Genomic DNA, 115,343 nt, shown 5'->3' on the forward strand with positions numbered 1-115,343 from the left:
TTACCTCACGAATGACGCCTGATGCGCGGACGGCTTGCAAGCTTCACCGAATGGTTAGCTTTCTGGTAGTTCGCGGGTCTGACAACATGGTTTTTACGCTAGGCCTTCGGCACACCTTCGCTCTTTCGCAAAGCGGGCTGGCATTGGTACAATTTCCGTAGTTGAAACATCGTTCTCTTCGTTCAGGGCGGTGTCGTAAAAACCTTCCGTTAGGCGACCTAGATCAATCGAGAATCCAATGTCGATAGCAAAAGACACGATGGCGGACATCATCGCCCGCCAACCCGATGACAGTAGTTTCGATGAAATCCTCCGCGAACTGGCTTATGCCCGCATGATCCAGCGTGGACTGGACGACTCGGCCAACGGCCGCACCGTTACCAACGATGACATCAAGCGAAAGGTCGAATCGTGGCGCAAATAGCATGGACAATGGAGGCAGCAGATTGCCTCGAACAAATCCATGACTACATCGCGGCTGACTCCGCGACTGCGGCGTCGAACGTTGCCACTGGCATCTATGACAAAATCCAGGTGCTTCGCGAACATCCTCGGATCGGTCAGCGATACGAACCGATCACTGATCGAGAAGTCCGCGAGCTTCTGTACGGCCACTATCGGATTCCATATCTTATCGTTAACGATGATCGAATCGAGATACTTGGCGTGTTTCATGGTGCCATGGACATTGACCGTTACCTGAAATAGCCGGTCGCCTAACATGGGTTTTACGCTGAGACCATCGGCACACCTTCCGCGTTTGGCCACGCGGGCTGGCCTTGGTGCAATTTTCCCAGTTCTGACATCGTTCGCTTCGTTTAGGGCGGTGTCGTACAAATCTACCGTTGTACGACCTAGATGTTCCGCATGTCGTGGCTTCCGTGAATCACGCGCGAGACTTCGATGCCTTCCTCGATCACGCGGAAGAATATCACGTAACTGCCGACGCTAAATGAACGGCATCCGTGCACGCGGAATCCCGGCCGCTCTTCGCCCATGTTCGGTTGCGTTGCGATTGTACCGCACGTCTCACGAATCTTCAGTATCCATTTGCGAGCAGCGCTTGTCCCGCGCGATGAAATCGACGATGCCAAAGAGATCGTCGTCTGCGTCGGGTGCGTAAATGACTTTCGCCATCAAACGTTTCCAGTCTCGATCTCACTGATTCGCGCTTCCGCCCGGCGGTATACGTCTTCGGCTGGAATTCCCTGTCCCGCATCAAGCTGGTCAAACCCTTTCTTGACTTCGGCGCGCAGCGACTCGCGTGACTGCAACATACGCAGACCTTCGGCCAGAACGTCGGACTCATTTAGGAATCTCTTCTCAGAGACCATTCTTTGAACGAATGGCACCAGATCACTTGGTATTTCGGTTGTCATGGCTACCTGAATTTCGAGATGAGTGGCGGATTCGCCGGTCGTACAACATGGTGTTTACGCTGAGGATCTCCGGGCGCACCTTCGATGTAGTACAGGCCTCGCTCTCGTTATACAATCAAATTCAGTTCAGGACATCGTTCGCTTCGTTCAGGACGGTGTCGTGACAACCTTCCGTTGGGTGGTAACTCTGTGACCTCTGACTCCGGCGTTCAAGTTTATGTCCCCCTTCCGAATTATGCCTCCATTGGTGGCGAGACGTTTTGGGCGGATCAGGTTGGCATCTCGCTGTATCGCATCGCCAACGTGCCCTTATGGGCTTACGGACTCAATTATCACGATGTTGTCCGGGCAACACCCGATGCCGAGGGAATACTCACGATCGACGAGGTCGTTGAATCCAGCGGCCACCGCACACTTCGTTTGATGTTTCCCAGCGACATTGGTGCTGAACAGCAAGGCGAATTGCTTCGAAAAATTTATCAGCCTGGCGGTGTCACATTCGAACGGGCTAACGGTAGCCTCGTCGCAATCAACATTGCTCCAGAGAGTGACTACCTCTCCGTTTTCGATCAGTTGGAGGCTTGGGCCGATTCCGGCTTGCTTGATTTCGAGACATTCCATGCGCGGGTCGAGGGGAGTTTCGATGATGCTCCATGATTCAGCCACAGCGCCCGTCGCGGCCTGACATGGTTTACTTGCTGGGACTTCGCCGCGGTTTCTGTTTTAGGACTTCGGCGGGTTTTTGGCGTTGGGCCTCCGGCACGGTTTTTGTGTTCGGCCTTCGACGCACCGTTGTTGTTTGTCCAAGCCTTCCGCTGCTCGTAGAATAATAGGTCGTTCTAACTGGACCGGCATCGCGACGGCGGTGTCATGTAAATCTTCCGTCGGATGTCGCTGTTGTTTCCTCTTCGCAAGCAACTTCTACGCTTTACCCTGTTGGCTCCGCCTCTGGTCGGAGGTGCGATTGGTTTTGCGCTGGTTGCGATCTATCCGCCGCGGAACCCAGTCGACTACTGGCCCGCCACAGGGTCTTTGAGCCTTGGTTTCGCTGTCGTCGGCCTGCTCTTGGGCTTTCTCACGTGGCTTTGGATGCGCGGTCGTGTTTCCGCTTTGATCGCATTTTCGGCGATTGCGATTCCTTTTTGTTCGTTCGGTTGGTTTGTGAATGGCAAAGGCGGTCGTTGGGACGTCGCTTGGTGGTTTGGGCTTTTCGGTATTATCACAACGGTCACGTTCTTCATCCGTTCGTTCGCTCTGGTTGGAAACGATGGTGAAAGGGATCGCGGCGTCTAGCCTGGTTCTGCATTCAGTATCATGCACCTGCGTTGCGCTTCAATGACCTGCTTGGAGGGCGGTCTCGAGCCGTTCGTGACAACCGGCTATTCGAACTTCTGTCCGAGGATGACTGACCGATGGCTTGTACTCGATGGCACGTGCTTGATGCCAAGCAACTGATGGCACGTATCAGGACAGGCTGCTTGGTGAAGCGTGTTCAGTAGCTGAAATTGACGGCTTGCCACCAGCGTGCTTTGTAAAACTTTGAACCAGAGATGATGTGTCGTTGCTTGGGCTCAGTTGGGTTCACGAGGATAACGGAGTCACTTTGCCAGGAGGTGCCGACTTCGGTTCGTTGTGGGTCGCTGATCCAGATGGAGCCATCAACGTGCTGGCTGGCGCTCTTGATCCACTTGAGATTGGACAGGAGTTGGAAGGCTTCGGTTGCGATGTCAAACAAATACAGCCCATCGTTGTTGCTCACCAACAACTTTCCGTCACTTCGCAAGGGGAACAGGTCGTGTCCGGTGGGTGACTCAGGCAGTTCGTAGGTCTTTTCCAGCGTCAGCTTGCCTTCCGCGTAACCGAAGCGGTACAGCAGGTCGCCGAGCACCCATAAACACTGACGTTGTTTGTCCCAGGTGACGCCATGTGCGTACGGCAACGGCAGGTCGTCGTGTTTGTCCGCACTGTGATGCAGTCTCAGGATGCCATGGTTGCTGTTCGCGGTGACGATGGCACCATCGGGAAGCAATTCCGCCGAATGGCAGCTGCTGTAGCTGGGGTAGTCCTTTACCAATGTCGAATCGGAAAATCGGATCAGGCGTACACGGCCGTGATAGGCCGCCAAGATGAACACTTCGCCTTGATGCGTAACACGTTTCGCATCCGTGGGGATGAATTCAATCGGTTCTTCGTCGATCGCCGGATAGCTCCAAAGTAGCGATTCGTCGGCCGAAGAAGCGGTCGGATTGACCAAACGAATTCGATTGTCAGCCTGGTCCGCGCAAAGGAAGGCCGTCGTTTCAGTCGAAAGGTCGACGTTGCTCGGGCCGTGGTCGTCCGACTGGGCAAGTGCCACGCTGGTGAGCGAGGTCAACAACAGTGTGACGAGGGTTTTCACGGTGAGCCCATTCTTTCTTCTAGCAGTTCTTGGGTCTGGCATGGTCGCCTTTCGCTCCACGAGAATTGCGTCCGATGAAAACGCCTTGGCTTAGCAGCGACCAACGGGTTGAATGCCGGTGCTGAAATCCAGTGAACTGCTACGCGGTTTCTCGTTCCGCGATATCACGTAGTTCCCCGATGCAGGACTTCATCACCTCGATGTCAATCTCGTGGACGTTGATTGCTTCGCCGGGGTTTTTCAGCATTGTGACTGTGAGTCGGCCACCGAGATGCTGTCGAAATTCCTCCAAACCCTGCAGCACATTGTCGGGCGAATTCAATTGGTCACACCACAGGGGAGTGCCCAGGTCCGCGAGCGTTTGGCAAACCGCGTGAGCCAGTGGTTGCGGGAACCCAAACTTGCGAGCGGAATAGAGCGTGTCGAGTGCCACGCCGATTCCGACGGCTTCACCGTGTCGGAGCGCGTAGTTCGTCATCGGTTCCATGCGGTGGGCGGACCAGTGGCCGAAGTCCAGTGGACGAGCTTCCAACGCTTCGAATGGATCGCCACCGGCGGTGATGTGATCCAAATGCAACTGGCAGGACCTAGCGATCGCTTCTTTGGAAACATCCGCGGCGCGGCGACGAAGTTTACTCGCCGACTTGCGAAGAAAATCAAAGAACGCCGCGTCCTTGAGCAAGGCAACTTTGACGGCCTCTGTCAGTCCCGAACGAAAGTCGCGATCGGGTAGGGTACGCAGAATCGCCGTGTCATTGAAGACTGCCCAAGGGACGGCGAACGTTCCGATCCAATTTTTCTTGTCGAAGTAATTGATTGCATTCTTCACGCCCACGCCGGAATCCGCTTGTGCCAAAGTGGTGGATGGCAATCGAATCAGCCGAATGCCACGATGGGCAATCGCGGCAGCAAATCCGACCGCGTCCAGCACGGCCCCGCCACCTGCCACAACGATGTAGCTGCGACGATCCAGGTCGTGTGAATTGATTGCTGCCAGCAGGTCGCGGAGCGTGTGTTCGGAGTTTTTGCAGGACTCGCCGCCGGGAATGATCATCGGTTCGCGAACCAGTCGCAGCCGCTCACTCGTTTGCAGGCGATGAAACAATCCGTTGGCGAACGCACCGTTTTCCAAATTGCTATCCAAGCAGAACAGCACCTTGGGTGGCGTCGACTGTTCGCCGAGCAGCACGTCTTCCAGCACCGAAAAGTCGCCTTGCGAGACGTCGTCGGTTTGCCGGAGGCGGTGAACAAATTTGACTTCGAAGGAAATGTCGTGGTCGGTCATGGGGTCAGATCTTTCCATCCACGCCACAACCAACGCAAGGAGTCAGGGAAAATCGATCCGCCATGTTTGCCGTTGTGGCCGCCCTCGCCATAAACGAATTTGTAGTCGTATTCCTTGAACGCGAGGGCGGAAGCCATCTGTTGGTTGGCGAGCGGCCAGTTGCCAAATTGATTGTCCAGGTCGCCGCTGCCGTCTTGCAGAAACACGCGAATGGGTTTGCGGTCGGTCTTGCGAATCATCGGCACAAGGTCGTGGCCACCACGGATGTCGACGAAGCTGCCGATGTGCGAGAGGACTTTGCGAAACGAGTCTGGGCGATACCAAGCAACGGTGAATGCGCAGATCCCGCCAGAACTGTTCCCGCAAATGGCTCGCAGATCGGGATTGTCGGTGATGTTGTATTGTTGGCGAACAACCGGCAGCAACTCATTCAGCAGGAACTTCGAATAGTCTTCGGAAACGGTGTCGTATTCAAAAGAGCGATTGGACGGGCGTGGCGACCATCCACGTTTGGGGAGCAGTTCACCGCGATGTCCGGGATCCACCATCACCGCGATGGTGACCGGCATATCGCCCGAGGCAATCAGGTTGTCGAACACGGTCGGCAAGCGAAAGTCGCCGGAGGTGCCCTCGAACGCGTGCCCGTCTTGAAAAACCATCAAGGCAGCGGGTTGGGCCAGATCGTATTGGGCGGGGACGTAGAGGCTGTATCGACGCCGGGTTCCTTCAAAGACCTGACTGTCAGCAAACTCGTGTTGAGTGACGGTTCCTCGGGGAACGCCTTCCTGAGGATGGGAGTCCGCGGGCCAGGTGTAGGTTTCTTCTGCGGGAGACGAGGCGACGTTCAGATTCATGCCGGCGAACAGCAGAGGCAACAGCCAAAGCCAGACGCGGCTCGGGCGGTGCCCGGATGACAATTTCATGCGTGTCTTGGTGGGAAAGGCGGGATGGAGGCGGGAATCGTGGGGAGGCCGAGGCGGGACGGAATCAGTATTCCGCGTTTGGGGTTGGCGGCGGAAAGCCATCACCAAAAGCCATGTGGTGGGATTCCAATGCGGATTGGGCTACAACCTCCGCCGTCGAAGACCCAACAGTGTAACTCAATTTTCACGGGATCAATCAGTCGTGCAACAGCGTCGTTTAGGCAGCAGCGGAATTGTCGTTTCTGACATTTGCATGGGAACCATGACGTTTGGGAGTTCCTGTGATGAGGCACTGAGTCACGCCATTTGTGACCACGCCTTCGATGCGGGAATCAACTTTTTCGACGCGGCTGAGATTTATCCCGTGCCGCCGAAGGAAGAAACCTACGGTGTGACGGAAGAAATTTTTGGACGTTGGTTGAAAACGAAGCCTCGCGAATGCGTGACCGTGGCTACCAAAGTGACGGGTCCGGGGCACGGATGGTTCAAACCGCCGGTTCGATATGGACGGACGACTCTGGATCGCCACCAAATCATCCGTGCTTGTGAGGACTCGTTGCGTCGACTGGGCGTGGAGACCATTGATCTGTACCAAATTCACTGGCCCGACCACGGGATGCCCTACGAAGAGGTGCTCGAGTCGCTGACGCATCTTCGACGCACGGGGAAAGTCCGTGTGATTGGTTGCAGCAACGAGACCTCTTGGGGATTGATGAAAAGTTTGTGGGCCGCCGACATTCATGGCGTTGATCGCTATCAGACCGTTCAAAACAACTTCAGCCTGATCAACCGACGTTGCGAAAATGAATTGGCACAGGTTTGTCGCCGAGAAAACGTGAGCTTGCTTCCTTACTCGCCATTGGGCGGCGGGGTGCTGACTGGCAAATACGAAAACGGTCCCCCGCCGGGTGGACGATTTTCCGAGTACCTGCAAACCGGGAACGATCGTCAAAAGGCAATGGCGCAGCGGTTCGTCAACGATCGCACGGTGGAGACTGCTGTCCGGATCGAGGAGATTGCCAAGTCAATTGGAACAACCGGTACCGCCTTGTCGGTCGCTTGGAGCAAGCAACATGACTTTGTCGCGTCCACGATCGTCGGCGCCACGACGGTGGAGCAGTTGAAAGAGATTCTCGTCGCCGACGACATGACCTTGGACGACGAAACCTTGGCCCGGATCGACGCGGTCGAGGTGGACATCCCAAACGCGATGACCGAAGACGGTCTGCGTCGACTGTGATGAGTTGCCTTTGCGGCATTGCGGGTGGCATCGGATCGTCTTCGTGTGAGACGACAGAATCGGAGGTTTGTTTAACCGTCAGTCTTGCTCGGTAATGTGAGCCTCAAGCTTCGCGAAGAACGCCGACTTGCGTTCACTGTATTGCTCGGGATCGCCTTCGCTGGCCTTCCACAGGTTCACTTTCTGGCTTTCGAAACGCATCGCTTCTTCCGCGTCGTTCCGTAGGAAGTCGCGAATGAGCAACAATCGGTCGACGGCCGGATGCTCGGCTGTCATCAAGAACACTTGATGGGTGGGGGTTCCATGGCGGGGCTTTTGCAAAACGAGGCAATGATCGAGCCAGTCGGGTGAATCGACGACTCGGAAATTCAGCCCCTCTATGTGTAGCGATGCCGCGTCGAGATTCGAAAGGTTGGGGACCAGAGCGACGACATCAATGATCGGTTGAGCGATCAAGCCGGAAATCGAAGTTCCGCCGACGTGCTCCACTCGCGTCACGTGGCCCTGACAGGATTGCAGCAAATTGCTGCGGGTTTGCTCGAACTCTTGTTTCCAACGCGCATCGTGATGCATCAAGCGAATGGATTGTGGTTCGCCCTCATCGAATCCGTCGCGGTAGGAGTGATCGAAGGGGGGAGACGTCATTGTCGGCCAAGCAGATGAGGGGGAGTTGGAGCAAGGTGTCCGGCGGGAAGACTTTTGGTCCCGGTCAAGTTCGCCGCAAGTTCGCCCGCAGGCAATGCAAAAGGGTCAACGCAAGGGGGCAATTCATCCCGACTCGCTGTTGCGGTATAACCCCTGGCAAATGGAAGCGTCCAGCCCGTGCAATCCGTGGTTCGAATTGGTTCAGCACCAGCGACTTGGGGGATCAGCGGCGACGGCGTCGTTTTCATTGTTTCAGACGTTCACCTGTTCGAGTAGCTCATGACTGACCAGATCCAATCCGGGAATGCCTCCTCCAACTCTCCATTGGTGGGTGTCATCATGGGAAGTCGCAACGACTGGGACACCATGTCAGCGGCGTGCGAGATGTTGGATCGATTGGGCGTGCCTCATGAACGATCGGTGGTGTCAGCACATCGGACTCCCGAACGCATGTTCGAGTACGCCCGTTCAGCGGCGGACCGCGGTTTGAAAGTCATCATTGCCGGGGCAGGCGGTGCGGCGCATTTGCCAGGCATGGTCGCGTCCGAGACCGTTTTGCCGGTGATTGGGGTGCCCATCCAAAGCCGGGCTCTGCAGGGCCTCGATTCCTTGCTGTCAATCGTGCAAATGCCAGGCGGAATACCTGTGGCCACGATGTCCATCGGTGTCGCCGGGGCGAAAAACGCGGGTGTGATGGCAGCGCGAATTTTGGCAACCGGCGACAATGATTTACGCGGCCGCGTGCAGGCGTTCATTGACCAGCAACGTGACGATGTGATTGCATCGGCTGAGCTGCCTTGATGTGAACTGGCCTGATGCGAATTGCCCTGATGTGTGACCGTTGAAGTCCGGCGAGTGACGGTCCGAAATCGCCGATTGAGTTGAAATTGTTTCCCGCGCTATTGAGTTCACAATTCAGATGTCATCTGCTGATTCTTCTGCGATTTTGCCTGGTGCCACGATTGGAATGGTGGGTGGCGGACAACTTGGCCGAATGTTTGCCATCGCGGCGGCGCGGATGGGATACCGGGTGGGAGTGTTTTGCGGCAGCAGTGACGAACCGGCTGCCGAGGTCGCAGCGTTTACGGTGTGCGGGCCGCTGACGGATCATTCAGCGATCGAAGCGTTCGCCAAACGCTGTGACGTGATCACATTGGAATTCGAAAACATTCCGGCGGACACCATCGCGGCTTGCAGCAAACACGCGCCGACTTTTCCGGACGCTTCGGTGCTGGCAATGGCGCAAGATCGATGGATTGAGAAGACCACACTTCGAGAGGCTGGATTGCCCGTTGCGGCTTTCGAGCCCGTGTCGGATCTCGAATCCGCGGTTGCTGCGGGTGAAAAGCTCGGTTGGCCTATCATCGTGAAAACATGTCGAAGCGGGTACGACGGCAAGGGACAGCACCGGCTGAATTGCCCCGCCGATGCGGAGGCCGTTCAGTGGGACGGAGCCGAAGGCGGTGCAAATGACGGCCCACCATGGGTCGCCGAGGCCGTGGTGTCGTTCGAGCGTGAAGCGTCCGTGATCGTCGCCCGCACCGTGGACGAGCGAGTGGCAACGTTTCCGGTTTTCGAAAACGACCACCGCAATCACATTTTGGACGAGACAATCCTTCCAGCCAATGTTTCCGCTGAGATGGAAGGACGAGGCCGCCAGATCGCTCAGCGTGTTGCCGAGCACTTGGGCTTGGTGGGATTGCTGTGTGTTGAGTTGTTCGTCACGGAAGACGAGTTGATCGTGAACGAGGTTGCCCCACGGCCTCACAACTCAGGGCACGTCACGATCGAAGCGTGCGCGACCAGCCAATTTGAGCAGCATGTTCGGGCCATTTGTGGGTTGCCTTTGGGTGACACATCGATGGTGGTCCCCGCCGCCAGCATGTTGAATTTGCTGGGAGATATTTGGGAGGAGGCGGCCAAGCAAAATGGCATCCCGAATTGGGAAGCTTGTTTGGCGACCCCCGGCGTGGCTCTGCATCTGTACGGCAAGCATGCGGCACGAGTCGGCCGAAAGATGGGCCATTTGACCGTGGTCGGCAGGGATCTGGACGAGGTTTCCAAGCGGTTGTATTCCGCACGCGAGGCCTTGCTGCGTGATCGCACCTGAGCGGTGTGGACTTTCGTGCACCGGCTTGGGCTATGGGCGCTGTCGCGAATTCTCGGCTGTGACGCTGGTTTTGGCCCGTGAATCGCGTCCTATTTCACTCAGAAGCCGTCGAGATGGCGTTTGTGACGAAAAGCTGCGGCGTTTCGCAACAAGTGTTGCAAAATGCTACACCCTACAATCGTTAATCTTCGCGGGGTGATGCTCTTCTGAGCCGTTTTTTTCGTGGAATTCGAGGATTCCAGAAATAGACTGAGTTCTCCGCGCCCGGCTTTTCATCGTTTCGTTTCGCGTCCCCGATGCTGAGAAACACCATGAGAACGCCGTCCCCCGCGCCCCAGCACCTCTTCTTTGGTCCCCAATCCTTCTCTGAGATGTCGATGAAGATCTTTTCCACTTTCGGCTGCAAATTGTCGGCCCTGTTGATGCCGGTGGTCATGACGACCGTCGTTTCTGCGGCGTCGCCGTCCGCGACGGAATCCGCCGCTGTTTCGTCGGGAGCCTCCATTCGCGTTGTTTCCCACGACACCGATGCCGGTCAATCCATTGCCGCGTCGATTCAACCGGGAGCCGAGGATGCAATGCTCGCCGCGGTGCGAAAGTCGCCTTCGGACGTTGTCTTGATCGTCGACACTTCGGCTAGCCAAGTCGGCGGGTTTCGTGACGAAGCCATGTCGGCGGTGCAGTCGGCTTTGACCGCGATGGAAGGCAAAGACGTCCGCGTTGCATTGTTTGCTGCGGATGTCCAAGCGACCGAACTGACGGAAGGGTTTGTTGCCGCGGGCGAGTCAAAGTTGGACGCTGCGACAGCCAAACTGAACTCTCGTTTGCCACTGGGAAACACCAACTTGGTTTCGGTGTTGGGAACGGTTCGGGCTTCATTGACCGGCCGACCCGATTCGCGAAATCGTTCGATCGTTTACATCGGCGATGCAAAGTCGGTGGACGCGGCACAGAACATGAGCCGGTTTGCCAACCTGGTGGATGCACTGCGAGCGGATCGTATCGCAGTCCACTCGATCGCAATCGGACCAACTCGCAATGTCGAGCTGATGGGTGTGTTGGCAAATCAAACCGGTGGTGTCTTGGGAGTCGTGGGGACTGAAGCCAAGCCATCCGAAATCGCCAACGCCGTCGCCGACGCGTCTTTGATGTCGCCGATCTGGGTGTCGGAAATTCAAAGCGATTCGAAAATCACATGGGTGCATGGCGACCGTCTTCCGCCGCTGCGTTTGGATCGAGATTCGATCTACTTGGGCCATCTGAGCGAAGCGACGAAGGAAGTTTCTCTAGATGTGGTTGGTGAAACGTTGAGCAGCAATGTTCAAATCACCGCAGCTTCTGAAGTCGAAGGCCAGAACCCCGATTTTGCTTTTTTGACCGGGCTAATTGCTTCTCACAAGAAGGAGTCCGGTTTGTTGTTGGCAACGGCTGGTTCGCCGATGCTGCGACAAACTGCTGAGTCCTTGGTGGCACGTGCGGCGTCGCTCGCTGAAGCTGCGACGATGGCCATGCAGCAAGGCAACCTTCGTGGTGCTCGTGCGGTTGCTCAGGAAGCTTTGCAGGCTGATCCGAACAACGCTGAAGCCAAGTCCGTTTTGAAAATGGCAACGCCGGAAGGCAAACGCCTGATCCTGCAGAATGGCGATGACAACCCGTTCGACGATATCTTCGGTGGCGGTGGTGACGCCGCGAGCGACGCTCCATTCGGCGAAGCACCTGCCGCTGGCGACGACGTGTTCGGCGCCGCCGGCGACGATGCACCTGCGATGGAAGCGGCACCTGCCGACGACGTGTTCGGTGCCGAACCACCCGCCGCTGACGCTCCCGCTGCACCAGCCGATGACGCTCCCGCGGCGCCGGCCGATGACGTTTTCGGTGCACCGGCTGAGCCTGCTGCTCCTGTTCAACCCGCTGCACCCATGCAGCCTGCTCCCGCAGGTCCCGCCCTCGGTGGTGGTGACTTTGGCGGTGGCCAGTTCGATGGTGGGCTCGGACCCGTGGTCGGTGATAGCGAATTGATGGAATCCGGTGGTGATCTGCTGGGCCGTTACGGTCAATTGCGTTCGCGGGAAGAAGGACGTCTTCGTGCCGAGGTGCGTGCTCAACTCCGTGAAGCTCGTCGTCTGATTCGGCAAGATCCCGTCGGTGTCGCCGGCAGTCTCAAAAGCTTGCTGTCGCGAGTGGAAACGACTCCTGATATCGATCCTCAACTGCGTCGTGAACTGCTGGGTCAGATTCGCTCCGCGATCCAAATTGCCAGTGCCCGCGAAGCCGACTTCCTGGAGCAGGAAGCCAATTTGGAGCAGTTGGCAGCCGGAGCCACCGCATCGGCTCGGTTGCTGCAGGAAACTTATCGCCGCGAAGATCGCTTGAAGCGATTGTCGGCACAGATGAACGCGTTGATTGACGAAGGACGTTACACCGAAGCAGACGGTGGGGTCTCGTTGGAAATTGCCGCGTTGTCAGGTGACACAATCACCTATGACAGTGTGCTTGGTCGTCACGTGACGGATGAAACATTGGCGCTTCAGACCTACGCACGTGATCGCCGTTATCGCGAACTTCGAGAACGGAACTTCGTGGACGCTTTCTCGCTGGTTCTGAAGTCTGCGGTCCCATTTGTGGATGATCCACCAATCGTCTATCCCGAAGCTGAAACCTGGCAACGTTTGAGCCGCCATCGCATTGAACGCTATGGTTCGATTGAGTTGGTTGGCGATAGCGAGACCGAACAACGGATCGAAGCAACTTTGTCCGATGAGGTCAGTTATCAGTTCCCCGACACCCCATTGGTCGACGCCATTCGTTTGATCAGTGAGGATCGTCAGATTCCGATTCGCATCGATACCTTCAGCCTCGAAGGGGAAGGTTTGTCGGAAGACATTCCTGTCAACATCTCGTTGGACAACGTTTCCCTGCGTTCGTTCCTGCGACTCATGCTTCGCGATCAGAACCTCACCTACATGATCAAGGATGAAGTTCTGAACATCACCACCGTGACCGCAGCGGAAGACAACTTGGTGACCAAGGTGTATCCCGTCGGTGACCTCGTCGTGCCCATCGTCAGCCTCGGTGGCGGCGGTATGGGAGGCATGGGCGGCGGTATGGGCGGCGGCATGGGAGGCATGGGCGGCGGCATGGGAGGCATGGGCGGCGGCATGGGAGGTATGGGTGGCGGCATGGGCGGTATGGGCGGCGGCATGGGCGGCGGTATGTTCGTCGTTCCAGATGACGCAACCCTCCGTTCGAAGACCGGCGTTTCCACCGCAGCACCTGCAGCTCCAACGACCGACGTCAGCACGACCCAGAAAGGTTCCGTCGAGAACATTGACCGAGCCATTCGTCTGCAGATCGCCGATGGTCAATCGGTTGATCAAGCCTGGAAGGATCACTTTGCAAGCTGGGATGTTCGCTCCGCCGAGGATTTGACAATTTTGGATCGCCGCGTTCGCGCGACTGTCTCCCAACTGAACGTGAAGGCTTCGGCTGCTGAAAAAGCGGGCGACAAGGCAAAGGCCAAGTCACACTTTGAAGAGATTCGATCCGTGATCGCGGGAGCCATTTCGGCGGGACACATTCAACCTTGGATGTATCAAGCTTATGCATTGGCATTGGCGGCCACTGACGCGCCTGATTCGGAAGTCGAGCGGGCTCTGTTGTCAGCAGCTGACTTTGCAGAAACCCCTGAAGACCTTCTGAATGTGGCAGGTCGTTTGGAAGACATGGGACAACTCGAAGCCGCTTTGAAGCTTTGCCGTCAAATTTCGGACGCGGAACCGGACCGTCGTGAGCCCTATGTGATGGGGCTGCGGATCGCGAAGCGTTTGGATGAACCCGCCGCACTTGCGTGGGCATGTGAAGGTGTCTTGGGATTGGCTTGGAGCGAAAAGTTCCAGCCTCTCGTTGAAGAAGCTCGTTTGCTGGCTCGTGCCACGCACCAGGAATTGTTGGCCGAAGGTGATCAAACCATGGCCAGAGAGTTCAGCGAAGCGCTTCGTCGAGCTGCGTCGCATGATGCCATCGTTCGCGTCAGCTGGACCGGTGACGCCGATATCGATTTGGCGGTGGAGGAACCCTCCGGAACCGTTTGCTCGTTGGAAGCACCTAGCAGTGCCGGTGGTGGAACGCTCGTTAGCGATGCGTATCCCGGTGCCCAGGATGATCCGACCGGACAGATCTCGGAGACTTACCTCTGCCCCAAAGGTTTCTCAGGCGAATACCGAGTGTTGTTGCGTCGAATTTGGGGCAACGTTTCGACCGGGAAAGTCACGGTGGAAGTGCTGACCGACGTTGGCCGTCCAGAGCAACGGTTCATTCGTCAAGACATTCCGTTGATGGACCAAAACGCGATGGTCGTGTTCGAAGTCAAAGACGGTCAACGCAAGGAGAAGCTTGCCGAAGCACAGATCGAACATCTGGCTGAGTTCCGTCGCAACAAAGGCCATGAGGCTCTTGGTCAGTTTATCGGCCCGGATCCCAATGGAGCGTTGAACGCACAAGCCGCCAATGTTCAGGGGGCGAATCGCCAGTTGTTGCGTGAGTTCTTCAGTGATTACCCGTCATTGCAGACCGGACTGAACGGCGGAGTGATTGGATCCAATGGCATCGGCAACGGGATCAACGGATTCAATCCTCAAGGTGCGGTCGGTTATCGGCCAGAAATCACCACGCTGCCTGAAGGGGCTTCTTTGTCGACTCTGGCGATCATCTCGGCGGATCGTCGCTATGTTCGGATCAGTCCAGCTCCGTTTTTCTCGCAGATCGGCGATATCTCCACCTTCAACTTCGTCTCGGGTGAATCGGGCGATGGCGGTGCTGGAGTCGGTGGCGGCATTGGCGGTGCCGGTGGAGGCGCCGGTGGTGGACTCGGAGGTATCGGCGGAGGTGGTGGCGGTATCGGAAACTGATACGCGTCACTGCAGAGGCTTATGCGGCGCGGCGAAATGTTCGCCGCTCGCCTCACCCCATTCGACGTTGTTTGGCCTCCGTCGTATGTGTGGGCCTGTCTCAGCGTCGATAAATCAAACGCACGTCGTTGCCAAACGAGTCAAGCTGGCTCAATCGCAGCGACGTCGCATCGGCCAACGCGGTAACGCCCGGATCACCGAGCGGTCCGGGCGCCTCTTTTCCGCCAATGCATTTGCCAGCGATGAACGCATGGACTTCATCAATTTGGTACGCGGCTGCGAAGCTGCCTAATAGTTGGCTTCCGCCTTCGACCATCAGGTGGGTCATCGCTAAACCACGGGGATTGTTGTTGCTGCCCAGCCATCGCAGGGATTGCAGCACCAATTCACTTGGGTCGTCGCTGTCGCATTGCCAAGTTTCCACATCGTGATCAGCGAGTCGAGCTAGGTCAGCGGTCTCGATTCGCGGGCCGGCGATGAGCCACGTGGCAGTTTCTGATGCGGTTTGCACCAGGCGGCTGCCCAGATCAGGAAGCCGTTTTCGCGAATAGACCAATCGGACCAGTTCAGGTTGGCCCGTCGCGTCATGGGAGGCGACCGAAGGCGTGTTTGTGGCGGCCTGGATCTTTGCGAACTCGTTCAATCGGACGGTCAGCAACGGATTGTCGGCGATCACGGTACCCATGCCGACGGCGATCGCATCAACAGATGAACGCAGTTCGTGCACCGCACCTCGTGCCTCGGGACCGGTGATCCATTTGCTTTCACCCGTCTTGGTCGCGATCCGTCCATCCAAACTCATGGCCCATTTCGCGATTACCCAAGGCATCCCCGTTCGGACTCGCTTGAGGTAAGACGCAAGCAGGTCTTCGCCTTCAGCTTTCAAGACGCCGGTGACGACTTCGATGCCGGCATCGCGGAGTCGCTGAATGCCACCGCCATCGACTTGATCAAAAGGGTCAATGACGGAGATCACCACGCGAGTAATTCCGTGGCGGATCAAGGCATCGGCGCAGGGTGGCGTTTTCCCGTGATGGCAACATGGTTCCAGCGAAACATACGCGGTGGCTCCGCGAGCGTCCTCGCAGTTGGCGAGTGCCTCGGCCTCCGCGTGGGGGCCGCCATATCGGCCGTGAAAGCCCGTCGCGATACATTGGGAATCGCGGACGAGAACGCATCCCACCATTGGATTGGGCTCGACTTTGCCACGACCACGAGCCGCGATTTCTATGGCCAAGGCCATCCAACGGGAGTCTTCCGCTGAATGGCCTTGGTTAGCAGGATCAGTCGTCAACGGGTTGCCGCTGGCGGGATCGTTTGATTCAGAAGCAGGGGTGTCCGGCATCAATCCATTCCGGGGACCCACAATTTGCTGCCGCCAGACGCATCGCCGCCCGCCGCGGGAGGTGCTGCCGGGGCCGCCGCGGATTCTCCGTCAGGCGTCCAAATGCCGCCGGCCGACGGAGCTGCTGCGGGAGCGGGACCAGGCTGGTTTCGGGGGGATCCATCGGGATTGATCAGTCCGAGTTGTGCCAGGATTTGTTGCAGGCGTCCCATCACTTCAGGATTGTCGCTGTGCTTGCTGACGATCGTCTGCACGGTGTTTTGGAATTGCTCAATCTCTTGTCGACGCAAGCGAAGTCCAAGTTCAGCCAGCAACAGCGACGCGTCCGAAAGCTTGTTTTCCGCAGCGTACGCTTTGGCTTGGTCGAGATAGGCGACCGCATCGTCGGAAGACGTCGCACGTTGCATCAAGAACGAATAAGCAATCAGCTTCGAACCGATGAAGCGGCCTTCGCCAACCGACTCGGTGTCTTGCTGAAGCAACGCATTGGCGGCTTTACGGCCAATCGTGGTGGCCGAAATTTGTTGGGCACGCTGGATGAGGTAAATGAGGTTTTCGGCGTCCAGATTGCTCGGATCAATTCGATCCAGGTCGTATCCGGGGATCTCTTCCAGCTCTTCGTTGCTGACTGCGATCGTTTCCCGCTTTGGCAAATTGGCGATTTCCAACAGACGATCGATCAGAGTTTCGTCACGTGCGATGAGGTTGTCCTCGCCCTCAATGAAGCGGACCATCGCGGCGCGTTCTAGCTTCTTCGAATCGTCGCCCGCAGCGTCCTTCAGCGATACGCCACCGAGCAGGCCAACGGGAGTGTTTGCCAACGTTTCCGGGACTCGTTGTTGGACGAGTTGGTGCACCACTGAATCCAGATTTTCGTAGTGTTCCGCTCGCAAGCCACCGATCTGCGGCGTGGCGGTCACGGCCAACGGAATTTGTCCTTCCTCGCCAGTGCTCCAGTTCAGATTCGGTGCGACTTCGCCGAGCAGTTCCTCGACCTTGGATTGATTGTGGATGGGGAGGCCAACCACTTGCAGTCGAGCGGAGCGATCCGTTTCTTTGCCGAACAGGAAGACGGCTGCCATTCCAACGGGAATGTTGTCCGTGGTGACTTCGTCGTCCGCGTTCAGGCTGTTCTTGTCGAGAATCTGGAAGGCGGCTCGAGGGGCCACGTCGCCTTCGCGTTTGAATTGTTCGAGGGCTTCGGCGGGAAGCTCTTCAAATCGCGAATTCGCGATCATCGACATTTGGTATTCGTCGATGGCTTCGACATCAGCGGTCAGTTCCAAGTGCTGGACCATCAGCCCGTCGGCGTCGGGGCTGGCGATTTGTGCGAGTGCTAGGTAGCGAGCCCGCGTGTCGTCGGACAGGTCTTCGCACTGCGAAAGTTTAACGAGCAAATCAGCTTGAGCCGCGTGGTCGCCTCGCCAGATGGCACAGTTCAGAAGCCCTGACAGCACGGCAGGTTGCAAAGGTGCTGATCGTTGCAGGGATTCGAATTTGGTCTGAGCAAGCACCACTTTGTTGTTGGACAACAACAAGGCCGCTTCGTCGTAACGTTCCACCCAGTCCGCATTTTCCGGCGGGGAAATCAGTTCCGGGACCGCTTTGGCCAACTGGTTCACACCGGGGTCGCCATTGATTTGCTGCAGCACGCTGGCCGCCATTCGGCTGTCTTCATAGCCGGTGGAGACCATCGCCAAAGTCGCGTAAACGCGCGAGGTCAGCAAAATTCCGTTGCCTGCCAAGGCGTACGCCAACAAAGACGCCACGTCCAAAACGAACGAATCAACGGTTTGCCCACTCTCGGTCAACGCTTCCAAGATCAATTCAGTCGCCGCCGAAAGGTCTTGGCGGAACAACGCCGCGGCGGCACTTTGAGTCAGGGCCAACGGGTTGGAAGGTTGCAGGCGGCGGAATCGTTCGGCGTTCTCTTCCAGCGACGAGTATTCCCGCAGATCCATGAACAAACGTCCGCGAATCGCAAGAGCCCAGGCCGCATCGGGGTGTTGGTCCAGGATGGTGCCCAGTTGGTCCAGCGCGGGGACGAGTTGGCCCCCGTCGATCATTTGCAGCACGCGGTCCAATTCGTGTACCGAATCCTTGCATTTGCAAAACTTGATTTTTTTGCCGGAGCCGCAGGGGCAGATCGAATAGGTATCGATGGACATAAAACGTCGCGGTGAATGGGGGCTGTGGCGACCGCTGATGAGACGACCGCATGATCGAGTGAAGCGGGCAACTTACCACGCCAGACGTGGTGTCCCAAGATGCGATCTGCAAGTTGTCGGAGGCGAACGCGATGAGCGAATCGCGTCAGAGGTTTGGCATTCGCCGGACAATTTGATGGCCAGCCAATGCCCACGCTGATTCACTCGTCCTCGGGTGAGTCGCTGGCTGGTCTGTCGGATTCCGTCTTGAGTGACAGCGAGGACTGGTCGAGCCAAGTCCGCAATGGACCCGTTTGGGGCACCGCGAATGCTCCGTGAGCGGTCTGTCGATCCAGCTCGCGATAGCGAATTACGATCAAGTCAAAGGTCTGTTGAAAGTGTGCTTTCACGCGAGAGTTGATCAACTGGCGGACTTGATCGTCGGTCAAGTGCCTTCGAGATGGATTGTCGAGTTTTAGTTCAAGCAATTCCTCCACTTCGGCACGAGCGAACTGCAATCGGTCCTCCGCTTCGACCGCCGCACGGAACCGGCCCAGCACACGCGGGTCGGTCGACAGTCGAATGTGGTCCAGTTCATGCTTGATCAAGTCACTGTTCCAGAATTCACTGATCTCGGTGGGGAAGGTCCGGAGCCAAACGTCATGGGTGACGGTCAACCCAAGTTTTGGATATCGAACCCGCACCCATAGAACGTCTCCTGACCACCACCATCGGCATCGACTGACGAAGTCATAGTTCAGACGAAACTGAGTTTCCGCGTCGAACTGTCTGTCGATCACTCCCGTCGATCGGTAGCCGTTGGCCTGCGATGGTCTTGGCCCGCCGGACTTGAATTTGACTTGGCCTCGCTCGAGTAATCGTGCGACGTCTTCCGATGGTTTGGGCAGCGTAGTCAGAGGAAGGGGTGTGGTGATCAACGAGTCTTCGTCGATCATTCCTTGGTTCGTTACCACATTGTTTTGACCTGAAGATGGCTCTGCCAACACACACGCGATGACAGCGGCCACCATCGAAAGACGAATTGTACGGAGCCCAGTTCGCGTGGCGAGACGATATGCAGGACGGAATGACCCACGCCGCATTCCATGGCAATGGCTGCGAAGCGACGAACTGGCAAGAGGATCCAATATGGGCATCCCGCAATTTTAGTCTTGGGGGCGGGTTAGTCTCGCGAGCCGGGAGTGATTGTGAGCTTCACCTCCGCACCATCACGATTGACCACAATCTCGACCGCCTCACCAATCTTCAAGGCCTCAATCGCGTACGTGTAATCGTAGATGTCCTCGATTTTTCGTCCGGCCAATCCAACGATCACATCACCTCCTCGAACACCCGCGGTTTCCGCTGGGCCATCCGCGGCGACGCCGCTGAGTTTCAATCCTTTGACGTCGCCGGCCGCGTAGTCGGGAATCGTTCCCAGGTAAGCCGTGAGGCGTGCCCGCGGGACTTCTTCGGTGGATTGACCTTCATCAAGTTTGAATTCCGGCACTTGGTTTGACTGCAAGAATCCACGAGTCAGCAAACCAAACAGACGTGCGATCTTTGCATTGCCGTCGTAGTTCAGCTTGTCCGGCGTATCGCGTGGCGTGTGATAGTCCTCGTGTGCGCCCGTGAATGCGGACAGGATGGGGACGTTGCGAGCGACAAACGCGGATGCATCGGTGGGCAATCGAGTGCTGGTGCGGTCGAGCTGCAAAGGAACGCCGACAGGTACATTGCGGCGCTGCACCTCGCCTTCGAATCCAGGTGAAGAACCGATGCCCTGGACAATCAACTTGTCTCGCAGACGACCCACCATGTCCAGGTTGAGATAGACCGCGATGGCTTCCCCGAGGGACGCTGCATCCGGTGTCATGCCATGAGCATGGGCGATGGCGATATCGTCCTCACTGGGTTCGTCGATTGGAGCCTGTGGATAGAGCTTGCCAAAGTCATCGACAAAGGCTTGCGAGCCAAAGAGCCCAAGTTCTTCGCCGCTCCATGCTGCCACGACGAGATCGCGTTGCAGAGACAGGTTGCCCGTCGCACGCTGATCGGCAACGTACTGAGCGATCTCCAGCATCGCGGCGACTCCGCTGGCGTTGTCATCCGCACCAACATGGACTTGGTTTTCTTCGTCCGCGCGAGCCAGCGAGTTGCTACCGCCGCCGCGTCCAAGGTGATCGATGTGGGCACCGACCATCACCACGGGAAATTGAATGGCTGAGTTTGATTCGGCCGAGTCAGATGCCGGCAATCGCGCCACGATGTTGCGTCCGCTGCCGGTACGACGATTGATCTCGATCGATGCACTGATTTCGATGCCAGTCAATTGTTGTCCCATTGCCATTTGGCCGTCGTCCAGTTGCGACTGCAATTGTTGCAGATCTTTGCCGCCCGCTCGCACCAAGCGAGTGGCGGTGTCGTTGTCGATCGAAATGGCCGCCAGGCTGACTTGCGCTTGCGACGTGTTATTGTCAAAGCGGATCAGGTCCCGCTGCACTTGGCTGTTGGGACCGGCGACGAACAGTATCCCTCGGGCACCCATGTCACGTGCGATGGTGGCCTTGCGTCTTGGGTCACCATACCGAGCCATCCGTTGGCGTTGTTCAGACGAAATGTTTTGGGGCAGATCGCGGAAGACCAGGACCCATTTGTCCGTGACATCCAAGTGCACGTAGCTGTCGTATTCGTCATTGTCTTCATCCCCCGGGATCTGCAAACCATAGCCTGCGAAGACAACCTCTGACTTTGTGATGTCGCCGGTTTGCGAAAACGACAAGGGCACCCAGTTTTCGCTGAGTTTGGTTTCGATGATGCCTTCATTCCCACCAGGCGAACTCGTTCGGATCGTCAGTTCGTTTGCATCGCCGAGCGAAGAGCCCGCGGGAAATTCAAATTCATGAAAGAATGTGCCGTCGTTGCCAGCGGGAACAAAACCAAGGCTTTCAAGGTAGGCCGCAACGTAGGCGGTGGCTCTCTTTTCACCAGAAGTTCCCGTCAACCGGCCGCCTAGTTCGGGACGAGTCAGGTAGTCGACGTGCCGCATCACATCCGCGGGGCGAAATTCTGGTGCCGTTGCGGAAACGTTCGAACGTGCCAACGAAACGTCTTCATCGTTGGAGTCCGACTCGTCTAGCCCCAATGCTCGCCGGGCCAAGTCGACGTCGAAATCCGCGATGTAGATCTGCGACGTACCCTTCTTCGGCGAACCATCTTCGAGCACGACTTCGCCGTTGCTATCGATGACGCGGGTCGTGGTCCAGGACAATCGTTTGCCATCGGGAAGGAAGACAGGCAAACCATCAAAGCCGTCTGTGGTGGTGACACGAACTGGTTCACCCTTCCCATCGGCTCGGACCAGATACAACTCGAAATTCGCGAAACCGTGTCGGTTGGTTGTGAAGATCAGGAACTCACCGCTTGGATGAAAATACGGGGCCCAGCTCATTGCGTTGATGTTGGTCAACCGTCGAACGTCAGTTCCGTCCGTCTTCATTGTGAAGATTTCAGCGGTGGCCCCATTGGGAGCGAAACGACGCCAGCAAATGCGTTCCCCATCCGGTGAAAAGAACGGTCCGCCATCGTATCCGGGTTCATTGGTCAAACGACGCACGTCCGAACCGTCGGCGTTCATGATGTATAGGTCAATCATGAAGGCTGGATCCAATTCGAACTGTTCCCGCTCACGAGGTGTCAGTTCTCGTGTGTAAGCAGCACGATTGGACGCGAAAACAATTTGTTTTCCATCGGGACTGAAGCTCGCTTCCGCGTCGTAGCCTTCCGCATCGGTCAGTGCGGTCAAGCCTTGGGTGGTGCCCGTTTCAATCGAATTCAGATCCGCGACGTACAACTCGTAGTGCGGGTCGTAGTCCCACGCGTAGCGACGCTCTTTTCCGGATGCTCGAAGCTCAAGCTCTTCCTCTTGAAGTTGTTTGGATCTTTCGTCGGCGTGCGTGCTGGCGAACAAGACACGATCGCCATCCGGATGAATCCACGCGCAAGTTGTCTTGCCGAAGCCCGGTGAGACTTGTTGGATGTCGCCGGTTTCCAAGTCAGTGATGAAGATCTGATAGAAAGGGTTCTGCGCGTCGCGTTCGCTTTGGAACACCATTCGTTTGCCATCGGCGCTGAAGTAGCCTTCTCCCGCGCGGCGTCCCTCGAACGTCAGTTTGCGGACGTTGGTCAGGAAATTTGATTCGTTGAGTTCATCGGCAGGTGCGGACGGTTCGTCGGCGTTTGCTCGACCGATGCTGGTCAGCAGGGCCGGCAGCAACACCAACGCGATCAGGTTGACGCTTAGCAACGAAGCGGCTTTGCCAAACGGCCATTGAGACTCGTGATGACAATGCAACACAAGTTTCTGCGACGTGCGAGATTGCATCGGGATGGGAAGGCGGGAGCGTTGCATGGCGCGGCGGGCAATAGGAGGAAGTGACCGAAGATGAAAACGTCGAGCCGTTGTTTCATCCAAGTCGTTTCAACTTAGCAGTCCCTTGGCGCCTCGCAAGCAGATCAAGCCCTCGCTCCAATTCTGAAACAGCTCGGCTCGCTGCTGCGGGGTCTCAAAGACGCGAACTTGGCTCTGGTTGTGACGGTAGTCCTCACGGACCAAACCGAATAATTCGCGGTAAACCGGCGCAGGGTCTGGTTCATCTTCCGTGGTTTGGAAATTGACCCGTGCGCGAACTTCGAAGCGATACAGCTGTTGCCAACCTGGACGCTGCATCGCCACCAGCCGAACTCCGCTGAACTTAGCGGAGTTGCCGAAGTATCCGTTTTGACTGAGGTGGCGACGAATGGATTGCTCCATTTCTCGATCGCCGCACCATGCGTCCCACTTGGATTGAATGCGTTTCCACCAAGTGGTCATGGGTGCCTCTGCAGGTCGGTGAAGATCAGGTGCCGTCAAAAAGTTTCAAATTGGGAGGATCATTGTCCTCCGGCGTGTCGCTGATGCACGAGTCAGACTCAGCATTATTTTTCTCGGCGGGCAAGCCTTCCGGAAAACCGACCACTTTGAGCGTAGGAGTCTCGCTCGCCGGGGCGGCGGCCTGGTGACGATTTTCTGCACAGCGAATCAACGTCTGCGAAAACTCGTCAATTGAATGTCGTTCACGGTCAGGATTGCTGCGATCCATTCCGCCGACGACCAGCACCAAGTCTTGGTTGCCGGCTTCGCCGTGAGCCCACTGAATGGCCCGTTGCGGATCTGCCACCAAACGCATCGCGGCGACGTTTTGAACTCCATCGAGAACTTTGTGGCTGATCGCTAGGAAGTCCGCTTTGTCCGCCGGGGCACAGGTCAAAACGCAGTGGTCGGGCAGAGTCTCCAACAAGCGTCCATATTGCATCAATGTCTCTTCGTCGTCCGCGGAGCTGACGGCGAGAACACACCACAGTTGTGGTCGGCGCGAACGGGAGGATGTTGTTGCGTGAGGCGAAGGTGTCATGGGAACCGAAACCGCCTGGGTTTGGTTCAGATCGTTGCGGGCGGCTTCCAATGCGAACTGAACTCGCTCCGCAGAGCCGCCCACGTCCAGGCGAGCTGTTGGATTGGTTTGGTCCGTTTCCCAATCGCCCGTGGTGATGGATTGGAAACGTCCGGGCAGCTCTCGAAGTTTGCTTAGCGACTCGGCGATTTGCGGCAGCGAGTTTTCGGTCACAACACCGACGGCGGCAGCTGCGGCCAAACATTCCGCGAAGTGTCCGTTGCCCAAGTGCGACTCCATCACCGCCGCACGCGATTCGTGACGCAGCATGGCGGTCAACACACCGTCTTCGCGTGAGACCGTTCGAATTGACACGTCGGCGTTCGTGTCCGTGCCATAGGTCAGCAATTCGACGGGCTGAGTTTCTGTGACAGCGTTGGCCGCACGCATCAATCGCGAGTCGGCAGCCGGGACGATCAAGACTCCATTTTCGGCGGCCAGCTCAAAGGCACATTCCACGGCGGAGGGCCCAAAGTCATTGTTCTTCGCATCGCGTCCGGTCACCAAAACGATGTCGAACTGAATCTGATCGTACGATCCGCTTCTCAGTCGGGCTGAGTCCAGCTCGGTGATGCTGACGGCGGCGCCGGCGTCCACGGCATCGGACAACGCATCGATCAGAGCGTGTCCATGGTTGGCCAAGCTGCTGCCCGCTTCGGTCAGAACCGAATCGCTGGAACCGAGTCCGGTTTGATACGCCACTCGGCAGGGAATGTCACGCAGGACCGAAGCGGTCAAGAACGATGTGATTGTCTTCCCGGCGGAACCGACGATGCCGATCGTGATCAATTTTTGATCGGGACGATCCGTTTGCTTGGAACGGATTTCGGTGAGCGCTTTGGTGGTGTCACCGACGATGGCTTGAGGGATCGGAGCCGGCAACACTTGTTCGGTCAAAATTCCTGCGGCGCCACGAGCGAGGGCTTTGGAAATCAGCTCCACGGGACAATCTTCGCCGAGCCGATAAACCAACAGTTGCCCCGGTTCGCAGGTGTCCATTGAATCGGCAATGGAGGTGAACTCGATGTCATTGCCGGAAAAGAATCGCACCCGTTGCAGCAATCCGGACAGTCGCGAACGCGGTGTTTCACGCTTGGGTGGCGTTGCCGCATCTTTGCAAGCAAATCGATTTTCAATCGCGAAGTCTTGGCGATTCGCGTCGGCGGTTTGCTTCGGTTGCGTTGCGGTTTGGATCGCAGAGGAGGACTCGGTGGAGGTGCCCTTGCCGCCATTCCACTTCACCGCACGCAGGGATGTCTCCGACGTGGTGTGGAACGAAGAACGGTATGTCCGCCCTGGTTTGTTTTGGTCCAACCATTGGTCAATCGCGTGACGCATCTCGTCGCCTCCTTGCTGACGTGAATGAATCGTCGTGGGGTTTTCCTGCTGTCGAGTGAATCCAGTTTCACAGCAATTCAGCAAAGGAAATGACCCCGGTTGAGAAATCCGTTCTCAACATTGGCACGACCGAAGAAATGCTTTCGTTCAGTCATGGAAGCGAATTGTTCCCATCCCTGAAAATCAGTCAAGGTCGAAAATCATTTTGTGGAACTCGTTGAGTTCACCGTTTGCATCTCCCCAAGGACCTTCGCGGGAAGGTTACAATGAAAGGCATGAACCCATTGCGATGGCGGACAGCACGTTCATAAACGCGTCGTTCTTCATCGCGGTGAGCCGAAGCTTCGAGTTCGAACATTGAGGTAGAGCGTTGGCAGTTAACGCTGAAAGGTAGCATCATGTCAGGCCAAGCAAGCAGTTCACGTCGTTTAAGTGTTAACGCCGCGTTTTTGCAGGACATCAAAAACGACAATCGCGATTTGAAAATTTTGATGGATCGTTTGGCGGTTTTGACACAGCCTCGAGAAGCGGCCGCCAATCACTGGTCAGAACTGATTCAATTGTTCACCGATTTGAATGATCAATTGGCACTGCATTTTGGTTTGGAAGAGGCCTACGGCTACTTTGACCAAGCTCTCGACACTGACCCAGAAATGTCGGTGGCAGCGGAGACGCTGCGCAGCCAACACGCAGGGCTGTTTGAAGAATCACGACACTTGGCCGAAGCCGCAGCACACGCGTGCACCGGAGAAACACCCACCGAAGGTGCCACGCCAGAAGTCACTACCGCTCAAGAAAAAGTGCTGGTGCGGTATGACGCGTTCCTGAAACAGTTTCACGAGCACGAAGAAGCCGAACTGAAGCTGATTTTGGACGCCTTGGATGAGGATTTGGGCGTTGGTGATTGAGTCCGCTGTCTAGGTCACAACCATCTCGCCCAAAACCTCAGCCGGCTCCGCTGCAGCGATCAACCGTGAGGTACGTGTCCAACTTGACTCAGTCAAAGGAATGAATTTCATACGTGCGCGTCTGTGAACGGTTAGGATCGTAGAAAGGATTGGCTGATTCAAGAATCTGAGACACGGTGGAGGCGGGCATGCACGGTCGAAATTTCTTGTCGAGACTCTTTGTGTCGAGACTCTTTGTGGGACTGCTGGCGATTTGCATCACGGCAGCGAGCAGTTTCGTTCAAGCTCAGGATGACGACCGTGACGAGAACGACAACCGTCGCAACCCAAATGTGCAAGCGATCGAAGATCGGATCGAGGGAGTCGCCCGACGACTGAACTCCAATAATTTGACCGTGGATGTTGCCCCGCCGCCGCTTTATGGTCGAGCCCGAGCCTTGTTCTACCGAGGCGACATTCCAGAAGCGATTGCTCTTCTCAATCAGTTGCTATTGGCCGCGGATACTCGCGGGACGATGCGGCATCGGCTGGGGCGAATCCCAATTCATACATTGCTGGGAGAATGCCATCTGCAAGCAGGAGACTTGGTTACCGCCGGCGAAAACTATCAAGCAGCGCTGAATGTCGTCGTCGAGAATCCTCAATTCATCAGCGGGATTGCTTGGGGAGAGCTTCATCTGGACAGACCAGAAGACCTGGGGTTTTCGATACGAGATGTTGTGTGGGGCAATATGCAGCCGCCCGAGCGATCAAGACGACGCACTCTTCCGACAAACGAGCTTTGGCCGTCGGCGAATTTGGTACCACTGGCTCTGCTGCGACGATACATGATGGCCGGTGTGCCTCCCGGGCGTTGGGAAGTGCTAACCGACGACACCGAAGACTTCGCGCAGCGTCACGGATTGGACGTGGCGGAAACCATGCGTCAGTTGTCGCTGTCTGCCTACCGACTGCGATGGCTTCGAGGCCGCGCGGCCGTTCTGATGGATGCGACCGGTCAGCAGTTGATGAACGCGACTGTTCCTCCTGGACCCCTGGGGCACGAAGCGGAATTCCGCGCCGCCGGGACTTTGGTTGCCTCAAGTCGTACCGCGATACGTTTTTATGCGGGCGATGATTCTGATCAGCATCTGGAGGATCCGACCGATACGATCGATGATGAGTTTCATCCGCTCACGCCAATCTCCCGTTTGACTCGAATGCGTTCACGGCGAAATCAATGGGATTTGCTGCGGCGATTGCAATCGGGCATCGAACCGATGCGTGAAGGCCAAGCCGTCGTTGTGATGCCGGCGCGTGAAGATCTCAACCAGTTGATCGAGACTGCGATCGTCACCTCGGACATCGCGTTCGCACAGGAACAAATGCAGTTGGGGGTGGATTGCTTTGACGAAGCACTGGAGGAGTTGTCTCATTGGAACGAACGGGCCGAACTGGCGGGACAGCTTGAAAACGCGTTGGTCATGCGATCGGAAAGGCTCCGGAGTACCGCGCCCTCGATCGCCTATCAGTTACGAGTTCATGCCGCCAGAGCCGCTTTGCTTCGCGGATCCGCTGAGCATACTCAAGGACATCTGACTTCAGCGGAGCGTTTTCGCCAAACCAGACGTCTCAACCTGCCACGGTCACAGGCGTTTGCTCGTTGGATCCGATTGCAAAACGACACCGTTTTCTGGGGGCGTGCGACGCGGTTGCAAGACCAAGGCGATCCGGACCAAGTTGCCCAACCAACCAAACAACTGGATCGGTTGACGCGAGCACGGACCAGTTGGAAGCAGGTGTTGGAAGAATTGCGTTCGTTTACAAGTGGAGTGAATTCGAATCGATCGCCGAATGTCGGTCGCATGATCACTCATCCATTGGGCTTTCGTTTCACACTGCTGGGTGATCCGCGTTCGAATCGGGTGCCGATTGCAACGCGAAGTCAGCTCTACCACGCACATTGGCAAGAGTCTCTGGCCAGTGTGGATAGCACATCGTTTGATCGTTTCTGTTTCGAGATGCAACGATCCGATTGGACACGACTCGGAGTCGAATTGGCCATCCGTGCGGACGAGGGCGAACGCGTCGTGCTGCGATTGGAGGAGCACCTTGCAGCTCGAGCAAGGTCTGCGTTGGATGATCTTCCTGGAATGACCGATTTGCGATGTGCGTTGAGAGAAGAACTCACTTCGAAGGATTTGCGGAAAAACAATGTTGTCGCGGAGGGCCGTGGTTTGGAAGGGCGTTTGCCCAATCATCCTGAACTTCGTCGTCAACTTTCTGCGGTGGAACCATGGATGCAATTGAATCCGAATGCGATTGGAGTCAACGCGGCGATTGTTCACGAGCGACTGCAGGCTTATCTCGCGAAACTTGCTTTGACGACTTCCGATTTGCCGAGAGTTGTGCCCCCGCCCATCAAGCAGATTAAACAGCGTCCGGATTGGGATTCGATTCCAAACGACACGGCCGTGATCGCTTTCTACGTCAATGCAAATCGAGTGACCGGCACGATGGTGCATCGAGGCCTGGCCAGCCATTGGGACATCGGATCAACCGGTGAGATCATCGGCCAATGTGAAAACTGGTTGCGAACCATTCTGACGCTGCCAACGACGGTTGACGAACTCAAGGATGAGGCGGAACGCGATCGCATTTGGCAACTGGAGTTGGAAGTCGCACAGCGATTGTTTCCGCCGCTCAGCGGATTCGACCATCCGGATATCCAAAGGATCGTGGTGGTGCCGGACCAGTTTTTGTGGCAGATCCCATTTGAGCAATTGGTCGTGTCTCACGAAAACGCACCCACCAGACGCCGTTGGTCCGAGGCCTACGATGTGACCTACGCGCATACGATTGGCACCGCCATGGAGATGATCCAGCGTCCTACCAAGCAACTCGCCGAGCCGGACGGTGCGTCCGTGGCAATCATGGACGCGAGGTCGGCGCCGACGACGATGCCATTGGATGAGGCGGCTCCCGACAACATTGTCCCCGGTCCGGTTGGAACATGGGGCGACCCGGTTTGGTGGCCGATGATCAGCACCCATATTGTGGTTGCGTCCGATTCGGACAGCCGGATGGGAATCGTCGATGGACTGAATGCTTGGGAGCGTCGCATGCCATCGACTGGAAAAACGACGGTGAGCAGTTGGTGCGAAGTCGGCTCGCCGATCGGAAGTCGTCCTCAATCGTCATCATGGCTGCAGCCTGAAATTGATGAGTTCCTATTTCGACGAATCAGTTTGCTGCACGCCTCAGGTGTCCAAGACGTTGTGCTGCCGCGTTGGAATTCCGTGGGACAAGCAGGGAACGTGATGGCGAACGAAATGTCGATGGAACTGGGACAAGTTCCCTTTGCCGAGGCTTGGAACCGATCCAAAGAAATTGCGAAGAGAATGGAATTCGCTTTCCCCGCGGGGGTGGATTCTGTACCCTTGAAGGACCGCAATGGTCGAGTTACTGGGGCTCACCCAGTGATTCAGCTGCCCCATGTCTATCTCCCCTTTTCTGGTTTCTAAGCCATTGGAGCTAAAATGAAGGCGACGCGTATAAGAATCAGGCACTTCCATCGGGCTCTTGGGACATTGTGCTGTGCAGCGGCTTCGGTCGCAATCTTCGGCCCGCTGAGTTCAGTCAATGCTGCGGAACCGACTTGGCAGCAAGCATTGGTTGAGGCATCTGCGAGCGGAAATGTTGAGCTTCGTGATCGTTTGTTGTCGGGCGCCGCAAAGGACGAGACCACGGAAACACTCGTCAATTCGCTGCGGGGACAATTGCTCAATGAGGCCGGCCAATGGGTATCGATCGATGAGTCGATCGAGGGCAATCTTCAATCGGAGAAATTGCTCGAATACGAAGAGCGACGCGCGGGAGTGAAAAACACACCACGCGAACATTGGCAAATGGCTCAGTGGTGTCAGGCTCATCGTTTGGCCAGCCGGGCTCGTGCTCACGCTCAACGAACCATCGACTTGCAGCCAAACCATGTTGAAGCACACCGTTTCCTGGGGCATGTGCAAGTCGGCAATGAATGGGTCAACGGAGCTGAAGCAGCACAGCGCCAAAAAGAAATTCGCGAATCGCAAAAAAACTTGCGCGCGTACCAGCCAAGGATTCTTGGAATCGCGGCGAAGTTGGACTCGACCGATGAGCGGATGAAAGAACGTGCTTTGCAGCAGCTCAACGGCATTGATTCGCCGCGTGCAGTCAACGCAATTGTTCAACAAACAGTCAATGGCAGCGACGATTTCGCGACGGCTGCTCTGGATTGGCTGAGCGATCATTCGTCGCCGGAGGCATCGCTGGGTTTGGCTCGAATTGCCGTGTTCGATTCTCGCCGTGGCTTGCGCAGCCGGGCCGCCCGAACTTTGAAAGATCGAGACCCACTCACTTATGTTCCCGAGATGCTCGAATGGTGCCGGGGAAGCATTGACGCAGAGCATCGTTTGATCTTTGACGAGGGGGATCGGTCTTTCCAAGTGGTTCGTCGGCAGCGGCGTGAAGACGTGGGGGGCATCAAGCAATTGGACTCGGTCACTCAGATGGTCGCTGTGCCAGTCACCGCGACCGCGACGAGCCCCGTCGCATCACGCGACACGGTCGAAAGTGTCCACACAGAAGCTGCACGCGATGCAGCCACATGGAAGTCAGAAGCGGATCAGCTAAATGTGCAGAACCAGGAACTGCAGTCAAGAATTTTGGCAGTGGTGAAGGAAATCGATGATCAGTACCGAGGTAACGATGCTCCTGAGGAGTTGCGTCAGTGGTGGGCGGACTACCGCGGCTATGGCGATACCGGGGAGCCGCAGTTGGAGCGTCGTCTCGTTCGTAACGTGGCTTATCGAACGGTTGGCAATCTGGCTCCGATCGGATCGAGCCCGTTGGTTCGTACCAGTGGAAGCTTCAGACAGCCGGAAGTCCGCGAAGTGTCCGACAGTCAGCCTCAATCCAGGACTTGGGCGCAAAAACGTGCTGCCTCCACACCGGACCGGGCAACCTTCGGTGTCTATCAACGTCCCCCGGCGGATTGCTTGGTCGCGGGCACCCTGGTCTGGACCGACCGTGGAATGAAGCCGGTCGAGAGTTTGGAACTGGGAGATCAGGTTCTTAGCTGCAATGTCGATAGCGGAAAACTCAGCTATCAAAGTGTCCTAAGGCGAACGGAGCGTGAGCCGGAACCGTTGACGAAAATTCAGTTGTCAGAGGAATCGATCATTGCTTCCGATGGGCACCCATTTTGGGTCGTCGGACGAGGTTGGACTCCGACGGAGCATCTGGTGCCGGGAGATTCCCTTCACACCGCGTCTGGAATGGCTGTCATCGAGACGATTACGCCGGCGTCCACCGACAAGACCTACAATCTCATGATCGAGAGCAACCACAGCTACTTCGTCGGTAAATCGCGAGTTTTGTCGCACGATGCGGAGGTCAAACGAACGGATGATTCGGCAATTCCAGGTTTGACTTTGTAGTGGTTCAGTCGTGTAGCCGCATTGCATTGCCAGTTTGAAAAACGCTTGAAGCCAGTGTCCACTCGACACTGGCTTTTTGTTTTTTGAAACTGAATCGACGCAGGCTCCGTTGACACTCTAGGGCGGCATTTGATACCTGAAACTTGAGTCAAAAAGAACATTTTCTCGAGATCCAGGATCACCCCGTTGCCGCGACGGTTTGCAAGCAAATCGATACACCGTTCGAACCAAGCCAATTGGTTGCTTGGGACGCTGCGCTGCGCGTTGCTGGCAGGCTGCTGTGTGGTCGGCTTTGCGGGTACTGGATGCCGAGGCCGGGCTCAACGAGACGTGTACAGCCAAAAGATGGCTCGCGAAATTCGGTTGCTAGAAGATCAGCTCTACGAAGCGGACTACGAAAACCGGGTGTTGATGGAGAAGCTACGCCGAGCCAAGACGCTCGCCGCCCAAAACAACGCTGTTGCACCGTCATCGCAACGGAAACCTGGTTTGCTGCAAGGACTGACAAGTCCGCAGAACAAGCAAACCCGCTTGCCGGATCCGATCGTGGATCCTGGCGTTGAATCTCAGAAGGATCCATTGGAATTGGACGAAGTCGTCGACGGTCCCGAATTCATTGATCCGGGGATGCCCGATGACTTCTCGCCGCGGGAAGATATCCCCAAGCCGTTAGAAGATCCTGTTCCTGATCTGGATCAACCCAACGAATTGTCCGTTCCGGACTCGGAAGAGAAGCGACCGTCCGGTGGCGATGAAACGGATCAAGATCTCGACGTCGGAAATGGATTCGATCTCGACTCGATGATTGATCCCGGAGAACCATTCATTCCAAATTCGGATCCAGGTTCGTTGTTGCCTGCTCCAACACAACCAGTTCCTCCGGGGCCAAGCGATCTGCAATTTGACCCGGTGGTTCCTGGTGACGTGGTCCCGCCGAGTTCGCCGTCTGGCAAACCTGAAGACCCTCCTGGCAAGATTGATTTGCCGCCGGGGCTCGGAATGCTCGGAGGCTTGGGAGGTGTTCCCGGGGCTCCCGCGAAGATCGAATTGTATCCGGCCAAAATCCAGGTGAACCCGAAGGTTTCGACTCCCAAGTTCATCAGCGACCTCTCGTCGCTTCCCGCCCCGCCCGCCAAGCCGGACTACCCACCGACGGAAGGCATCGATGTCGTTTTAGATAGCGTTGACCAGTTCGGGCATGGAATTGCGTTGCTTGGTGGATCGCATGACCCACTGAACCGATTGGCATCGACTGATCAGCCTCGCCTCACGTCGTTGCCTGAATCGAGTGAGAGCACCATCGTCAGCGTGGTGGTATTGGATGCGAACAAGACCGGTGACGATGCGAAATTAGGACGCTGGGACTTCGAATCCGATCAACTGCTGAAGCTGCAACAAATGTCCGCGGTCGATTTACCTCGAGAATCCGTCCGTTTGCCAATCCGGTGGAAAGAGAAACGTCCGACAGGTGAGAAGGTGGTTGTCTTCGTTCGCTTGAAACAGGGTGAACGCGACATCCGATGCGACATCGAAATGGACCTACGGTCCAAGGCCTCCGTTGCGGGTTGGTTGCCGCGGCGCTAGTCCGGTTCCCTCTTTTTTTATCAGTTCAGACTGATCGGAACATCTGAGGTTGTAGCGGTTGCGAGGAATGATTCGGGGGGGAAGAATCGCAGCCGAAGCAGAATGGGGCACGGGAAACGTGAATGCTGGCGGACCCGTCATCGAGTGACCTAGGTTTGAGAAACTTGCTGAAAGCCTTCTCGCCTGAGTGATCGATTCGATGGACGTGCCTTCCATGGGTTCCTCGCTGGACCTCAATAGTCTTCCTGTATTGCCCTTGTTAGTCATCGCGGGGATCGCCTTTGTTGCGACCATCGTGATCTACGGCTACTCGATGAAATGGGGCCTGTCGCTGGCCGGTTGCGGGAAGCATGGCTTTGGATGGTCCTTTTGTATTTCGTTCGCCGCAGGCGTTACGAGCAGTGTCGCCGTCGTCGCATGCGGCATCGTTTCCGAAGCCATTCCGCCGTACCTTCCGCTGTTGATCAGCTTTGTGGTTGCGGTGTTGACCGTTTCTGCGATGTCCAAAAGCAATCCATTTTCAGCGGGATTGGCATACTTCTTGTCTCTTCTGATCGGTGGCGTGGGGATGGTCATGTTGATTGCCGGAATCGTCGCGGCGTCGATGGCGTTTGTTGATTACCGTGAAATCGCCACAGCAATGCAGGCGATGCAACCTGGCATGCAATCGTTGTCACACAGCGAAGAGGACGAATGGGCCGTCAGCAATGAAACGTTTGACAACGTCTTCTTCGAAGACTCCGATGCGGTTCGCGAGGTCAACGCGGACGGTGCCAATGCCGTCAATTGGTTGCAGCAAGCACGGCAATCCGCGAATGAAGCTTGGGCCGCACGCACCGCTGATTCGGACACAGAGAGCGAACATCAGGGCTCGTACGAAAGCGTGGGCGATGAAAATTCAACTCATCCAGCCAAGCCACGGAACTCTGTCCAGACGAATCCTTTCGTCAAATAGGTCGAGCATCGTCCGAAGACCGCTCGAGTTGCGTGTTGCTGGACGCGAACCGGTCGTTCAGCTGAAAAGGGACCGGATTGGTTGACCGTCGCGAACCAAAGTGATTGGGCGACCTGTGTCACTTTCAAATTCCATCGTGGGATCGATGCCCAGGTTCCAATAAAAGCTCGCGGCGACATCGTCCGGGGTGATGCCTTCATGGCGAGGGCCTGCAGCGGTGTCGTCACTTTCGCCGATCACTTGGCCACCGCGAACGGAGCCACCGGCCATCAACATGAACATGCATCGTGGGTAGTGATCCCGTCCGCCCTCTGCGGATCGATCGTTGATCTTGGGTGTACGCCCAAATTCACCACTCACGAACACTGCCGTGGACTCAAGCAATCCACGTTGTTCGAGTCCCACCAGCAAACCACTCAAGCCAGCGTCCAGTTTGGGAAGTTGCTGGTCCTTGAGCTTCGTGAAGTTGTCTTGGTGAGTGTCCCATCCACCAAGTTGCAGCGACACAAATCGGACATCCGATTCCACCAAACGCAACGCCAGCAAGCAGCTTTGACTGAAGCTGTCTTCGCCAAATTGATTTCGCATGCTTTCAGGTTCTTGCGAAATATCGAACGCCTGGCGAGCACGTGAAGAGGTGATCATCGCGTAGGCTTGTTCGCCGAATCGATCGAGACCTTGAAGCAACGCGTCGTTCTTTTCGATCGCAGCGAAACGCCGGTCCAGTTTTCGTAGCAAACTTTGTCGACGTGTGACTTCATCGACCGAAACGTTCCCTGGAAGCGAAATCCCGCGAACTGAAAATGGTTTGTTGGGAGCGGGCGTGGCTTTCGTTTCCAACGCAGCGTGTTGAATGCCTAGGAAGCCTGCGCCATGGGAGGCCTTGGGAATGGCGACGTGATTGGGAATGTCAACATCACCCGGTCGCTCGCGAGTCATCACCGCGCCGTAGCTTGGGTATTCGAGTGATGGAATGGGGCGAGTGCCACAGTTGATGTATTCTCGCCCCAATTGGTGTGCCGCGAGAGTGTGGCTCACACCGCGAAGGATCGCGAACTTGTCAGCGACCTTCGCAAGCTTCGGGAGGTGTTCGCTGATTTGAACGCCGCTCACGTTGGTCGAAATTGGTCGGAACGATCCGCGAATTTCTTTGGGCGCATTGGGTTTGGGGTCGAAGGTGTCAATATGCGACGGACCGCCATTGAGTTCAATGAAGATGGCTCTGGTGGCTTTTCCCGGCAACACTTTTCCGGCCGCCTCAGCACGAAGGACGGTCGGCAGAGATATTCCCTGTAATGCAACTGCCCCCAGTCCCAGCGTGCCGGTGCGAAGAAAGTCTCGACGTAGAACGCCATCGCAAGTTCGGTGAAGCTTCATCGGAAACGCCTCGGAGGGATTGGAATGGGTGGGATGCCAAAGGGAGCTTGTCAGCACTCAAACGCAGTTGGCACGCGTGCGTGTTCAGCTGCGACACAAGATCGGGGTCAGTGGGTAATGATGAATTCTTTTGTGTTGACCAACGCCCACATCAAAGACTCAAGCCCAACTTTCGGAGTCGCTGACTCGGCGATGAATTGCAGTGAAGTGGCTTGCTCATCTTGGTCGGGATACCGAGAAAGTGTGCGTAGGTAGGCGTCGTCAACGATTTGTTCCATCGTCAAACTCGATTCGCTCGGTTGGTCTTGTTCCAATCGTTGCAGCTGCCAATTGTCAGGGGCCTCGAGCAGATCTTTCAGCTTGGGAGCCTCAAAGCCGTACTGGTTCAGCTTTTGAACGACACGTTCGTATTCGGTCTGCAGACGCTCTCGATTATTTCGTCTTTGTTTCGGGCTTTGCTTTGAGAATCGTTTGATCTTCGCGACGGTTTGGTTGCGAAACTGTTCCGCTCGTTTTTCAATTTGTGTATCCCCACCCGCGGCGTTTGGATCCAAGCCGAGTGAACGCATTGATTGAGCTACCCAGCCGTCCTTCGTCTCCAGATTGCGGTACATCTCAAAATCGTTTCGCAGGTAGATCGACTGCAACAAACTGGGGGAATCGCTGCGATCGCAATCGCAATTACTTTCGCGTTCGGATTGTCCAAACACCTGCAAAGCAAAGCTTCGGTTGTTTCGGTTTTGCGTGACACCATTGGCAATCGCCATGTCTTGCATTTCGTCACGCATGCGATCAGCGACATTGCTTGATTGGGTCGCCAAACGAACCGCATCATGGATGACTTCTGCAGGAAGTCGGCGTGGTACATGGCGAGCAAAGTTGCGTTTGTCGTGTTGGTTGCTCTCGTTGACCTCCATGCTGCGCTGGTAGGCGTGGCTGGTGGTGATTGTGCGAGACAGCCACTTCAGGTCAAAGTCATTCTCAATGAAGCGAGCCGACAATTCGGAAAGCAAAGCTTCGTTGCTGGGGGCGTTCGCCAAATTCATATCGTCGGTGGGATTGATGATTCCGACACCGAAGTAATTGGCCCACACACGGTTCACGATGGCTCGAGCAAAGTAGGGATTGGCATCATCGCGAAGCCATGCCATCAGCTCGGATCGCGGATCATGGTCGAGCGGTATAGCGCTAGATTGTCCCAGCACGAGACCTGTTGGTACCTTGAATTGAATCGGGCGTTTGTTGTTCTTGGCTTGTGCTTTGGCTCGGCGACGCTGGTTTTGCAGAGCATTGTTATTGAACACCAACTCCGGGAAAGGAACGGTTTCACCGTCGCGAGCCGCCTGATAGATCTTGCGTCGAAGATCGCCATTGCGAAGCTTCTTTTCGCCAGTGATCTTGGCGATCAGTTCATCACGGTCTTCTCGAGAGTCGCGTGCGACCGTGTTGGGACGAGCTTCGATGCTTTGAAACAGTTTCGCGAATTGATCGAAGTCGTCCTTGGACCATTGGTCAAAGGGGTGTTTGTGACACTGGGCACATTCGATCCGAACGCCAAGGAATGAATAGGCGAAACCGATCGCTCGTTCTTCTGGTTTTTGGAAGTTGCGTCTCGCCCAATACAGCGGCATTCCGCTACGATCGGCAAACATGGATTCGTTGCCCGGTTTGCACGCAGCCGTCATTGCTTCGCAGTAGTCGAGATAGCTCTCGTCATTCTCGCGATTGTCTGCCATCACAATGCCTTCGACAATTTCGTCGTAGGGAACATTGTCATCGAGGCGGACTCGCAGCCATTCGTACCACAATCGAGATGCCGATCCTCGGATGGGAAGTGCATTGTTGAGCTGCACGTCGCTATTGCCAGTCCAATCCGCAAAGCGAGTCGCCCACCAAGCCGAATAGCCAGGAGAGTCTAACAGTTGGTTGATCAACTTCTCACGTTTGTCCGGTCGTTTGTCCGCCAAAAAGGAACGGACGTCCGCGGCGGCGGGAAGCGTGCCTGTGATGTCCAAACTGGCGCGGCGAATGAAGTCGGAATCGGAGCAAAGACCCGACGGTGTGATGCCAAGTTTCGCCAGCTTTTGTTCAACGAGTTCGTCAACGAAGTGATCCGACTTTGCGGGACTGGGAATGGGATCGTTCACCTCGACCTTGCGAATCACGGATACCGGCACAACGGCTCGGTCGTAAGCGACGACCACATGGGTGTCGCCGGTTTCACCAGAGCCCACTCTTCCGTCATCGGTGATCGTTGCGATGGCTTCGTCGTTGGTGGTGAAGCGACACAGATCCGTCACAATTTCTTGGGTGCCATCGGCCCAATGGGCGATAGCTTGGAGTTGAACGGTTTCGTCGAGATCACGGAACTGAATTTCAGCGGGGTGAATTTCCAGCCGTTCAATCGTTTGGACGTTTTTCGGGTCGAAGTTGGCGCCGGCTGCGATCCAATTTCGCAGCGTGTGATATTGCCAGCTTCCGCGATCGAGCCGCTTGCCGCCTTCGTGGATATCCGCGTCGGTTGGTTTGGCAAGGATCAAGCTTTCCGAGACATCATCGGGATCCACTCGTCCCGTATCAGGATCCAGGAGTGCGTCATGGTCGGCGCGAAAGTCATATCCAAACAGAGAAAGCTGAAAGTCGCCGCGGCCTTGAAACGATCCGTGGCAAGCACGACCGTTGCAACCCAAACGACCAAGCAACGGGGTGATATGTCGTTGGAAATCGGGAACTTCTTTCGTGTCCGCGTGTGCCAGTCGATCCGAAAGCGGTGGCAATGGCTGAGAGGCTGCGGGTGGAGCAGAATCCGCCGATGGTTCCGCGGCTTGTGCGGTGGCTTGCCAACCGACGATGCCCGCTACGAGCATCCCAATCGCGAAACGAAGTGTGTTGGCGGGAACGCGACTTTGCCAATGACAATGGACCACGGGGTCTCCTCGAATTTCGCTGCCATCACGACCATGGAAGGCAACCACCGGAACATTCCAGAGGTGGTGTGCCACGGTTTGAACGTCTTTCGTCGTTCAAAGTACCGTGACAAACGGCCGGTGGGGTGAAAGAAATTCGAAAAATCAGTGCTCGAAGGGGCTCGGATTGAGCGTTCTGTGGTCGTTCCGGTGCTGATCTCTCCCTTCGGCGGCATGCATCGTGATGGGTGCAGGCCCATCAACGATCAATGGCCGACGCACCATCCCGCCGGCCAGAGGCAGTGTGGTTGATCGCTCAGGTCGTTTCTTTGCCCTCGTCGTCTTCGTCTAAGAAATCAAGGTCGAACTCTTCGACCTCGGCTTCTGCGGCTTTCGGTTCGTCGGAATTCTCGAGCAACTCTTCGACGTTGTCCGCGGTCAGGTCGGATGCGTCATTGATGGTGATGAACTCTTCTTCGTCGTTGTCTGAGTCGGAACCGTCGACGGGAAGCGTGAATTCGCCGGTCGTTGGATCGGATTCCAATTGCAGTGATTCGTCGTCGGGGCTGAAGGAGGATTCACCACGAAGTTGCGTGATTTCAGGAGCTGGTTCTTCGTCATCCAGCAAGTTGCCCACATCCAAGGATTCCTCTTCCACCAAATTGGCAAGGTCTTCGGCCGAGGTCCCTTCTGGTGCGGAGTCATCGATCAGTTCGACATCCTCGACGCCCAGTTCTTGCACTTCCTCGTCGCCCGGCAAGGCGTCAATGTCCAGCGAAAGGTCGTCGTCGGACGAAGGCTCGGCGGCGGGCGAGTCGGTGTCCAGAGTTTCTGGCACTGACGTCTCCGGCGTGTCGAATGAATCAACAATCTCCGTCACACCCGCGACGGCGGTGGCGACACCGAGTGCACCTGGAATGCTGGGCGATTGGGCTTCGTCTGATTCAGCTTCACCAGCAAGTGGTGCGGCGGCACGTTCCGGGCGAGGAAAGATTTCCTCCACGTTGTCACGAAGGATACGTCGACCGAGTTCGACAGCACGCTCAACGGACCAACCGCGTTGGCCAACAAACTGGTCTGACAAAACGCCGCTCAAGACTTGGCGATACATGTCAAATTTGGGCCAGATGAATTCGAGCTTGTATGCGTCGCTGTAGTAGCCAATTTGTTTGGTTTGAGGAATGGCTTCCAAACGCGCGGCGGCGTCTCGCGAAATGAAGGATGGCGTGTTGCTGTACCACCAGTGGCCATTGGCAATCACGTTGGGGAAGATCCACGCGTAGCTAACCAGTTCCTGATTGGTCACGCTGGCGAGCACTGAGATCGGGAACTTCACGTTCGGGAATGAATTGAACAATTCGCGATACTGGATCAGCGACACTCGCGAATCGTAGAGGTCTTGGCCTTGGAAGACGCCCTCGGGATAGACCTGGCGATTGACGCCGATCATCAAGTCAAAGGGCAATCCGAATTCGTCACACAGTTCGGCGAGCGTCCAAAATACTCTGCGCGACAACGCGTCACGATGCGAAGCGTCTGCAGCCAAACCTTTTTGCAGCACCGCGTTCAGGGCCGTTGACGCACGTCCGTCAGGGACGGGAGTTGGTGCGAACGACGGTGGGATCGAAATCGCACAGGCGCGAGCACCTCGGCTGACAAAGTGTTCAAAACGTTGCTTCAAGCTGGAACGGAGTGATTCCAAACTGCCATCGAGTTCAATCCCGGTGCAAGTGGCCAATCGACCGCGGACCTCCGGTTTGGCCAAATGAAAGACCAAGTCGTCCGTCCGCAGGCACGGGATGTAGGTGTCGGTGTCGAAGCCATCCAACGCATCGTCGAAATCGTTCGTTAGAAAGACCGCTTGGACGTTGCTTTGATCCAGCACCGTTTCGGACCACTGCGCGGACGCCATGATTTGTTCGCTACGGTCATAAAGGGCTTCCCAATTGTTGAGATGCAAACGGTCTTCTTCGAAACCGAAAAACGTGCGACAGATCTCAATCAGCCAACTGTACTGAGCTGTGTTCTCCAGCGGTTGAAGCCCACCGACCAAACGCTCGACCAATTCTTTGGGGCCGATGGAAGGATCTTCAATCCGAGACTTCGGCATACCCGAGGAGTGCGCCAGTTCGGTGTAGTAGTGGTAACCCAACAGATCCGCCAAGGTCGACGAGGCGGGTGAGTGCGGGTTGATGTGCGAGTGAGGGTCAATCAACCGAATGGACGTCAACGCTTCGTAGATTTCCGATTTGGGTCCGTTGTTGACGTTGGACGATTCTGACATGGGGATTGGCATTTAGGAGTGGTGTGGATCGGTCGCCACAGGATACTCACACTTGCGATTCGGATCGACCATGGAAAGGCGCTGACCGTCCAGGCTTCCTCAAAAGCAAACTCCAACCGGTGGGTGTTTGACAGCGAAGACGAAATGCGGGGCAACTTCCATGTCTGCATTGGGATTTTCCATGTTACACAGAGATTGTTTGTCGTTTAGCGGCTTGGTTGTTCCGCTAGAGTTGCTCACCAGCCCACCATGCAAGACACAATCGGCGGGAATTCAGGTGGCGGCAAGACTGGTTCCACCAAGGAATGTTTTCGCCAGACCCACCATCCGAAACCGGTGCTGAACCCAAGGCAAACGAGATAAACGATCCAAATCAGCCAACGCGATCGGTTCGATGGGACGGGCGACGAGGATGCCTCGTAAATTTGGATCACCCAATTGGCTTGCTGTGACGTGCTTAGCTGGCCGAGCGGAGTCTGCTGCAACGCCGCATGAATGTCTTCGATTCTTTCGGGCGGAACCGACTTGGAACGTGGTCCTTGGTTTGGGTCGCTCGATGGAAGGTTGTCGCTGCTGACCTCGCGAGAATCTGCTTTCGTGTGTTGCGATGCGAAGTTGGACAAGCCAGCGAATTGTCGGCAGAGCCGAGATGTTCGGATCGCCAAAGGCAGTGTCGCTAACAGTGGGGCGAGAAGCAGCAACAGCAGAGGTTCGTTGATCGCAATCGCAAGTGACACAACGACGGCAATCGTTAGCAGTCGGAGAGCCAGTTCTCGTTGAACGGATGGACGGGCGAAAGTGGTTTGAATGATCTTGCCGCCATCCAAAGGAAGCAGCGGAAGCAGGTTCATCCAATTCAGTAGCAACGCCAGTCCGCCTAGTTCGAATCGCCAGTTCGATGCGCCGAGGAAGGGGAGTCGGGTGGTACCGGCTTCTTTCACGGACTCAGAGATGACGGCGTCAATCGACAGCAACAACACCGCCAGCAAAATTCCCGGAACGGGGCCGGCGAAGTAAACGAAGGCTCTCTTCCACGCGGGCAAGTGAAGAGCATGTCCGCTGACCGCGGCGCCAAGTAGCGGAACAAACATCATCCGCAGTCGTCGGTAGCCAAACCGTTTCATGGCCAGCAAATGGCCGGCCTCGTGAAGCAACAGGATCCCGACGAGCATCGAGACCAATCGCGCGTCCCACCAGAACGAAGCCACGGCGACGAAGAGCAAGATGGAGGCAATCGATCGCAGCGATTGCTTCAGCGAACTTTGTGAATCCGATTCCAGAGCGCGGACGGCCGTGATCAATTGCTGCGTGTCCGATGCGGACACGTTTCAGCAGCCTTCGGCGATCGGTTGTCCGTCCGCATTCTTGGGTGCGGAAACAAGCTGAGATGGTTCCGAGTCCGAGCGAAGTTGTGGGCCGGCGACTTCAGGGCCAATGTGTGAGAGTTGATTGTTCTCGTCGACAAACACGAGACGAGGTTGATGAGTCGCCGCATCGGCCTCTGGCACCATTGCATAGGCCGCCAAGATCACGTGATCGCCAGGGCGAATCAGGTGAGCCGCAGCCCCGTTGGCGCAAACATCACTCGAGTTTGGTAGGCCCTCGATCGCGTAAGTCTCCAACCGAGTTCCGCGAGTCACGTTCCAGACGTGCAAGGACTCGTAGGGATGGATCCCTGCGGCGACCAGCAGTTCAGGCGGCACCGTCAGGCTGCCTTCGTAATTCACGTCCGCTCCGGTCACCGTTGCCCGGTGAATCTTAGCGGCCAGCAATTTTCGGTAAGGTGCGTCCACCGACTCAGTCCAACAAGTAAGGCTTCAATCGTTCGATTGTGTTGTCCGATCCGATTTCCAGTTTGCCGAAGCCTCGTTCCGCGCCTTCTTGCATGGCGGTTTCTTGATGCTCGTCGTAATTGGTGACCAGCATCACGGGGACTTCGGACAGTTCCGGATCGGATTTGATTTGTTTGATCACATCGAGACCATCTGAGTAGTCGCGATCCAATTTCCGATTCACCGTGACCAAGTCCACTTTGCGATCTCGCAGCATCTTCAGGGTGTCTTCGGCACCGTGGGTTTGCAAAACCGCCGCATCGAAGTGGGAGGTCACCATCTGGCGGATGGCATTGAAATCGGGGCCGCAGTTGCCACAGTCGACTAAGGTTTTTGCCATCGGGTGTTACTTCTCCGTCGAGGGGGTTGCAGGAAAGGTCCCTGGGACGATCGAACCGAAACATCCAGGTTTAACTGCGCAAGGGGGAATGAACAAGGTGCAGCCTGCATCCAACCAGACGATGCGGCTGCGAGATTCAATCAGCAACGCATGCGCCATTTGACATGAAAACTGCCGGTCGGGGGTGCGTCCACCACGGACAGGGTGACTTCAGCGGACAAGTTCGTGATCGCGAATCCAACGCTGCATATCGGCTTGGATCTGCGACGGTGATCGATCGTCGCTCAAGGAAGGAGAGGACGCGATCGACAGTTCTTTCGCCAGCATTCGCAGGGCCATGCCGTGTAATTGCTGAAGCAAGTGGTCGCGTTCTGCGACGGCTTGTCGCAAATCTGCTTTTGTGGCGCGGGATTCCGGCGGGGCGGGTGCTCCTTCGATCAAGAACCGCTCAATCCAATCTCGATCGGGATCGACCGGTCGTTTGCAGCTTCGGCAGGTTTTGACCATGAGAACTGTCACGTCAGCGGCGGTGGCACTGACCTTGGCTAGCAGAAATGGATAGGAAGAGGCGTTGAGCAAAACACCGGGCGAAGACGATCCCAGCATCCATGTCGATTTTCGGAATCGCTCACAGTATCTGGTAGATGAATTCTAGCACGCGAATGGAACGCGGCCACGAACGGCTTCGGCGACCTCACATCGGCCCCGGGGCACGCGATCGCTTTCAAAAGCAATCCAACCTAACAGGCCGGCAAAAGAAGAGCAGCGAGCAGAGCCGCTGCATCCGGCAAAAGAAAATCGGGGCGACACGATTCGAACGTGCGACCTTCTGGTCCCAAACCAGACGCTCTGCCAGGCTGAGCTACGCCCCGATAAGGCGTTTTCAGACTCCGATGTCCGCCGCGAAACGGCGTTGGTGTCTGAGAAGGCGAGAGATTAGCGAACGATTCGATTTCTCGAAAGTCCACTTCGGAGTTCGAAGCCACAGAATTTTTTGGAGGCTTCGAATCATTCCGATTGGCTCATTGCTGCTGTTGTTGCGCCATCGGTTCGCCGGTGCCAAGCTGCGCCAGGACTTGCAAAATTCCGTTCAGGTGCGCCATGCGTGGTCCGAAACGGTCGATGAATTCATTCAGCATGTATTCGCCCTCGACCAAGTGCTCACCCGAATCGTCGATCTCCTCGGTCAGCGTTTGCAGAAACTCCGTTTGCACTTCGCTGAGCGTTTCCGCAGCACGGCGGCAGGCACGCGAAAGTTGCGGGTTGGCGTCTTTCCACTGCTGCAATTCGCCCGCACGTTGCTTGTGCATCGCGGCGTTCTGTTGAACCAATTCGGTCAGCAATTTGTTTTGTTGCTGTTGAGTGGCGACCAACTGACGCAACAACCCGACGGTCAATTCTTCGTGGGAGACTGGCACACCTGCATCCGTTTCTGCTGAGACATCAATGCGGAAAACTGGCGAGGCGGGGTTGTCGTCGTAAGACATTGGGGATGATTCCGGTTCGGGTCCGATGTGTCCTGAGCGATGATGACCCGAGTATAACCACGCCGAAAAATGTTTGTCGAGCAAAAGCAGATTTTCGGGTTTCGCCGATAATCCATAGGCGACATTTGGACACGATCACGCCGATCCCGATGAGTCTGATGACAAACCGGGATGGCGAATTCTCGCAAGTTTTGCGTTCGGCGACTTTGCTGGATTCAACTGGCCACGTGCATTCGCGCGTGGCCAGTCGAAGCGATCAGGTCAGGACCGCGATGATCACTTGGCCGTTTGCAAAAACGTTTTCCAGGACGCGTAACGAGGATCATCCATCGAATGTGTCATCAGCGGATTGAACCGAGGCTTGACCGGACGTGAAAGCAATTTCATTCGTGCCTGCTGTGGTGTGCGGCCTCCTTTGCGACTGTTGCATCGCAGGCAGCAGCACACAATGTTCTCCCAAGTCGTGCCACCGCCGTGGGACCGAGGAACTACGTGATCCAGGCTCAGCTTGTGAGTCGGTTCCGCTTTGCCGCAGTACTGACACGTGTGATCGTCTCGGGCAAACAGGTTCTTTCGGTTGAAGCGAACCGTCTGGGCTGGCATTCGGTCGAAGCGAGTCAGTCTTGCGATCCGTGGGACTTTCAATTCAAAGCCAACGGCTTGGATGTATTCATCGTCTGGTTGTTTTTGAGAAGAAGCCATTTGGCTCAGTTCACACCAGCTATCAAAGTCATACCCAACGAACTGTCCGTCGTCGTTGTCGATGACCTCCGCACAATCTCGGTACAACAGCGTCAATGCTCGTCGAACATTGACCACACGAATCGCCATGTAGAAACGATTCAGCACCAGTACGTTGGTTTCTAAAACCCGTCCGCTCATTGCTGCGTCAGTCCTTTCCTCGATCAGAAAGTTGGCTTCGTAGTTGCTCCATCGTAGCGTTTGGGAAACGAGGAAACCACATTTTCGTGGCTTCGACGAACAATCACTCCATCTTTCTGCAACAGGACGGGGCTGGTTCCCAAGTCGCTTATGAGACCGGAAATTACCGGGTTTGGTTCACACGTGCGTGACCAAAAAGCCTTTCCACTTCAATTCTTCCGATAGATTTCACAGCATGATCGATCTGCAACGTTGTCTTCTGCTGGTAAGCGTGTTGGTGGCGATTGGATGCGCTCGCCAGGTAACAGCACAAAACGAGTTTCCGCGTCAAGTTGCGATGGGGACACTCGGGGGCAGGCCAATCGTGCTCGCTCAGGGCACCGACGTTTTGCCAACCGATCCAGCGATCCGCGAAGCAGCCAACTCCGACACGGAAGCCGACAAGTTGGTTGGCGTTGAACCAGAGAACAAGGAAGCGAGGAAGAACGAATCAGACAATCGCGAAGCAGGCGCAGTCGCGGTCGGTTCGACCTCTTCCGAGGCAACGGAGTCGCAGTCGGGCGGGTTTTGGGGCTGGATCACGGAGGCTCTGGTTTGGACTCGCGACACCATTCGTGATGTGTTGATGCCGTTGGGCGTGGTGGCGTTGGCACTGGGGTTAATTTTGTTTTGCTTCGCAGCCTGGCTGCTCAATTTGGTGGCATTGCCTGGCAATTGGTTGGCGATCGCGATGATGGCGTTTTATGTCTGGCTGGGGCCGGAGGAAGGTCGTTGGCGGTTGGGATTGTTTTCGCTGGTGGTCGCGTTTGCCCTGGGATTGGTGGGTGAGTTGATCGAGTTTTTGGCCGGTGCGATGGGAGCGAGCCGAGCGGGAGCCAGTCGTCGAGCGACCCTAATGGCGATCATCGGATCAATTGCCGGTGCGATCCTCGGCGGCATTGTCGGATTGCCGATTCCTGTGGTCGGGCCCGTTTTGGCCGCGATTTTGTTCGGCGGGTTGGGAGCCACCGCCGGGGCAATGTTCGCGGAATGGAACAACGGGAAACCGTGGAAAGAGAATTGGCGGATTGGTCAGGCCGCGTTTTGGGGGCGGACGGCCGGCACGGTGGGGAAAATGCTCGCGGGATTGGCTGTTTTGGTGGTTTGCGTGGTTGGGGTGCTTTTCTGAGCCGCAGGTTTGTGGGCCGTTTCACGCGATCGAACTAGGATTTCGGCCCGGTTTTGGCTAGTCTTGACGCTTGGAAACGACGTTTCACCCGTCCATTGGTCTCAACTTCTTTCGCTCCCGGCATCACGAACATTCATGCTCAAAGCACTCGAGCTGGCCGGTTTCAAGAGCTTCGCTGATCGGACGCGATTTGATTTCCCCGACGGCATCACCGTCGTGGTGGGGCCGAACGGCTCCGGTAAATCAAACATCGTCGACGCGATGAAATGGGTGCTGGGCAGTCAATCCGCGAAGAGTCTTCGTGGGAAAGACATGTCCGATGTGATCTTCAAAGGCTCGCAGACCCGTGGGCCGGCCGGTGCCGCGGAAGCCACGATCATCTTTGACAATTCCGGCGGTCAAATGCCGGTTGACGCGCCGGAGGTTCACGTCACGCGGCGGGTGTATCGCAGTGGCGAAGGCGAATACCTGATCAACCAACAGGCCGTCCGATTGAAGGACGTCAAAGCGTTGATTCGCGGAACGGGAATCGGCATCGATGCTTACAGTTTGATCGAACAGGGCAAAGTCGATCGCATGCTGCAAGCCAACGCAAAAGATCGTCGAGCCATTTTCGAAGAAGCCGCGGGGATCAGCCGTTTCAAAGCGAAGAAGGTCGAAGCCGAACGGCGACTGGAACGCGTGCAGTCAAACTTGACGCGGTTGGGCGACATCGTTGACGAGGTCGCGACTCGACTGAAGACACTGAAGAGCCAGGCAGGAAAGGCGGAGCGATATCGTCAAGCGAGCGATCGCTTGAAAGAGCTGCGCACCGTGGTTGCCTGGAACGATTGGTTGACTTTGTCGGCTGAGTTGCAAAACGCCACTTCGCAGTTGGAAGCGGCTCAGCGAGAGCACCGTGAAGCGGACGCGCTTCGTGAGTCGCTCGAGGAACAGCGACAAGCCGCCGAGATGCAATTGCAAACCATCGCGGAAGCGGCTCGCGAGGCGGAGCAGAACCGCAGCGAATTGTCCGGCGAGATCGCGAGGATCCAAGGTCGCCGTGAATCGGATCAAACGACCTTGGTCGAGCAACGTCGCACGCTGATCGGTCACTATCGACGTTTGCGTGCGATGCGGACCGAGGCGGGATCGGCCATCGCTGATTTGCGTAAAACCATCGCCGAGTTGGAGGTGGCGGAATCGGAATTGGCGGAGGTCCAAAATCAGAAGGAATCGATCGCTGCTCGCCGCGACGCCGAGCAAACCGCGGTGCACGAGATCGAAACCAGACGGGACGATTTGCAACGAGAGCACTTGGCGTTTGTCCGCCGCGTCGCGGAGCATGAAGCCAACCGAGGACGTGTGGCTCAGCAAATGCGCGAAGCTGCGCGAGCGTTGGAAGAGATTGCACGCAACTCGATCGCCGCCGACGAAGCGTTGGCCGCGGCGCAGTCCGACCACGATGCTGCGGCGAAGAATGTTGAACAACTGAAATCGCGAATCGCGGACGCACAACGCGAAGTTGAAATCGCCGACGCGAAGGTCCGCGAGACTCGTCGTGTGTTGGAGCGGCGTCGAGAAGAAATTGGCTCGCTGAAAATACGTTTGCAGGGCATCACCGAACGAGCCAAGGTGCTGGAGGAACTGCAGCAAAAGCAAGAAGGCGTCAGCGGCGGAGTTCGCGAAGTTTTGCGAATGACCGATCCTCGTTTGAAGCAAGACTTGGTCGGGATCGTTGCCGATTGTTTCTCGGTGGACCGTCAGGTGGCTCCGTTGATCGATGCTGCACTGGGGCCACGCAGCCAATACGTGATTGTTCGCGGCGGATCGGTGGGCGACGCGATCAGCCGCGGCGAAATTAAAATTGGCACCCGCGTGGGGATCATCCGTTTGGATGAGCTGCCCAACCGCCGTCCGGGAGACAAGATTCGCTTGGACGGATTGGCGGGTGTGATTGGGCGAGCGGACAAGATGATCGATTGTCCGGAGGAGCTGGAACCACTTTGTCGACACTTGCTGGGCAACACCTGGTTGGTCGACACGTTGGCCACGGCGATTGGGCTTCGCAAACTGTCTTCGGCTGGCCTGCGTTTTGTCACCGCATCAGGGGACTTGTTGGACAACGATGGGTCCAGCGTGGTTGGGCCTCCGGGTGGTGAAACTGGTTTGGTCAGCCGACGCAGCGAGCTGGCCGCGGCAAAGTCAGAGATGCAGCACTACAGCTACCAAATTGAGGAAGCCGAGAAAGAAGTCAAACGATTGACCGGTGTCGTCGATAGCGAAGCTGCTGAGTTGGGTCGGCACGAACAGTCGATGCGAAACTGGATCACGGAACATGCCGCCGGCGAAGCGAAGTTGCATCACGTCGCCGAGCGTTTGTCCGCGAGGCAGTTCGCCGTGGACGAACTGAAACGGTCGTCCGCCTCGCATTCAGAATTGCTGGATACCGCGAAGCTGCAAGACGCTGAGTTGGAAACATCCATCCACGACGGAAAGCAACGCATCGAGAGCTTGGAAGCGGAACGAACGGAGGTTGATGAGCGATTGACCGTCGCATCGGCTCAGCTTCGGGAGGTGCAGTCCGCGGCGATGAGCATTTCCGTGGAAGCGGCTCGGATCGAACAGAAAGTCGAATCGCTGACGATCGCGGCGGATGTGGCTCGCCGAGACCAGAGCCAACGTGAGGCGGCCAATCAGGAAGTTCGCGAAGCCATGAAGGGCACCCGACAGCGGATTGCCGAGATCGAAACGCGAATTTTGGAAGCTGACAATCGTTTGGCTGAGTTAATGATCGCGATGGAGTCCGCCGACGCTCAACTGCAAGCACTGGCGGCCGAAGCCAATCGCGAACGCGAAGCGACGCGGCGCGTGCAATCGGAATCGCAAGCGGCCATCAAAGCCGTTGCCAAGGCAACCGAATCCGTGGCCACAATCAGTTCGGCTCGCGATGCCGCGGCGCTGAAGCAGACCACATTGGCGGATCGGATCGCGGAGGATTACCAAATTGATCTGCGTGGTGACGAGCCGCCGGAGGAGTTGGCTGAGATCGATGACCGCTCGGCGGTGGACGATGAAATCAGTCGACTGCGGGCTCAGGTGCAGAACGTTGGTTCGGTCAACATGGAAGCTTTGGAGGAACTCAATGAGCTGCAAGTTCGTTACGACGAACTGCATGGCCAGTATCAAGACCTGACCGCCGCCAAAGATTCTCTGCAGCGAGTGATTGCTCGGATCAATTCCGATTCTCGACGGTTGTTCTTGGATACGCTGGAAGCCATCCGAATCAATTTTCAGAAGCTGTATCGCAAATCGTTCGGCGGCGGGCACGCGGATTTGGTTTTGGAGGAGTCCGACGATCCCCTGGAGGCCGGTGTCGACATTGTTGCGACGCCACCCGGGAAGCCAAGTTTCAGCAACTCATTGCTCTCCGGTGGTGAGAAAGCGTTGACCGCCGTTGCGTTGTTGATGTCAATCTTCCAGTATCGTCCCAGCCCGTTCTGTGTGCTCGACGAAGTGGATGCACCGTTTGACGAAGCCAACATTGGCCGGTTCGTCACCGTGTTGACGGAATTCTTGGATCAGTCCAAGTTCATTGTGGTGACACACAGCAAGAAAACCATGACGGCCGCCACGACTCTGTACGGGGTCACCATGCAAGAGTCCGGGGTCAGCAAACAAGTTTCGATTCGGTTTGAAGATGTCAGTGAAGACGGACAAATCAACGCCGCGTAAACGCGATTTCTTTCTCGCGATGACCTCGCTGCCGTTGAAGTTGCCTTCCAAATTGCGTGTTCATCGACCGAGATGGGCCAAGTCGCGAGCCAAGATCGGCAGCGTGCCGGGCGAACTTTCCGGCAATGGTCCGGCGGCTGGGCAGCCGCGTCACCCCAGTCATATTCGGGTGATTCAGTACAACCGCGAAACGCACCAAGACGAGGTGGTCGATGCGATCGCGACTCGTGACAGCTTGGACCCGAACGTCATCACTTGGATCGATTTACATGGTGTGCAAGACGTCGAATTGCTGCGGTCGTTGGGCGGCAAGTTTGGTTTGCATCCGCTTGCACTCGAAGACGTCGTGCAAATGGACCAACACGCCAAGTTGGAACGTTATGGTGAGACGTTGTTTTTCGTCGCACGCATGCCCTATGGCGATGATGGATTCCAAACCGAACAAGTCAGCATGTTTCTCGTTGGCAACGTGGTCATCACGATCCAGGAAGAGGTCGGCGATTGTTTGAACCCGGTGCGCGAACGCATTTCGCGAGCCATGGGACGCATTCGTCAGCGTGGTTCGGATTACCTCGTCTACGCCATCATCGATGCGATCATTGACGGTTACTTTCCGGTGATCGACCGCTACGAAGCTCACCTATCGCAGATGGCGGGATTGTTGCAGGAGAACGACCACGACAACTTGCCGATGCATTTGCACCACATTCGTGCGGACCTGTTGGCGATCCGCAAAACCGTGCAACAACACCGCGATGCACTGCGCTTGCTGTTGCGAGAAGGCGAAGGCATCTTGGCCGACGACACGCGATTGTATTTGCGAGATTGCCAGGACCACATTGGGCAATTGATGGAGGCTGCGGACACGGACCGCGAAACTTGTGGCGAACTTCGCGAACTTTATTTCGCGCTGTTGGGCCAGAAGAACAATGATGTGATGAAAGTGTTGACGATCATCGCGACATTGTTCATTCCGATGAGTTTTGTGGCGGGAATCTACGGGATGAACTTCGACCAATCCGCGTCGCCATTGAACATGCCCGAATTGGAATGGAGCTTTGGTTACCCGTTCGCCCTCGCAGTGATGGCTGCAATGGCCTTGGGGTTGTTGGGATTCATGTATCGCAAAGGTTGGTTGAGCTGAGCCGGCGAGTTTGTTCGACGCGAATCGTTGTTTGGCTCGAAAAAGCGATGGCGAAGTCTGGGCTTTGGCAACAACCATGGCACCCGCGCAGGACCGCACGACGCAAACCAAAGCGGACAAAAACGCCAGCGGCAAGCGAAATTTGATGGCTGTTGCGTAGGTGGTGAGAGACCGGGACGGGGCGTAGAATCTGGGCCGATTGACTCAAAACATCCCCCGAATTTCCCGGTGCGATCTCATCATGACTTCTGGCTCCCACCCCGCGTCCTCCGCTTCCATGACCGTCGAAGAAGGCTTGGCGGCCGTCGAACAAGCTTGCGAAGAGAAAAAATTGACCGCGGGTGCCGTGGAGAATATTCGTTCGTGGCTGACCGAAAGTCGCTACAGCGAGTATCGCGATCAAACGCTCCAGCACATCGCCGATGGTATGTGGCAAAAGCTGGACGACGTGTTCTGGACGATCATTCCGTTTGGAACCGGCGGTCGTCGTGGACGCATGTACGAGATCGGATCCAACGCAATCAATGACCGCACGATCGGGGAAAGCGCACAAGGGTTGGCTGATTATGTGGTGAAGTACCACGCCGGTGCCAAGTCGTTGTCCTGCGTAATTGCGTACGACACGCGTCACAAGTCGCGGCACTTCACGGAGCTTTGTGCGGGCATCATGGTTGCCGCCGGCTTCAAGGTGTATTTGCTGGACGACTACCGTGCGACGCCACAACTGTCGTTTGCCGTTCGTCACCTGAATTGCGATTGCGGCATCATGGTGACGGCCAGCCACAACCCGCCGAGCGACAACGCAGTCAAGGTTTACTGGTCGACCGGTGGTCAAGTTCTGCCACCGCACGACAAAGCCATCATCGACGGTGTGATGAGCTGCCAAGAAATCAAATCGGTTCCATTCGCAGAAGCCATGGCCGATGGTCGCATCGAAGTGGTGACCGAGCAAATCGATTCCGCTTTCTTGGATGCAGCCGCCCAGTGTGGATTTGAAGGATCACGCGATGTCAAAGTGCTCTACACCCCGCTGCACGGAGTTGGCGAAGAAGCTGTCATCCCGTTGATGAAGCGTGACGGTTTCACTCAGGTCGATGTCTACGAGGGGCATCGCGAAAAGAGCGGTGATTTCCCGAATGTCCCGGGTCATGTGTCGAATCCAGAGAACTCGGCTGTGTTCGAAGCTCCGATCGAGACCGCTCGCCCCGGCGGCTACGACTTGGTGTTGGCGACCGATCCGGATTGCGACCGTTTGGGCGTGGCGACTCCTTTGACGACGGATCCAAGCGGCGAATGGGGAACTTTCACCGGAAATCAAATCGCCGCGTTGCTGGCCGATTACGTGCTCGGCAAAACCGTGGACGCCGGCAAGCTGAGTGACGGGTCATACGTGATCAAGACACTGGTCACAACTGAATTGGTACGACGCATTGCCGAGTCGCACGGGGCACGTTGCGTTGGCGATTTGTTGGTGGGTTACAAATACATCGCCGAAGCCATGGACCGGGAAGGGCCGGAAAACTTTGTGTATGGCTGCGAAGAATCGCATGGTTATTTGGTCGGCACTTACGCTCGCGACAAAGACGGCGCGGTCGCTTGTATGCTGATGGCGGAATTGGCGGCCAAGCTGAAGGCGGAAGGCAAGTCCATGCACGAGTACATGGCGGAGCTGTACCAAAAACACGGCATGCACCGTGAAAACCTAATCAACGTTTTCATGGAAGGCAGCGAGGGCATGGCGGCCATGCAAAGTCTGATGAAGGCGTTCCGTTCGGAGCCACCGAAGTCGCTGGGCGGAATCGCGGTGCGTCAAGTTCGCGACTACGGCAGTGCGACCACGATCCACGTCGCCGATGGATCGACTTCCGCTTTGGAAGGTCCCAGTGGAAACTTGGTGATCATGGATTTGGAGATGGACGGCAACTACGTCGCCGTGCGTCCCAGCGGAACGGAGCCTAAGGTGAAGTTCTACGTGTTCACTCGATTGGAGGCCGCTGAATCACAGGACTTGGCCGACGCGGATATCAAACTGTCCGATCGATTGCGAGCCATTGAAGAGGACGTTCGCGATTTCGCTCGTCTGCATTCTTGAGCGAGGTCGCTGCTCTTTGATGCAGTTAGCAGCTCATCGATTGAGTGAGTAAAGGACGAGGCCAGCCAAGATGCGGGCCGCGTCCGTGGTGTTGTAACCGGGGCACTGCACCGAGTTTTGAGACTCAAGGGCACAGCTGAGGTCGAGCGGCGAAAAGTAAATCGCGGCTTGGCCATGGACTTCCATCAGTTCCACGGTCGGAGTCGAGCGAACACGGCTGATCTTGAGTGCACGTTGTCTGCCCCCGTCGTCACCTGAATTGGGGCGGCGGATCGTGACATCCCCAAGGTCGTATCCGCCGAACCGAGTTGTCCACGCGGGATGTTCTTTGGGCAGTTCTTCCAGGGATTCGTCTGGGAACAGTCCCTCGAGTTCCGAGCGAATTGATTTTGCAAACGCTTCGCTGCCGCAAATTGGCGTGGCAATGATGATGCCTCCTCGCGAGGCAAAATCACGCAGTGCGTCGCGTTGCTGTGGTTTCAATTGAACCGCCGTTTGGCCGTGCAGGTAAAGCACGCCAACACGAGACAGTGAGGACTCCGTCAATTCGATCGGTTCGTTCACCGCGATGACTTCGATCGCCAGTTTCTTGCGAATCAACGTGGCTGCATTGGGAAGGGCGCGAAGCACTTGTTCTTCCCCGGCACCCAAGGCACCGACCGCGATCGGGATGGCACCGCGTGTGGGCGGCGGCGCGACGGATCCGTCAACGATCGACGCCGCATCCAATTTGTTTTTGAGTTCGCGTCCCGTGGCGTAGGCGATGATGTTTTCGCCAATCGTGACGCCGGCTTCGATTTGCGTTCGGATTGAATCCGATAGGTCGGTGTTTCTCAGCAGGGATCCGCTGTGTTTCCATCGACAAGACAGACTGCGGGGTGAGTAGAAAACTGGCGTTCGGCAACAGGCTCCCACTCCGTAAACCCAATAGCCTGGATCGATTGCGGTTGGATCCACGGGGCGCTCGGCGAACCAGACGGGATGCGAAGGCGGCAATCGTTCCAGTTGATTGCCAGGAAACCATTGCCGGCAGATCGCCACCACGCTTTGTTGAAAAGCCGATGCATCCCCGCAGCCGTCTCCACCGATCGCGTCGAACAGGATGGTGCCGCCTTGGTCGATGTACTGTTTGAGGTTCTGGATCAACGCGTCATCGAAGCCAATTCGATTCGAGCCGCGGATGACGATCACGGGTGTTTTTAAGAGATCCGCGACCGATACGTTTTCGGATTGGATGGTTTGCCATGTCAGTTCTTGTGACCAGTCTTTTTCGACATGACGGACCAACTGCTTCAGTGAGGTGTTGAAGGGAAGCGTTCGAGTGTTGTTGCTGCCGCGGACGCGAAGCGAAGGGTGATCGAGCTGGCCGGCAACGACTTGGCGTTTGCCTTTGGACAGGAACAGCAACGCAAATGAAGTGGCGATATCCGCGTTGCTTTCCGCTGCGCCGGAGCCTTTCCAGAAACCCCGAAAGGCATCTTGCAGACCGACCAAATGCTCGGCACCTTCGCGATACCAATCGTGACCTCCAATGAGGCGACGCCCGGAGAGCCGTCCGACGCGTTCGATCGCATAGAGATAGTAAAAGTCGCTCGAGAGCGTGCTGCCCGGGTTGGTGGCGACGGTGAAGATTCGGCCCAGATAGTCAAAGCCACGTTCGATGGCGGGTTCTGAGAACTCGTCGCCGCAGCACTGCAGCGTCTTCTGTTCCGGATCCAGCAAACCAAGAGCGTCTTGAGCGATCATTAACGAACCAATCCCTGCACAAGTCATGCTTCCGGTGGCTTGGTTGGATCGGTAGGGCCAACCGCCTTGTGCGAATTGTAGATTTCTCCAGTACGCTTGAGCCAATCGAAAGACGTTGGGCTCCACCTCGACGCCTCGATTGACGGCTTCGCCCAGGGCCAGCAACGCGAATTGGCTGTTGGAAGGGTCACCTGGGCCCTCTTTGTTTCCGTAATCCCAGGCACCCGGGTTTCGCGAGGTGGCGGACTTTTGTCGATCGGTGAGCCAAGCCACATTGCGTCGGAGGCGTGGCAGATCTTCTAGAGCACCGTACTGGCAATAGACAAGCGTTTGGAGCGCGACCGCGTAGGTGTCGTTGGGCTCGAACCGCCGCAAGTATTCCAAAGCACGAATCATGTCGGCATCGTTGCGAGACACGCCCGCATTCAGCCATGCGAGTGTGCAAAGCGATGAGAGGCCGCAGGACTGACCGGTAAACTCTTCCCAGCCTCCCCGTTTGGTCTGTGTCTTTCGCAGGTATTCGACTCCACGATCGATGGCACGTTGCACGGTGGGCGCATCGATGCGGCTCGCGTTGCCGTTATCCGCCGGTTGCGCCGAACAGGGATGGCAGGCGACGGCCATTGCGATCGCGATGCAAAGCAGACTCAGCAGGCAACACCAATATCGCCTGTTTGCCAATCGGCTTACACTGCCAGGGCAGTCGTTGAAGCGCCGCGTTCGTTTGGTCATTGCCAGGCGATCGAGTGTTTTGCGATTGTGTGGATGAATCGTGTCCGTTGAAAAGGTGCGATTCCGCTCTTCCTCGCGACTCGACCCATTGTGAATTGGATTGTGATTCATGGCTGATCCTTCGGTTCCGACCCCTCCGCCGGTGAACCCCGCAGCAGGGAACGCTGCTTCCAATGCGAATTCGGCGGACGCGTCCAAGCCCCGCAATCTGGCGGATGTGTTGCGAGAGTTCTCGGAACACCAAAAGAAGATGCGGGATGAGTTGGCAAAGGTCATTGTGGGGCAAACGGACACGATCGAACAGTTGTTGGCCGCGATCTTCACGCGAGGGCACTGTTTGTTGGAGGGCGTGCCGGGATTGGCCAAGACATTGATGGTCAGCACGCTGGCGAACATTTTGGATGTTTCGTTCAAACGCGTTCAGTTCACGCCTGACCTGATGCCGTCGGACATCACCGGAACGCAGGTGATGGAAGAGGACGAATCGGGGCGACGCAGTTTCCGATTTGTCGAAGGACCGATCTTCGCGAATATTTTGCTGGCTGACGAGATCAACCGGACGCCGCCGAAGACTCAGGCCGCATTGTTGGAAGCCATGCAGGAACGCCAGGTTTCCGTCGGGCGAGAGACCCACACATTGCCGGAACCGTTCTTCACCATCGCAACGCAGAACCCGGTGGAGCAGGAAGGCACGTACCCGTTGCCCGAAGCACAGTTGGACCGGTTCATGTTCAACATCAAAATTGGTTACCCGACCGCGGAAGAGGAAGAGAAAATTTTGACGGCGACCACGCGAGGTGAGAAAGCGACTGTCAACAAAATCCTCTCCGCGAAAGCCATCCTGAATTGTCAGAAGTTGGTGGGGAGCATCGCGGCGGGGCCGTTGGTCATTCGTTATGCGTCGCAGTTGGTTCGAGCGACCCGTCCGGCGGATGAGTCCGCACCCGAGTACGTTCGCGAATTGGTGGATTGGGGGGCGGGGCCGCGTGCCGGTCAGAACTTGATCGCTGGGGGAAAAGCGATCGCTGCGATGAACGGAAGATTCAGTGTCGAGCCTGGGGATATACAGAAAGTCGCATTGCCCGTGCTGCGTCATCGAATTGCGACGAACTTCCAGGCCCAAGCGGAGGGGATGGACACAGATTCGGTCATTCAACGTCTATTGACTGACATCCCTGTGCCTGAACCGGCTAAGATGGAACGTTCCAAGTGAGGCCGTGGAGGAGCGGTTTCACTCCCGCCTGAAGCCCACCTGCCATTGATCGCTTATGCCGTTTCGATCCATCGGCGTCGCCGATTTTCTCGGCGTCCCGTCACACGTTCCTGTCGCTCTTCCTCGTGGTGTCGCTGGGGTGTGCGTCGGGCTGCTGCTGCTCGCTTGCGTTCGTCCGGTATCGCTTTTAGCAGATGACGCTCAGCAACGTGATTTTTTTGAAACTCGCGTTCGTCCTTTGCTGAGTGAGCATTGCTATGAGTGTCACGGTGAGGACGCGGATGAACGGCAAGGCGGTCTGCGAGTGGACCATGGTGAGTTCCTGCTGTCCGGCGGTGATACCGGGCCCGCATTGGTTGCAGGAAATGTGGACGAAAGCCTGCTGATCGAAGCGGTGCGGTTTGATTCGTACGAAATGCCGCCGTCTGGAAAACTGCCGGACGATGACATCGCGGTGCTTGAAAAATGGATCGCCGACGGAGCTTACTGGCCGGAGGAACCGTTGCCGGAAGGGGCGGACGAATCCAACGCGTTTGACATCGACGCGCGGCGCGAAACTCACTGGGCGTGGCAACGGGTTCAGGATCCCGTGCCACCGGCCACATCGCAGCCTGAATGGTCGAAGGATTCCATTGACCAGTTCATCATGGCGAAATTGGAGGACGCTGGGTTATCGCCGGCCGTTCCTGCCGATCGAACCACGTTGATTCGTCGACTGACGTTTGCCTTGTCTGGTTTGCCGCCAACACCGACGGAAGTGAAGCAATTCGAGCAAGATCCTCGGCCGGACGCGGTGCACCGATTGGTCAATCGCTTGATCGCTTCGCCCGAGTTTGGCAATCGTTGGGGACGCCATTGGTTGGATTTGGTTCGTTACAGTGAATCACGCGGCCATGAATTTGACGCCGACATTCCCAATGCGAATCAGTATCGTGATTATGTCGTGCGAGGTTTGAACGCGGATGTTCCTTATGACCAATGGGTGCGTGAACACATTGCGGGCGATCTGCTGAGCGAACCTCGGATGAGCTTGGACGGTCGCGATGGTGGAGAGCCCTTCAATGAATCAATCTTGGGGACAGGCTTCTATCATCTTTGTGAGTGGGTGCATTCACCCGTTGATATCCGCAAAGATGAGTCCGATCGCATCGACAACATGATCGATGTGATGACCAAAACGTTCCAAGGAATGACCGTCGCCTGCGCTCGTTGCCACGATCACAAGTTCGACGCGATTTCCACAGCCGACTATTACTCATTGTCGGGCTTCTTGCAGAGCAGCGACTACGCCGAGGTGCGTTTTGATTCGATGCAGCAGAACAACCGAGTTGCCAGCGAATTGAACCGCGTCGATGACAACTATAGCGAGCGTTTTCGCAAGTTATTCGCGAGCGACTATGAAGCCTTTGAAGAAAAGCGTCAGCAAGATGCTTCGCTGCCCGAGATGGTTCACGACGTCGGCAAGTTGACGCCTGAAGAGTACCGGCAGAACGGTTTCATCTTTGGTCATTCGCCCACGCGAATCGGGGATCCTGTTCCCGCGTTCGATTTGGCGGGCGAAAAAGATTCCGACGAATCCCATGCGATTCGTCTTTGGGAACGATCGTCAGCCGTCAACGACCGTCTTTGGGATGGGCTGGTTTCTGTCCGTTCCCGATCCACCAACGCTCGAGGCAAACTGCGAGCCTACCCGCGAGTTGGTCGAACGTTGCGTTTGCCGACGTTTGAACTGACTGATCCGATCGTCGCGGTTCGAGTCAAAGGTTCCGGCAACTTGTTCGCTTGTGTGGATTCGCACCGGCTAGTCGATGGACCGCTGCACGGCGAAACCATCGCCAAGTTCGACAACAAGGACGGCTGGGTGGAGATGAACCTGGCTCGCTACCTCGGGCATCGATTGCATTTGGAATGCACGCCCGCTGAGAACCAGACGCTCGAGATCCTTTGTGTCGTCCAGGCAACGCGTGAAGAGTTGGGCGAGTTGAAGGGCGAGGTGGACGCGGGACTTGTTGCAGACGCCGAGCAAATCGCCGAATTACAGAGTGCCATCCAGGATCGTCTGACCGCAAATGCTGAGTTGCAGGATGAGCTCGCCGCGATCCAAACTGAATGGCGAGAAGAACGCTCTCGGTTGAAGAGTCAGATCCAAAAACGATCGCGAGTCGCCATTGCGATGCTGGATGGTTCGGGCGAAGACGCTGCGATCCTCATTCGCGGGAATTCATCCAGTGAAGGAGCCATCGAGCCGCGTCACTTTTTAACCGCAATCACTGGCGGTGAGCGGATTGGCGACGAACGCGGCAGCGGACGGTTGGAACTGGCCGAAGCGATCAACTCATCGAACAATCCCCTGACGTCGCGGGTAATCACCAATCGCTTGTGGCATCACATGATGGGGAAAGGTATCGTTCCCACGACTGACGATTTTGGTGTGCTGGGATTGCCTCCCAGTCATCCCATGTTGTTGGACCACCTCGCGACAGAATTCGATCGACATGATCGGCATTTGAAATGGATGATTCGCCGGATCGTTTTGACAAGCAGCTATCAGATGTCGGTGCACAGTGTGTCGGAGGAACAGGCCGCACTGGCCGCGTCCGTTGATCCTAAGAACGAACTTCTGCATCAGCGGAACCTGCATCGTTTGGAAGGCGAGGTGATTCGTGACAGCTTGTTGTTCATTGCGGATCAGTTAGATCGATCGTTTGAGGGTGATTCGGTTGCCGTGCACTTGACCCCTTTTATGAACGGTCGAGGCCGTCCGTCGAAGAGCGGTCCATTGGACGGCGATCGTCGACGATCCATTTACATCGCCGTGCGGCGAAATTTCTTGTCGCCCATGATGAGTGTCTTTGACACGCCAAATCCATTCAGCACGATGGGACGCCGAAATGCATCCAATGTTCCTGCACAAGCGTTGGTGATGCTGAACGATCCCTTTGTGCGATTGCAGTCTCGCCATTTCGCGGAACGATCGATGCGTGCGGCACCAGCAAATTCCGCGACGACCCAAGAGCGGATCGAGTGGATGATTTTTGCTGCGTTGGGCCGGGAAGCGACGCAATCCGAAGTCCAGTCCATCATGCAATACATGCAGACATTGGGGCAAGCAACCGGTGGGGGTGCAGAAGATGTTTCCACGTGGGCGGACGTGGCTCACGCGATTGTTAACACCAAGGAATTTGTGTTTGTGCCATGAGCGGTTTTTCGAACTTCATTCCGAATCGACTTAGCCGGCGACAGATGCTGGCTCGGACCTCCATGGGGTTTGGCGGTGTCGCGTTGGCTTCGATGTTGCACGAAGCTTCGGCCAGTCACGCGGATCACGGGATCCACCACCCAGCCAAAGCAAAGCGGGTGATCTTTTTGTACATGGATGGCGGGCCGTCGCAGATCGACACGTTCGATCCCAAACCGTTGTTAACCAAGATGAACGGACGCGATCCCGGTGAGTTGTTCCGGGTTGAACCGACTCAGTTCAATAACAACGGAACCGTGTTGGGCAGCCCGTGGGAATTCCAACAGCATGGCGAAAGCGGAATTCCCGTCAGCAGTTTATTCCCCCATGTTGCTCAGTGCGTGGACGAATTGGCGGTCGTGCGTTCCATGGTTTCGGAATTTTCTGAACACACATTCGCAAATTACTTCTTGCACACGGGAAGTGGTTTGCAAGGACGGCCCAGCATGGGGGCGTGGGTGAACTACGGCTTGGGATCGGAATGCGATAATCTGCCGGGCTTCATTGCGCTCAACGGCGGATTGATTCCTCCCGGCGGTCTGGACTGCTTCGGCAGCGGGTTTCTACCCGCGACCTATCAGGGGTCAGTGTTTCAGCCCCACGGAACGGCCGTCGCGAATATTCAGTCACCGGAACCGGATGTGGGGCGGCAGCGTGCGCACCTGGACTTGATTGCGAAGCTGGATGCGGACGCGATGCGGGGTGGGTTGCGTCACGACGCGATCGAATCCGCGATCGCGAATTATGAGCTTGCATTTCAGATGCAGGCGGCGGTGCCGGAGTTGATGTCCATCGACGATGAACCTGAGCATGTCCGCAAATTGTATGGGCTGGATTCGCAGTACAAACCAACTCAGATCTATGCAGCGGAATGTTTGATCGCGCGGCGTTTGATCGAACGAGGCGTCCGGTTCATCGAGTTGACTTGCCCTCAGGTGGGCGGCGACCGATGGGATCAACACAGCAATCTGAAGAAAGGGCATGAGAACAATGCTTTGGCAGTCGATCAACCGATTGCTGGCTTGCTAAAAGATCTTCGGCAACGTGGCTTGCTGGATGAAACCCTGGTTGTTTGGGCTGGCGAATTTGGACGGACTCCGTTTGCGCAAGGCAAAAATGGCCGTGATCACAATCCCTATGGATTTTCCATTTGGATGGCGGGCGGAGGTGTTCGACCTGGAATCACATACGGAGCGACGGACGAATTCGGGTACAAAGCCGTTGAGAAACGGACTGAGATCCATGATTTGCATGCGACCATGTTGCATTTGCTTGGCGTGGATCACACGCGTTCGACGTTCCGGTTCGGTGGTCGCGATATGCGGCTTACCGATGTGAAAGGGCACGTGATGACGGACGTCATCCAGTCTTGACGGTTTCAGCGTAGACGGGACGCTCTTGCGGTGAGCTTGTGTCCACCGCTAATGTTTCGCCCGAGGCCAGATGCTTTACAATCTGATTGCCTCGCTCTTCTCTTCTTGTCTGCTGATTGAACGCGTTCGTCTGTGTCTGATTCCGACTGTGTCTGATTCTTTGGGTGATGCTGAGAGTCCCTCCGATCCGGATGCTTCGGTGAAATCTGGTCGAGCGGTTGGTGCTGCGCGAACATGGTCGCAGCAACTTCAGGATCGCTTCCATATCACGCTTGATTCGGATTTGGTGGCTTGGTTCGACGAAGGGCTGTGGCGACAGCAAGGCAACGGAGAATTTGCCAACGCTGTCTCGCCGGAAACGTTACTGAAGCCCGCGCCGGAACCGGTTTGGCCGCCGTTGATGCCGCCAAATTTCTTGCCGTTGGTCGGCAGTCATTCCGGCGATTGGCTTTGCTTGCGTTTGGCGGATGGAGACGCCGAAGGCAGCGGTTACGACATTTGTCATTGGTATCACGGCGGTGGTGATTGGCTGCCGTGGGGTGAGACGCTGGCGGAAGCTTTGTTGTTTGATCAACTGTTGCCCTCGCTGCCGGCGAGCGACCAGCGACACGCGATTCCCTCACCCATGGAAGTCGGACGATCGAACAACTCCGGCGGAGATGCCTGGCATGAGTGGATGGTCCGTTGTTTGCCCGACTCCGCTTCTCATTTGGCCGCGAATCGGTGTTGGGAATCCGGTTCGCGAGACTGGTTGGATCCGTTGTTGCAAAGCAATGTTTGCGGCGCGGCGGTTCGTTGTCAGTTGGTCATTGAGGCTTTGGGCAACGAGTTAGCAAAGCGTTTGAAGCCGGCCGATGCGAACCGGATGGGCATCCCTTGGAACAGCATCATGAAATGGTGCTTTGATTTAAGGACTTTGCCGCACGATATTTTGACTCGGTTGAAGGAAGCCGGATTGGCGACGGAGGACGCGGCCGATCCAGGACAACAAGACTGGGCCAAGATCGAAACGCTATGCGAGCAGGCTCATCTGGTGTCGCCGGAGTTGGCTTGGCCGGCGGAATTGTTGGGGTATTGCCGTTGGCAACGTGGTGACCAAGCGACGGGGGCCGATGCACTGCGAGCCTCCATTCGTTGCAGTGTTTTCACCGACCAAAGTGTGCGTTTGCGAACGCATTGGGCCACCTCCGGAGCGGATGGTTTGGCGAAGTTTGGGGCGCATTGGTTGACACAAACATCGGCCGACGACGTTGGCTCATCCGATTCGTTCTCGCGAAACCATGCCAATGCGTTGCCAGCGTCGGTTGAGATCGCGGACTATCTGGCTTGTTTAACGAATCGCGAAGGCGGTTCCGTTCGCAATGGCGTGACCACTTTCCTGCAATCGCAGTCGCAACGATTTGCTGCGGAGGGAAATGCGAAAGACGCCGTTCGGTGTCTCTACGCCGCGGGTTGGGACCTGGGCGCGGAGCCGATGTCGTTGTACGCCGAGTTGTTGAACCAGCTGATCGAGGCGACTCGTTCGGCCAACTGGTTGAGCCACGAGACGTTCGCACAAATGCATCGCGATTGCTTTCGAAAACGCTACGGCGTCTAGCGGAGGCTCCTCGGCAGCTTCGCGAGGTTTTTCCATCCTCGTTGGGGTCTGAAAATTTGTCGCCGCGGATTAGGATGCTTGCGAGAGATTGGCTCCGTTTGCACCGGACGGTTTCATTGCTCTTTTTCGAAACGAAATCCGCCCATCGGTTGAACTTCATGAGCCAGACTCCTGACGCCTCGTCGACCCCCAACGAATCTTCCCCCAAACGTGACATCAAGGACGACATTGTTTGGCATGCCCACACGGTGACTCGCGAAGATCGTGAAGCGAAACTTGGGCAGCGCGGCGTGGTGATTTGGTTCACGGGATTGAGTGGTTGCGGCAAGAGCACCATCGCGAATGAGCTGGACCGATTGCTGCTGGATCGTCGGGCGGCTTGCACGTTGCTGGATGGGGACAATGTGCGTCACGGATTGTGTGCTCCGCCCGCGGTGTTGAGTGAGGAACACAGCGAGGAATTCGCCTCCCGGTTTGGTCTGGGGTTTGGCCCGATCGATCGAGAAGAGAATATTCGCCGGATTGGTGCAGTCACGGAATTATTCGCGTCGGCCGGCGTGATCACCTTGGCGGCCTTTGTCAGCCCCTATCAGCGAGATCGCGATCGTGTCCGCAAGACGATCGAATCAAGCGGTCAGAAGGGCGATTTTCTAGAGGTCTTTGTCGATACGCCGTTGGAGGTCTGTCAGCAACGAGACCCGAAGGGGCTTTACCAGAAAGCTCTGGCCGGCGAAATCAAAAATTTCACTGGAATCAGTGACCCCTACGACGCTCCGCCGAACCCCGAGGTCCATCTGAAATGGAAGGAAGGGCAGACGCCGCACGAGCAGGCTTCGGTGATCCTGCAGGAACTCGAGAATCGTGGAATTTTGAAGAGCAAACGCGGCTAAAATCGGGCGCAAAATCGAACCAATTCGGCGGTGAACGCTTAACAGATTGATTCTCGATTGTTCGGGGATGCATTAGACTGCGTGGAGACTTGATTCGGACGGACGCTTGTTCCGAGCGATTCAACGTTTTGATCTCCTTTTCAGAGCTTCCTTTCTGAGCTCGTTTCCCACGGCCGCAATGGATGGCCTCAACGTTTGCTTCCCATCATGCTCGGTCCCGTTTTTCAGCGTGAAGCGTCGGTTGTTCCCAAACGGCCCGCAACCTACGTCACGCGTGGTGTCTACTTGATGGCATTGTTCCTGTTGCTTTGCACGGGATATCTGGTGCTGGACGGGTCACGGTCTTTGGCCGCGAACGCGGATGCGGCGAAGTTCGGCGGGTGGATGTTTCGGTTGCTGGCACCGCTTCAGTTGGTGATTTTGTCCGCATTGGCAGCGGTGGGAGCGGCCAGTAGCGTGGCTCAGGAGAAAGATCGTCGGACACTGATTCTGATGTTGATGACGCGATTGTCCGGCTTTGAAATCGTGGGTGGGAAAGCGGCTGCAACGTTGCTATCACCCTTGGCGTTGTGCGTTATTTCTTTGCCGCTCTTTTTGACGTTGCCTCTGTTGGGCGGAGTCGCGCCGGGGCAGGTTTTCGCTGTCTTTGCGGTCACGATCGTCAGTATCGTGGTTTCCGCCGCGGTCGGGACGGTGGTCGCGTTGTGGCGAGAGAAAACATTCCAATCGATCGCACTGACCGTGTTGGTGTTGCTGCTGTTGGTCGCTGCTGGTGAAATCGCGGCATCGCTTACCGGAGACGAGTCCAAATGGGCAATGGCGATCAGTGCTCCCCGAGCGTTGTTGGCCGCAACCAACGCGGACGCGGGTTGGGCGGCCTTCCTGAGCGATGGCGGCGGTTTGTTCGTGTTGGTGGGCAGTGCTTTGTCGGCCGTGATTTTGGCGGTTGGAATCACGAAAGTCCGTGTGTGGAACCCGTCACGCGAAGTTCGCTTGAAGGCACCCGAGCCTGAAACCAGCGAAGAGTTCGATCGCGAAAAAGATCCCACGTCCTGGAAGGTGCGTCAGCCTCGACCCGTGTGGGACAACCCCGTTTTGTGGCGTGAGATCCGCACGTGGGCCTACGGTCGAAAGATCCTGTTGATACGCGCGGTGTTCATGTTGATCTTCGCAATCATCGCGACGGCGGTGTTTTTGCAGGTCCAAAGTGGCGTGGCGATGGAGCCCGCTGGTCGCATCGGTCGTGCATTGCCCGCAGTGACCATTCCAGTGGCAGCATTGGGCGTGATCAGCTTGGTCCTGGTCAACGCGTTGGCCGTGAACGCGGTGACCGGCGAACGTGATGGTTTGGCGCTGGACTTGTTGCTGGTCACGGATCTGCGACCCAGCGAGTTTGTGTTCGGCAAGCTTTGGGGCGTGATGTATGCCGCGAAGGAAATGATTTTGCTGCCGATGTTGCTGGCGATTTATCTCGGCATCTCTGGAGTGATGACCATCGAGAACATGGTTTACGCGTTGGTCGGCGGTTTTGCGTTGATTGTGTTTGTGTCCATGTTGGGCATTCATTCGGGGCTGAACTATGTGTCGGGACGGACCGCGACCTTGGCGAGTCTGGGAACCGTTTTCTTTCTGTGTGTCGGCATTGCAATTTGCATGACGATCATGGTGAGTTTCCGAGGCGCGTTCCAACTGCAACTGGCTCCGTTCTTGGTGATGATTTTGGGTGGTGGGTTGGCTCTCTTTGCGGCACTCGGGTGGCGTAATCCGTCGTCGGCCATCTTTGCCGCATCGTTCGCCTTGCCGCTGATCACGTTCTATGCCATCACGCAGTTCTTGTTGCAAACGGACCACTTGTGGGTCGTGTTCAGCCTGCTGGTCGGTTACGGATTCACCACGGCGTCGATGATGATTCCCGCTCTGAGTGAATTTGACGTCTCGCTGGAACCGGATCGCGGGAACGAAACGACTCGCACCACGGGCGATCAACCCGAACCAATGCCGGGGACGGCGACTTGAGCGAATTGGTGTCGAAGTGGCCGTTTCTGGCTGCGATGCTCGTTCTCATCTTGGCCAGCGGACTCTTCAGTGGCAGCGAAGCGGCTCTTTTCTCGTTGAAAGAACGCGATCGAAAACGGATGGGTCGCCAAGGTGCGGCTGGACGAGTGGTGACTCAGTTGCTGTCTGAGCCCGATCGATTGTTGGCGGCGATTTTGTTTTGGAATTTGCTGATCAACATGACCTACTTCACGCTGGTCGCGATTGTGTCGGCGGACCTCGCTCGACCGGGCATCTTCACGTTGGTCTGCTTGCTGACCATTATTTTCTTTAGCGAAATGTTGCCCAAGAGCTTCGCGGTGATGACGCCCCTGCGGATCTCGTTGGCCGTCGGCGTGCCGATGACCGTGGCGGTTGGCATCGTGTCGCCAATCTTGCCGACGGTGAAGTGGGCGAACGAAGCCGCCGGGCGTTTGTTGTGGCCGTCGTTCGAGCCTGAACCGGAAATCGAACTGACGGACATTGAACGTGCCATTGAGTTGGGAACTGATGACGCAACTTTGCTGCGACGCGAACGATTGGCGTTGCGATCGTTGGTGATGATGGCGGAAATTCAGGCGGACGAGATGATGCGTCCGCGAAGCAAGTTGATGATTGTTTCGCCGCCGCTGGAGACATCGTTGTTAGCGGAAGGGTCACCTCCGGGCGGTTACATCATGGTGTCAGATCCAGAGGACACATCGGGTCAAACGATCTTGGGGTCGATCGCGGTGCGTTTGTTGCGACCTCAGCAGATCGATGACTTGGCGTCCGCCATGGAGCAAGTGCTGTACGTTCCATGGTCAGCCCGAATTGCGCAGGTCTACGACCAACTGGATGAGAAAGACCTGAGTGTTGCTGTTGTTGTGAATGAATTTGGCGAAGTGGTGGGGGCGCTCACCGTGGATGACATTTTGCGTGGAGTCTTGGCGAGTACGGACCAGTTGGATGCGGCCGAGGATCAAATCAAGCAATTAGGGACCAATCACTACCGGATGCCGGGATCGACGAGCTTGCGTGCTTTGGCGAAACGATTGGAAATTGAATTGCCGGAAGAACGTACCGCGACAGTGGCTGGGCACATTCAACGCCACAACGAACGCGTGCCCAGGACCGGGGATGTCGCGCCTTTGGCAACTTACGAATTGGTCGTTTCCGAAGAGGACGAAGACGGCATCTGGGTGGAAGCCTGGTATGGACCTGAGAGCGAAGGGCCCGCCGTATGACCTTGGCGCTGTGTATCTTCTGCATTGGTCTGACGTTGTCCGCGTTCTTCAGCGGCAGTGAAACTGGTCTGTATCGAGTTTCGCGAACGCGGTTGGTATTGGACGGATTGGGCGGCTCGTTTGCCGGACGCGGATTGGTTTGGATGATCAACCATCCAGCGTTCTTCGTTGCGACGACATTGGTGGGCAACAATCTGGCCAACTATTTGACCAGCTTAGCGATTGTCATGTTTGTTGGTTCGTTGATCGGCGGTGGAGAGGCGATTGAGCTAGCGGCAACCGTGTTGATGACGCCGGTGGTGTTTGTGTTCGGCGAGCTTTTGCCGAAGCATCTTTTTTATCAAGCGCCGTATCGATTGTTGCGTGCGACTCGATGGTTGTTGCTGACCGCGACCGCGGTGTTTTCGCCTATCTCTTTGTTCTTAAGCTTGTTGGGCAACGCACTTCAGAAGCTGACCGGAGAAACGCCGTTCCGTCTGCGACTGTCGATGGCCCGCGGTGATTTGGATCAGGTTCTCCAAGCCGGGCAGGACGCGGGAATCTTGGCGGCCGGTCAACGCAATTTGGCTCAGAACGTGTTTGACGTTGGAAACCAACTGGCTGTTCAGTTCGGCGTGAGGCCGGATCGATTGGCGGTGGTGGATACGCCGGTCGATCTCGAGTTCGCGCGGCGACAGGCTCGTCGCCAAAATCACCCAATCATTTTGGTGCGTCGCAAGGGACGGATCATCGGTTTCTATCGATATGCCGATTTGGTTCATCAGGACCAAGTGCCTTCGCCGCTGCCCATTATCCGCGGTGCGATGAACGATCGGCACTTGGGCGTTCTACTGCGTTTGTACGACGCCCACAGCGATGTGGCGGTGCTCTACGAACCCGGTGGCAAAATTGGCAGCGTGGTCACTCGCCGGCAGTTGTTGCAGCCACTGCTTGGATGAGTTGACGGCTCGTGAAAAAACGCGATCTTGCAACAAGCAAACGCGTATCCGTGTCGCGAAGCGAGGCTTCGAGACCACTTTCGGCGAAAAGCCGAGATTGAAAGAAGCGGATGGGGTGGGATTCGAACCCACGGTAAGGTTTCCCCTACGCTAGTTTTCAAGACTAGAGCCTTCGACCACTCGGCCACCCATCCAGTGCGGCGGATTTTAGCAGGACACCGCCGTTTCGCCCAGACGAGGATGGGGCGGTGATTTGCGAACGCGTTGATCTTGGGATGCAGAACAAATGGCGTTATCTGCTTGGGAAACGTGAACCTTTCTCCCTTGGAGTCGCTCCATTCGCTGGACACCCGCTCTCGCACGAGGTGAAGCAGAGTGAAGCGTAAACGCGACCCGGGCCAAGCCCTCGAATTCTCGATCGAATCGTTGCGGCATGCCATCGCTGCCAATCTTCGCATCGATCCAGCTCGTTTGAGATTCGGCAATCTGCCCGGCAAGGGGGTTGGGATGAGAGGGACCGCCGGGGAGCACTGGCAGATCCACTATCGCGGCAAGTGGAGGGAGTTGCCTTGGCATCCGGAGGGCCCCGCCGGTGTGAGACGGGAGCATGTCCGCCAATGGCATGGCCATGCAACCGAAGAAGAGAGGCGATCGTGATTCCTAACCCGTATCAGACACCCCATTCGCCGCCGCAACCGGCCAACAATTTTCCAAAGCAAAAGCGATTCTGCACGTTGCGGGTCATCACGGGGCAGATCGTCCGTGTGATGACTGCGATGTGCTTCCTGATGCTGCTCGGTTCATTGGTCAAGGACGAGCCGACTGGCGTGGGGTGTTCGGTTGTTTGACCGGATTCTTCATCGTGTTATCAGCGGCGACCATCCCACGAGACTGACGAAGATTGACTGCAGCTCGATCGAAAAATTCAAACGCAGCGAAGTTTCACGAACTCGGCAAGCTTGCGATGATCACTCTCGGACGCACGAGCTGGAAAACTCTTCCGAATCTTCGGATTGTAGTGAAGTGGGGCGAGTTGATTTGTCGATGGAGATATCGGGGGCGGAGACGGTGCGCGATGACCGAGGGGTCGATCGTGAAACACACTTCTCGCCAAATGGCATTCGAAGACGCTCGCATTGTGACCAAGCTAACCCTTTTGGGACTGGCGTGTTGGGCACTGTTGTCGAGCGGATGCACGCTCGTACCCGAGGCTCGGCTGCGGGACACGGTTCACAATCCGTTTCCGCAATTGAAACGTGTGGCGGTGCTGCCTTTCTTCAACCAAAGCAACCAACCCAACGTGGATGGCGAGGCGGTTGCTCGGTCGTATTACGCGGCGCTACAGGCGATTCCGGGGTTTGAAGTTTTGCCCGTGGGTGTCACGGCAACGCAGTATCGAACGTACGCGATGCAGTACGGCGAGCCTCGTGTTGGAGCGGACTTCCAGCGTTTGGCTCAGATGATGGACGTGGAAGCAATTGTGGTTGGCTCCGTGACGGACTTTGAAGCTTACTATCCGCCACGCATGGCGATGACCGTTCATTGGTACGCCGCGAATGAAGGGTTTCACGCGATTCCGCCGGGGTACGGTTTGCCGTGGGGAACCGAGGCGGAGGAGAAGATACCCGCACGGATCGTTCGAGAAGCTGAATTCGAGTTGGCTCGCAGCCAGCTGAAGACGCAAACGCCTCAGAAAGCCATGGAGCCAGCGACCGTTGAGAACGCTGGTGTCCAACCATTGGAAACAGCGACGGTCAACGAACAATCCAATCCGCTACGTGGCAATGAAGATCCTTTCGGTGACGAGCCGGCGAAGGCTTCGTCGCAAGGTGTGATTCGCTTGGTCGATGATCACTCCTATCAAGTGGACATTGCCGAACATCAAGTCATCAGCCCAGCCACGCCGGGATACGATGATGGTTATGTCCACGACGGAGAAGTCATCATGGATGACGAATCGATCGTTTGGGATGAGAGTCAGTCGTGGGATGGCCAGGTGTTGCTGGATGAGCACGGAATGGTGATCGAGCCTGGATGCGGCAACGATTCGTTCGCCGAGATGGCACCCTTGCCTCCCGCGTGGCCAAATCCGACCGACCTGATCCCCGATGCCCCCGCGATGTCGCCTCCGCCGATGATCTCTCAACATGATCCGGTGCTTTCACACACGCGTCTGTATCGAGGCGACGATCCGTACTTCACGCAGCGTTTGGCGGACTACGTTGAGACGGGGGATGATGCACGTGGTTCGTCTTGGCAGGGTTATATCAAACGTAGCGATGATTTCATTCGTTTCTGTTGTCACTTGCACATCGTTGAAATGTTGGAGTCGCGTGGCGGTCGAGACCAAAGCGACCTCATACTGCGATGGCCGGTGAGCCGATACTGAGCAGCATCGCGGGAAACTCCTCCAACGGACGAGTCTCCGTTCTCGCGACCTTCGCACTCAGGACGATCAAACGATGGAAAAGGAAGTCAACGTGTTGGCCTTGGTCAAAGGCGAAGAACGTTTCATCTTCTTGTTCGACGACGATAACCGCGACGAAACGTTGCGTCAGTTGGCTCGCTTTGCCGCGAATCCGGAATTGGATTTTTCTTGGTACGACGCAGCCATGCTGTCACGAAAGATTCGCGAAACCGTGGTGGTGGACGAAGAGCTTTCCGCCAGTGCCGAATTTGATTCGTTGTCCATCGACGATTTTGTTTGAGCCCATTCCCCGCAAGTGAGCCTCGGCTTTGCGAACGGCAATCACACGATTCCTGCAGCACATGGCGACCGAACGCAATGCGTCGGATCTGACCATCAAGGCTTATCGCGAAGACCTGTTCTCTTTCGCGGAATGGATCGGTGCGGATAAGTCCCGTATCGAACTGGATTCGCTGACGCCGCAGCAACTACGCCAATTTCAGGCGGCTCTGCAGCAGGCCGGATATGCGAGAAGCACCATCTCGCGGAAGTTGGCGTCGCTTCGCAGTTTCTTCAAGTTCGCCATGCGAGAAGGCTTGGCCACCCAGAATCCGGCCAAGCCACTTCGCAATCCACGCAACAATCGCAAGCTGCCTCACGTGCTTTCCAGTGACGAGGTGGGACGTCTGTTGGAGGCACCACCGGCGATCAACGAAGCGGGACTTCGCGACCGAGCGATCCTCGAGACGATGTATTCATCGGGTTTGCGGGTCAGTGAATTGGTCGGACTGCGTGACAGTGATTTGGATTTCTCGCAAGGCATCACTCGAGTCCGCGGGAAAGGACGCAAAGAACGGATCAGCCCGCTTGGGTCCTACGCGATCAAGGCGATTCAAGCCTACGCTGGGCGACGGTGTCGTTCGCCGGAAGCCGAGAAGTTGGGGCGAAGTGCGCCGGTGTTCGTGAACCGGTTTGGCAACGCGTTGACGACGCGGAGCGTGGGACGGATGTTGGAAAAGTACATCGCCAAAGCGGAGTTGGATTCACGAACCAGTCCGCACACGCTGAGGCATTCCTTCGCGACTCATTTGCTGGATCGAGGAGCGGACATTCGCAGCGTTCAAGAGTTGCTCGGTCACAAGTCGCTGACCACGACGCAAATTTACACGCATGTCAGCGCCGCGAATTTGCGTCAGATCTACGAGAAAGCTCACCCGCGGTCGATGTGAAGGTGAGTGTGTCCGCACTGAACGGGGATGACGTTCACTCGGCTTCCAACGCAAAAATTTTGTCCAGTCGGCGTTGGTGGCGTTCTTCCGGTGTGTACTTGGCATTCAAAAAGGCGGAGATGATCTCAAACGCCAATTCGCTGCCGATGATCCGGCCACCGATGCACAAGACATTCATGTCGTCGTGCTCGACGCCTTGGCGAGCCGAGTAGGTGTCGTGACAGATCGCGGCGCGGATCCCCGTGATCTTGTTCGCGGCCACGCTGACGCCGACGCCGCTGCCACAGATCAACAAACCTTTGTCGGCTTGTCCACTGTTGATCCGTTCGGCGACTTCCACCGCGAAATCGGGGTAGTCACAGGATGCTTCGTCGTGAGTTCCGCAATCGGAAAGGCTGGTGACCAGGGGACCAAAACGCTCGATCACCAATTGCTTCAGGGCAAAACCGGCGTGATCGCCTCCAACTGCCAGACGAACGGGCGAAACGGAATTCGCATTTTGCGACATAGGACCAAAACCGACGGGAAAAACGAGCCAAATAGCTCAAAATCGCCAGCTCGACGGCGATTCGGGTGAGCCTGGAAAACGCCACAGGATAATGGGTGAACCGCAATTCGTAACGGGGCCTTTCGAGTGGATCGTCAGCACCGCTAGGCGGCTCAGATCAGGTCCTCGTCATCCTCGTCTTCGCGATCAGGGTGCAGTGGATCGTCCGCGTCGAAAAAGAGGTCGGCCAGTCCGAGCGGAACGGCGTCGCCTCCCAATGTTCGTTTTCGCCTTTCGGCCATCGTTTCCAAATCGACCGCGTCGTCGCCCAAGCACTTCTCCAAGGCTTCCTGCCAAGCGACATCGTGGGCGATCGGGTGATTGGGATCCTGCTTCATCCGCTTGATCGCGAATCTCAAGAGGTTGATGCCGTCGCGAGGCGAGAAGTCCAGTTTCAGCTCGTGCGAACGCTGGAGGAAATCGACCGTGAGGGCCAACATTTCGGGTTCGGCAAATGGCAGATGGTACTGCAGGATTGCCATCTCGTCTTGTTTGTTGGGAAAGCCAACCTGCAGGGTCGGCTGGAGACGACTGAGAATGTAGTCGGGAATCTCAAACGTGGATTCGTCTTGGTTCATCGTCACCGCCGCACGAAAGTCGGGCGAGGCTTGGATGGTGATTCCCGCGACGATTGATTCGACGTATCGCCGGCTGTCGAACAGCGGAGCCAGCGATGCCCAAGATTTCTCGTTCATCCGGTTGCCTTCGTCGAGCACGCACACGCCGCCTTTGATCATCGCGGTGACCAGGGGCGAAGCGTGGTAGGCGATCTCTCCACCGCGGCTGAGGACGGGCGTGACCAGCAAGTCTTCTGGACGTGTGTCCGCGGTGCACTGGTAAATGTACAGCGGCAATCCTTGGCGTTTGGCAGCCGCGATGGCCAGCTGTGTCTTGCCGACGCCTGGCGAGCCAATCAAACGTGGCGTCAGCGGGATGTCTGATTCATCCACCGTCAACCAACAAGCCAGCAATTGCATCAACAACTCGTTTTGACCGATCCATTCCCCGGCGGCTACGTAGGGATGCGCGAGCTTCAGATCGACGCCGCCAATTTGAACGACCTCAGGTTCGTTCGCTGGGCCGGCGGAGGATGATTGGCTGCTTCGAGGGCGATCGTCGGATGGATTCGTCGAGGGCGAATTCATGGATGTTCCGTCGTTAGGCTTCGGTCGGGGAATCTTGTCCCGTCAAGTCTGAAGCATCGACGGCGCTTTCGCCACGCCCCATCGCTTTCTGCTCGTCTCGGACGGCATCGAGAATGGGCGTGATGTAATTGTGAAGCGGATGGTCGCTGAAATGGTCGATTCGAAAACGCCGCAATCCACGAACAAACCCGCGCCAGCGGTCACGGCGTTTGCGAAGCATCCCGAGGTGCCCAAGATTGCCGTTCCGGTCGATATAGACCTCGTCCCCGCAGTGGCGGTACCCCATCCAGGCCGGCGGAACTCGCGTGACCACGTCATTGTTGTTGACAAATCGATAGTGCGGCAGCTTTACGAAATTGATGTACCGTTTGTCTCCCACACGTGGGCTGCCGTAAGTGAACAAGCCCTGCGGAACCGAAGGGATGTGGGACAGATAGCAGCGGCCCGCACAGATGGTCGCCATGGCACCGCCAAGCGAATGCCCGCAGAACCAAACGGGTTGCTCGTTGCCAACCAACGCGGTTTCAAGCATCGGCCACAGGTCGTCCACTTCGGTCTTGAAACCCCGATGGACTTTGCCCGCTGTTTCTGCCAGCACCGATGCCGCGTTGGCGTCCGCGCGAATGTCGTTCCATTCGTTAGGCTCCGTGCCGCGGCAAGCGATCACACAGTCGAAGTCATTCCTGAATCGGTATGCCTGCGATCCATCGTGATCGAAAAAGGTGACATCGGGAAAGCCGACCATCGCCGCGGCAACGGTGGCTTCGCGTTCGTCGTTGTAAGCCACCATCGCCAATTCGGCGAACAGCAATGATTTCTGCAGGAACGTCATCTTCTCGATGGGGCCTTTGACATCGCTGTGCACGACCACCGGGACTTCGTTAGGGTCCTGGACGACACCCGCGATGGGTTTCAATTCCAATGCATCCGATGGCTCACTCATCGAAAACGCTCCGTGTTGAAAGAGAGGGTCAGCGACAACATTGTGCCACATCAATCTTCCATGGGGGATAGGCGTGCGAGACATCCATCATGGCAAATTCATATTCACACCAAAGCTGAAAGATGAGTGCTGCTCATACGTGAGAGTGGAATCACTTCGATGGCAGTGGCGTCGTTCGGCTGGTCGCGTATCGGCGTGACTGGTGCGTCCGTCCTGGTCGTTCAGCGATCTGAACGCTCCTTTCTGCTCAGCACAATCTGCTCAGTCGCACGCTTCACGCAAGCAGGTCTCATAGGCGTCGACCATCGCGTCCCAGCCATAACGTTCGACGACAGCGGCAGCTTGCGTTGCCAAATGGTCTCGTAGTCGTGGATCACGGAGGCAATGAAGCAGTCCGTCTCGCAAGGCGGCTTCGTCGTTTGCAACGAGCCACCCGTTTTGCCCATGCTCAATCACTTCGCGGATCGATCCGGCCGCATCCACGGCGACAACGGCTGTTGAGCAAGCCATGGCTTCCAGCAACGCAGACGGGAATCCCTCGTAGCGACTGGGCAACACGAACCAGTCGGCTTGTTGATAAGCGTGCCAAATGGGACGTGTCCAACCGGGAAACACCACGCGTTCATCCAGTTGTAATTCAGACGATAACGTCTGCAATGATGATCGCTGGCTACCTTCCCCATGGATGGTTAGATGCCACTCCGGTGCATCGCTTGGCAACTGATGCAGTGCCCGCAGCAATCGGTCGAATCCTTTTTCAGTTTCGAGCCGTCCGACCGCGACAAGTCGTTGGCATGTTTGGGAACTTGATGACGGTTGGTTACCCGAGGTGGCAACATTCGGAGGAGCCTCGACGGCGCTAGGAATGACACGTGTGTGGCACTTCATCCGGGCACGGAGCGTGGTGGCAACATCTTGGCTCAAACACACCACACTCGCGGCTCGTGGATACAGGCGTTGACGAAGTGACTCCCGCGCGCGGCCAAGACTTTGGTGCCGGGGATCGCTCCGTTCACTGACCACCACCGGAAGACCAAGGCCGATGGTCGCCAGCAGTGTCAGCCAATTGGTGGCATCGCAAAAGGAGAGCACAACATCACAGCGATCATGGGTGATGGCTCGACGAAGTTCCCTCGCACGCGTCCAGAGTGACGTGGGTTGCTGTGGTGTTGAAAGCACGTCGAGTGAGACTCGTTGAACGCCGGAGTCGACTTCGTGTCGATCGTTCAATCCATCGTCCAGCGTGATCAGGGTGACCGAATGAGAACGTTGGGCCAGCCGCGAGGAGAGGCCTGCCATGACTCGTTCCGCACCGCCACCGTCGAGAGAATGAATCACGCAGGCGATCTTCATGGTTGACTCATCGGGGCGTTGAGTTTTCAAGTCGTCGGAAGTCGATGGTTTGACCGGAATGACTGTACGTATGCACGCGGAAAATTTCGGTTTGCATCGAATGTTCCGATTGCAACGGTTGTCAGGGTAACTACGGTGGAACGTACACGGGGGTGTTCAGTTTCAAACTTAGCCAATCAACCCCGATATGCTCCCGCTGGGAGAGAAAGCAGGTCAACCATGTTGTCTCGAACTTCCACCGTACTGCGGGCGATCGATCGCTCTCGTTGTGCGGTTCCGTCGATGGTCTTTGCGGCGGCCGTCGTGGTCGGATCGCTGTTTGGCGGCGAAGAAGCCTCGGCTCAGTCACCCTACGGTTTTGGATTCCAGCCATTTGGTTTTTACCAACCTTACGGCTCGGTTTATCGCAGTAGCATCCCCAATCCGCCGTACTTTGCCACTAACCCACCGGTCTACTACGGTTCGCGGCACTTCCGGCCCTATGGCGTCAGCCCGTTTGCGTCTCCGCCAGTGGTGAGTCCCGCTTGCGACTATCGCAGTCAGGCCGCGCCCGTGAACCAACGTCGTGGTTATGTGGGACCGGTTGCCAACCCGTTCATCTGCAAAGCGGGTGAATCATCGCCTCACTTGGTGTCCCACGCCAAGTCGAGTGGCACGGACAAGAACGCCGAGACGACTTTAGTTTCCAACACCGTCGATTTCACACCGGGCAAGGTGCGAACCAATCCATTCGCGACCAGCGAATTGCAGTTTGCAAGTCGCTGATGCCTTTGCTTTGAGTTGGCTTCCCTTGCCAGCTATACTTGCCGGGTCAAACCTGAATGTTCTCTGCGATCCACTCGGGTCGCAGAAGTTGAATCAGCAAAGCTTTTTGAGCGTGCATTCGATTGCCCGCTTGTTCAATGACAACGCTTTGCGGACCATCCATCACCTCATCGGTGATCTCCTCGCCTCGCACGGCGGGCAAACAATGGAGCACGCGAGCGGTCTTCGGGGCCGCTCGCAGTAGCTCTTCATTGACTTGGAAGTCTTTGAAGGCCGCACGGCGAACGATTGATTCAGCCTCTTGCCCCATGCTGGTCCACACGTCGGTGTAAATTGCATCGGCATCTTTGACCGCTGCGATCGGATCGTCGATCTGTTGCAGATTCGCGTTGGGGTATTTTGCCGTGATGCGGTCCAGCCAAGGTTGATCCAGTTCGTAACCTTCGGGGCAGGCGAGCGTGAAGCGAATGTCCAGCATCGCACAGGCAAGTGCCAACGACCTGGACACATTGTTGCCATCGCCGACGAAGACCATGTGGCGGCCTTTGACTTCACCAAAGTTTTCCTGCAATGTCAGCACGTCCGCGATGGCTTGGCAGGGGTGGCAAAGGTCCGTCAGACTATTGATGACCGGCACTGCGTTGTATTCAGCCAATTGTTCCACGCGGTCATGACCTTTGGCGCGGCATGCCACGGCGTCCACGAACTGCCCTAAGACCCTCGTAAAATCAGACGGTGATTCGCGTTTGCCCCAGCCAACATCTGCGCCGAGGAAAAGGCTGCTGCCGCCCAGGTGGGTCATCCCGGTTTCGAAGCTGACGCGAGTTCGCAAGCTGGGTTTTTCAAACAACAACGCCAAGGTGTAGCGTTCCAAAATGGCGGGGCGTTCGCCCTGTTTCAGCTTCGCTTTGAGGGTTTGAGCGGTCGCTAAGATCTGACGCAATTCTTGCGGTGTCAGGTCAAAGAGTGTTAGCAAGTGTCGCATCAGAATTTCTCCGTTTCCTCGTTGGTCTCGAACTCATCCAGTTCGACTTGTTCCAGTTCAGTTTGTTCTGTTTCTGTGGGTTGGGGGGCAGCTTGCGACTGCGGCGTTTCGTTCGGCTCCGCCTCGCCAACGATTTCCCTCTCATCGTCCGATTCACCGTTCAGCTCATCTTCATCTTCCAATTCTTCATCCGCTTCGAGGGCATCTTCCTCGTCGTCGGTTTCTTCTTCGTAATCTTCGTCCTCATCCGACGCAGGGTCATCGTCGGATTCGTTCGACTCGGGTGCATCAGCGTCGTCCCATGCCGAATGGTTGTCTTCCCAGGCATCGTCGGCGGGGCCCGCCGATTCATGTTCTTCTACCTCGTGGGCATCGTTCGACAGAATCGCGTCTCCTGCATCGTTGGTACCCGTTGACTCGGTTTCGCTCGCGATGTGTTCGTCCGAGCCGCCTTCCAGATCCGCCAGCACGCGGTCGATGCGATCGATCAACGCTTCCTGGTCTTCGTCGGAGATTAACAAGGGAGGCTGAAACAGGACCGAATGTTCGCTTGCAATCGTTGCGTGAAGCCGATGTTGGCTTGCGTGGTGAGTCCAAGCGTCCGATTCGACATCCAACTCGAGAATCACGGTCCGTCCGCAAGTATGCATGTCTCGCACGCAGCCTCGCGTTGCAATGCGTTCGGCCAGCGTGACAGCGAATTCATTCGCGTCGATGGCCAGCGCGTTGGCTTCTTGCAACGTAAGCAACGATTTCAAAACCAGGCGACCCACCAGGTCGTGCGATGCGTGCGACGAGGATTTCCCGAGTGCCCGCAGTTGATCGCGAATTGTGTTCGAAGCCACGAGCAATCCACCTGGTAGATCACCGACCAAGCCGGAGGACAAAATGACCGCGTCGGCGGATACGCCACCAACCAATTCGTGTGCGAACAGATATCCATTGCCAACCGGAGGCAACTGGCTGTGGTCGACAACCAACAGAGTCCCGGTTTGATCACATCGCTGACGACATCGTTGCCACCAATCCGCCGACAACGGTTCACCAATTCCACTTCGGTCGATGGGAGAAACCAATGCCATCGCCGTGGATTCGTCGATTCGCTCGATGAATTTTTCAGCGGTCGCGTGAACAAAGCCCGGAAGCATCGGCCATTCCGCCGATCGCTTTTCCGTGATACCGCTGGCCATCCTGCCCACGATGCCGTCGCCGTGATCCGACCCGACCATGCAGACGCATTTGGGCGACAGCGATCCGTCGGATGACGAGTCCGCGGATGCGACTTGCGTGAGAAAGTGGGCTCGAGCCGCGACCAAAGCCTGTTCCAACGCCAATTCTCGCGTGGCGGTGGATTGGCAATGAGCGATCGCGTCCGCATGGTCACTCGACAGTGATCGGAGCGTCGAAACGAGTTGTTCGTTCAACTCAGCATCGCCGGACCAAGACGTCTGGTCGGCGAATTGGCGAAGGACTTCGCGGTAGATGTTGTTTCCCGTGGCGGAGATCCGGCCAGAGACCGCATCGATCCATCCATCGTCGAGTTCGCTGGGAGCCGACCCGCTCACTGGTGAATCTCCGTGCCCACGCCGTCGGTGGTGAAGATTTCAAGCAACAGCGAGTGTCGCAGACGTCCATCGATGATGTGAACTTTCTGTACGCCGCGGCCAAGCGTTTCCAAGCAGGCTTCCACCTTGGGAATCATTCCTGATTGAATCACTCCGTCGCGGATCAGTTGGCGAGCTTCCTCGGCGGACAACGCCGGAATGATGGTGTCCGGATCGGATGGGTCTCGCCGGACGCCGTTGACGTCCGATAGGAACACCAACTTGTCTGCTCCCAGCGATTGAGCAACCGCCATCGCAGCGGTGTCGGCGTTGACGTTGTAGAGCTGTCCGTTTTCATCCTCGCACAACGACGGGATCACAGCGACTTGATCGGTGTAGGCAAGCCCTTCAATCACGTCGCGATCCACTTCGGTGACTTCGCCCACAAAACCCAGATCATCGCCTTCGGGATCGATGAGTTTCTTGCCCTTCAAAACGCAAGTGGTGCGTGGCGAAAGATTGATCGCCCGGCCGCCGAAACGCTCCATCATCTCGGTCAGTTCCACGTTCAGCTCACCGGCCAGAACTTGTTCCACCACCTTCAACGAAGCCTCATCGGTGACGCGGCGACCGCGAATGAAATGAGCCTCGATGCCGGCTTTGGCCATCGCTTCCGTGATCGCTTTTCCACCTCCGTGAACAACAACGGGACGTAGACCCACCGTTTCCATGAAGATCACGTCGAGCAACAAGTGCTGCAACGCTTCGCGATTTTCTAGCAGACTGCCCCCCAGCTTGATGACTGTGGTTTTGCCGCGAAACCGCCGGATCCATCCCATGGCTTCGATGAGGGTGTCGGCTTTGGCAATCGCTTGATCCATGATCGATGCGTGTCCCGAATTGCGTTGGGTAAGTGCAGGGGAAGTCGTGAGCCCGTAAAACCTCGACTGAAAAAAAATGATGCCGGCGAGCGATTGCTGGCCGGCGTGCGCGAATTTCGTCGAGAATTGCTGGGCGGAAACCGACCAAGTCTACGAATGGCCACCGAGCGGGTCAATCATGGCCGGCCGGGCGACCCCGGTTCTGCATTTGGTTTTGGCGATAGCCCATTCGGCTGCCCAGAAGTCCAGTGAGGATCGCGATGGGAACGAAGCCAGCGGCGATCGTGGTCAGATTCAGCCCCGCCAGTCGAAGTGCACCAAACAATTGCGCCGACAAGACGTCACCCCCTCGAACGACGGCGGTGTCCAAGAAACCTTTGGCTTGATACAGCGTTCGGCGGTCCACGACGGTGTACAGAACTTGGATCCCCGGGGCGAACACGGCGTAGCTGGCCGCACGGTGGACCACCACCAATCCGACCATCCAATGCAAGTTGGGCATCCAAGCCAAACCGGCAAATCCGATCACATAGATGATTGGAAAAAGCCCCAGCACAATCGTCATGCCGACTTTGCGAAGCAATGTTGCGGTGCCCAACACTTGGACAGCCAGCGTCAAACAAAGCACCCACAAATTGATCTTCGAAACCAAACTGAAACGAGCGGACTCGCTCAGGTTGGCTTCTCGGATGAAGTCGGCTTGTTCGCAGTAGACCGTTGTCGCGCAAGCTTGCAGCGTCAGCATGAACGTGCACATTCCAAGCAAATAAGGCGAACGCCAAACTGCCGAAATGCCCGTCCAAAGTGACCGTGGCGGTGGATTGTCGTCGCCGGAAGTTTGAACCTCGTCAGAGGATCTGTGCTGCGTCAATGATTCAGATGTCTGGTCAGCGGAACGTCGCAGCGTTGCGAGAAAATGGCGTCCACAGAACTGGCAAAGCTCCAGTGCGACTAGTCCGACGATCAGGACGTAGGAGACATCCGCAAAACTGGACAACCAGTTCGCAAAGGCGGATCCCGCGATGCCGCCTACGGTTCCACCGGCAGAGATGAATCCGAATAGTCGCTTGGCTTGTTCACTTCGGTAGGCGTCAGTGAAGACACTCCACATCAGCGACACAACGAACAGGTTGAATACGCTGAGCCAGACAAAGAAGATGCGGCCCACCCAACTCGCAACGGTCGAGTCAGTGATTTGCATCGCGAGAAAGAAGAGCAACAGGTTCAGTTCAAAGAACCGATAGACACGACTGACCAGCTTCAGGCCGCGTCCGCGATTGGCAACGGCAGAGTAGATCGGCGACGCAATCAGCATGGCGAGAAAGCTGGCCAAAAACAGCCACGGAATTTCATCGCTGCCGCGTGCAAAGGCTTCTGTTTCTCGCAGCGGTCGCAGTTGATAGTAACCGCCGAGCAGGCAAAAGAACCAAGCGATTGACCAGAACAACAGACGAACCTCGCCCGGCCGAAATCGTTCGTTCAGCCAATCGCGAAACTCGGTCACTCCGTCGCCGCCGATGCGGGTTGCGACGTCGATGTTTCGTCAGCAGTCACCGGTCCGCGAACTTTCACAAAACCAGAAATCCCAACGATGATCGCCGCGCACAGAACGACGATGCCCAACCACTTCGAACGATTTTCACGGATCCCGGCAAACGCGGCGCTGCGTCCGACCAAGGCTGACGCCAGAAAAAAGATCACGAAGGCCAACAGCATCTTGATACCGAGCAACGCGTGATACAGACCATCGCCTTTGTGATTGGGGATCGCTCGCATGTAGTTGTAAAAACCACTGACCAGGAACAGCAAAATGCCAGCGTGGATGAACCGTTTCCATCGACCGACCACGGCCTGCGAGAGCGTTTGATGGGCTTCTTCAGAAATCAGCTTGGCCGAAGGCAGCAACACCAGCAGCAAGAACGTGGAACCGCCCACCAAAGTGATCGCGGTCGCGACGTGAACGATGCGTGAAACGACATCCAAAGCAAACATGATTCGACCGGTGATTGGTGAAAGAGGACAAAATGATTCACCCGCAATTTGGGTTTGGATTCGTTCGGGATCAACCCCTCGCCAAAACGCAAAGCCGCTATGCTATGCGGTTCCCTTCAGTCCATCGACTTCATTCCCACCCCAGAATCCCCTCGTATGAATGTTGCTTCCACCGTCGTGCTGCGACGAAATGTTTGGTTCGTGGTCGCTTTGACGCTTCTGTTCAGCGGATGTTCTTCGCGAACGGACACCGCCGGATCCGCCGAGGATAGCGGCAAGCCTCGCGTGGCATTGATCATGAAATCGTTGGCGAACGAGTTCTTTTCGACCATGGCGAAGGGAGCGGAAGCTCACCAAGCTGAGCACGCGGAAGAATACGAGTTGGTCGTCAACGGAATCAAAGACGAACGCGATGTGAGCCGTCAGGTTGCGTTGGTGGAGGAAATGGTTGCCAGTGGTGTGGATGCGATCGTGATCGCACCGGCCGACTCTCGCGTGCTGGTTCCAACGCTGCGACGCGCGATGGAAGCCGGAGTCACCGTGATCAACATTGACAATCGTTTGGATGCGGAGGTCCTCCAAGAAGAGGGCATCACGATTCCGTTTGTTGGCCCAGACAACCGCGCGGGGGCTAAGAAAGTCGGTGAGTATTTGGCGGCGAATCGAAAGGGCGATCAAGTCGCGATTTTGGAAGGCATTCAGACGTCGTTCAACGCTCAGCAGCGTCGTCTGGGTTTCGAAGACGCGATGAAAGAGGCGGGCATGCAAATCGTCAGCAGTCAATCGGCGGACTGGGAAATGTCACGTGCCAACACCGTCGCGTCTTCGATCTTGAGTGAGCATCCCGAGGTGTCGGCGATCTTGGCCGCCAACGATTCCATGGCTTTGGGGGCAATCGCAGCCGTCAAAAGTGCGGGACGATCCGGTGAGGTGCAAATTGTTGGCTTCGACAATATCTCTGCCATTCAACAAGCCATTCGCGAAGGCAAGGTGCTCGCGACGGCGGATCAACACGGCGACCAATTGGCAGTGTTTGGCATCGAAGCCGCACTGAAGCACCTGTCGCAAGAAGAGTCTGTCGCGTCGGACGCGATTGAGGATGTCGAAACGCCGGTGGATTTGATCACCGCCGACACATTGGCCCCGCCAACACCTTGAGCCCCCGCCAACACCTTGAACCCCCGCCAACACCTTGAGCCAATGAGTGGTGCCACATTCTTGTCGGTCGAAGGGCTGATGAAACGTTACGGGAACGTCACCGTTCTCCGCGACGTTTCGATCGAATTCGCGGCGGGACAAATTCACGCTCTGCTCGGAGCAAATGGGGCGGGCAAGAGCACGTTGTGCAAAATCATCAGCGGTTTGACGCCTGCTTCCGATGGATGCATGACGTTGGGCGATACAAGTTATCAACCCGCCAGCAAGCAAGATGCGGAAGCTCACGGTGTGCAAATTGTTCACCAAGAATTGAATCTGATTGAAACGTTGTCAGTGGCGGAGAACCTGCGTCTGACTCGTTTGCCTCATCAATGGGGAGTCCTCCGCGTCGCGGGACTGCACCGAGACGCGAGAATGATCTTGGATCGTTTTGGATTGAACGATGTCGATACCAAGACGCTGGTTGGCGATCTCGGCGTTGGAAAGCAACAAATGTTGGAGATCGCAGCGGCGCTGGCACGTGACGCTCGGGTATTGATTCTCGATGAGCCCACCGCGGCGTTGTCGGGAACCGAATCGGAAGAACTGTTTCGCCATCTGCGTGGTTTGCGAGACCAAGGCGTTGCGATCATTTACATCTCCCACCGGTTGGAAGAAGTTCAGCAACTTTCTGACCGAATCAGCGTGCTACGTGATGGCCGATTGGTCACAACGACTCCCACGATCGAAGTGGATCGAGAAAAGATGGTCGCGTGGATGAGTTCTGGGGCTCAAGAAGCGGACGAGAAAAAGCTAGGCCAGAGCAACGACTCGCCAAATTTCAACAGCCACCGAACCGAGCAGACGGGACTTCGGGTTCAGAACCTTTCCTGCGGCATGGTTCGCGATGTGTCATTGAACGTACGCCGTGGGGAACGTTTGGGAATCGCGGGATTGGTCGGCGCTGGACGGACGGAGTTCTTGCGAGCGGTGTTCGGTGCCGATGTGGCTGAGTCTGGCACGGTTGCCATCGGTGATTCGCCAGCTCGACGATTCAGTCATCCGTCGGAGGCCGTCTCGGCGGGGTTTGCGATGGTCACGGAAGACCGCAAGCAAAATGGTTTGTTGCTGAGTCAATCGATTCTGGCCAACACTTCGCTGGCGGCTTTGGCGACGAAGTACTCGAGCCGAGGTTGGATTGATCAAACGCGAGAGAAGCAGGATGCGATGCAGATCCATCTTTCGCTTGAAACGCGAAGTCAATCATTGTCGCAAACGGTTGGGACGCTCAGTGGTGGTAACCAGCAGAAAGTCGCGGTGGCGAAGTGGCTGACTCGTGGCGCGGATGTGTTCTTGTTTGACGAGCCTTCGCGAGGGATTGATGTCGCCGCGAGATCGAAAATGTATGAACTGTTTGAACGATTGGCCGAGGAAGGCAAAACGATTGTGATTGTCAGTAGTGATTTGGAAGAGTTGTTTGAGACCTGTGACGCGATCGCGGTGATGTCTTCGGGACGCTTGGTGCAAACGTTTCAGCGAAGTGAATTTGATGAGGAAGCGATTCTGCAAGCTTCGTTCGGACAACGATCAAAGGCGGAGGCTGCTCAATGAATCGCGTGGAATCCATTTTGCGTTCATTGACGCCTCATCTGGGTTTGGTTGCCGTGCTGGCCGTGTTGGTCGCGGTCTTTTCCATGCTCAGCAAGAACTTCTTTCAGGCATCCACCGTGGTGTCGATTGCGAATCAGATTCCGGATCTGACGTTCTTGGTGGTCGGGATGACGTTGGTGTTGATCATCGGCGGAATCGACTTGTCCGTGGGGGCGTTGTTGGCGTTGGCATCGGCTGTGTTGGGCGTGTTGATGGACGTTCACGGTTGGTCCATTTGGTTGGCATTTCCCATCGCCATTTTGGTTTCTGCCGCGGCGGGCGGCATCAATGGTGCGATCTCGGTTGGCTTTGGAATCCCTTCGTTCATTGTGACGTTGGGGATGTTGGAAATGGCACGCGGAGCTACGAAAGTCGTCACGGAATCCAAGTCGATCTACATCGGCAGCCGCATCGAATGGTTCGGACAACCGATTCAAGGATTGGCAATTTCACCGGCGTTCATGGTGGCCATTGCCGCGGTCGTGGCCGGGCAACTCTTTTTAACGCGGACCATTTGGGGGCGTTACTGCATCGCGATTGGAACAAACGCTGAAGCAGTCAGAATGTCGGGCATCCGTTCGGCGCCGTTGTGTGTCTCGATCTTTGTGCTCAGCGGAGTGATGTGTGGCATGGCCGGGCTGGCACAAACTTCACGTTTGTCGTCGTCCGATCCCAATGCGGCAATTGGCATTGAGCTGGCTGCCATTGCCGCCTGTGTGATTGGGGGGACCAGTTTAATGGGCGGTCGTGGGAACGTGATCCGGTCCTTCATTGGCGTGTTGATCATCCAGGTTCTGCAAACGGGGCTCGCGCAGTTAGGAGTCTCCGACGCCAGCAAGCAAATCATCACCGGGTTGGTGATTGTCGTCGCGGTGTTGTTGGACGCGTTACGAACTCGATGGAACGATCGAACTTGAAGGGGCGAGTGAAGTGTTGCCACTCGAGTGGTTCACTCGCTGTTTGACGCTGACAACTCGTTCTTAAGACAGCTCGATACAATGCGGATCTTTTCGTAGGAGACCTTTTCGTCGAGCGCTTCGTAGATCGGCCGCAAGCGTTCGTCTTCTGCGGCCATCAATGCGGATCGAATCGCGGCGGCTTCATCGGTGTCGACCCACGGAGACGGGTCGGTGATCTTTTCAAGCTGGATGAATTCGCCGAGGTATTTGTGGACGGTCGACTCAGCCCGATCCATCCTTTGGGCAACCTCGTCAACAGAATGTCCTTCGCGAAACAGGTTCGCCGCCTGCATGCTGGCCGCATTGGGTTGAACGGGCATTTTCGGCGTGGGAACGGAGCCGTTTGCTTGGTCACGGTCGGTGGATGTCTGGTCGCAATACTCGTTGATGGAATCGAGAAAGAGCTGTCCGAATTCGTTGCGTTTGTGTTCGCCGATGCCGCGAATTCCTTCTAGCTTCGCAAGTGAACTGGGGCGAATCCTGGCCAGTTCTCGCAGAACCGCATCGCCAAAGATGACGTAGGCGGGGACGCCACGTTCGGATGCCAGTTGGCTCCGCAACGCTCGTAAGTGATCGAACAAGGCGCGGTCCACTCCCTCCCAAGAATCTCTGCCCGCGTTGGACGCACTGGATTTGGTGGCGACTCGCGTGAGCGACACCTGTCCTTCACCACGCAGCAATTCGCGGCCGGACGGCGTGAGGTGCAGGGAGTGATACTCGCCGACTGACACCAAATGATTTTGTGAGATCAATTGGTCGATCCAGGTCCTCACGGCAGCGGCGCCGTCGTTGGACAGCAAACCGTAAGTGCTGAGTTCATCATGCCCGGCTTGCAGAACCTTTTGGTCTCGAGAGCCGGTGAGGACCTTGACGGTATGGCCCGCGCCGTAACGTTCCTTCAGTCGCACAACGCAAGAAAGGATCTTTTGGGAAAGCGTGATGGGGTCTTCGACCACATCAAGTTCCCCCAAGCATACGTCGCATGCGTTGCAGTTATCAGCGTCGTATTCCTGTCCGAAGTATTCGACCAACGCGGCATGTCGACAATGCACACCGTTGCAAAACGCCGCCATCGAGTTGAGCGATTGCATCGCGGCGTCGAAGTTGTTCCGGTCTCCGTTTTCAAGAATGCGTTTCCATGACATGAGATCGCCGGGGCCATGGATCAGAACGCATTCCGCAGCCAAGCCGTCTCGCCCCGCACGACCGCTTTCCTGTTGATAGTGTTCAATCGACTTTGGCATTCCGGCGTGGATGACGTAGCGAACATTGGATTTGTCGATCCCCATTCCGAACGCGACCGTTGCCACGATCACGTCGACTTTCTCCTGGATGAAAGCTTCCTGGTTGGACTGTCGTTCTTCGTCTGACAGGCCGGCGTGATAAGGCAACACACGCACACCCGTGCCGGCAAGCGCCGCGGAAGTTTGTTCGACTTCCTTGCGCGTGATGCAGTACACCACGCCGGATTCGCCGGGATGCTTTTGGATGAAGTGTTGGATCTGATTCATCTTCCCGGCGTTGCGAACCATCCGATAAGTCAGGTTCGGACGGTCGAAGTTGCCGACCAGTACATGCGGATTTTCCAGGTTGAGTTGTTCCGCGATGTCGTCTCGGACGAGTTGGGACGCGGTTGCCGTGAAGGCGTGCACGGACGCGTTTGGGAACTGCTCTTTGAGCACGCGCAGCCCGCGATATTCCGGCCGGAAATCGTGCCCCCAATTGCTGACGCAGTGTGCTTCGTCGATCGCGAAAAAGGAGATGGGAACACCACGGAGGAAATCCATGGTTTTCGCAGTCAGCAAACGTTCGGGAGCGAGGTAGAGAATCTTGATCTCGCCGCGACGAATTCGATCGGCCGTTTCCCGTTTTTGATCGTTGGTTTGAGTGCTGTTGACGAGTGCGGCCGCGACGCCGTTGTTGGTCAATGCGTCGACTTGGTCTTTCATCAACGAGATCAAGGGCGAAACGACGACCGCCATTCCGTCGCGGACCAATGCGGGAACCTGGTAGCAAAGTGATTTTCCGCCGCCGGTGGGTAGAACCACCAAGCTGTCACGTCCGTGGATGACGTCTCGGACTGCTTCCTCTTGCAGGGGCCGAAACGAATCGTATCCCCAGACGGTTTCCAGGACCTGATGTGCACGCTCAAGCGATTCGGTCGAAGATGAATCGGAGGCTGGTCCAGTGGACGGTGATGAAGGCGACATCCAATTTCCAAGTGCTATTCGCGATCCGTTGACTGTGTGGGATCAGCGTAGCAACTTTGAACCGAATTGTCTTTTTGCGAATCGAGCAGATGAGTGGAGGGCGTTGGCGCACGCGGTCGGCCAGAGCGGTCGGCCAAAGCGGTTGGCTCGAGTGGTGCCGGCGATTCTACTGATCGCTCATCTTGGCACGAGCCCGGTGGAGCATCGGACCAATGCTGTTTTCGTTCAGACCAACGGCTTGGCTGATTTCCTGGTAAGACTTGCCTTCCAAGTGATACATGCGAACGACGCTGGCTTCTCGCGGATCCAAACGCATCATCAGGTGCTGCACTTCCTCAGCGTTTTCAATCCGCTGAAGTTCTCCGTTGATTTGGCACGGGTGAGCGTGTCCGTTGCTGCTGCCGTTGACGGTGGCTCCTGTGACAGTGGCCCCGTTGCTGCTCGGGCTCGACAGATGAGTGTTCGCGGCGGATTGATTGGCCATCAGACGACGAACCACCACACGTCGAGCAACGATGGTCAGGTAAGTTGCCAGCGAGCACTGACGACGGAATCGACGCAGGACCGCAAGATCGTGGCGAATGAAAACCAGGAACACTTCTGCGACCAAGTCATCACGGGTGGCTTCGTCCATCGACAACCCACGGCCCATCGCCGTCCGATTGACGACGTGGACAACCAGCCCAACAAATCGATCGACGAAGTCTTGCCACGCACGGGGTTCGCGGTCCAGACAACGTTGAAGCAATTGACGATCGACGTCGGAGAGGCTCACAGTGAAGATCCGGGAAGATGGAAGATCCGATAAGACAAGAGCGGTGAGCCGAGTGACTCAGGAATGAGGGCGGAAGATCCGTCATAAGCCTTTCCGCCATGTTAGATCGACCACCCGCCGGTGGCAAGTTTTTCGCCGAAGATTGCGATGAAGGAGGCTGTAGCGATTGGGGGCTATGTGAGGACGAAATCCGACGATTTGCGAGGATTTGACCAGAGACGGACCTCCAATTTCGTAGGCTGCCGATTGTTTGGATCAGCAGGGTCATGCGGATCATGGCGGTCAGTTGGTCCGGGCAATCGCCGATACGTCATTGCTGAAGACTTGAGAGGGGGGCACAGACGACCAGGCAATATTTGGAACCTATGGTTCTGCGTCTCGCCAAAGATTTCAAGCAAAACAAGCGGCCATGAACGACAACTTGGTTCCAAACGACCTGACCCACGACAGCCTGCCATCCGTCGTGCCGGTGACTGTCCCCGGCAATTCTTCTGTCGATCCATCCGCGGAAGTAACGGAAGCGGATGCGATTTCGCAACCCACCGTGTCCGACAACGATGCGGACCGTGTGGCCAAACAAGAGCAATCTCAAGACGCTGCCTACTCGGCGTCTCGGTTGAGCGAGTTGTTGCTGGGTTTGGGGGAAGCCGCGACGGGCCATCTGCCCGGTTCGATGGCTTCCGATGGCACATCGACGGATGGACAGTCCGCCTCGGCCGAGGACACTCGACCGTTCGAGAATCATTTGGCGATGGTTCGTTTGGGCATGGCGACGTCCCTCTTCTACGCACTGCGAACCAAGCACGCTCCCACGGCGGCGCACAGTCTGCGAGTGGCGTTGGCTTGTTCGGCTTGGTGTGAGCGTTTGGGATTGGCCGAGGACGTCCGCGATCGAATCGAAGTCGCCGCGTTGCTGCACGATGTCGGGAAAATTGGTATTCCCGACCGCATTCTACGCAAGCCCAGCAAGCTGAGCGTGGAAGAACAACTGACCATGGACTCCTGTTCCGAGCTCGCATGCGAGATTCTGCGTGGCTGCACGGCGGATCAGAATCTGCTGAACATCGTGAAATACTGCGGCGTTTGGTACGATTCGCGTCGACAAGAAGACCATGTTCGAGGCGACGCCTTGCCGTTGGGTGCTCGGATGATGTCGATCGCCGGCGCGTTCGATGCCATGACGACTGACCAGATCTATCGCCCGGCCCTTAGCCGCGAACGTGCGGTTCAGGAGCTTTTTCGTGGCAGCGGGACTCAGTTTGATCCAGAACTCACACGCGATTTCGCAACGATGTTGGAGCATCGTCCAGAGTTGCTTCACAGCAGCGTTGTGAATCGCTGGTTGCAAAAGCTTCAATCGGATTCGCCTGACTTCGTGGGCAGTCTGAAGGATATGTCCGAATCGGGGATTTCAAATGCCGATTCAATGGGCTCGCCCGTTACGTGGCAAACCGAATCGGTTTCCATCCTGCCGTACTACGAGACTCTGGGAGCTCAAATTCGTGACGGCGTCGCGTTCACGGATTGCGAAGGCCAAGTCACCTATTGGAACGAGACGCTTTCACGCATGACCGGCGTCGCATCCGATGCGATGGTTGGTCGCCACTTCGATGTCGACTCACTGGGAATCGTGACCGATTCTGGTGATCAGCCAGAGACTTGTCCGTTGGAAGAGAGCTTGCGTTTGCAGACCTCCGTGAATCGAACGATGAAGGTCAACCATGGCGGCAACACGCGAGACGTTCTGTTCCAAGCAACCCCCGTGAATGATGGCTATGGTGGTGGCGCGGTTGTGGTGCTTCGAGACATGTCGGACCGCACCAAGCTGCAAAGCCAAATTCAAACTCTGCATAAAAAAGCCACCAGCGATCCACTGACCGGAATTGCCAACCGCGCCGAATTTGATTCTCGTTTGAGCAAGGCGACTTCGGACGCCAAGGGAAATGGCAACACGTTTAGCTTGATCATTTGTGACATCGATCACTTCAAACAAGTCAACGACGTGCACGGGCACCCCGCCGGTGACGAAGCGTTAGTGCAGTTCGCCCGCGTGCTGGAAAAACACACTCGCGATGAGGATTTGGTCGCTCGCTACGGTGGCGAGGAGTTTGTGTTCCTAGCGATCAACAGCGACAACGCCACGGCGGCTCGTCGTGCCGAACAAATTCGTCGTGCGATCGAGGTCACGCCGCTGGACGGTTTGAAGGGGGAATCGGTCACGGTCAGCTTCGGTGTGACGGAATATCAATCCGGTGACGCCGCAGAAACCATCTTGGCTCGTGCCGACCGCGCCCTTTTGAAAGCCAAAGAGAACGGACGTAACCGGGTGGTTCAGCTTGGTTCCGGCATTCAACAAGAAGAGGCCGAAGCGAGTTCCAGCAGCTGGTTCAGTTGGTTGACATCAGGCAAGCAAGATCACGGTTGCGAATTCCTGTTGGTCACTCCGGTGCCAACTGATTTGGCGGTCGAAAAGCTGCGTGGTTTCATCTCGGATCACCGTGCGGAGATCATTCAGGTTTCTGGCAACGTTGTCTCGTTGCGGATTGTGGCTCATTGTGGTGGCAAAGGACGACGCGCCAGCGATCACCGAATCACGTTGCATGTGATGATTCACCTCAACGAAGGTTTGGGCAAACGAAGCCGCACCGACCATGCGATCACGCAGACCAATCTGCGAGTCTCCATCCAACCGGTGCGAAATCGCGACCGTCGCAACCGCGATTTAAATGGTTGTGTTCGAGAAGTCTTGGGCAGCCTCCGCAGTTACCTGATGGCAGAGATCGTTCAGAACAAAGAAGACTGATCGTCGCCACCGCCTTGCAGAATGATTCGCATCAGTTCATGCGTCTGTTGGCAAATGCCTGGTGAGTTGCTTTCGCGAGGTCCCGCCACGTTCAGGTTGTCCGGCTGAACTTCATTGAGCCAACGACGGATGCGTTTGGCTGCCGCGGGAATTGATCTTAAATTGACGGCCAAGCAGGGGCGATCCTCGCGTCGACAGATGCGTTTGGTCAGTGCCGTGCCGCCACTGAGTTTGTTGCGATACAAGATCAACGTGGCATCGGTGTCGACGACATTTTGCTCGGTTCGGTCGGGGTAATGCGACGACGCGTGCTCTTGCAATTCATATTGGTCGGGGATGCGTCCATCTTCCGCAATGCGTCCGGCCGGACACCATCCACCGTGTGGGATTCCAAGCTCCATCGCTGCGTCGAGGGCACCACGATCGACGCCGGTTTGCCCACCGGAAATGATCCAGCGTGGAACGAAGGGGCGGGGTGTATCGGAAGGAGATGCCATGTACGGATGATAGCAATCCGCGCACGGGTGAGAATCCACCGTGGTTTCGCGAAGGCAAGTTGCCCGATCGTGAACTCAGGGTGGATCGTAGCCGCCGGGGTTCCATGGATGGCACCGGCCGATTCGTCTAATGGCTCGCCAAGTCCCACGAAATGGGCCGTGTTTTTGAATTGCCTCAATGGCGTAAGCACTGCAGGTGGGGGTGAAGCGACAGCTAGGCCCCATCATCGGACTGATCACAACTTGATACCATCGGATCGCCAGAACGAAACACGACACCACGAACCGCGAAAAAATGTTTCGTGGCGGGAGTTTGTCGTCGGAATGAGATTCCGGTGATTCGGATGATTCTGGCGTTGGCTGCAAACGATTGGACTCTCTAGCACAGGCTGTTCGGATGACAAACTCAATGGATCGGGATCAGGACGAACGGCCGCGTCGTGATCCTGTGGTGACGGCGACCCCGGATCAACGGTTGATCGACCCTTCCGTCTTCATTGCCCCCAACGCCACCGTGTTGGGTGAGGTTCATGTGGCGGAAGGAGTCAGCATTTGGTTCGGTGCCGTGATGCGAGGCGACACGGAGAAGATCGTCATCGGTCGTCACAGTAACATCCAAGACCAATGTGTGCTGCACTGCGACCCAGGAATGCCGTGCGTGATCGGGGAACGTGTGACCGTCGGCCACTCGGCTGTCGTTCATGGAGCGACCGTGGAGGATGATGCGCTGATCGGCATTGGGGCGATCGTGCTCAACGGAGCCACCATAGGCAAAGGGGCTATTGTGGCGGCCGGAGCCCTGGTCACCGAAGGCACCGTCATTCCCGATGGTATGTTGGCAATTGGTACACCCGCGAAAGCGGTGAAAGAAGTTTCCGACGCATTGCGTGAACGTACTCGCGAAGGCAACCAGCATTACGTCGAGTTGGGCCAACGGTATCGCGAGAGTTTTGCCGCTACAAACGATACTATCGGAAAGGCTGAATGAGCCAAGTGCCTCGCGGGGGCAGAATTCAGAATGCCGCTGAATTCTGCCTGAATGGCACCAGGGACATCCTACGTTTGGGGGAACATTCCTTGTGTCCTCCAATTTTGACCCGTGTTCCAAATGTCTGCAGCTCCGATTCCGTGGAAACACATTCGTAATGTCCTCGTTCTATTCGCACCTGTTTGGTGTGGAGCAGCCGTGGTGTTTGGCATCTTGGGCTTGGGGGTCGCTTTGTTTTCCAGCGACCGCTGGGCTGCACGCCAACCCTTGGTGCTTCGTGACGAAGCAACCGGTGCGGTGGATCGCTTGGGACGTTTCTCCAGCCAAACCGATTTGAAGGCCGCTCAAGAAACGCTGCTGGAAATGGCTCGCAATCCAGAAGTGGTAGCGGCCGCTCTTCGCGATGTCGGACCCGTCGGTGGTGGAACGGACGAAAACTATCCATCCACCACCTTGGTCGATACCGTCGCGAATAAACGTGTAAACGTGGTGGCTCCTCAAGGGAGCGAATTCGGCAACAGCGAATTGGTTTATTTGAAGGTCGAAGCGGAATCCCCTGAGCGTGCCTCCGACTTTTGTCGTGCCTTGCTGGGCAATCTCACCAGCCACCTGCGAACGGTTCGACGCATTCGAGCGGACAGCGTCATTGTTGAGTTGACCAATGCTCGCGATTTGACACGTCAGAAATTGGATTCCGTATTGGCCAAGATGAATGAGATCGAAGTTCGCTTCGGTTCTGACCTCAGTGAGCTGCGGAACCTCAACGATGCCATTTCGGGCGACGGTGCGAACCGCCGGACCATGGAAGACAATGCCAAAGAATTGCAACTGGCCGAATTGGAGCTGGAACGTCTGAACGCTTTGCAGCAACTGCTGATCGCCGGTTCGCAAGACCCTAGACAGTTGTTGGTCAGTGGAGATGAATTGCTGTCCAGCCAACCTTCGTTGCAGCGGTTGAAGGACGGGTTGATCGATGCCCAAATCGAATCGAGTCGATTGGCCAGCGTTTACACCGAGCAACATCCCCGACGTCGTTCCGCAATCACCACCGAACGCGAAATCACTGCTCGGATGTTGGAAGAAGCCAAAGCGGCCGTTCGTGCTATGAAGCCAACCTTGAAGTTGGCCGAGGATCGTGTTCAACGATTGAAGAACAAACAAGATCAACTGCAGGAGAAACTGAGTCGATTGGCCGGTGTTCGCACGAGCTATTCAAAACTGGACAATGAAGTCGAAGCTTTGACGCAACAGTTGGCCGAAGCCGAAGCCGCGCTGGGTGAAGCACAAGCCAGTCGTTCGGCCGCTTTGTCGACCAACTTGCTCGCGGAATTGGGACCGCCACAGGTGGGCGATTCTCCCGAAGGCATGTCCGGTTTCTCCGTGACCTTTGGTTCGTTGTTTGCCGGTTTGGTATTCGGGTTGGGAACGGTCTTCTTGATTGCTCCGGGACCTCAAGGCCCCAGCGCTGGACGACGTTGGAGTGATCGATTGACCGGTCGAAGAGCTACCGATCACATGCCGCCGGAAATTGCCGCTCAGGTCACGTCGACTCCGCCGGACGGCGTTGATCGACGACGACAAGCCGTTCGCTGATCCGAACGAAGCTGGTGTTTAAAAAGCAACGTATGTAAGAGAAACACCTCGCCGGATGAATCCAGCGAGGTGTTATTTGTTGGGCGAAAGCAGTGTCAATCAATTGAATTGAATGACAATCGTTTTCACCGTTCTTGCTGCTTCAGCAATCAGGCACTGGTGGCGACTTGATCGTCGCATTTGGTGCACTGGCATGATTCGCAACTGCAGTCTTCGCAGCTGACGGAATCGTCCGAGCAGCATTGGCAATCTGCATCGCATTCACCGCATGCACATGCAGCCGCAACAGCAGCGGTCATCGCTTCAGCACCTTCGGCGTGAGCGGTCATTTTGCAGTTGCCTTTGCCGTCACAGCAACTCTTGGTGGATGCGGTGGCGGTGGTGTCGCAGCCTTCGCATTCACATTTGTCGCAAGCGCAGTCTTCGCAAGAAACATCGTCGTCGAGGCAGCATTGGCATCCAGCATCACATTGCCCGCATGGACATGCGGCGGGAGTCGCTGCCGCGGCGCCTTCGTTAGAAATCGCACTGCGAGTGGCAAACAATACGGCAACACCGACCAACAACATGGCGGCAACGGTCATGGAAGTACGTAACATCTGTAGGCTCCTATTGAACCAAGTTGAAATTGAACATTCGAAAGAAATCGGGCTTCGAACGATTCTCAATTCAACCAGCGGCACAGCATCGCGCATTGATCCTTGGCCGATGCGACCAAGGTAGCGGCGGGAGCAGGATGCCAGGTGTTGCGTCGGTCTGGCATCCGAGAGAAGGAGTCGACCCACATCCCGATGGGGATGGAGGCAACGAGCGTTTGGTCTTCTGAACTATCGACACGTGAACTCACCCAAGCGTCGGTCAGTTCCGACCGGACTTCGCAATCACAATTCGATTGATAAACGCAATCGCAAGCGTCGTGAGGATTCGCGATTCCGGACGGTTGCGAATCCGTCGTCGATGTTTGACAACACGCGGGCGTCGAAGATTGGCAACAGCTCGAGGCGGTCACCGGTTGGTCAGCCGATGCAATGGTGCAACAACGAACCGAATCGGCGGAGGAAGCTGCACAGCAACAAGGCGGCTGAAAGATCGGCCAACTGCAAATCGCGAACACCGCCAGCGAAACTGGTAATCGGAGGAGCGATCGTTTCAAAACGGTTGGGACCATGCTTTCAATGTACGCACAAAACCCGCGTTAGGTCGAGGGAAATCTTGCCGCAATTCAATCTTTGACGGACGAACGCCGCGGAACCTGAGGCCGCGGCGACTCGTCGAGCTACTCGATAAATGTCCCTCCGTCGGGCCGTTCCGCCAAATCGAGCCGTTCCGTCAACTGGACGTTGATAGCAGCGAAACTGGGTTAAGAGCCCGACGCTTGCGTCTTTGTTTCAGGCAAGCGGACGTTTCGCGAGACTCCTTCCGGCGTCAGGACGACAATCCGCCGAATGTCCTTGTTCGGTTTGATTTGTCGAATTTCTTCGAACGTCAATTCGACTTTCTCGGGATGATCATCCGCCGGCGTTCCGTGCGAACCGTATTCGCGAAACGTTTCGATGGTATCTCGTGAGTGAAAACCAATCCAAGCAATTCCCGATGGCGATTGGATGCTGACTTTCTCCTCCGCCTCGTTCACTTCGACCTTTGGCCGTCCACTCGTCGAGTCCGGTGCATCCAAGGCAAACCATGGGCTCCAACGCAGGAAGGATGCGCTGACCGGTGCAAAGTAGGCTTCTTGTTGGTTTGAAAATGGACGAACCTTTTTGTTTTGATTGCTGGGGGGATCTTGAAACGTGAACACACGGTGAAAGTGATCGAAGCCACGTGTCATGATTCCCATGGGATCGGTGCAGTGCGGCAGGCCCATCGCATGTCCTGTTTCGTGCAGAGTCGCACCGATGGTCGTTGACGCGAGTGCCCAAACACGACTGCGGAACGCGCTGTCATCGTGGACCCGCGTGGCGTCGATTGGCGAATCATCTTGAAAGACTTTCATGGCTGTTTGAATGTCGCTAGGCCAACTGAATACCGATGCACTGCCGAACAAGCCAAGGTTGGCTCCGCCCAAGGCTGTGTGTCCGAGCATTTTTCCGGTGCGTGGGTCTTTCCGCGTGTAGGCGGCAAGGACGACGTTCTTCGCCATTGGGTCCGGATGGGTTTCGTCAATCCATCGACGGACGTTTGGCCACCAAGTTTGATTGTCGGCTTGAGCGTAATAGTCTTCTTTCGGGCGGTCGCCCTTCCATGTATGGACGATGATTTGTCCGTCAGCATCGGTTTCCAATCGAAACGTTCGCTGGCCGTAACCCAAGTCTCGCATGCGTTCGGCCGTGAAGGTTTGCATCAACAACGCGGCGGTGCGTAAGCGGGCTTCGTAGTCCTGTGTCACCGAATCATTCGGCGTGGCGAATTCGGTTTGACCCGAATCGTCGGTCATCCAAATCAAACGGACGTAGTGAGGGTTGGTTTGCGGTGTGTAGGTGATCTCCAGTTGACGAGTCGTCGCGGACGGATGTTCCAGCGTGATTAAGTTTTTGCCTTCCGACAGATGCACCAATGCTTTGAACTGAGACCCGCGAGTGATCACGGTGACCGGTTGAGCGTGCTCAGGCGATTGGGCGTTCGCGATCTTGAGCGTGTTGGCGTCTTCAGTCTCGGTGCCGTCTAGTTGTCCACGCAGAAGAATCACCGGGTACCGAACTTCGGAACCCGCTTTGTGATTGTTGACAACAATGCCGGGTTTCGAATCCGTCGCCAGCGTGGTGTCGAAGTGGAGAAGGGTGCCGAGAGCAATGAACGCGATTGCCGATTTCCACGCAAAGAATCGGCTTGTGGAAAATGGTGACTGAAAAAATGGTGACATAGAACGAGAGGGCATGGCGGGTTCGCGAATCCGGGTCAGCGATGTGTGTTGGCGGGAGGTGCTGTGAGAGCGAGAATGGCTCGCCAGCGAAACCGATTTTGTTCGGCGAGCCAAGCAAATACCAGCGACTGATTCGCTTTGCCTGCAAATTGCTCGCTAGCCCCGGATGTGGCTCCCCTATTCGCCGCGAAGGTCAAAATGCTGGCGTGACAGCATCCACGTTTTCGGTTGGATTGCGATTTCCGGTGCGCCCACCCGCGGCTGAACGTTGGCCGCTGGAACGCGGTTTTGAATGCTTGTCAGCCGACTCGTTTTCTTTCAATAGTCTTTGGCATAGAATCCTGGAACCATGCAGCAATGTCTTAGTCGGTGCGTGAGTCTCGAATCTGAAATTTGGTTCGGCCAATGAATTTGGACGATTGCTGGACGATGAACTCGACGTTCACACCAGTAGTCCATCGACTCGCAAAATGGTCGCTGGCTCGTTCGCGAAAACCATTGACTTCGACGCGTTGATGACGGTGACGTGGAGCCTCAGCCCAGCTGAATTGGGTTGGGCGGCTTGGTTGTGCAACCGTTGACTCACGTCTCGACAGAACATTCCTGTCATTGCTTCCGATTCCCCACTCTCCTACTGCCAAAGACGACTCCCATGAAGGCCATGCTGCTGACCGAATACAAAAACATGCAAGTGACCGATGTGGAGGAGCCGGAGGTCGGTGCCGACGATGTCTTGGTTCAGGTCGAAGCGTGTGGCATCTGCGGTAGCGACATTCATGGCTACGATGGCAGCACCGGACGTCGGATTCCACCGTTGGTGATGGGGCACGAGGCTGCTGGTGTGGTGGTTCAAGTTGGCGAGAATGTCACGGACTTGGAAGTCGGTGCCCGCGTGACATTCGATTCAATGGTCTCTTGTGGCAAGTGTCAGTTCTGTCGCGAAGGACATGGCAACTTGTGCGACAACCGAATGGTTTTGGGAGTTTCGTGTGGGGACTATCGACGTCATGGTGCCTTTGCCGAACGCATTTCTGTGCCGCGTCGCATCGTTTATCGCTTGCCCGATTCCCTTCCGTTTGAACACGCCGCATTGGTGGAAGCAGTCAGTGTTGCCGTACACGCGGCCGAGGTGACGCCGATCCGATTGGGCGACACCGCGGTTGTCGTCGGTGCCGGAATGATTGGTTTGTTGGCCGTGCAAGCTGTTCGTGCCGCGGGGGCAACGCAGGTCATCGCCGTCGATTTGAATGACAAGCGATTGGAGACCGCAGGATCACTCGGGGCGGACGTTTTACTACGAGCCGACCAAGTCGACGTGCCCGAAAAAGTTCGTGAGTTGACGGGTGGCCGAGGTGCCGATGTTGCCTTGGAAGTGGTTGGCGCGACGCCAACCGTGAAGACGGCAATTGAGTCCGTGCGAAAAGGCGGTGCGGTCACGTTGGTAGGAAACGTTTCACCGACGATTGAACTGCCGTTGCAATCCGTCGTGACTCGCGAAATTCGTTTGCAAGGCACCTGCGGTTGCAATGGTGAGTACCCGCAATGCATCGACTTGATGAATCGTGGCGTGATCAACGTCGAGCCATTGATCACCGCAAAAATTTCGTTGGCAGATGGACCTAAGTGGTTCGAACGTTTGTACGCTGGCGATGCTGAGCAAATGAAAGTCTTGGTTTGCCCTCGCGTGGAGTAGGCAAAGTGAACGTGGAAACACAAACTTTCTTGTGTTGCTAAAATTCGGGCAGATCGTTCGAAAACACGACGCAATTGATGGTGATCTTTGTGAACCGATTTGCGATTGGCGAAACTCCGGTCGCATTTCGACGTTGACACTGATAGCGGCGTGAAACTAGTTTTCTGCGGTCGCCTTTTGATGACTTCCCGTTGACCGATTCAGGACGAATGATGAGCGATCCGTTTGCAAGCCGATTACGCTCGCACGCCACAGAGAAGTCCCTCGAAGATAGGCCACGTCGGCACCGCCGTCCGCTGACGGTCGTTTCGCCGCTTCACTACACCGCCTCGTATGCGTACCCGTTACTGGTATGGCTTCATCATGGCGGTCACAACGAACTCCAGGTCGAACAAGTCCTTCCGCACATCAGTGTCCGCAACTACGTGGCCGTCGGTGTGCGTGGCAATCAGGCCACGGATGTCCGCGGTTGGGGATTTGATTGGTCGAATGGAAAGTCGTCCGTGGCGTCGGCTCGCGAAGCCGTGATCGAAGCGGTGGAACACGTGCAAGATCACATGAACATTCATCCGGAGCGAATCGTGATCGCCGGCTATGGCAGTGGCGCGACGATGGCCTGCCGGATCGCTTTGATGGAGCCCGACCGTTTCGGTTGCGTTGCGATGATGGGCGGCGAATTTCCTTCGCGTCAAAGCGTGATGCGAGAGTATCATCGACTGCGACAACGCCGGTTGCCGGTTCTTTGGCAACAAGCCATCAATGGCGTCGATGACGATCCGGATCGATTGAAACGAGGGATTTTGGCGGCCGAATCCATCCGGGCGCGTGTTGAAATTCGCCAGTACCGAGGCGATGATGTCATGAACGCGGTGGCGTTGCGTGACATGGACCAGTGGTGTTTTGATACCATCATCCAGCCACGTCCCGAGTCCACCGCGGATCACTCGACGATGCGTCCCGATGAGGGATTGTCACCGATCGATTTTTCCGCCAATTGATCGCCGCTTGATGAACACCCCTGCTCAGCCGGAATCCGCCACCACGACCGCCAAAATTCTCGTGGTGGACGACGATGCGGAAATCATCGAATCCGTGTCCTACGCGTTGGAATCCAACGGATACGAAGTGGTGGTCGCACGCGATGGCAACCAAGCGCTCGCATTGGCTGAATGCGAAAACCCCCAGCTGATGATCTTGGACATGATGATGCCCAAACGCAGCGGATTTCTGGTGCTCGAAAAGATGCGTCGCGAAACGGAATTGCCCGTTCCCGTGATCATGATCACGGGCAACGAAGGCAGTCGTCATCAAGCGTACGCGGAGTTGCTCGGGGTCAGCGAATACATTCGCAAACCCTTCGCCATCGAAAAACTGTTGGAAGCGGTTGATCGTCTTTTGAAGTAATCTCAGCCGTTCCGGGCACCTGGTGAATATTTACTTGGGGTGATGCTTACTGAAGCATCTGGCGATACATATTGATCGCGGCTGGTCCGACGAGGACCACGAAGATTCCCGGGAAGATGAACAACACCAACGGGAAGATCATCTTCACCGCAGTCTTGGCAGCTTTCTCTTCCGCGATTTGACGACGTTTGGTCCGCATCGAATCGCTTTGAACTCGCAACGCCTGTGCGACGCTGGATCCGAACTTGTCGGCTTGGATCAAGATCGACGCGAGCTGTTTCAGGTCGTCCACACCGCTGCGGTAACCAAGCCCTGAGAGCACTTCGCTCCGGGGGCGTCCAAGTTGCAATTGATGGTTCGAGATTGAAAACTCTTCACCAATCGCTTTGTGGCTCTTCTGCATCTCTTCCGCGACTTTTCGAAGTGCTTGGTCCAGACCCAAACCGGCTTCCACGCAAACAACCATCAAGTCGAGTGCATCGGGCAAACCCAAAAAGATCTTTTCGCGACGTTTGCTAGCCATGAAACCGAGGATCAACGAAGGCAGCATGAAGCCGACGATCATGCCGATCAGCAATTTCATGATCATGCCCTGAGTCAATCCATCAACGAAGGCACCGGTAACGCCACCCAGCAGCAAACCGATGCCGGTGCAGACCAGTTGGATCATCTTGAAAATGATCGGCGCACTTTCACGACGGAAACCGGCGTTGACCAGCTTCTCACGCAGCTTGCCCATCTCTTCTTCGTTGCCCGACACGGAGCTGGCGATTGGCGTGGCCGCTTTTTCAAGAGCTTCCGTCAGGGCTTCGTTTTTGGACTTTTGCTTTTCTTCTTCAGCAATGTCGCGAATGCCACGTTTGGTTGTTTTGAGTCGTTCCAGTCTGGATTCGGCTGGGGCTTGATCATCTCCACCCACCTTCATCATCACGAACCACGCGAAGGAGGTCACCGCGAGGAAAATGGCAATGGTGGTCAGGGTGACGGGGCTGATGAAACCCAGGGTCTCGATGAATGGCAGAATGTTCATGGCAGTGTGCGGGTCAATGAGCGAAAGTGGGAGAACGCAAATTCAAATCGAGAAAGGGTCAGACTTTGATCGTGATGATTTTCTTGATCGCGATGGCACCAAGGATCTGAGTGACCAGTCCCGCACCCAACGCGTAGCGTCCGAGTTCGTCGGTGAAAAGCATCAACACGTATTCCGCATTGATCTTGAGCATCACCAAGAACAAAACCGGCGGCAGCGCCAGCAGCACCGCACCACTCATGCGACCTTCCCCGGTCAACGCTTGGATCGTTCCCAAAATCTGCAAACGTTCACGAACGAGGTGACCGATCTTGTCCAGAATTTCGCTCAAGTCACCGCCGGTTTGACGTTGCAGAATGACGGCGGTCGCGAAGAATCGAAGGTCCATGTTGGGAACGCGTTCCGCCATGTCTTCGATGGCTTCATCCAACGGGATGCCAAACTTTTGCTCTTCGAAACATCGGCGAAATTCGGTTGCCAAAGGAGCTTCCATTTCTTCGCCAACCAATCCGAATCCGGCGTTCAGCGAGTGACCGGCTCGAAGCGAACGACCGAGCAACTCGAGAGCTTCGGGAATCTGTTCGCCGAATCGTTTCAGGCGACGTTTTCGTTTGAACATGACGTAGAAGACGGGCCCGCCCACGAACGCGGCACCGACGATGGGACCAAGCAGGATTGGCACGGGTGTGACGACGCATAGCACGACACCGACAGCGAAGCATGCCCCACAGATCATGGCGAATTTGCTGACGGAGATATCCACGTCGGCTTGTTCCAGGATTTTGTGAACCGCTGGAACGCGGTCCATGATCGTTTTTAGGATCCCCGTAGCATCGTCCAAGTCATTGAGCAAGAACGAAGGGGTGTTGCTCTCGGCCTCAGCACCACGGTTGCCGTGTGCCAATTGTGTGAGACGATCTTCTGTGGCGGTCGTTTCTTCCGACGGCATCAAAACCGAGGCGCCAAAGGCGATCAGCGAGGCGACGAAGACACCCGCGGCGATGATGATGATGATCGAGGACATGGGACGTTGCTGTGGAGAAAGGTCGAGAGTTGAGTTCGATTCAAGTGGCTTGCCGAGGCGGTTGTCCTCGGCGAAACATTACGCTTCCATCATGACTCGCTCGCGGAAGGCGCTGGCGGGCAAACGCACACCGGCGGCTTCCAGTTTGTCCATGAAGCTTGGGCGAACGCCGCTGCAGACAAAGTGGCCGTGAGCCTTGCCTTCGGAGTTGATGCCCTTTTGATTGAAGCGATAAATGTCTTGCAGGATGATCGTGTCTTGTTCCATGCCGACCACTTCGGTGATTGCCGTGACGCGGCGAGGTCCACCTTGCAGTCGGTTGGCTTGGATCAAAACATCCACTGCCCCGCTGATTTGCTGACGGATGGCTTTCACCGGCAATTCAAAGCCGGACATCATGACCAGTGTTTCCAAACGGGCGATCGCGTCTCGCGGCGTGTTGGCGTGAATCGTGGTCAACGATCCATCGTGACCCGTGTTCATGGCCTGCAACATGTCCAACGTTTCACCACCACGGCATTCCCCGATGATGATTCGTTCCGGACGCATCCGCAGGGCGTTCTTGACCAGGTCCGTCGCGGTGACGGCGCCGTTGCCTTCAATATTGGGTGGTCGAGTCTCCAATCGAACAACATGGTCTTGTTGCAATTGAAGTTCTGCCGCATCCTCGATGGTGACGATTCGGTCTTCGTGGCCGATGAATGAGGACAGAGTGTTCAGCAGCGTCGTTTTACCGGAACCCGTACCGCCGGCGATGATCATGTTCAGGCGGGCTTTGATGCAGCCTTCGAGCAACATCACCATTTCGGGCGTGAAGGCTCGGTAGTTCAGCAAGTCTTCCAGTCGCAACGGGTTGCTGCCGAAACGACGAATTGAAACGGCGGCACCATCCAAGGCCAGTGGTGGAATGATGGCGTTGACCCGCGAGCCGTCTTCCAAGCGAGCGTCGACCATCGGACAGGTTTCGTCGACTCGACGGCCGACCTTACTGACGATTCGGTCAATGATCTGCAGCAAGTGTTTCCCGTCGCGGAACTCCACGTCGGTCTTCTGCATTTGGCCGCCTTTTTCGACGTAAATGTTCTTGGGGCCGTTGATCAGAATATCGCTGACCTTGGGATCTTTGAGGATCAACTCCAAGGGGCCAAGGCCGAACGTTTCGTCCAGGACTTCATCGACGATGCGTTCGCGTTCCTGACGGTTCAGCAGCGTGTCTTCTGCATCGCAAAGGTGTTCGACCACCATGCGAATTTCGCGTTTCAGCGTGTCGCCTTGCAAGTCGCCGACACGCGACAGGTCCAGTTTGTCGACCAATTTGCCGTGGATGCGGCGTTTGATTTGTTCGAATTGTTCCTGACGATTCGCTTCGGAGCGTTGGGGAGGCGCAGCTTGTCGCATGTTTCTTAGATCCTTGACGGTGTGTCGGACGCTCGCACAGAGCGCCTAAAATGACTCACCGAACCCTACGACGTGAAAAGTGCGCATGCTGCCAAAACGCAACGTTTGCCCGTAAAAAGAATCGCTCTGGAGAGCGTTTAACGATTGTGACGAGGCTGCGTGTTGGAAAAGATAAACCGCTGCGAGTTGAAGCCGGACATGCACACTCGACATTCGCGAAAATCGACGGGCTCGCACCAATCGAGCAAGTTCGCTCGCCGATGTTGGGTGGTTTCGAATTGGGTGAGCGCCGTGTTTGAATAGAGGCGAGTGGTTCGCAGAGTTCCGGATTCGTAGGTTGGCGTAAAGTTTGAAAACGATGGTTGCTGAAGAAACGCCGGGGGCGTCCGTGGATCAGAGTGAGCTGCGGAGGACGCTAAATCGGCTGCGGGAAGAGTTGTTGTCGCAGCGGACAGCCGATGGGCATTGGACCGGAGAGTTGTCAGCGTCCGCACTCTCGACAGCGACGGCGATCAGCGCGATGAGTGTCGCTGTGCGGGCCGGCGAATTGTCGATCGACGAGGAAGAGACACTGCGGAAACAGATCCAGTCGGGGCGTGCTTGGCTGGCGGGGCAGCAAAACGACGACGGTGGTTTTGGGGACACCGACCGCAGTCACAGCAACATCGCGACAAGTTACTTGGTGCTGGCAGCTTGGGAGTTGTCGGATCAGGTGATGGGAGAAGTGACCGACCCCGATGCGGTCTCGCGATTGAAAGCTTGGATTGAAAACGCGGGCGAGTTGGACGGGCTACGCAAACGCTATGGCAAAGACAAAACCTTCGTTGTTCCGATTCTGACCAACATGGCGATCGCCGGATTGGTGCCATGGAAGAGTGTTTCCGCTTTGCCGTTTGAGGCCGCCGTTGTGCCTCAGTCGCTGTATCGCTTCCTTGGTTTGCCAGTGGTCAGTTATGCCGTGCCGGCCTTGGTCGCGATTGGGCAAGTCAAGTTTCTAAGAGGTGGTGGCTGCTTGCCGCCTTGGTCGTGGGTGCGAAGATCCGCGATTGAATCTTCGATGAGGGTGTTGCTTTCCATGCAACCACAAAGCGGTGGGTATTTGGAAGCAACGCCACTGACCGCGTTTGTGGTGATGTCTTTGTCGGCCAGTGGACGAGCCAACCACGAAGTGACTCGTAACGGGTTGCGGTTTTTGAAAAATTCCATGTTGCCGGATGGAAGTTGGCCGATCGACACGAATCTTGCGAACTGGGTAACGTCGCTGGCAACGACGGCGCTCGCGATGGATCCTGACGACGATCGATCGTGGTCCACGCCCGAGTTGATCGATTGGCAACGCGGATGCCAGTATCAAGAGCGTCATCCGTTCACCGGAGCGGATCCCGGTGGATGGGGGTGGACGGATTTAACGGGATCGGTGCCCGACGCGGATGACACGCCTGGTGCGATCGTTTCCTTGAGAATGCAGGCGACATTCCGGTCGGATCCTTTGTCTGATGACTTTGCAAGAGAATGGCCAACGGAGTCCGGCGAAGGTTCGGTTTCGCAAACCGCGATGGAGACTTGGCAGTCGTGTGATCGCGGAGTGGATTGGTTGTTGGGATTGCAAAACCGAGACGGCGGATGGCCGACGTTTTGTCGCGGATGGGGGAAGCTGCCCTTTGATCGCAGCAGCAATGACTTGACGGCTCACGCGTTGCGAGCCATCGCCTGTTTGCCGAAGCGAAACTCGCTCGGGAGAGAACGTGCGACGCAACGAGGGTTGGCGTTCCTTCGCAAGAGCCAGTTGCCCGATGGGTCGTGGTTGCCGCTGTGGTTTGGCAATCAAGATCGACCCGATGAAGACAATCCGATCTATGGAACGTCGCGAGTTTTGATCGATGTCGATTCCAATTTGGGGCACGACGCCATTTCTCGCGGGCTGGCGTATTTGATACAAAGTCAAAACGGCGACGGGGGGTGGGGCGGTGGTGAATCGGTCCGCGAAACTTTTGGGTTGCCGCAGGGTTGCATCAGCAGCGTGGAGGAAACGGCTCTCGCGTTGGAAACGTTGGCATGTTGGTGGGCGAGAATTCACGATTCCTTGCCCGGCGAAAATGCAGCGAGTCCGGGCGGGGCGGATTCCTCAAGCGACATTTTGGACGGAAGCCCGTGGGATGCGTCGATGCGTTCATCGTTGCGAGCGGCTATACTTGCGGGCACCCGCTGGCTGATCGACGCCGTGCAATGCGAGCGTCACCGGGTGGCTTGGCCGATCGGGTTTTATTTTGCCAAATTGTGGTATTACGAACGGCTTTATCCGTTGGTCTACACGACTGCGGCATTGGGCCGGGTCATGCAACGCGACGAACTCCTTAGGTGATTGGCTTGTCGACCGGATCCCCCTCCTATCCCGCCTCCGTCCAACCGACCAACGATCTCGCTGATGATGCGACGTCTGCGGTTCGCACGTCTGGACGCCGCCGCAAAACCAGTCACCTAAAAGAGGTGCCGGAAACGCTGGCCATGCGGGAAAGCTTGCGGGACCGCTGTGCCGAAGTCGCTGCCAAGTTGGACCGTTCTCATCCGATGACCAAGGATGAGATGGAGCAAATTTCGCGACGAATGCTGGAGGAAGCCGATCTGCCCGAGAGTTATCTCGGATGGGTGATGGTGATGATCAGCAGTGCTTTCTGGGCGGATGAATTGGCATCGGTGCCGCCGGAACGCCGGTTGTTTTTGCTGCCGCACTGCTTGAAGCACGCGGAAGGTTGCCCCGCCGAATACGACCAATTCGGGATGAACTGCAAAGAATGCGGTGCGTGCAGCATCGCAGATTTTCGTTCGATCGCGGAAGACATGGGCTATCGAGTCTTGGTGGCCGAAGGTTCACCGGTGGTGATGAAAATCATCGTCGGTGGATACGTGGACGCCGTCGTCGGTGTCGCTTGTTTGAACGTTTTGGAAAAAGCGATCGACAAGGTTTTGTTGGCTGGTATCCCGTGCATGGCGGTGCCTTTGCTGTCGAGCGATTGCCGAAACACCAAGGTCGATGAGCCTTGGGTGGAGCAGATGATTCGGACTCCGTACAAGCCAGCGGCTTCGAAAACGAAGAGCTATGTGCACCTGATGCGAGCGGCGGGATCCTTGTTCGAAGACGCCACGCTCGAACGTTTAGCACCACGGCAACGGGACAGCCAAGTCATCACGAATACTCTGTCGCAGGGTTATTCGCCCGGCACGCGGATGTTGGAATCCGGGCCGACCGAAAACACAGTCCGGGCTGCTATCACGCCGGATCAATTGGAAGGCGTCGATCCGATTGCCGCGACAGAAGCCATCGCGATGGATTTCCTGGCTCGCGGGGGTAAGCACTCACGCCCGTTCATCACGATGGCCGCCTACGATGCGATGACCGGTGGCGAAGGAACGGGTGCCGAGGGCGAAGCGTCGCTAGAGAAAATGCCGGACGCGGTTCGACGTGCCGCACTGAGCATCGAAACGTTTCATAAAGCCAGCTTGGTTCACGACGACATCGAAGACGGCGACGCTTATCGCTACGGCCAGCCCGCGGTTCATCAACGGTTTGGAATGGCCAGTGCGATCAACGTGGGTGACTACTTGATCGGGTTGGGGTATCGATTGCTCAGCCGAAATGTGATGGGCGATGAAGTGGACGCGGAGACTCGTGTCGACTTGCTGGATTCGTTGGCTGCCGCTCACGTTCGCTTGTCAGAAGGTCAGGGAGCAGAACTGCTTTGGCGAGACGCGAAAGATCGCCGATTGACTCCGCTGGATGCCTTGAAAATCTATGCTCTGAAAACGTCACCGGCGTTTGAAGCGGCTCTTTACAGCGGTGTTCGGATGGCGGGCGATGCGACGGAGTTGGTCGATCCGATTCGAAAGTTCAGCCGGAATTTGGGTGTGGCGTTCCAAATTATTAACGACCTGAATGACTGGGTGGGGGACGACTTCAACAAGATGACCGCGGGTGCCGATGTCATCGGTGGTCGGCCGACGTTGTTGTGGGCGTTGGCTTTGGAGCATCTGGACGCTGATGACCAGCAGCGTTTGTTGAATTTGGCCAACGATGACTGCGAACTGTCCAATCGCGAACGTTTAACGCGGACTCGCGAGCTGTACGAAAAGGCCAATGTCTTTGAGATGAGCTTGCAGTTGATCGACAAGCATCAAGCTCGCGCCGAAAAAGTCGCCGACGAGATCGAAAACGAAAGTCTGCGGCGTTTGTTGTACTTCTTGGTGGATACGGTTTTGGAACGTCCCGAAGCGTTGTCTCCCGAAGAGGAATCGTCCAAAACGCCCGCGGTGGTGAGCATCGGTGTGGTGGCGCGTTAGCCGCTGGGCCGGATCAGCAGGAGCGTCAAATGAGGTGGCGCGGCGGATGAGTGGACGAGTCCGCAATGAACAGAATGCCCGTCCCATGTTCCAGCGGACTTCCACTGAAGGTTGCTCATGACTCCCGGTTCACCCTCCTCCGAGATCGAAACATTGAGCGAGTCCGCGGAACAGGTTGATCTCAATTCGTTGCTACGCGAGTTTTACGACGACTTCGCGGAGTTGGCTTCGTTCGAGCTGGCGTCCGAGATACCGGAACCGTTCGATACATTGCTGAACCACCAGTCGCACATGACGGTGACCGTCGAGCACTATCACGGCGAGCCTGTTGATGTGGCGGTTCATCGTCGGCGAAACCGTTTCGCCAGTGGGGATGTGGTTCAGGCGGTTGATGTTGCCAATCCGGAGGAGTTGGATGCAACGGTGGCTTACACGCGAGAAATCACGCTGGTCACTCACGACACGCAGCAAGTGGTGCAGCACGGAATTGTCCGGTTGGACCCATCTGCCCTCTCGCGTTCTGTCTGGCATCAAATTGCCAGCGGCGAAATTCCGCTCGGTCGAGTGTTGATCGAAAACAACGTGCTCCGGCAGGTTCAGCTTTGTCGTCTGTGGCGGGTCACCGCGGGGCCATCCCTGGCGAAATACTTGAATCTACAAGTGGGAGACGTGGTCTACGGTCGAACCGCACTGATCCGATGCGACCACAAACCGGCAATTGAATTGCTGGAAATTGTCCGCGGAAACGGGCCTTTGAGCTGATTTTCTTGGGTGCCGGTGGTTGCCAAGTCGATTGATTCTTTCCCCCCGCCAGGCGGTGAGTTAATTGACACAACAAGTCTATTTGATACGATCTAAAAAGTTTTCAGAGTACGAATCCTTCTCGCTGACGTTCCTGTTGCGAGGCGATTCGCTCCTTTGCTGAGAACTTGGCCTCGAAGAATCGTCCACGAATTGTTGGATCCCACCTTTCACCCAGCTGGTCCGATTGGATTACGCCGGGTCCCACCCACCTCTTGATTTGTTCGCGAAAGTCGCCTCTGTAGGTGAACGATGGCGCAACAGATCAATCGCCCGCTTCATTTGAGGAGCAACAGAGACATGCGTTGTCACGGAAACCCACTGATGCAACCCGGCATGTTTGGTCGCCGAGGATTCTTGGTTGCGGGAGCAGCCAGCGGACTTGGATTGAGTTTGCCCCAATTGCTGATGCGAGAAGCATCGGCGGAAATCAAGCAATATGATTTTGTGAAGGCTCGAGCCAAGAGCGTGATTCACATTTTCTTGCCGGGCGGAATGGCTCAGCAAGAATCATGGGACCCGAAGCCCTACAGCCCGATGGAGTATCGTGGCGATCTCGGCACGATCAAAACCAACACGGGCGAGGTGATCGGCAGTGCCATGCCTCAACTGGCGAAGCGAGCCGACAAGTACTGCGTGATTCGTTCGATGTCGCACGGTGAAGCGGCTCACGAACGCGGGACGCACAACATGTTCACGGGCTACAAACCCAGCCCGGCATTGAGCTACCCGAGTTTTGGTGCGGTGGTGAGCCATGAATACGGGCCACGCAACAATTTGCCTGCCTACATCTGCGTGCCCAACGTTCCCAATGAATTCGCGGGAACGGGATACCTTCCCAGTTCGTATGGCGGATTCGCTCTTGGTGCCGATCCTGCTCGTGATGATTTTCAGGTCCGCGATTTGAACTTGGCTGGTGGAGTCGACGAGGCACGTTTCATGCGGCGCAAACGTGCGTTGGAAATGGTCAACCAGCGATTCGTTTCGGGGACTTCTGCGGACAACGTCGGGGCGATGAACACGTTCTACGAGCGTGCTTATGACCTTCTCGATACTCCCGAAGCCAAAGCCGCGTTTGATCTGTCAAAAGAAGACGCCAAGATGCGTGATCGCTACGGCCGAAACCAAGCCGGTTCACGCATGTTGATGTGCCGTCGACTGATTGAGGCGGGCGCTCGTTTGGTGACCATGACCTACGGCGGTTGGGACATGCACACCAACATCACCTCCGGTATTCGCGGGCAGATGCCGAGCTTCGATCAAGGATTGGCTGTCCTGCTAGATGACTTGAGCGAGCGAGGTTTGCTGGATGAAACGTTGGTCATGGTGACCAGTGAGTTCGGCCGCACACCGAAAATCAATGCTGATGCTGGACGCGATCACTGGCCGAAGGTCTTCAGCGTGATGCTGGCGGGCGGCGGTGTGCAAGGCGGACAGATCTACGGTGCTTCGGATTCGACGGCTTCCGAGCCCGAGCTGAATCCGGTCTCGCCCGCCGACTTGGCAACTACCATGTATCGTCTGCTGGGCATCGTGGCTGATAAAGAGCTGATGGCCCCCGGCGACCGACCCATTGAAATTGTCGATGGCGGCAACGTCATCGAAGAAATTTTGACTTGAGTCTCGACTCGAGCGATATGACGGCAACTTGAAACTTCAAGTTGCCGTTGCTGATTCCCACCTCCCGCCCCGCCTCTCTCCCACCGAAGGTTTGTTGTGATGTTGCACGACAATCTCTCTGTCTGCGCAGACTCGTTGCAAGGACGCTCCCGGTGCCGATCCAAGTCTCGCCGATCGAAGGCACCCTGGAACACCCGAGCCCAGTCCGCAATGGTCGACCGCGGCTCGAAATCTTGGCCTGCGTTAACGTTGGCATGCCTAGCGGTAATGGGCATGACAAGTGTCGCTTCGGCGGCCTTTCCAAAGATCACCTACATGCGGCCACTGGGCGTGGTGCGAGGCCAAGAGGCCACGGTCACGTTGCACGGAAGTGCGTTGGGTGACGCCACTCAAGTCCTGACGGATCTGCCCGGGATCGAGATCTTGGAAGTCACACCGGTCGATGAAAAATCGGTTACCGTGAAATTGAAGACGGAAGAGACTCTCTCACCGGGGTTGTATCCGATCCGCTTGGTCACGAAGAGCGGGATCACGAATTTGCGTCTGTTGGGCGTCGGAACGATGCCCATTGTGAACGAGCAAGAACCAAATAACTCGTTCGAAGAGCCACAAATCATCGAGATGGACCGGACCATCGAGGGCAATATCGATCGTGAAGACGTGGATTGCTTCAAGGTTCAGTTGGAAGCCGGGCAAAAGCTGACGGTTGAAATTGAGGCCATACGGTTGGTGCAAGAGCTTCGCAACCGAAACATCTTTGATCCCGCGATTGCCATTTTGGATGCTGATCGGTTTGAGGTCGCGGTCAGTGATGATTCGTCATTGTTGCAGCAAGACAGTCTGTGTTCGTTCACGCCCGAAGAAGCGGGGGAATACACGATCACGGTTCGCGAAAGTTCGTTTCTGGGTGCGTCCAACGTTTGCGGTTACCGACTGCACGTGGGATCGTTCCCGCGACCCGTGACGGTGATTCCATCGGGTGGTGTTCAGGGGCAAGTTTTGCAAGCCAAGTTGATCGACATCGATGGTTCCGTCACAGATTCCAGTGTTCAGTTGCCGAGTGAGCCTGTTGCCCAATGGCCGGTGGTGACGCAGGATGACCGTGGCGTGTCTCCATCGCCCAATTGGATTCGCGTGAGCAATGCTCCGATTGTGACCGAGACCGAACCGAACGAAGGCCGAACGGAAGCTTCACCGGCCGAGTTTCCCGCTTTGCTTTGCGGCGTGATCGAAGAGGGTGATCAATACGATTGGTATTCGTTTGAGTGTAAGAAGGGCGACCGGATGCGTGTTCAACTGCACGCTCGCAAGACCCTTCGGTCACCGCTGGACGGTGTTATCCACGTCTTTGATCCCGACGGAAAAGTTTTGAAGGGTAGTGATGACATTGGCCCCAATCCGGACGGATTGGTGGACATCGACATCGCCAAAGACGGTCTGCACTACGTTCGTGTGTATGATCACTTGCGACGTGGCAGTCCCAATCACAATTACGTGATTGAACTCAGCCGTCGTGAACCCTCGCTGGGGTTGTCGCTGAAAGAACTGCGACGCGACGAAGCCATGGTTGTTCCTGTTCCGGTGGGCGGACATGGTGCGATGGTTTTGACGGCTCAGCGAAGTCAATTCAACGAAGCGTTCGAGGCGATGGTGAAGGGTCTGCCCGAAGGCGTCACCGCAACCACGTTCCCTATGCCGGCCGGTCGCGTTGAAATTCCAGTCGTGCTTCACGCGACAAAGGAAGCACCGCTCGGAGGCGCTCTGTTTGAGGTGACGGCGGTCGGTAAAGTTGGCGACAAAGAAATCCTCGGCGATTTCAATCAGCACCACAAAATGGTACTCGGCCAAAACCGCCGCGAAATGTTCGGTTATGAAACGGAGAAGGCGGCCTTGGCCGTTTGTGAGGCAATGCCGTTTGAGGTCGAGTTGGTGCAGCCCAAAACACCGATCCTGCGTCGCGGTAGTAAAGACCTCATCGTTCGAATCAAACGCGATGAAGGCTTTGATGGCACCGTCTCATTCCGCACGCTTTACAACCCACCGGGTGTGGGCGTGAACAACAGCAAACGGATCGACAAGGGGAAAAGCGAAGTCGCCATTCCGATCACGGCAAACGGAAACGCCGCGATTGGTGCTTGGCCGATGGTCATGCAGGTCAGCTACGGAACGAACCGTGGAACCGCGACGATGTCGACCGCTCCCATCATGCTCGATGTGGAGGAACCCGTGTTTGACTACTCGTTCCCGAAGTCGGCCGCGGAACAGGGAATGTCGACAACATTGGCAGTCGGCATGAGTAAGCGTCGTGATATCGAAGGTGACATCAAAGTTCGTCTGGTTGGAATCCCCAACGGCGTGACCTGTGACGAACCTCAAAAGAAGGTCAGCTTGGACAGCGAAGCGGTTCAGTTCGAGTTGAAGGTCGCAAAGGACGCGAAACCGGGCACGCACAAGACGATGGTCTTGCAAACGTTGATCACTCGTGACGGCGAGACCATGGTTCAGACCGACGGGACAGGCGAGATTCGGATCGATAAGCCGTTGCCGGTGAAGAAGGATCCGCCTGCCGAAAAGAAAGAAGCAACCAAACCAAAACCAAAGCCTGCTGCCAAACCACTGAGTCGTTTGGAGCAACTTCGTCAGCAAAAGGAGTCGAAATGAACCGGTCCTTCAATCGATTGACTGTTCGCACGCTTGGGCTGGCGGTGGTTGCCGCGGTCTTGGGTACATCCAGTTTGGCAAACGCCGCCACACCGGAACCCGTCAAATCTGACAGTGGCGAATTGCCCAAAATTGATCTGGCGATTTATCCGCCGGAAATCTCACTGACAACCGCTGCGGATTTCCAATCGTTTGTGGCGGTTTTGCGCCGCGACGATGGTGTGACCGAGGACATCACGGAACAGGTTCGCTGGTCGGTGGTGAACGACAAACTCGCCAAAATTGACGGGCATCTCTTACGACCAGTCGCCGATGGTGAAACGACGCTTCGAGGTCGTTTCAGCGGAACGACGGTGGATGTGAAAGTCACCGTTGCGAAGGCCGGAACCCATCCGCCGGTTAGCTTCATCAAAGACGTGATGCCAACCTTGACACGTGCCGGATGCAACACGGGATCGTGTCACGGCGCGGCTCGAGGAAAAGATGGTTTCAATCTCAGTTTGTTTGGGTTTGACCCCAACGGCGACTACCAACGCATCACTCGTGAAATTGGCGTCCGACGTATCAACTTGGCCGTTCCTTCGGAAAGTCTGCTGCTGAAAAAGTCTGTTGGGTCGGTACCGCACACTGGCGGTAAGTTGTTCGATGTGGATTCGGACTACTACGAGACCATGCACAGTTGGTTGGAAGCAGGTGCTCCAAAAGACGCGGCCGACGCATTGCCACCCGCCGTGACTTCCGTTGCGATCTATCCACCACAAGTCGTCTTGGAGGGCGAAGGTGCGAAGCAACGAATGGTTGCCGTCGCGACCTATGCCGACGGGACGACCCGTGATCTAAGCCGATTGGCAACGTTCTCGACGAACGACGCATCCGTGGCGCCCATCGACCAAGACGGCGTTGCCACGGCGGGATCACGGGGCGAAGCGTTTGTGATGGCCCGCTTCGACACGCATACCGTGGGATCGCAGGTTTTGACCTTGCCTGCGGACCTGAAGTACATCGCACCCGAACCGCAACCCAGCAGCTATGTCGATGAATTGGTTGACAAGAAACTCAATCAGCTACGTTTGGTTCCGAGCGGGCAATGCACGGACGAAGAATTCATCCGCAGAGCGACCATTGACATCACAGGATTGTTACCGACTGAAGAAGAGCTGAATCTGTTCGTCAACGATGTCGCCCCGGACAAACGAGAAGCTTTGATCGATCGTTTGCTTGAGCGCAAAGAGTTCAGTGAGATTTGGGCGATGAAGTTCGCTCAGTTGCTGATGATCAAGAGTACCAACCAGGTCAGCAAGAAGTCGGCTTTGCTTTATGCAAACTGGTTAACGGACCAGTTCGCTCGAAACGTGCCGATCAATGAGATGGTCCATGATCTGTTGACCAGTACCGGGGGCACCTTTGGAGAGCCCGCCACGAACTTCTATGAAATCGAACGCGACACACTGAAGACCGCGGAAAACGTCGCTCAGGTCTTCATGGGGATCCGCACACAGTGTGCTCAGTGCCACAATCACCCCTTCGATCGTTGGACGATGGATGATTATTACGGATTCGCCGCGTTCTTCAGCCAAGTCGGCCGCAAGCAAGCGGAAGACTATCGGGAAAAGATTGTCTACAACCGGTTCAGCGGTGAGACCAAACACTTGGTGACCAAGCAAAACGTGCCTCCGAAGTTCCTTGGCGGCGACGCCCCCGATACCAAGGGGAAAGACCGACGCGAAGTGCTGGCCGAATGGTTGGTTGCCGGTGACAACCCGTTCTTCTCCACCAGCATCGCCAACCG

The 115,343-nt window shown here is 56.3% G+C and carries 84 protein-coding genes and 2 tRNA genes (1 of these 86 only partly in view); 43 read left to right on the forward strand and 43 right to left on the reverse strand.

Annotation, left to right across the window (positions count from 1 at the left end):
* Positions 1–238: 238 nt before the first annotated feature.
* Both LOC70_RS19305 and LOC70_RS19310 read left to right on the forward strand, forming a co-directional pair.
* On the forward strand, positions 239–424 hold the full coding sequence (locus tag LOC70_RS19305; protein WP_230255617.1) for a hypothetical protein: 186 nt from the start codon (positions 239–241) through the stop codon (positions 422–424).
* Positions 412–708, forward strand: coding sequence for a type II toxin-antitoxin system RelE/ParE family toxin (locus LOC70_RS19310; RefSeq protein WP_230255618.1), 297 nt, complete (start codon positions 412–414; stop codon positions 706–708). The genes LOC70_RS19305 and LOC70_RS19310 overlap by 13 nt, the downstream gene beginning before the upstream one ends.
* A gap of 146 nt (positions 709–854) precedes the next feature.
* On the opposite strand, the gene LOC70_RS19315 is transcribed toward LOC70_RS19310, so the two are convergent.
* On the reverse strand, positions 855–1,046 hold the full coding sequence (locus LOC70_RS19315) for a type II toxin-antitoxin system RelE/ParE family toxin (protein WP_230256202.1): 192 nt from the start codon (positions 1,044–1,046) through the stop codon (positions 855–857).
* A 90-nt stretch (positions 1,047–1,136) separates the two neighbouring features.
* Positions 1,137–1,379 (reverse strand): ribbon-helix-helix domain-containing protein, encoded by a 243-nt coding sequence (locus tag LOC70_RS19320; protein WP_230255619.1) that lies wholly within the window; start codon positions 1,377–1,379, stop codon positions 1,137–1,139.
* Positions 1,380–1,568: 189 nt separating this feature from the next.
* Here LOC70_RS19320 and LOC70_RS19325 point away from each other — a divergent pair, with 189 nt between their 5' ends.
* Positions 1,569–2,036, forward strand: a complete 468-nt coding sequence (locus tag LOC70_RS19325) for a DUF4265 domain-containing protein (RefSeq protein ID WP_230255620.1) — start codon at positions 1,569–1,571, stop codon at positions 2,034–2,036.
* An 835-nt stretch (positions 2,037–2,871) separates the two neighbouring features.
* Here the strand turns inward: LOC70_RS19325 and LOC70_RS19330 are convergent.
* The 3 genes from LOC70_RS19330 to LOC70_RS19340 all read right to left on the reverse strand — a co-directional run bounded on the left by LOC70_RS19330 (position 2,872) and on the right by LOC70_RS19340 (position 5,916).
* On the reverse strand, positions 2,872–3,777 hold the full coding sequence (locus LOC70_RS19330) for a DUF6528 family protein (protein WP_230255621.1): 906 nt from the start codon (positions 3,775–3,777) through the stop codon (positions 2,872–2,874).
* A gap of 139 nt (positions 3,778–3,916) precedes the next feature.
* Positions 3,917–5,062, reverse strand: coding sequence for a 3-dehydroquinate synthase (locus tag LOC70_RS19335; protein ID WP_230255622.1), 1,146 nt, complete (start codon positions 5,060–5,062; stop codon positions 3,917–3,919).
* On the reverse strand, positions 5,059–5,916 hold the full coding sequence (locus tag LOC70_RS19340) for an alpha/beta hydrolase (protein WP_230256203.1): 858 nt from the start codon (positions 5,914–5,916) through the stop codon (positions 5,059–5,061). The genes LOC70_RS19335 and LOC70_RS19340 overlap by 4 nt, the downstream gene beginning before the upstream one ends.
* A 67-nt stretch (positions 5,917–5,983) precedes the next feature.
* Between LOC70_RS19340 and LOC70_RS19345 the strand changes: the two genes are divergently transcribed.
* Positions 5,984–7,225: an aldo/keto reductase gene (locus LOC70_RS19345; protein WP_230255623.1), complete on the forward strand. Its 1,242-nt coding sequence runs from the start codon at positions 5,984–5,986 to the stop codon at positions 7,223–7,225.
* A 78-nt stretch (positions 7,226–7,303) separates the two neighbouring features.
* Here LOC70_RS19345 and LOC70_RS19350 read toward each other — a convergent pair whose 3' ends face one another.
* Entirely contained in the window at positions 7,304–7,870 is a 567-nt protein-coding gene (locus LOC70_RS19350) for a GrpB family protein (RefSeq protein ID WP_230255624.1), read from the reverse strand.
* A 279-nt stretch (positions 7,871–8,149) separates the two neighbouring features.
* Between LOC70_RS19350 and purE the strand changes: the two genes are divergently transcribed.
* Together purE and LOC70_RS19360 are read left to right on the forward strand one after the other, a co-directional pair.
* Positions 8,150–8,671: a 5-(carboxyamino)imidazole ribonucleotide mutase gene (purE, locus tag LOC70_RS19355; RefSeq protein WP_230255625.1), complete on the forward strand. Its 522-nt coding sequence runs from the start codon at positions 8,150–8,152 to the stop codon at positions 8,669–8,671.
* A gap of 118 nt (positions 8,672–8,789) precedes the next feature.
* Positions 8,790–9,980, forward strand: coding sequence for a 5-(carboxyamino)imidazole ribonucleotide synthase (locus LOC70_RS19360; protein WP_230255626.1), 1,191 nt, complete (start codon positions 8,790–8,792; stop codon positions 9,978–9,980).
* A gap of 181 nt (positions 9,981–10,161) precedes the next feature.
* Here LOC70_RS19360 and LOC70_RS19365 read toward each other — a convergent pair whose 3' ends face one another.
* A complete protein-coding gene (locus tag LOC70_RS19365) occupies positions 10,162–10,416 on the reverse strand; it encodes a hypothetical protein (protein WP_230256227.1) in 255 nt (84 codons plus the stop codon).
* Here LOC70_RS19365 and LOC70_RS19370 point away from each other — a divergent pair.
* Positions 10,358–14,887 (forward strand): hypothetical protein, encoded by a 4,530-nt coding sequence (locus LOC70_RS19370; protein ID WP_230256204.1) that lies wholly within the window; start codon positions 10,358–10,360, stop codon positions 14,885–14,887. The two genes, LOC70_RS19365 and LOC70_RS19370, sit on opposite strands and share 59 nt — an antisense overlap.
* A gap of 100 nt (positions 14,888–14,987) precedes the next feature.
* On the opposite strand, the gene ribD is transcribed toward LOC70_RS19370, so the two are convergent.
* The 6 genes from ribD to LOC70_RS19400 all read right to left on the reverse strand — a co-directional run bounded on the left by ribD (position 14,988) and on the right by LOC70_RS19400 (position 25,209).
* Positions 14,988–16,232 (reverse strand): bifunctional diaminohydroxyphosphoribosylaminopyrimidine deaminase/5-amino-6-(5-phosphoribosylamino)uracil reductase RibD, encoded by a 1,245-nt coding sequence (gene ribD / locus LOC70_RS19375; RefSeq protein WP_255716254.1) that lies wholly within the window; start codon positions 16,230–16,232, stop codon positions 14,988–14,990.
* Positions 16,232–18,298, reverse strand: coding sequence for a tetratricopeptide repeat protein (locus LOC70_RS19380; protein ID WP_230256206.1), 2,067 nt, complete (start codon positions 18,296–18,298; stop codon positions 16,232–16,234). Before LOC70_RS19380 ends, ribD begins: the two co-directional genes overlap by 1 nt.
* A 302-nt stretch (positions 18,299–18,600) precedes the next feature.
* Entirely contained in the window at positions 18,601–19,335 is a 735-nt protein-coding gene (locus tag LOC70_RS19385) for a hypothetical protein (protein WP_230255627.1), read from the reverse strand.
* A 227-nt stretch (positions 19,336–19,562) separates the two neighbouring features.
* Positions 19,563–22,790, reverse strand: a complete 3,228-nt coding sequence (locus LOC70_RS19390) for a M28 family peptidase (RefSeq protein ID WP_230255628.1) — start codon at positions 22,788–22,790, stop codon at positions 19,563–19,565.
* Between the two features lie 69 nt (positions 22,791–22,859).
* Positions 22,860–23,252, reverse strand: coding sequence for a hypothetical protein (locus LOC70_RS19395; RefSeq protein ID WP_230255629.1), 393 nt, complete (start codon positions 23,250–23,252; stop codon positions 22,860–22,862).
* Between the two features lie 25 nt (positions 23,253–23,277).
* Positions 23,278–25,209, reverse strand: coding sequence for a Mur ligase family protein (locus tag LOC70_RS19400; protein ID WP_230255630.1), 1,932 nt, complete (start codon positions 25,207–25,209; stop codon positions 23,278–23,280).
* A gap of 398 nt (positions 25,210–25,607) precedes the next feature.
* On the opposite strand from LOC70_RS19400, the gene LOC70_RS19405 reads away from it, so the two are divergent.
* The 5 genes from LOC70_RS19405 (at position 25,608) to LOC70_RS19425 (ending at position 34,112) form a co-directional block, all read left to right on the forward strand.
* Positions 25,608–26,117, forward strand: a complete 510-nt coding sequence (locus LOC70_RS19405; RefSeq protein ID WP_230255631.1) for a hemerythrin domain-containing protein — start codon at positions 25,608–25,610, stop codon at positions 26,115–26,117.
* A 221-nt stretch (positions 26,118–26,338) separates the two neighbouring features.
* Positions 26,339–29,620, forward strand: a complete 3,282-nt coding sequence (locus LOC70_RS19410) for a hypothetical protein (RefSeq protein WP_230255632.1) — start codon at positions 26,339–26,341, stop codon at positions 29,618–29,620.
* Between the two features lie 15 nt (positions 29,621–29,635).
* Positions 29,636–31,573, forward strand: a complete 1,938-nt coding sequence (locus tag LOC70_RS19415) for a polymorphic toxin-type HINT domain-containing protein (RefSeq protein WP_230255633.1) — start codon at positions 29,636–29,638, stop codon at positions 31,571–31,573.
* Between the two features lie 345 nt (positions 31,574–31,918).
* Complete coding sequence (locus LOC70_RS19420) at positions 31,919–33,157, forward strand: hypothetical protein (RefSeq protein WP_230255634.1); 1,239 nt, start codon at positions 31,919–31,921, stop codon at positions 33,155–33,157.
* A gap of 199 nt (positions 33,158–33,356) precedes the next feature.
* A complete protein-coding gene (locus LOC70_RS19425; protein WP_230255635.1) occupies positions 33,357–34,112 on the forward strand; it encodes a hypothetical protein in 756 nt (251 codons plus the stop codon).
* A gap of 57 nt (positions 34,113–34,169) precedes the next feature.
* Here the strand turns inward: LOC70_RS19425 and LOC70_RS19430 are convergent, their stop codons facing one another.
* The 10 genes from LOC70_RS19430 to LOC70_RS19475 all read right to left on the reverse strand — a co-directional run bounded on the left by LOC70_RS19430 (position 34,170) and on the right by LOC70_RS19475 (position 45,220).
* Entirely contained in the window at positions 34,170–35,489 is a 1,320-nt protein-coding gene (locus LOC70_RS19430; RefSeq protein WP_230255636.1) for a DUF1501 domain-containing protein, read from the reverse strand.
* A gap of 107 nt (positions 35,490–35,596) precedes the next feature.
* On the reverse strand, positions 35,597–38,356 hold the full coding sequence (locus LOC70_RS19435) for a DUF1549 and DUF1553 domain-containing protein (protein WP_255716482.1): 2,760 nt from the start codon (positions 38,354–38,356) through the stop codon (positions 35,597–35,599).
* 355 nt (positions 38,357–38,711) lie between these two features.
* The gene (locus LOC70_RS19440) at positions 38,712–40,679 is read right to left on the reverse strand and encodes a glucuronate isomerase (RefSeq protein ID WP_230255638.1); all 1,968 of its coding nucleotides are present in this window, start codon (positions 40,677–40,679) and stop codon (positions 38,712–38,714) included.
* A 236-nt stretch (positions 40,680–40,915) separates the two neighbouring features.
* Complete coding sequence (locus LOC70_RS19445; protein ID WP_230255639.1) at positions 40,916–42,004, reverse strand: site-2 protease family protein; 1,089 nt, start codon at positions 42,002–42,004, stop codon at positions 40,916–40,918.
* A gap of 3 nt (positions 42,005–42,007) precedes the next feature.
* Positions 42,008–42,472, reverse strand: a complete 465-nt coding sequence (panD, locus tag LOC70_RS19450) for an aspartate 1-decarboxylase (RefSeq protein WP_230255640.1) — start codon at positions 42,470–42,472, stop codon at positions 42,008–42,010.
* Positions 42,473–42,476: 4 nt separating this feature from the next.
* Entirely contained in the window at positions 42,477–42,851 is a 375-nt protein-coding gene (locus LOC70_RS19455) for a response regulator (RefSeq protein ID WP_230255641.1), read from the reverse strand.
* A gap of 210 nt (positions 42,852–43,061) precedes the next feature.
* Positions 43,062–43,457, reverse strand: coding sequence for a hypothetical protein (locus LOC70_RS19460; RefSeq protein WP_230255642.1), 396 nt, complete (start codon positions 43,455–43,457; stop codon positions 43,062–43,064).
* Between the two features lie 192 nt (positions 43,458–43,649).
* Positions 43,650–43,723 (reverse strand) — tRNA-Pro (locus tag LOC70_RS19465).
* A 150-nt stretch (positions 43,724–43,873) separates the two neighbouring features.
* A complete protein-coding gene (locus LOC70_RS19470) occupies positions 43,874–44,338 on the reverse strand; it encodes a hypothetical protein (RefSeq protein WP_230255643.1) in 465 nt (154 codons plus the stop codon).
* A gap of 276 nt (positions 44,339–44,614) precedes the next feature.
* The gene (locus LOC70_RS19475) at positions 44,615–45,220 is read right to left on the reverse strand and encodes an HNH endonuclease (protein ID WP_230255644.1); all 606 of its coding nucleotides are present in this window, start codon (positions 45,218–45,220) and stop codon (positions 44,615–44,617) included.
* A gap of 235 nt (positions 45,221–45,455) precedes the next feature.
* Here LOC70_RS19475 and LOC70_RS19480 point away from each other — a divergent pair, with 235 nt between their 5' ends.
* The 4 genes from LOC70_RS19480 to LOC70_RS19495 all read left to right on the forward strand — a co-directional run bounded on the left by LOC70_RS19480 (position 45,456) and on the right by LOC70_RS19495 (position 53,338).
* Complete coding sequence (locus tag LOC70_RS19480) at positions 45,456–46,388, forward strand: DUF456 domain-containing protein (protein ID WP_230255645.1); 933 nt, start codon at positions 45,456–45,458, stop codon at positions 46,386–46,388.
* Between the two features lie 135 nt (positions 46,389–46,523).
* On the forward strand, positions 46,524–50,102 hold the full coding sequence (smc, locus tag LOC70_RS19485; protein ID WP_230255646.1) for a chromosome segregation protein SMC: 3,579 nt from the start codon (positions 46,524–46,526) through the stop codon (positions 50,100–50,102).
* A gap of 19 nt (positions 50,103–50,121) precedes the next feature.
* Positions 50,122–51,246, forward strand: coding sequence for a magnesium/cobalt transporter CorA (corA, locus tag LOC70_RS19490; protein WP_315857319.1), 1,125 nt, complete (start codon positions 50,122–50,124; stop codon positions 51,244–51,246).
* Positions 51,247–51,487: 241 nt separating this feature from the next.
* On the forward strand, positions 51,488–53,338 hold the full coding sequence (locus LOC70_RS19495) for a phospho-sugar mutase (protein WP_230255648.1): 1,851 nt from the start codon (positions 51,488–51,490) through the stop codon (positions 53,336–53,338).
* A 33-nt stretch (positions 53,339–53,371) separates the two neighbouring features.
* Here LOC70_RS19495 and LOC70_RS19500 read toward each other — a convergent pair whose 3' ends face one another.
* The gene (locus tag LOC70_RS19500) at positions 53,372–55,708 is read right to left on the reverse strand and encodes a DUF4159 domain-containing protein (RefSeq protein WP_390889092.1); all 2,337 of its coding nucleotides are present in this window, start codon (positions 55,706–55,708) and stop codon (positions 53,372–53,374) included.
* Between the two features lie 217 nt (positions 55,709–55,925).
* On the opposite strand from LOC70_RS19500, the gene LOC70_RS19505 reads away from it, so the two are divergent.
* From LOC70_RS19505 to LOC70_RS19540, 8 genes are all read left to right on the forward strand, one after another.
* Positions 55,926–57,029, forward strand: a complete 1,104-nt coding sequence (locus LOC70_RS19505; protein ID WP_255716258.1) for an AAA family ATPase — start codon at positions 55,926–55,928, stop codon at positions 57,027–57,029.
* Between the two features lie 55 nt (positions 57,030–57,084).
* The gene (locus tag LOC70_RS19510) at positions 57,085–60,228 is read left to right on the forward strand and encodes a PSD1 and planctomycete cytochrome C domain-containing protein (protein ID WP_230255650.1); all 3,144 of its coding nucleotides are present in this window, start codon (positions 57,085–57,087) and stop codon (positions 60,226–60,228) included.
* 44 nt (positions 60,229–60,272) lie between these two features.
* Positions 60,273–61,640 (forward strand): DUF1501 domain-containing protein, encoded by a 1,368-nt coding sequence (locus LOC70_RS19515; RefSeq protein WP_230256208.1) that lies wholly within the window; start codon positions 60,273–60,275, stop codon positions 61,638–61,640.
* Between the two features lie 70 nt (positions 61,641–61,710).
* Positions 61,711–63,237, forward strand: coding sequence for an SMI1/KNR4 family protein (locus tag LOC70_RS19520; RefSeq protein WP_230255651.1), 1,527 nt, complete (start codon positions 61,711–61,713; stop codon positions 63,235–63,237).
* A gap of 158 nt (positions 63,238–63,395) precedes the next feature.
* On the forward strand, positions 63,396–64,127 hold the full coding sequence (gene cysC, locus LOC70_RS19525) for an adenylyl-sulfate kinase (RefSeq protein ID WP_230255652.1): 732 nt from the start codon (positions 63,396–63,398) through the stop codon (positions 64,125–64,127).
* 207 nt (positions 64,128–64,334) lie between these two features.
* Complete coding sequence (locus LOC70_RS19530; RefSeq protein WP_230255653.1) at positions 64,335–66,143, forward strand: hypothetical protein; 1,809 nt, start codon at positions 64,335–64,337, stop codon at positions 66,141–66,143.
* Positions 66,144–66,178: 35 nt separating this feature from the next.
* Positions 66,179–67,387, forward strand: a complete 1,209-nt coding sequence (locus LOC70_RS19535) for a CNNM domain-containing protein (protein ID WP_230256209.1) — start codon at positions 66,179–66,181, stop codon at positions 67,385–67,387.
* Positions 67,384–68,325 carry a CNNM domain-containing protein gene (locus LOC70_RS19540; protein ID WP_230255654.1) on the forward strand — a complete coding sequence of 314 codons (942 nt, stop codon included), beginning with the start codon at positions 67,384–67,386 and terminating at the stop codon, positions 68,323–68,325. Before LOC70_RS19535 ends, LOC70_RS19540 begins: the two co-directional genes overlap by 4 nt.
* A gap of 107 nt (positions 68,326–68,432) precedes the next feature.
* Here LOC70_RS19540 and LOC70_RS19545 read toward each other — a convergent pair.
* A tRNA-Ser gene (locus tag LOC70_RS19545) sits at positions 68,433–68,519 on the reverse strand.
* An 881-nt stretch (positions 68,520–69,400) separates the two neighbouring features.
* Between LOC70_RS19545 and LOC70_RS19550 the strand changes: the two genes are divergently transcribed.
* From LOC70_RS19550 to xerC, 3 genes are all read left to right on the forward strand, one after another.
* Positions 69,401–70,714: a hypothetical protein gene (locus LOC70_RS19550; RefSeq protein WP_230255655.1), complete on the forward strand. Its 1,314-nt coding sequence runs from the start codon at positions 69,401–69,403 to the stop codon at positions 70,712–70,714.
* A 73-nt stretch (positions 70,715–70,787) separates the two neighbouring features.
* A complete protein-coding gene (locus LOC70_RS19555) occupies positions 70,788–71,033 on the forward strand; it encodes a hypothetical protein (protein WP_230255656.1) in 246 nt (81 codons plus the stop codon).
* 28 nt (positions 71,034–71,061) lie between these two features.
* On the forward strand, positions 71,062–71,961 hold the full coding sequence (gene xerC, locus LOC70_RS19560; protein ID WP_230255657.1) for a tyrosine recombinase XerC: 900 nt from the start codon (positions 71,062–71,064) through the stop codon (positions 71,959–71,961).
* A 34-nt stretch (positions 71,962–71,995) separates the two neighbouring features.
* Here xerC and rpiB read toward each other — a convergent pair whose 3' ends face one another.
* The 4 genes from rpiB to LOC70_RS19580 form a co-directional block, all read right to left on the reverse strand.
* A complete protein-coding gene (gene rpiB, locus LOC70_RS19565; protein WP_230255658.1) occupies positions 71,996–72,469 on the reverse strand; it encodes a ribose 5-phosphate isomerase B in 474 nt (157 codons plus the stop codon).
* A gap of 152 nt (positions 72,470–72,621) precedes the next feature.
* Positions 72,622–73,653, reverse strand: coding sequence for an AAA family ATPase (locus tag LOC70_RS19570; RefSeq protein WP_230255659.1), 1,032 nt, complete (start codon positions 73,651–73,653; stop codon positions 72,622–72,624).
* A 13-nt stretch (positions 73,654–73,666) separates the two neighbouring features.
* Entirely contained in the window at positions 73,667–74,647 is a 981-nt protein-coding gene (locus tag LOC70_RS19575; RefSeq protein ID WP_306796945.1) for a lipase family protein, read from the reverse strand.
* Between the two features lie 210 nt (positions 74,648–74,857).
* Entirely contained in the window at positions 74,858–75,949 is a 1,092-nt protein-coding gene (locus LOC70_RS19580; RefSeq protein ID WP_230255661.1) for a glycosyltransferase, read from the reverse strand.
* Between the two features lie 219 nt (positions 75,950–76,168).
* On the opposite strand from LOC70_RS19580, the gene LOC70_RS19585 reads away from it, so the two are divergent.
* Complete coding sequence (locus LOC70_RS19585) at positions 76,169–76,714, forward strand: hypothetical protein (RefSeq protein WP_230255662.1); 546 nt, start codon at positions 76,169–76,171, stop codon at positions 76,712–76,714.
* A gap of 46 nt (positions 76,715–76,760) precedes the next feature.
* On the opposite strand, the gene argF is transcribed toward LOC70_RS19585, so the two are convergent.
* From argF to LOC70_RS19610, 5 genes are all read right to left on the reverse strand, one after another.
* Entirely contained in the window at positions 76,761–77,699 is a 939-nt protein-coding gene (gene argF, locus LOC70_RS19590; RefSeq protein WP_230255663.1) for an ornithine carbamoyltransferase, read from the reverse strand.
* Complete coding sequence (locus tag LOC70_RS19595; RefSeq protein WP_230255664.1) at positions 77,699–79,264, reverse strand: aminotransferase class III-fold pyridoxal phosphate-dependent enzyme; 1,566 nt, start codon at positions 79,262–79,264, stop codon at positions 77,699–77,701. The genes argF and LOC70_RS19595 overlap by 1 nt, the downstream gene beginning before the upstream one ends.
* A complete protein-coding gene (argB, locus tag LOC70_RS19600; protein WP_230255665.1) occupies positions 79,261–80,124 on the reverse strand; it encodes an acetylglutamate kinase in 864 nt (287 codons plus the stop codon). Before argB ends, LOC70_RS19595 begins: the two co-directional genes overlap by 4 nt.
* A 172-nt stretch (positions 80,125–80,296) precedes the next feature.
* Positions 80,297–81,628: an NTP/NDP exchange transporter gene (locus LOC70_RS19605; RefSeq protein ID WP_230255666.1), complete on the reverse strand. Its 1,332-nt coding sequence runs from the start codon at positions 81,626–81,628 to the stop codon at positions 80,297–80,299.
* Entirely contained in the window at positions 81,625–82,116 is a 492-nt protein-coding gene (locus LOC70_RS19610; protein ID WP_230255667.1) for a hypothetical protein, read from the reverse strand. Before LOC70_RS19610 ends, LOC70_RS19605 begins: the two co-directional genes overlap by 4 nt.
* A gap of 156 nt (positions 82,117–82,272) precedes the next feature.
* Between LOC70_RS19610 and LOC70_RS19615 the strand changes: the two genes are divergently transcribed.
* Genes LOC70_RS19615 through LOC70_RS19625 form a run of 3 tightly spaced genes read left to right on the forward strand, consistent with a single transcriptional unit; the run spans position 82,273 to position 85,820 of the window.
* Positions 82,273–83,274 carry a sugar ABC transporter substrate-binding protein gene (locus tag LOC70_RS19615; RefSeq protein WP_230255668.1) on the forward strand — a complete coding sequence of 334 codons (1,002 nt, stop codon included), beginning with the start codon at positions 82,273–82,275 and terminating at the stop codon, positions 83,272–83,274.
* A gap of 42 nt (positions 83,275–83,316) precedes the next feature.
* On the forward strand, positions 83,317–84,864 hold the full coding sequence (locus LOC70_RS19620; protein ID WP_230255669.1) for a sugar ABC transporter ATP-binding protein: 1,548 nt from the start codon (positions 83,317–83,319) through the stop codon (positions 84,862–84,864).
* Entirely contained in the window at positions 84,861–85,820 is a 960-nt protein-coding gene (locus tag LOC70_RS19625; protein ID WP_230255670.1) for an ABC transporter permease, read from the forward strand. Before LOC70_RS19620 ends, LOC70_RS19625 begins: the two co-directional genes overlap by 4 nt.
* A 32-nt stretch (positions 85,821–85,852) precedes the next feature.
* Here LOC70_RS19625 and recQ read toward each other — a convergent pair whose 3' ends face one another.
* Both recQ and LOC70_RS19635 read right to left on the reverse strand, forming a co-directional pair.
* Complete coding sequence (recQ, locus tag LOC70_RS19630; protein WP_230255671.1) at positions 85,853–88,072, reverse strand: DNA helicase RecQ; 2,220 nt, start codon at positions 88,070–88,072, stop codon at positions 85,853–85,855.
* A gap of 166 nt (positions 88,073–88,238) precedes the next feature.
* The gene (locus LOC70_RS19635; protein WP_230255672.1) at positions 88,239–88,847 is read right to left on the reverse strand and encodes an RNA polymerase sigma factor; all 609 of its coding nucleotides are present in this window, start codon (positions 88,845–88,847) and stop codon (positions 88,239–88,241) included.
* 409 nt (positions 88,848–89,256) lie between these two features.
* Here LOC70_RS19635 and LOC70_RS19640 point away from each other — a divergent pair, with 409 nt between their 5' ends.
* Positions 89,257–91,650, forward strand: a complete 2,394-nt coding sequence (locus LOC70_RS19640; protein WP_230255673.1) for a sensor domain-containing diguanylate cyclase/phosphohydrolase — start codon at positions 89,257–89,259, stop codon at positions 91,648–91,650.
* Here LOC70_RS19640 and LOC70_RS19645 read toward each other — a convergent pair.
* Positions 91,632–92,147, reverse strand: a complete 516-nt coding sequence (locus LOC70_RS19645; RefSeq protein ID WP_230255674.1) for a putative molybdenum carrier protein — start codon at positions 92,145–92,147, stop codon at positions 91,632–91,634. The two genes, LOC70_RS19640 and LOC70_RS19645, sit on opposite strands and share 19 nt — an antisense overlap.
* Positions 92,148–92,222: 75 nt before the next feature.
* A complete protein-coding gene (gene yidD / locus LOC70_RS19650; RefSeq protein ID WP_390889093.1) occupies positions 92,223–92,375 on the reverse strand; it encodes a membrane protein insertion efficiency factor YidD in 153 nt (50 codons plus the stop codon).
* Between the two features lie 169 nt (positions 92,376–92,544).
* Between yidD and LOC70_RS19655 the strand changes: the two genes are divergently transcribed.
* Together LOC70_RS19655 and LOC70_RS19660 are read left to right on the forward strand one after the other, a co-directional pair.
* Positions 92,545–93,135 carry a gamma carbonic anhydrase family protein gene (locus LOC70_RS19655; RefSeq protein ID WP_230255675.1) on the forward strand — a complete coding sequence of 197 codons (591 nt, stop codon included), beginning with the start codon at positions 92,545–92,547 and terminating at the stop codon, positions 93,133–93,135.
* A gap of 120 nt (positions 93,136–93,255) precedes the next feature.
* Positions 93,256–94,728, forward strand: coding sequence for a hypothetical protein (locus tag LOC70_RS19660; RefSeq protein WP_230255676.1), 1,473 nt, complete (start codon positions 93,256–93,258; stop codon positions 94,726–94,728).
* 149 nt (positions 94,729–94,877) lie between these two features.
* On the opposite strand, the gene LOC70_RS19665 is transcribed toward LOC70_RS19660, so the two are convergent.
* Together LOC70_RS19665 and LOC70_RS19670 are read right to left on the reverse strand one after the other, a co-directional pair.
* On the reverse strand, positions 94,878–95,327 hold the full coding sequence (locus tag LOC70_RS19665; protein WP_230255677.1) for a hypothetical protein: 450 nt from the start codon (positions 95,325–95,327) through the stop codon (positions 94,878–94,880).
* 761 nt (positions 95,328–96,088) lie between these two features.
* The gene (locus LOC70_RS19670; RefSeq protein ID WP_230255678.1) at positions 96,089–97,603 is read right to left on the reverse strand and encodes a metallopeptidase; all 1,515 of its coding nucleotides are present in this window, start codon (positions 97,601–97,603) and stop codon (positions 96,089–96,091) included.
* Positions 97,604–98,240: 637 nt separating this feature from the next.
* Between LOC70_RS19670 and LOC70_RS19675 the strand changes: the two genes are divergently transcribed.
* The 3 genes from LOC70_RS19675 to LOC70_RS19685 all read left to right on the forward strand — a co-directional run bounded on the left by LOC70_RS19675 (position 98,241) and on the right by LOC70_RS19685 (position 100,685).
* The gene (locus tag LOC70_RS19675) at positions 98,241–99,281 is read left to right on the forward strand and encodes a galactitol-1-phosphate 5-dehydrogenase (RefSeq protein WP_230255679.1); all 1,041 of its coding nucleotides are present in this window, start codon (positions 98,241–98,243) and stop codon (positions 99,279–99,281) included.
* Positions 99,282–99,490: 209 nt separating this feature from the next.
* A complete protein-coding gene (locus tag LOC70_RS19680) occupies positions 99,491–100,279 on the forward strand; it encodes an alpha/beta hydrolase (protein WP_230255680.1) in 789 nt (262 codons plus the stop codon).
* A gap of 10 nt (positions 100,280–100,289) precedes the next feature.
* On the forward strand, positions 100,290–100,685 hold the full coding sequence (locus LOC70_RS19685; RefSeq protein ID WP_230255681.1) for a response regulator transcription factor: 396 nt from the start codon (positions 100,290–100,292) through the stop codon (positions 100,683–100,685).
* Positions 100,686–100,731: 46 nt separating this feature from the next.
* On the opposite strand, the gene LOC70_RS19690 is transcribed toward LOC70_RS19685, so the two are convergent.
* The 3 genes from LOC70_RS19690 to LOC70_RS19700 all read right to left on the reverse strand — a co-directional run bounded on the left by LOC70_RS19690 (position 100,732) and on the right by LOC70_RS19700 (position 104,137).
* Entirely contained in the window at positions 100,732–101,715 is a 984-nt protein-coding gene (locus LOC70_RS19690) for a type II secretion system F family protein (protein WP_230255682.1), read from the reverse strand.
* A 58-nt stretch (positions 101,716–101,773) separates the two neighbouring features.
* The gene (locus LOC70_RS19695) at positions 101,774–102,739 is read right to left on the reverse strand and encodes a type II secretion system F family protein (RefSeq protein WP_230255683.1); all 966 of its coding nucleotides are present in this window, start codon (positions 102,737–102,739) and stop codon (positions 101,774–101,776) included.
* 78 nt (positions 102,740–102,817) lie between these two features.
* The gene (locus LOC70_RS19700) at positions 102,818–104,137 is read right to left on the reverse strand and encodes a CpaF family protein (protein WP_230255684.1); all 1,320 of its coding nucleotides are present in this window, start codon (positions 104,135–104,137) and stop codon (positions 102,818–102,820) included.
* A 358-nt stretch (positions 104,138–104,495) separates the two neighbouring features.
* On the opposite strand from LOC70_RS19700, the gene LOC70_RS19705 reads away from it, so the two are divergent.
* The 6 genes from LOC70_RS19705 to LOC70_RS19730 form a co-directional block, all read left to right on the forward strand.
* Positions 104,496–106,499: a prenyltransferase/squalene oxidase repeat-containing protein gene (locus tag LOC70_RS19705; RefSeq protein ID WP_230255685.1), complete on the forward strand. Its 2,004-nt coding sequence runs from the start codon at positions 104,496–104,498 to the stop codon at positions 106,497–106,499.
* Positions 106,496–108,472 (forward strand): polyprenyl synthetase family protein, encoded by a 1,977-nt coding sequence (locus tag LOC70_RS19710; protein WP_230255686.1) that lies wholly within the window; start codon positions 106,496–106,498, stop codon positions 108,470–108,472. Before LOC70_RS19705 ends, LOC70_RS19710 begins: the two co-directional genes overlap by 4 nt.
* Positions 108,473–108,589: 117 nt before the next feature.
* A complete protein-coding gene (locus tag LOC70_RS19715) occupies positions 108,590–109,234 on the forward strand; it encodes a hypothetical protein (RefSeq protein WP_230255687.1) in 645 nt (214 codons plus the stop codon).
* A 339-nt stretch (positions 109,235–109,573) separates the two neighbouring features.
* Entirely contained in the window at positions 109,574–110,893 is a 1,320-nt protein-coding gene (locus LOC70_RS19720; RefSeq protein WP_230255688.1) for a DUF1501 domain-containing protein, read from the forward strand.
* 273 nt (positions 110,894–111,166) lie between these two features.
* Complete coding sequence (locus tag LOC70_RS19725; RefSeq protein WP_230255689.1) at positions 111,167–113,554, forward strand: PPC domain-containing protein; 2,388 nt, start codon at positions 111,167–111,169, stop codon at positions 113,552–113,554.
* Positions 113,551–115,343, forward strand: the 5' portion of a protein-coding gene (locus tag LOC70_RS19730; protein WP_230255690.1) for a DUF1549 and DUF1553 domain-containing protein. 703 nt of this gene lie beyond the right edge of the window; the window shows 1,793 of its 2,496 coding nt (coding positions 1–1,793); its start codon is at positions 113,551–113,553; its stop codon lies off the right edge, out of view. Before LOC70_RS19725 ends, LOC70_RS19730 begins: the two co-directional genes overlap by 4 nt.

This window comes from Rhodopirellula halodulae, from assembly GCF_020966775.1.
Taxonomy (GTDB): Bacteria; Planctomycetota; Planctomycetia; order Pirellulales; family Pirellulaceae; genus Rhodopirellula; species Rhodopirellula halodulae.

Excerpts from the sequence above, each read along its gene's own strand:
- LOC70_RS19305 (WP_230255617.1), top strand. The coding sequence starts at position 239 with ATGTCGATAGCAAAAGACACGATGGCGGACATCATCGCCCGCCAACCC.
- LOC70_RS19320 (WP_230255619.1), bottom strand. The coding sequence starts at position 1,379 with ATGACAACCGAAATACCAAGTGATCTGGTGCCATTCGTTCAAAGAATG.
- LOC70_RS19335 (WP_230255622.1), bottom strand. The coding sequence starts at position 5,062 with ATGACCGACCACGACATTTCCTTCGAAGTCAAATTTGTTCACCGCCTC.
- LOC70_RS19340 (WP_230256203.1), bottom strand. The coding sequence starts at position 5,916 with ATGAATCTGAACGTCGCCTCGTCTCCCGCAGAAGAAACCTACACCTGG.
- LOC70_RS19345 (WP_230255623.1), top strand. The coding sequence starts at position 5,984 with ATGCGTGTCTTGGTGGGAAAGGCGGGATGGAGGCGGGAATCGTGGGGA.
- LOC70_RS19350 (WP_230255624.1), bottom strand. The coding sequence starts at position 7,870 with ATGACGTCTCCCCCCTTCGATCACTCCTACCGCGACGGATTCGATGAG.
- purE (WP_230255625.1), top strand. The coding sequence starts at position 8,150 with ATGACTGACCAGATCCAATCCGGGAATGCCTCCTCCAACTCTCCATTG.
- LOC70_RS19360 (WP_230255626.1), top strand. The coding sequence starts at position 8,790 with ATGTCATCTGCTGATTCTTCTGCGATTTTGCCTGGTGCCACGATTGGA.
- LOC70_RS19370 (WP_230256204.1), top strand. The coding sequence starts at position 10,358 with ATGAAGATCTTTTCCACTTTCGGCTGCAAATTGTCGGCCCTGTTGATG.
- LOC70_RS19365 (WP_230256227.1), bottom strand. The coding sequence starts at position 10,416 with ATGACCACCGGCATCAACAGGGCCGACAATTTGCAGCCGAAAGTGGAA.
- ribD (WP_255716254.1), bottom strand. The coding sequence starts at position 16,232 with ATGCCGGACACCCCTGCTTCTGAATCAAACGATCCCGCCAGCGGCAAC.
- LOC70_RS19380 (WP_230256206.1), bottom strand. The coding sequence starts at position 18,298 with ATGATCGACGGGGGCCAACTCGTCCCCGCGCTGGACCAACTGGGCACC.
- LOC70_RS19385 (WP_230255627.1), bottom strand. The coding sequence starts at position 19,335 with ATGATCGACGAAGACTCGTTGATCACCACACCCCTTCCTCTGACTACG.
- LOC70_RS19390 (WP_230255628.1), bottom strand. The coding sequence starts at position 22,790 with ATGCAACGCTCCCGCCTTCCCATCCCGATGCAATCTCGCACGTCGCAG.
- LOC70_RS19395 (WP_230255629.1), bottom strand. The coding sequence starts at position 23,252 with ATGACCACTTGGTGGAAACGCATTCAATCCAAGTGGGACGCATGGTGC.
- LOC70_RS19400 (WP_230255630.1), bottom strand. The coding sequence starts at position 25,209 with ATGCGTCACGCGATTGACCAATGGTTGGACCAAAACAAACCAGGGCGG.
- LOC70_RS19405 (WP_230255631.1), top strand. The coding sequence starts at position 25,608 with ATGTCAGGCCAAGCAAGCAGTTCACGTCGTTTAAGTGTTAACGCCGCG.
- LOC70_RS19415 (WP_230255633.1), top strand. The coding sequence starts at position 29,636 with ATGAAGGCGACGCGTATAAGAATCAGGCACTTCCATCGGGCTCTTGGG.
- LOC70_RS19420 (WP_230255634.1), top strand. The coding sequence starts at position 31,919 with ATGGCTCGCGAAATTCGGTTGCTAGAAGATCAGCTCTACGAAGCGGAC.
- LOC70_RS19425 (WP_230255635.1), top strand. The coding sequence starts at position 33,357 with ATGGACGTGCCTTCCATGGGTTCCTCGCTGGACCTCAATAGTCTTCCT.
- LOC70_RS19430 (WP_230255636.1), bottom strand. The coding sequence starts at position 35,489 with ATGAAGCTTCACCGAACTTGCGATGGCGTTCTACGTCGAGACTTTCTT.
- LOC70_RS19435 (WP_255716482.1), bottom strand. The coding sequence starts at position 38,356 with ATGCTCGTAGCGGGCATCGTCGGTTGGCAAGCCACCGCACAAGCCGCG.
- LOC70_RS19440 (WP_230255638.1), bottom strand. The coding sequence starts at position 40,679 with ATGTCAGAATCGTCCAACGTCAACAACGGACCCAAATCGGAAATCTAC.
- LOC70_RS19455 (WP_230255641.1), bottom strand. The coding sequence starts at position 42,851 with ATGGCAAAAACCTTAGTCGACTGTGGCAACTGCGGCCCCGATTTCAAT.
- LOC70_RS19460 (WP_230255642.1), bottom strand. The coding sequence starts at position 43,457 with ATGCTGGGATCGTCTTCGCCCGGTGTTTTGCTCAACGCCTCTTCCTAT.
- LOC70_RS19470 (WP_230255643.1), bottom strand. The coding sequence starts at position 44,338 with ATGTCTTACGACGACAACCCCGCCTCGCCAGTTTTCCGCATTGATGTC.
- LOC70_RS19475 (WP_230255644.1), bottom strand. The coding sequence starts at position 45,220 with ATGAGCGGACGGGTTTTAGAAACCAACGTACTGGTGCTGAATCGTTTC.
- LOC70_RS19480 (WP_230255645.1), top strand. The coding sequence starts at position 45,456 with ATGATCGATCTGCAACGTTGTCTTCTGCTGGTAAGCGTGTTGGTGGCG.
- smc (WP_230255646.1), top strand. The coding sequence starts at position 46,524 with ATGCTCAAAGCACTCGAGCTGGCCGGTTTCAAGAGCTTCGCTGATCGG.
- corA (WP_315857319.1), top strand. The coding sequence starts at position 50,122 with ATGACCTCGCTGCCGTTGAAGTTGCCTTCCAAATTGCGTGTTCATCGA.
- LOC70_RS19495 (WP_230255648.1), top strand. The coding sequence starts at position 51,488 with ATGACTTCTGGCTCCCACCCCGCGTCCTCCGCTTCCATGACCGTCGAA.
- LOC70_RS19500 (WP_390889092.1), bottom strand. The coding sequence starts at position 55,708 with ATGGCCGTCGCCTGCCATCCCTGTTCGGCGCAACCGGCGGATAACGGC.
- LOC70_RS19505 (WP_255716258.1), top strand. The coding sequence starts at position 55,926 with ATGGCTGATCCTTCGGTTCCGACCCCTCCGCCGGTGAACCCCGCAGCA.
- LOC70_RS19510 (WP_230255650.1), top strand. The coding sequence starts at position 57,085 with ATGCCGTTTCGATCCATCGGCGTCGCCGATTTTCTCGGCGTCCCGTCA.
- LOC70_RS19515 (WP_230256208.1), top strand. The coding sequence starts at position 60,273 with ATGCTGGCTCGGACCTCCATGGGGTTTGGCGGTGTCGCGTTGGCTTCG.
- LOC70_RS19520 (WP_230255651.1), top strand. The coding sequence starts at position 61,711 with ATGCTTTACAATCTGATTGCCTCGCTCTTCTCTTCTTGTCTGCTGATT.
- cysC (WP_230255652.1), top strand. The coding sequence starts at position 63,396 with ATGAGCCAGACTCCTGACGCCTCGTCGACCCCCAACGAATCTTCCCCC.
- LOC70_RS19530 (WP_230255653.1), top strand. The coding sequence starts at position 64,335 with ATGCTCGGTCCCGTTTTTCAGCGTGAAGCGTCGGTTGTTCCCAAACGG.
- LOC70_RS19535 (WP_230256209.1), top strand. The coding sequence starts at position 66,179 with ATGCTCGTTCTCATCTTGGCCAGCGGACTCTTCAGTGGCAGCGAAGCG.
- LOC70_RS19540 (WP_230255654.1), top strand. The coding sequence starts at position 67,384 with ATGACCTTGGCGCTGTGTATCTTCTGCATTGGTCTGACGTTGTCCGCG.
- LOC70_RS19550 (WP_230255655.1), top strand. The coding sequence starts at position 69,401 with ATGACCGAGGGGTCGATCGTGAAACACACTTCTCGCCAAATGGCATTC.
- LOC70_RS19555 (WP_230255656.1), top strand. The coding sequence starts at position 70,788 with ATGGAAAAGGAAGTCAACGTGTTGGCCTTGGTCAAAGGCGAAGAACGT.
- rpiB (WP_230255658.1), bottom strand. The coding sequence starts at position 72,469 with ATGTCGCAAAATGCGAATTCCGTTTCGCCCGTTCGTCTGGCAGTTGGA.
- LOC70_RS19570 (WP_230255659.1), bottom strand. The coding sequence starts at position 73,653 with ATGAATTCGCCCTCGACGAATCCATCCGACGATCGCCCTCGAAGCAGC.
- LOC70_RS19575 (WP_306796945.1), bottom strand. The coding sequence starts at position 74,647 with ATGTGGCACAATGTTGTCGCTGACCCTCTCTTTCAACACGGAGCGTTT.
- LOC70_RS19580 (WP_230255661.1), bottom strand. The coding sequence starts at position 75,949 with ATGAAGATCGCCTGCGTGATTCATTCTCTCGACGGTGGCGGTGCGGAA.
- LOC70_RS19585 (WP_230255662.1), top strand. The coding sequence starts at position 76,169 with ATGTTGTCTCGAACTTCCACCGTACTGCGGGCGATCGATCGCTCTCGT.
- argF (WP_230255663.1), bottom strand. The coding sequence starts at position 77,699 with ATGCGACACTTGCTAACACTCTTTGACCTGACACCGCAAGAATTGCGT.
- argB (WP_230255665.1), bottom strand. The coding sequence starts at position 80,124 with ATGGATCAAGCGATTGCCAAAGCCGACACCCTCATCGAAGCCATGGGA.
- LOC70_RS19610 (WP_230255667.1), bottom strand. The coding sequence starts at position 82,116 with ATGTTTGCTTTGGATGTCGTTTCACGCATCGTTCACGTCGCGACCGCG.
- LOC70_RS19615 (WP_230255668.1), top strand. The coding sequence starts at position 82,273 with ATGAATGTTGCTTCCACCGTCGTGCTGCGACGAAATGTTTGGTTCGTG.
- LOC70_RS19620 (WP_230255669.1), top strand. The coding sequence starts at position 83,317 with ATGAGTGGTGCCACATTCTTGTCGGTCGAAGGGCTGATGAAACGTTAC.
- LOC70_RS19625 (WP_230255670.1), top strand. The coding sequence starts at position 84,861 with ATGAATCGCGTGGAATCCATTTTGCGTTCATTGACGCCTCATCTGGGT.
- recQ (WP_230255671.1), bottom strand. The coding sequence starts at position 88,072 with ATGTCGCCTTCATCACCGTCCACTGGACCAGCCTCCGATTCATCTTCG.
- LOC70_RS19640 (WP_230255673.1), top strand. The coding sequence starts at position 89,257 with ATGAACGACAACTTGGTTCCAAACGACCTGACCCACGACAGCCTGCCA.
- LOC70_RS19645 (WP_230255674.1), bottom strand. The coding sequence starts at position 92,147 with ATGGCATCTCCTTCCGATACACCCCGCCCCTTCGTTCCACGCTGGATC.
- yidD (WP_390889093.1), bottom strand. The coding sequence starts at position 92,375 with ATGATGGGGCCTAGCTGTCGCTTCACCCCCACCTGCAGTGCTTACGCC.
- LOC70_RS19655 (WP_230255675.1), top strand. The coding sequence starts at position 92,545 with ATGACAAACTCAATGGATCGGGATCAGGACGAACGGCCGCGTCGTGAT.
- LOC70_RS19660 (WP_230255676.1), top strand. The coding sequence starts at position 93,256 with ATGTCTGCAGCTCCGATTCCGTGGAAACACATTCGTAATGTCCTCGTT.
- LOC70_RS19665 (WP_230255677.1), bottom strand. The coding sequence starts at position 95,327 with ATGTTACGTACTTCCATGACCGTTGCCGCCATGTTGTTGGTCGGTGTT.
- LOC70_RS19670 (WP_230255678.1), bottom strand. The coding sequence starts at position 97,603 with ATGCCCTCTCGTTCTATGTCACCATTTTTTCAGTCACCATTTTCCACA.
- LOC70_RS19675 (WP_230255679.1), top strand. The coding sequence starts at position 98,241 with ATGAAGGCCATGCTGCTGACCGAATACAAAAACATGCAAGTGACCGAT.
- LOC70_RS19680 (WP_230255680.1), top strand. The coding sequence starts at position 99,491 with ATGATGAGCGATCCGTTTGCAAGCCGATTACGCTCGCACGCCACAGAG.
- LOC70_RS19685 (WP_230255681.1), top strand. The coding sequence starts at position 100,290 with ATGAACACCCCTGCTCAGCCGGAATCCGCCACCACGACCGCCAAAATT.
- LOC70_RS19690 (WP_230255682.1), bottom strand. The coding sequence starts at position 101,715 with ATGAACATTCTGCCATTCATCGAGACCCTGGGTTTCATCAGCCCCGTC.
- LOC70_RS19695 (WP_230255683.1), bottom strand. The coding sequence starts at position 102,739 with ATGTCCTCGATCATCATCATCATCGCCGCGGGTGTCTTCGTCGCCTCG.
- LOC70_RS19700 (WP_230255684.1), bottom strand. The coding sequence starts at position 104,137 with ATGCGACAAGCTGCGCCTCCCCAACGCTCCGAAGCGAATCGTCAGGAA.
- LOC70_RS19705 (WP_230255685.1), top strand. The coding sequence starts at position 104,496 with ATGGTTGCTGAAGAAACGCCGGGGGCGTCCGTGGATCAGAGTGAGCTG.
- LOC70_RS19715 (WP_230255687.1), top strand. The coding sequence starts at position 108,590 with ATGACTCCCGGTTCACCCTCCTCCGAGATCGAAACATTGAGCGAGTCC.
- LOC70_RS19720 (WP_230255688.1), top strand. The coding sequence starts at position 109,574 with ATGCGTTGTCACGGAAACCCACTGATGCAACCCGGCATGTTTGGTCGC.
- LOC70_RS19725 (WP_230255689.1), top strand. The coding sequence starts at position 111,167 with ATGACAAGTGTCGCTTCGGCGGCCTTTCCAAAGATCACCTACATGCGG.